This window comes from Mesorhizobium subarcticum (assembly GCF_055456085.1).
The window spans coordinates 1,911,789-2,023,428 of the sequence record NZ_CM144237.1 but is presented as its reverse complement, the minus strand read 5'-3'; the positions used below and the strand labels follow the sequence as shown (position 1 = coordinate 2,023,428).

The following is a 111,640-nucleotide window of genomic DNA, read 5'->3' as shown; positions in this document are numbered from 1 at the left end:
CGCGCAGACCGCCAAGGTCGCCGCTGAACCGACGGACACGCCGTGAGCCTGCCCGCCGGATCGACCATCGGCATTATTGGCGGCGGCCAGCTTGGCCGCATGCTGGCAATGGCCGCCGCGCGCCTCGGCTACCGCACCGTAGTGCTGGAACCACAGCCGGATTGCCCGGCCGCACAGGTGGCTAACCGCCAGATCGTAGCTGCGTATGACGATCCGGCCGCCCTTGCCGAACTGGCCACAGTAAGCGCGGTCGTCACCTACGAATTCGAGAACGTGCCGGTCGCAGCGGCGGAAGCGCTTGCCGCCAAGGTCCCGGTCTATCCGCCGGCGCGAGCGCTCGACGTGGCGCAGGACCGGGTCGGCGAAAAAAGATTCCTCAATGGCATCGGCATCGCCACCGCCGATTTCCGTGCGGTTGACACGGACGACGAGTTGACGGCCGCGCTGAAAGCATTCGGCGGCAGCGGCATCCTGAAGACGCGGCGCATGGGCTATGACGGCAAGGGCCAACGTGTCTTCCGCAACATGGAAGCCGGCGGCTTTGCCGGCACCTGCGAGGCGATGGGCAATGTGCCGCTGATCCTGGAAAGCTTTGTGCCGTTCGAGCGCGAAATTTCCGTGATCGCCGCGCGTGGGCTGGACGGCGCGGTCACTGCCTACGATCCGGCCGAGAATGTCCACCGCAACGGCATTCTCCACACCTCGACCCTGCCGGCCGGTGTAAAATTCGACACCGCTGAGGCGGCGCGTGTGGCGGCAGCAAAAATCCTGTCGGCGCTCGACTATGTCGGCGTCATCGGTGTCGAGTTCTTCGTGCTTTCAGACGGTTCACTGCTGGCCAACGAGATTGCGCCGCGCGTCCACAATTCCGGCCATTGGACCGAGGCCGCCTGCACCATCTCGCAATTCGAACAGCATATTCGAGCCGTTGCCGGCCTGCCGCTCGGCAGCCCGGGCCGCCATTCCGACTGCGTGATGGAGAACCTGATCGGCGACGATGTGCTCCGCGTCCCGGCCCTGCTCGCCGAGCCCGACCTGATGCTGCATCTCTACGGCAAGGCGGAGGCGCGGCCCGGCCGCAAGATGGGGCACTTCACCCGCATCAGCCGCCGACCTTAGCCCGAAAAGGCCCTATTGCACCTCGTCGCTATCCTGGTCGGGACTGGCGCAGCTCGCATCGCCTTCCTCACAATTGGCTGACGCGGCGAGCTGCTTGATGCGCTCATTGGTCAGCCTGGTCAGGCACTGCGAAACCTCCATCGCATGGATGGACCCGCCTGCGCTGGCGGCGGTGGTATGCGCGCATTCGGCATCGCGGAAACTGATCCAGGCACGCTGCGCGGCCTGCAGCAATCTCTTGTCATCGGCGTCGTCGGAACTGATCAGGTTCTGATAGGCCGCGTTGAGCCTGGCGTCGGCGGCCTGGTAGTCCTCGCCCGCACAGATATTCATCATCTGCTGGCTGTCGTCGGAGCGGTCGCATTCCTGCGCGCGAGCAACCGATGCTCCCGCCAGCAAGACGAGGCAGGCAGACAGCAACATCCGACGCATGATCATCCCCAAATCACTTGAACCCAAGGCATCATCCCAGCCCCACCGGGACCGCGCAATGCCGAGGGAGCCGACATGGCCGATATTTGATGATATCAGGACGTGGAGCATGCTTGCGGTTGACACGGGCAAGGCTCCTCGTTTATGAGCCACCCACCGTTGAAAAGGCGCGTCTTTTGGCGCGCCTTAAAATTTCGACCCGGAACCGGGTCCACACCGACAGGCAAGACCATGAAGATCAAGAATTCGCTCAAGGCGCTGAAGGCGCGTCACCGCGACAACCAGCTGGTTCGCCGCAAGGGCCGCGTTTACATCATCAACAAGACCGCCCCGCGCTACAAGGCGCGCCAGGGTTGAGCTTTCGGCCGGAGGCTTTTTGCCTCCGCCCATTGATGATTGTCGGCCTGCCGACCTTCTCACGCTAAAATCACTTTGCTGTTCCGCCGCCCGGGGCTAGGATCGGGCGATGCGGATTATTTTTGCATTTTTGATAGCTTTCCCTGTTTCCGGCGCCATTGGCATGCCGGCCTGGGCCGCGGATGACCAGCCGGCTCAGCCGACGGCACCTGAAGCTCCAGCGCCGCCGATCACCAAACAGGCCCGGCTCGACAAGCTGTTCTCCGACCTCAAGCGCGAACGCAACGAAAAGGCCGCCGAACGCATTGCCGGCAACATCTGGAGCGAATGGTTCCAGTCCGGCAGCGCCTCGATCGACCTGATGATGCTGTGGTCACAAAAGGCGATGGACAATCAGAAGTTCGACGTCGCGCTCGATTTCCTCGACCAGGTCGTGACCTTGCAGCCGGGCTACGCCGAGGGCTGGAACCGTCGTGCCACCGTGCATTTCATGATGAAGAACTACGGTAAGTCGATGTCCGACATCGACCGCACGCTGCAGCTCGAGCCGCGCCATTTCGGTGCGCTGTCGGGTCTGGCGCAGATCATGGCGCTGACCGGCCACAAGCAATCGGCGCTCGAAGCATGGCAGAAGGTGCTGGCCATCTACCCGATGATGCGCAGCGCCCAGGACCAGGTCGCCACGCTGTCGGAAGAGCTTGCCGGCGAAGGCATTTGAGACCCTGAAGTGAGTAAGGGAATAGGGCAGTAAGGCAGTAGGGGAAGATTCCACTGCGAAACATACCTACTGCCCTACTGCCCAGAACTTATCCCCCTCCACCCCCGTATATCCCCGCATGAACCTGATCTACGCCGTCCTCGCCTTCCTTTTCGCACTTGTCTTCACCCTCGTCGGCGTCACCCGCGTTGGCTCGTGGCTGATCGAGCGCCGCAATCCGCCGATCGGTGAATTCGCCGATATCAACGGCGCCCGCATCCACTATGTCCACATTCCCGCCCCCGCCAATGCGGACCTGCCGCCGATCGTCTTCATCCATGGCGCCAGCGCCAACCTCAAGGACCAGATGCTGCCGCTTCGACCGCTGCTCGAAGGCCGCGCCGAAATGCTGTTTTTCGACCGGCCGGGCTTTGGCTGGTCCGGGCGCGGGCCCGGCAACAACGAGGATCCGTCGGCGCAGGCCAACACCATCGCCGCCTTGATGGACCGTCTCGGCATCAGGAAGGCAATCATCGTCGGTCATTCCTTCGGCGGCGTGGTGACGGCGGCTTTCGGCCGCGAGCATGCCGACAGGACGCTCGGCCTTGTCTTCCTGTCGCCGGCGACGCATTCCTGGCCGGGCGGTGCGACCTCATGGTACTACGACGTGACCACAATCCCGGTGATCGGCCGGCTGTTTTCAGAGACACTGACCTATCCCGCCGGAACATTGCAGATGACGGATGCCACGACCTGCGTGTTCTCGCCCAACAAGGTTCCGGACAATTATCTCAGCATCGCCTCGATCCCGCTGGTGCTTCGGCCAGCGGCCTTTCGCGCCAACGCCACCGATGTCGCCGGCCTCTACAGCTACGCGATCGGCGCGGCACCGCACTACAGCGAGATCACGGCGCCGACCGTGGTCATTTCAGGCGACCGCGACAAGGTCGTCTACGCGCACATTCATTCCGTCGGCCTGGTGCGCGACATAGCGGGCGCCCAACTCGTCTGGGTGCACAATCTCGGCCACAAGCCGGACTGGATCGCCCCGGACCTTGTCGTTGGCGCCATCGGGAAGGTTGCCGGCAAGAACATCGACCTGGAGGCGATGGCCAGGACGGTGGGAGAACGGATCGCCGGCGACACCTATGGTGCGGGCAAGTGCGCTGACATCAAGGTGCCAGGCGCCGAACTCGCGCCGACCTGAGTCCGACCGATAGCCGCCCGGCCGGACGCAGCGCTGGGTTAAATGACCAGCAGCGGTGTCTTGCCGGGAACGCGGTCGTAGAGGTCCATGACGTCCTGGTTGAACATGCGCACGCATCCTGACGAGGCGGATTTGCCGATGGACTTCCAGTCCGGCGATCCATGGATGCGGTAGAGCGTGTCGACGCCATCCTTGAAGATGTAGAGCGCGCGCGACCCGAGCGGATTGCTGATGCCGGGCTGCATGCCCTGGCGCCATTTTTCCAGCTTTGGGTCCCTGCGGATCATTGCAGAAGGTGGCGTCCAGGTCGGCCATTTGCGTTTCCACTGGACAATCGCGCGGCCCTTCCAGGAATAGCCCTGGCGCCCCAGCCCGACGCCATAACGCATGGCCTGGCCGCCCTCGAGCACGAGGTAGAGATATTTGTCGGTCGTGTTGACCACGATGGTGCCTGGCTTTTCGCCTGTCGGATCGTCAACGATCTGCCGCAGGAACCGCCCGTCGACCTTGCTGAACGGGATCGCCGGCAGCGCATGGCCGCCGTCCTCGACCGCACTGTACATGCTCGCATAATCGGGGGACGCCGGGGTTTCAGGCGCGGCATCTTCCATCGGTGCCTTTTCCGGAGCCGGCTCGGGCAGCGGCGGATTGAGAGAAGCGGCCATGCCAATCGACTGTCCGGGCATTTGGGCACAGGCCGAAATCGCCGAAACGCCAACAAGCGACAGCCCGGTCAAAAGCGACCGGCGCGAAACAACAAATGACATTCAATATACTTTCAAACGATGGGAATTGCCGACAGGAAGGGCGGCGACGATCGATGCCGTCTCGCGCCCCGTGTCTTGTAGAGGCAATCAGGGCGACCCTGTGTCGAGACAAAGGCCGGGATCATTGTCCGGGCCTTTGTTGCATTGTGGCCACAGCAGGCCCCGCACGAAAACCGCGCGACGCGCTTCAGTCAGGAAATCAACAGCTTACCGGCTGCCCTGCGCTTCCGACCCGACATAGGCGATGCGCAGCATGTTGGTCGAGCCGGGCGTCCTCAGCGGCACACCGGCCGTGATGATGACGCGGTCGCCCGGCTTGCCGAACTCTTCTTCCAGCGCGATGCGGCAGGCGCGATTGACCATGTCGTCGAGATCGGTTGCATCGGGCGAGACCACGCAATGCGTGCCCCACAGCAGCGACAGCCGCCGCGCCGTGTTGAGGATCGGCGACAGCGCAATGATTGGCACCTGCGGCCGTTCGCGCGCGGCCCGCAGCCCGGTGGTGCCGGACGCCGTGTAGGTGATGATCGCCGCCAGTTTCAGCGTCTCGGCGATCTCGCGGGCGGCCAGTGAAATGGCGTCGGCGCCGGTTGCTTCCGGCTCGGAGCGCTGCGCGTTGATGATGCCGGCATAGGTCGGGTCGGTCTCGACCTTGGTGGCAATGCGGTTCATCATAGCCACCGCTTCGACGGGATAGGCACCCGCCGCCGATTCGGCCGACAGCATGATGGCGTCGGCGCCTTCGAAGACGGCAATCGAGACGTCGGAGACTTCGGCGCGGGTCGGCACCGGTGCGGTGATCATCGATTCCAGCATCTGCGTGGCGACCACCACCGGCTTGCCGGCGCGGCGCGCGGCGCGCGTGATCTGCTTCTGTATGCCGGGCACGGCCTCGAGCGGCATCTCGACACCGAGATCGCCACGGGCGACCATCAGCGCGTCGGACAGTTCGATGATCTCGGCCAGCCGGGCGACGGCCTGCGGCTTTTCGATCTTGGCCATGATCAGCGCCCGGCCGCGCGCGATCTTGCGCGCTTCGGCCAGATCTTCCGGCCGCTGCACGAAGGACAGCGCCACCCAGTCGACGCCGGTGGCAAGCACCGCGTCGAGGTCCTTGCGGTCCTTCTCGGTCAGCGCACCGACCGGCAGGTCGGTATCGGGCAGGCTGACGCCCTTCTTGTCGGAAATCGTGGTGCCGGCAACGACGATGCAGGTGATCGACTTGCCGTCGCTCTTGATCGCTTTCAACTCAAGCTTGCCGTCGTCGATCAAAAGCCGGTGGCCGGGCTCGACAGAGCTCAGGATTTCCGGATGCGGCAGATAGACCCTGGTCGAGGTTCCTGGCTCGGGATTGTCGTCGAGTGTGAAGGTCTGGCCTGATGTCAGCACTTCCTTGCCATTGGCGAACTTGCCGACGCGCAGCTTGGGGCCTTGCAGGTCGGCAAGGATGCCTATCGGGCGGCCGACCTTTTCCTCGACAGCGCGGATGCGGCCGACCAGCGTGCGCATCAGCTCATGGTCGGTATGGCTCATATTGATGCGGAACACGTCGGCGCCCGCTTCGAACAATTTCTTCAGCATCTCCTCGGACGAGGAGGCCGGACCGATTGTGGCTAGGATTTTGACCTTGCGGCTGCGTCTCATTGACTGTTGGTTCCCGGGGCGGCTGGAGCGCCTCCCGTTGCGGGCTCATCGGTCAGCTGGACCATCCAGCTTGCCTGTTCGCCCGTGTCATATTCCTGAAATCCGGCGCGCTGGAAACCCCGGGCTACGCAGTCGTTTACGCCGGCGATCTTGAACTCTTTTTCAGCCACGCACATGTTGATCGGGCCGTCCCAGCGTCCACCGCGCTCAGCGTCTTCTGCATAAAGATAGTAAAACCTTGATGACAGCGGCCCTTCGATCAACGTCTTGCAGCTCGATCCTTCGATGTGCCACCAGCCTTCGGTGATCCAGCCGGCCTTGGCGCGATAGCCGATGCCGACGCCAACCAGGTTCTGCGTGGCGTTGCACACGCGGAAATCGGCGCGCGCCGGCGAGGCCATGACCATCGCCGAGAAGCCCACGGTCAGGATCAGGAGCGGCATGGCAAAGGCGGAGCGCATGCGCTGCCTGCCGGCGGAACCCATTCCGAAACCCCTCAAGAACCACATCAACATCTCTCTGCGCCCCTTTTCGGAAAAGTCCGGGCGCATGTCAACGCGCCGTTTTGTACAATTCCAATCGATTTAAGAAGGCTCCGGCGCACAATTCGCCGACTTCTGCCAGATTTCCCGGGAAACCTTGGCCAAACAACGGCATTGCGCAAGCGTGGTCTTCGTAGAATGACGATAGCACCCTCCCCGGAAGCCAGCGAACAGACCATTTCCCGCCAACAGCCCGATCCACAGTTTTTGCGCCCTTCGACATTGTCAGGGGCGGCCGTAAGCGAGGCGCTTTCGGCCGATCATGCCGGCCGCGGCCTGCCCGACGCCTCGGCCTGCCGGCAGCGGACTTCGGCAGCCACATATTGCAGCACCCCTTGCTATCGCCGAAACCAGGTCGCGAACATTCAACTCCATCACATCGGCTCATCTGCCAATTCGCAGCATGCCAAGGAATTTTCGTGACGAGTAGATCAAAGCCTTGCGAGCAGCCTTCGTGACTTGGCGCAGAAAAAGGCCATACAAAGCGTTGTAGCCATGCTTCCCTGCCAAGATATCCAGATATCCGTTCTGCAGAGTGCTTGCATCGGCAAAGGCCCAGGCGAATGGCTTATGGACAAGCTTCGGAAAGATAAACCGCCTCAAAATGTTGGCCTGCCGCAGGCTGGCGGAGATTTTCGAGTATTCGCCACCGTATTCCTGCAGCGCGGATGATCCGACGCCTTTCTCATTGCAGGAAAGAACCGCGTTGGCCGCCGCGGCCCCCGTCTCCATCGCGTAAGCGATTCCTTCGCCTGTTATTGGATCGACGACCCCGGCAGCGTCGCCGCAGAGGAGAATATTGCCTCTTCCAGGCGTCCTTCGGAAATCCCCAAAGGGAATATACTGGCCTTTTACCCTGTAGTCGGCGATCGCGAGATTCTTGTATGATAGATACGTCTCAAGGCTTTGTTTGAGGTCGGGGTTGAACCGGTGAATGCCCCCAACGCCAATCGTGAACGTATCGTGTTTCGGGAATATCCAGCCGTACCCCCAGTGAGCGGCGCCGAAATCGATCTCCACGCGATCCAAGGCATCGGGCATATCTGATCGTGGAACCTCCACCTCAAGGCCAAATCCGATCGTCTCGGGATCGAAGGCGGCACCGAAAAGGGCCTTGGCGATTTGGCTGTTGACGCCATCGGCCCCAATCAGAAACCTGAAGGCCAAGGATTCTCCGGTTTTGAGTTGCAGCATGTTGTTTTGGAGGTCGACGTTGACGATCTCAGCGTTGAGCCTCAGATCAACAGAGGCCTCCCTGGCGATCTCCAGGAGGTAGTTGTCGAACTTCTTGCGCATTGTGAAATAGAGCGTGGAATAACCATTGTTGTCCGCCAGGAGTCTATTGTTGAAATAGAAGCGCAAGCGATCCGAAGAGACGAACAATTTTTCATCCCAGGGTCGTCGAAATACGGCCTCGAACACCCCTTTGCTACGGCCGCTGACGAGCCCCCCGCACAACTTGTCCCGAGGAAACGCAGTTTTGTCGATGAGGCACGTTCGCAATCCTTGAGATGCCGCGGTGAACGCGGCCGCGCTGCCGGCTGGCCCGCCACCGACGACGATGAGATCGAACTGGGTCTGTGAGTCCGGCTTCATAGCTGGGCCGAGATCCTTTGGGAAACGCGTGAAACACGCCATATTGGACGCAACGAATGGCAGCAATCCTTTCGAAGCCGTCCCGGATGATCGGATCAATCGTACGGTTATCGTGTGCTGTAAATGATCGCTGACAATTCAAGGGGTTGTAAGAAATCCATCCTCGTCACAGTATGACGATAGTCCCGAAAGCCAGCGAACAGACCATTCCCGCCAATGACCCGATCCACAGTTTTCGCGCCTTTCGACATTGTCGAGGGCGACCGCAAGCGAGGCATCGTGCTTTTGGCCGATCATGCACGCCGCGAGCTGCCGGATGACTATGGCACCCTCGGCATGCCCGCAGCGGAGTTCGACCGCCACATCGCCTACGACATTGGCGTCGAAGCGGTGACGCGCGAACTGGCCGCCCTGCTCGGCGTGCCGGCGGTGCTCGCCAATTTTTCGCGGCTGCTGATTGATCCCAATCGCGGCGAGGACGACCCGACGCTCATTCGCCAGCTCTATGATGGCACCGTCGTGCCGGGAAACTATCCGATGGCGCACGAGGAGCGCGAAAGGCGGCTCGACACCTTCTACCGTCCCTACCACGACGCGGTCGGCGCCATGATTGCTTCGGTCGCGCAGGCTTCCGGACAGGCGCCCTTCATTTTCTCGGTGCATTCCTTCACGCCGGTCATGCAGGGCATCAAGCGCCCCTGGCATGTCGGCATATTATGGGACCTTGACGACCGGGTGGCACGGCCGCTGATCGATATGTTGGCTGAAGACAAGAACCTCCTCGTCGGCGACAACGAACCCTATGATGGCGCGCTGCGTGGCGACACCATGTTCAAGCATGCGATCGTCAATGGCTACGCCCACACATTGATCGAGATCCGCCAGGACCTGATATCAGACCAGAAGGGCGCGATCGCCTGGGCCGAGCGCCTGGCACCGATCGTTGACGCGATCGACCGCCGTCCCGATATACATGTCGTGAAGATGTTCGGCTCGCGCACCGGGCCGGTGTGAGGATCAGGAAAATGACCGAACCCAGCGACGAACAGAAACGCGATTTCGAGGCTGCCGCCTTTCGCCGCCTGGTCGAGCACCTCAGAGAACGCAACGACGTGCAGAACATCGACCTGATGAATCTCGCCGGCTTCTGCCGCAACTGCCTGTCGAACTGGTACCGCGAGGCGGCCAACGCCGAGGGCGTCGATCTCGGCAAGGACCAGTCGCGCGAGATCGTCTACGGCATGCCTTACGCCGAATGGCAGGCACTCAACCAGACCGAAGCATCGGATGCCAAGAAAGCGGAGTTCGAGGCCAGGCGGCCGAAGGATCATTAGCGAGCCTGATACTGATACGGTGAACGTCCACGGTTCCTGCAATGGGCGAGGCTCTCCGACTTCGTCATCCTAGGGTGGAGCAGTCGCGAAGCGACGTCGCGGAAACCCTAGGATCCATGCCGCGACGGCCGCCAAGGAACACAGCGGCTCAGAATGAAGGTCGCACTCACCAGAGCTGGTTCTGCACCGTAGCATCGCACGGAAGTCGCGGCATGGATCCTCGGGTCTGCGCCGCGTCGCTGCGCTCCTTGCTCCGCCCGTGGATGACGAAGGGAGAGGCTAAGTCTGCCGTAAATGGTATCGGTCCCGTTTCGGCCTTTGGTCCAAGCATTCCCTGCGGCCGGTTCTTGACTACAAATTGAATCGATCTAATTTGCCGCGCTGAGCCATTTTCTGACCGGATTCGCCTATGAACGCGCCAGACGTTATGCAGACTGCCGTTCGCGGGCGATGGGCCGTGGCCGCCATTTTCCTTGCCAATGGCTTTCTGACCGGCAGCTGGGCGCCGCAGATCCCGGTCTTCCTGACCCGGCTCGACATCACCAAATTCACACTTGGCCTGCTGATCCTCTTGTTCGGCGTCGGCGCCGTCGCCGCGATGAGCTGGTGCGGCCATTTGATCTCCAGGCATGGCTCGCGCACCGTGCTGCGCTGGTTCGCTCTTTGCGGCAGCCTTGGCCTGCTGGTCGTGGCGCTGGCGCCCAATGTACCGCTGGCGGCGATCGCCATGATCATTTTCGGCGGCTCGATCGGCGGCATGGATGTCGCCATGAACGCCAATGCGGTGGTGGTGGAACGAAAATTGTCGCGCGCGATCATGTCCTCCTCGCACGGCTTCTGGAGTCTTGGCGGTTTCGCCGGCGGCGGCCTCGGCGGCTTTGCCATCCAGCACTATGGCCATCTCGCCCACGCCGCGGTGGTGACGGTGCTTGCCTTCGCGGTGATCGCGTTTGCCGTCGGCCATCTGGTCGCCGAGAACAAGCCGCAGGCGACCGAGCATCATAAATTCGCCTTGCCGGCAAACCCGCTGGTCTACCTGATCGGGCTGATGGCGCTGCTGACGATGATCTCCGAAGGCGCGGTACTCGATTGGGCGGCACTGTATCTCAGGCAGGAGCTCGGCGCCGACCTTGCCGTTGCCGGCCTTGCCTACGCCGCCTTTTCGGGTGTCATGGCGATCATGCGCTTCTTCGGCGACGGCGTGCGCAACCGTTTTGGCGCGGTGACGACACTGCGTGGTTCGGCTGTCGTCGCCGCCGCCGGCATGCTGATCGCCGGGCTGTCGCCCTCGCCCTGGATCGCCATATCAGCCTTTGCGCTGTGCGGCTTCGGCATCGCCAACATGGTGCCGATCATCTTTTCGGCCGGCGGCAACCAGGAAAGCATGTCGTCGGGAACCGGCATGAGCGTCGTCACCACCATGGGCTATTCCGGCATTCTGGTGGCGCCGTCGGCGATCGGCTTCGTCGCCGAGCATTCGAGCTTCGGCCCGATCTTCATCGCCATGTCGGTGCTGCTGATTGTCGTCTTGTTGATGGCGGGCCTTGCTCACCGCGCCGAATTCGCACCCGCACCCGCCGAATAGCGTTTCAGCTCCTCGTGGAGAAAGTCAGCCACGCGGCGGATGCGCACGCTGCTGCGCACGTCGCGATGCATGGCGAGCCACACCGGCAGGACAGGCAGTGGCAGGCCGGGCAATACCTTCTCCACCAGCGGATCGCGATCGGCAAGCGGCTCCTGGCCAAGACCAATGCCGTTTCCGGCCCGCACCGCTTCCCATAAAACGATCTGGTTGTCGGCCCTGAAGCGGAAACTACCACGGGTGACCGGAATGCCATGCTGATTGAAGCCTCGGATTATGTCGTCGCCGCGGTCGAAACCTATCAGCGCATGGTCGACGAGGTCGACAGGCCCCAGCGGACGGCCGCGCCGATCGAGGTAGGATGTTGCCGCGCAGGCGCACAGCGCGATATCGCAGACCTTGCGCGCCACCAACTCGTTCTGCGCCGGCTTGACCATGCGGATGGCGATGTCGGCGTCCCTGCGCAGCAGGTTCTCAACCTGGTTCGAGGCAACGATCTCAACCTCGATGCCGGGTTCCTCAATGCCGAGCCTCGCCATCATGTCGGGCAGCACATAGGCAGCCACCACCTCGCTGGCGGCAATGCGCACCGTGCCTTCGATGGCCTCGACCGAGCCCAGCGCCAGCCGTGAAAAGGCACTCGCCTGCTCGCTGACTGTCTTGCCACGCTCGAACAGCGTGGCACCGGCTTCCGTCAGCGCATAGCCGCTTCGCCCACGCCGGAACAGCGTGACACCGAGCGCTTGCTCCAGTTCGCCGATGTGGCGGCCGAGCGTCGGCTGGCTGGCCGACAGTTTGCGCGCCGCCGCCGACAGGCTGCCGGTCTCCGCGACCGTGACGAAGCTCTTGATGAGGTTCCAGTCGATATCTTCCATTCATCTTTGAATATCAAAACTCCAGGCATAGTCAATTTCTATTCGTAGGTGATGCGGCCATATTCGACCTGCAAACAACGACCCAACAGCAAGCACCAAGCAGGAGAACTCAAATGACCAAGATCGCAATCCTCGGCGCCAATGGCAGGCTCGGCCGCGTCGTCGGCAAGGCCTTCATCGATGCCGGTTTCGATGTCCGCGCCATCACCCGCACCGGCAAGGTGCCGGCCGAACTCAAGGGCGCCACGGCGGTTGCCGGCGACGCGCTCGACCGTCAATCGCTGACCCGCGCCACCGAGGGCGTCGACATCATCTTCAACGGCCTCAACCCGATCTACACCGACTGGGGCAAGTGCCTGCCGATGGCCGAAAACGTCATGGCCGCCTGCCATGCCAACGGCGCTCTGCATCTCTTCCCCGGCACCGTCTACAATTACGGCTCGCCGATGCCGGCGGTGATCACCGAAGAAACGCCGTTCCAGCCGACGACAGAGAAGGGCCGCATCCGCTGCGCCATGGAGGACCTGTTCCGCCGCGAGGCCGAGGCCGGCCGCGTCCGCACCATCGTTCTGCGGGCCGGCGACTTCTTCGGCGGCACTGGCAGCGGCTCCTGGTTCGACCTGGTCGTCGCCGCCAAGATCGGCAAGGGCACATACACCGCACCCGGCCCGGTCGACCTCGTGCATGAATGGGCCTATCTGCCGGATTTCGCCGTCGGCTTCGTCGCGTTGGCGAAGAATCTCGACAAGCTCGGGTCCTATGAGGCGCTGAACTTTCCGGGCCACGCGGTCACCGATCTGCAGATCAAGGCGGCCGCCGAGAAGGCTGTCGGCCGCCCGCTCAAGATGACCTCGATGCCCTGGTGGGTGCTGCGCGCCGGCAGCCCGTTCGTGGCAATGTGGCGCGAGATCGTCTCCATGTCCTACCTGCGCTTCGAGCCGCATCAACTGGCCTCGACCCGGCTGGAAGGCATCATCGGCGAAATCCCACACACGCCGCTCGATCATGCTGTCGCCGAGGCTCTCAATGATCTTGGCATCGCCACGGTGAGCGGCGTCGCGAAAGCGGCCTGAACGCGATGCTGAGGGCGCGCCGACTTAGAGCCGCCCCATCAGCAGCAACACCAGAACCACCACCAGCACCACGCCAAGAATGCCCGACGGTCCATAGCCCCACGAGCGCGAATGCGGCCAGGCTGGCACCGCGCCGATCAGGACAAGGATCAGGACGATGATGACGATAGTGCTGATCGGCATGAAGAGTTCCCCGCATTTGAATTCGTGTGGGGGAACAATGCAAAAGGCCGCCCGGTTGTTCCGGGCGGCCTTTGCCAGCCTAATTGGGAAGCCTGGCTATTCGGCGGCTTTCGGGAAGGCGATCGCCGGTTCGGTATCCACTGCTGGCGCATCCGAAGAGATCTCGCCCTTGCCGCGCCGGAACAGCCTGCTGAACAAGCCGCGCCGCGCGCCGGGCTTGATCTTGGCGCGGGTGAACACCATCAGCATCGAAGGCGTCACCACCAGCGTCAGCACGGTGGCGAATGACAGGCCGAAGACGATCGCCGAGGACAGCGAAATCCACCATTGCGTCGACGGCGCGTTGATCGTCGTCTCGTGATGGAAGATTTCCAGGCCAAGGCCGAAGGCGATCGGCAGCACGCCGAGGATCGCCGACACCGCGGTCAGCACCACCGGCCGCGCCCGCTCTCGGCAGGTCTGCAGCACAGCCTCCATCTTGTCCCAGCCCTCTTCGCGCAGTCGGTCATAGGTATCGATCAGCACGATGTTGTTGTTGACCACCACGCCGGCCAGCGCGATGACACCGATGCCCGACATGACGATGCCGAACGTCTCGCCTGTTATCAGCAGCCCGAGGAAGACGCCGATCGTTGCCATGACCACGCAGGACAGCACCAGCCAGACACTGGTGAACTTGTTGAACTGCGCCAGCAGCACCAGGAAGATCAGGAAGATCGCCGCACCGAAGGCCTTGCTGAGGAAGGCGCTGGCTTCGGCGCTGTCCTCGTTCGAGCCGGCGAGCTTCCAGCGGATGCCACTGCCGAGATTCATGTCGGTGACGGCCTGGGTAACCTCCTGCTGGACGGCCGCGACCTGCGCGCCGGCGGCAACGTTGGCCTGCACCACCACGGTGCGCGCGCCGTCGATGCGGTTGAGGATGCCGACGCTCGGCTTCGCCTTGCGCACGACGAAGTTCGAGATCGGTACCGATCCTTGCGAGGTCTGCACCCTGAGTTCGTCAAGCGTCGACAGCGTACGCCGGTCCTCCGGCAGCCGCAGCCGGATGTCGACCGCCTTGTCGGCGCCGGCAGGCCGATATTCCGAGAGCTTCAGACCATTGGTGACAAGCTGCACCACCGTTCCGACGGCGGTCGGGCTGATGCCGTATTGCGCTGCCTTGGCGCGGTCGACCTCGATCGCCCAGTCGACGCCGGGCGGCGGCAAACCGTCGGAGATATCGATGACGCCGGGCACCTTGGCGATGCGCGCTGCCACCGCACGCGCCTTCTCATCCAATCCCTTGGGATCGACTGCGGAAAGCCTGATCTGGATCGGCTTGCCGGTCGGCGGGCCGGCTTCCGGCACGCGCACCTCGACATCGACGCCGGGAATGCCGGCCATGACGCCACGCAGATCGTTCAGGATATCGTTCGCCGATTTGCGCTCGCGCCAGTCGATGAATTCGTACTGGATGACGCCGACAACGTCTTCGGGCACATCCTGCCCGCCGCCGTCGGACTTGCCGACACGGGTATAGACGGATTTCACGCCCGGCCAGCCGAGCAGCCGGTTTTCGGCGATCTTGGTCGCGGTATCCATTTCGGCCAGCGAAAGGTTGCCGCGGGCATGCACATAGAGCAGGCCGTAATCCGGCTCCACACTCGGGAAGAACTCGACGCCGGCGCCATACTTCGAATAGCCAACGAAGATACCTGACAGCAGCACCACGGTCAGCACCAGCACGGTGACGGGGAAGCGCACCGCTTGCTTGACGACCGCCATGTACCAGCCGTCGCGATTGTCATTCTCGTGATGCTCCGGTGCCTTGGCGAAGATCGCCCCCAGCGTCGGCGCGAAGACCAGCGCGTAAAGCATCGACGCCGACAGCGTGACGATCAGCGTGATCGGCATGTACTTCATGAAGTCGCCGATGATGCCGGGCCAGAACAGCAGCGGCGAAAAGGCGGCAATGCGCGTCATCGTTGCCGCGATGACCGGACCGGCCATGCGCTTGGCGGCAAGCGCGAAGGCTTCCTGCTTCGGCATGCCTTCGCTCATCCGTCGTTCGGCGAACTCAGTGACGATGATGGCGTCGTCGACCAGCATGCCGACCGCCAGGATCAGGCTGAACAGCACGATCATGTTGATCGTGTAGCCCATCATCGCCAGCAACAGGATGCCGATCAGGAAGGATGACGGGATCGCCAGGCCGATGAGCAGCGAGGCACGGCCGGACAGCGCGTAGAGGATGACGATGAACACCAGGATGACGGCGATCATCACGTGGTTCTGCAGGTCGCCAAGCAGCTGGTTAACGAAGACCGACTTGTCCTGCGTGTAGGTGACGTGCATCCCCTCGGGCATCGTCTTGACGAAGGTGTCGGACACCTCCCGCACCTTGGTCAGCGTGTCGATCAGATTGGCGCCGATGCGCTTCTTGACTTCGATGGCGATGGCCGGCTTGCCGTTCAGGCGCGTGATCGTGGTGGCGTCGGCGAAGGTCGAGCGGATCGTCGCGATGTCCTTGGCCTGCACCACGGCATTGGGGCCAGCGACCACCGGCAAGGACGCCACATCTTCGGGCGTCTCGATCAGCGACGGCACCTTGACGGCGTATTTGCCCTCCGAGCCCTCGATGTTGCCGGCGGCGACAAGGCTGTTGGAAGCGCCGACGGCGCCAATCAGCTGATCCAGCTGCAAGCCGTAGGACGACAGCTTCATCGGATCGATGACGACTTCGACCAGATCGTCGCGTGAGCCCTGCAGCGAGCCTTCGAGAACGCCCGGTACCTCCTCGATGCGGTCACGCAACTCACGTGCCGCGGCGGCCAGTACGCGTTCGGGCAGTTCGCCCGACAGTGTGACGACGAGCACCGGGAATTCGGAAATGTTGACCTCGGTGACGACAGGTTCCTCCGCCGCCTGCGGCAGGTCGGCCTTGCCGTCCTGCACCTTGGAGCGCGTATCTTGCAGCGCCGTCGCCAGGTTCGTCTGCGGCTGGAACTCGACCAGCACATAGCCGCCGCCCTGGAAGGCAGCCGAACGCATTTCCTTGAGGCCTTTGAGGCTCTTCAGCTTGCTTTCCATCGGCCGCAGCAGAAGGCGCTCGGAATCTTCAGGCGAAATGCCTTGATAGATCAGGCTGACATACATCATCGGAATCGGAACGTCGGGTTCCGCTTCCTTCGGCGTCGACTGATAGGCGACCCAGCCTGCAATCAGCAGGAAGACCAGGACCGAGATGGTCAGGCGGGCGTTGTTGATCGCGAGTTTGACGATATCCATGGCTAACGCCTGTCGTTGAATTTCAGGAGCTGCGTCGCAGCCGATTGACCCAGCCCGGGGTATCCGCCGTAGCCAGCGCTACTGCGTCCCACCGGTGGCTTCGCCGATCAGCTTGTTGATGGTCGCCTGGTCGGCTTCGACCGGCTTGACCTCATCGCCTTCCTTCACCAGCTCCTGGCCGGCAACGATGATGCGCGCGTCGGCAGGGATGCCGCCAAGCACGAGGCCGGTCGGCGTGTCGTCAACCAGGTCGATCGGGAAGAACGCCACCTTGTTGTCCTTGCCGACGGCGCGGATACCGAGATCGCCCTTGTCGCCTAGCGTCACCACCGAACGCGGCAAAAGGACTGCGTCGGTCGGCAATGCGCTGAGCTGGATTTCCGCCGTCATGCCGGCCGGCACGGAGCCGTCGCCATTGGGAATGGCGACCTCGACGCGGAAGGTGCGGGTCGCCGACGATGCGTCGCGGCTGATATAGCGCACCGTGCCTTCGACGGTCTGGCCGCTGACCAGCCGCACATTGGCCTTGTCGCCGATCTTGAGATAGCCGAGGTCGCGCTCGCTGATCTCGCCGCGCGCGATCACCGGATCGAGCTTGAGGATGGTCGCCACCTCACCGCCCTGCATCACCGAACTGCCGAGTTCCACCGGCACGCGATCGATGACGCCATCGAAGGGCGCCTTCACTTCGTTGCGGTCAAGCTCGGCCTGCGCGGTATCCAGCTGCGATTGCGCCAGGGTCAGATTGGAGCGGGCGGTGTCGAGCTGCAGCTTGGGCAAATTGCCAGTCTTCATCAGCCGCAGCGACGCGTCCAGCTCGGCTTGCCGTTGCGCGACAAGCTGCCTGGCATTGTCGCGCATCGAGATCTTTTCCTCGGCGGCCAGCATCAGCACCAGATCGCCGGTCTTGACGTGGTCGCCTTGCTTGACCGGAAGCTTTTCGATGACGCCGGCGACGCGGGTGGCAAGCACGGCGCGCTTGTCGGCCTCGGTCAGCCCGGAGATGCGGATGGCGCGCGCATAGGTCTTGCGTGGCGGTGTCACCACCGCGACGGTGCGCAGCGGCGCCTTTGGCTCGGCTTCAGCGGCCTTCGGCTTGCTCGCATCCGGCGGCGTCTTGCCCTGCTCGACCTCGGCCGCCTTGGCCTTGTTGGCCGCTACGCTGCCGACCGACGAGAACTCACCTGTCCCCATCCAGGCCGCGAAACCAATGAGCACCACAATGGCTGCAAGCTTGTGAAACCTGATTCTCGGCATCGTCGTTTTTTCCGTTGCGGGTTCGGCCAGCACCGCGCCTTGATGACGCGGGCGCGTCGCCGATATGGGTGCGCGCCTGACCGTGTTCAAATTGCCGTGATAGGCGAGCGCGCTTCTACATCAAAGTTGCACCGCAATATAGTCCGAAAGTTGCAGCAGCATTGCGTAGTCGGGCAGAGTGTGGCCGCCGCGAAACTGTTCTCAACTTGCTAAAATACCTGCGGAACGGGTTCGCAGCCGGCTCACGATCCACCTTACATTGCCAGTCCCGAATGACCGATCTGTCATTGCGTACCGGAAGCGCGTCGCGCACCGCGATACAGCCGCCACTGCCCGCCGGATTCTCTATACGGAGCTGAACTTTGGCCTGCGCGCAAGATCATTTTCGGTCAGCGAACGACATCAAACTCCACCACAGTAGCGTGCGGCCAATGTCTTGTAATTGCTTTTAAAATGGCAAATAACGTCCGTGCCGTCGGGCTCGCCCGGAGGCCAGTTCGTTGACATAGAACCCGGCGTCGAGAAGGTTGACACCTATCGCACCGGAATGTCCTGGGATAGGCGTGGCCCACCAGTTCGTGAGGTGACGCGAACACCCTGCCGCTGCGAAGACTCGGACTATTTTCCATGTCATTCGCAGGGCCGGTGTCTACAGTTCCGTTTGCGATTGCCCAGCGACAGCACGCGGCCTCGTCTAGACGTCGGTGGCAGCAGGCGTCAGCATGATGAGCTGTCCTCCGCACGCAAAGGTTGCCGCCTTGCCGGATCGCCCTGGCCGGCAATAGCCGGGCAGCGCGTGACGAAGATCGGCCACCGCCCTCCGCATCTGACGGGTTCAGGCCCGCCGGCGCTCCGCTTCCGGGTTCTTGCGTGCTGCAAGAAACTCCTTCACCCGGCGACCTGGTGCCGGCCCTCGCACCGGCTTGAAGCCGTCGTCGAGTTCGCCGGAGAGATCGAGCGTCGGCCGCTTGCCGACCGCGTCGTAATTCTCCTCCAGCCAGTCGCTGGCCGCCGTGCGGCCAAGATCTCTGAGATAGGTCAAAAAAGCCCATTCGGCATTGACCTTGGACGACGCCGACAGGTCCTTGAACGCGTCGTCGGCATCGATTCGGTGCATGCGGATGTCGCGGTATTCGCCATGTGGCAGCCGGCCGGCGGCGATCAGTTCCTTGACGAAGGCGATCGAGCGGAATTCGCGCAGCAGCCCGGCGTTGAAGGTGATCTCGTCGATGCGGTTCTGGATCTCGTTGGCGCTCTTTGGTGTTCCCTCGCGCACCACCGGATTGATCTGCACCAGGAGCACGTCCTCGGTTTCCGCCGTCTTGAAGAACGGGAACAGCGCCGGATTGCCGCCATAGCCGCCATCCCAATAGGGCACGCCCTTGATCTCGACGGCGCGGAACAGTTGCGGCAGGCAGGCCGAGGCCATCACTGTGTCGAGGTCGATCTCGCCGTCGGAAAACACCCGCAATTGCCCGGTCTCGACATTGGTCGCCGAAATGAACAGTTCCATCGACTTGCAGGCGCCGACATTTTTGAAATCGATCTCCTGCTGCACCACGTCGCGCAGCGGATTGAGGCCAAGCGGGTTGGCGACATAGGGCGAAAACACCCGCGACATGGTGTCGAAGACGACGTAGCCCGGCGTGTTTTCGATCGACCAATTGCCCCAGGCGACATCCCACGGCATGCGCTGCACCGGGCTGAACCGGCCCTTCGCCGCCACCGCGCGCCAGAAATCATCGAGCTTCTTGCGCGCGCCCTCGACCCCGCCGCGCACATATCCGTCGGCCAGCGCCACCGCGTTCATTGCGCCGGCGCTGGTGCCGGAGACGGCCGATATCTCCAGTCTGCCGTCCTCCAGCAGCCGATCGAGCACGCCCCATGAAAAGGCGCCGTGCGAGCCGCCGCCCTGAAGCGCGATGTTGATCTTCTTCTTTTCCTCCGCCTTGCCGTTCTTGGTCATGGCGTTCCTGTCATCCTTATGCGCCAGCCTACCCCAACGTCATTGAAGGGATGCAGCGGTCGGCGACTTATGTTGCAGCGCAGCATATAAGGACGGACCAAGGCAAGAACACGAACACGGTCGCGTGATCACATGAAATTTCGGTCATGCGAAAAAGGCGCCTCCGCTTCGATGCGGAGAGGCTTCGGGTCTTTCGAAACAGAATTGAACTTCAGGCGACGAGGTCCGGTACCGGGCCGACATAGCGCGATTGCGGACGGATCAGCCGCCCGGTCGTCTGCTGCTCGCGCGCATGCGCGATCCAGCCGGCAACGCGCCCTGCGGCAAAGACATTGCTGAAAGCCTGCGGCGGAAAACCCGCCGCTTCCAGCACGAGTGCGGTGTAGAACTCGACATTGGTCTGCAGCGCGCGCTGCGGCTTGGCGATCCGCAGTACTTCGAGCGCCGTCTGCTCAACCTTCTCGGCGAAGGCCAGCCGACGGCCGGTCTCACCCTCGCTGCCGAGCTGCCGCACCACCGCCTTCAGCACATCGGCGCGCGGATCGCGCACGCGGTAGATGCGATGGCCGAAACCCATGATGCGCCTTCCCTGCGCGATCTCGTCGCGCAGCCAGCCGGCCGCGTCGCCATGCGCCTGGATCGCATCGAGCATCTCGATCACCGGGCCGGGCGCGCCGCCATGCAGCGGTCCCTTGAGCGCGCCGAGCCCGGCCAGCACGGACGATGTCAGGCCGGCCAGTGTCGAGGCGACGACGCGGGTGGCGAAGGTCGAGGCGTTGAGGCCGTGGTCGCAGACGGTCACCAGATAGGTGTCGAGCGCTTTTGCCAAGGCCGGCAACGGAACGGAACCGCTCAGGATGCGCAGCATGTCGGCGGCATGACCGGCCTTGCCATCTGGTGCAATCGGCGGCTCGCCGCGCTGCAGGCGCAGCAAGGCGGGCGTCAGAACCGCCGGTGCCGCGATCAGCCGTAGCGCGTCGGTCAGGGTCTCGCCATCCGGTAGCAGCGCCATGCCGGCGCGCATGGCGCTGTAGATTTCAAGCGGCGCCAGCAAGGGCAGCGAAGACTGGAGCCGGTCGAAGACTTCGACCCGAGCCTCACCCAGTTTCGCCGCCAGTTCGGCGTCGTCAGGCAAATCCTCGAAGAAGCCATCGAGCAGCAGGCGAACGACTTGCGGATAGGTCCATCGTCCGGCCAGTTCGGGCAGCGAATGACCCCGGATTGTCAGGCGGCCGCCCAGACCATCCACATCGGAAAGCACGGTTTCCGCCGCCACCACATCATCGAGCCCATTCGCCATAGACTTGTCTCCTTGAAGCTTTTCCGGATCGGAGATAAGGCTGTGAAACGCTTCCATCAATCTTGATCAATAGAATCAATATCAGAGCCAAAAATGTCGGAATGGTTGTCGCGGGAAGAGGCGCTGGAGAGACTTCGGGTGAGGCCGCAGACGCTCTACGCCTATGTCAGCCGCGGCCGCATCGGCATGCGTCCGGACAGGGCCGATCCGCGCCGCAGCGAATATCGCGCCGATGATATCGCCGCACTGGCAACGCGAAGGGCGCGCGGACGCAGCCCTTCGGCCATCGCGGAAAGCGCGATTGCCTGGGGCGAGCCATCGATCGTCACCTCGATCTCAACCGTTTGGCATGGCCAGCTGATCTATCGGGGCAAGGACGCCACTGCGCTGTCCGATCTTGCCACGCTGGAAGAGACCGCCGCCGTGCTTTGGGCCTTGCCTGAACCGGTTCGCTTCGGAACGCCGTCGCCAGATGCGCCTCGCCAGCTCGGCCGCGCCTCGGCCTTTGCGCAACTCGCCTTGCTTGCCGGTCAGGCACGGCCTTCGCTTGGGCGCAGCGCCGCCTTGCTGTGCGCTGACGCCGCGCGCGCGATCGGCGTGCTGGCCGGTGCCCTCGGTGCCGAGACCGGACCGGATCCCGTGCATCGACGATTGGCGCGAGGCTGGTCGGTCGATGAAGGCGGTGCCGAAGCCATCCGGCGCGCCCTTGTGCTGGTCGCCGATCACGAACTCAACGCATCGACGTTCGCGGCCCGTGTTGCCGCCTCCACTGGCGCCTCGCCCGCCGCTTGCCTGCTGGCGGGCCTCGCAACACTTTCCGGCCCTAGACACGGTGGCGCCGGCGAAGCCGTGATGCAACTGGCGGAGGACGCGGCGCGGCATGGCGCCGATGCCACGATCCGGCGGTGGCTCGGTCATGACCGGCCACTGCCTGGCTTCGGCCATCAACTCTATCCCGAGGGCGATCCCAGGGCCACGGCGCTTCTGGCGGCCATCGACAACACCGACGAGACGTTGCGGTCGCTGGAAACCGCCGCCATTGCCGCGACCGGCTCCCACCCGAATATCGACTTTGCCCTGGCAGTGCTGACGCGCAGCTTGGGGTTGCCACGCGATGCGCCGTTCCACCTGTTCGCGCTTGGACGCAGCGTCGGCTGGGCCGCGCACATGGTCGAGCAGATCGTCAGCGGCAGCATCATCCGGCCGCGCGGCCGCTATGAGGGGCTGTTGCCCTGACAGCGCAGAAATCGTCAGGCGGACTTGGCATTGGTCCCGAACCGCGCCCGATACGCGGCGGGCGTCGTGGCGAACTGCTGACGGAAGTGATGCCGCAGCGTGCCAGCGGCGCCAAATCCGGCGGTCTCGGCAATCCGCTCGATCGGCATGGCGGTATCTTCCAGCAGCGCGCGCGCCCGCGAAAGCCGTTCCGAGAGCAGCCAGCGCGCCGGTGTGACGCCGGTCGCGGCGGCGAACCGGCGCAGGAATGTCCGCTCGCTCATCCCGGCCAGGTCGGCCAGGACAGCGACGGGATAGTCGGCGGAAATATCGGCGCGCATTCTGTCGATCAAAGGCCCGAGCCGGCTGCGCTCGTGAGGCTCCGGAACGGAACTCTCGACATATTGCGCCTGGCCGCCGTCGCGGTGCGGCGGCACCACCAGGCGTCGCGCCACCATGTTAGCCGCCTTGGTGCCGAAATCGCGTCGAACCAGATGCAGGCAGAGATCAATGCCCGCAGCACTTCCGGCCGATGTCAGGACATTTCCCTCATCGATGTACAAAACGTCAGGGACGACGGTGATGTCGGGGTACAGCTCCCTCAGTCTTTCACTGTAGCGCCAATGCGTGGTTGCCTTCTTGCCTGCAAGCAGGCCCGACGCGGCAAGCACGAAGACACCCGAGCAGATGGACAGGATGCGTGCGCCCCGCCCGCTGGCCTTCCGGAGCGCTTCGATCAGCAAAAGCGGCACAGGAGCCTCTGCTCCGCGCCATCCGGGCACGATCACCGTGTCGGCCTGATCGATCAGATCCGGTCCACCGTCGGCGACGATGCGCACGCCGCCCAAGGCGCGCATTTCACCGGGGTCGATCCCGGCAACCGCGAAACGGTACCAATCCCCGCCCATTTCCGGCCTGGGCAAGGCGAAGACTTCAACCACCACGCCGAACTCGAAGGTGCACAAGCCGTCATAGGCAACTGCAACGACAAGGGGGTTGGTAGGGGGCGGGTTCGCTGGAGGTGGATTGGCGGGAAGCACATTTGGCATGATCTTGACGATATATGGCAAAGCTGCCAGCTGCAATCACCCCGCCCGGTGCTTTATCTCTCCGTCGCATCAGCAATGGAGATACGAGGATGAGCTACGTGACAGACATTCCGGTGGCATCGCCGGAAATCGCCCGGGACCACTTTTTACGCCGGCTTTCCGTCGAGACCGACTGTTCCGACGTCGCAGCAGCGCTGCGCGGCCGAGAGCCGGATTTTGTCCTTCTACATGTGGTCGGTTCGCCTAGTGCCTATGAGCACCGCCATGTGCCCGGCGCGCTGCATCTGCCGCACCGCGACATCTCGGCTGAGCGGATGGAAGAATGGCCGGCAGGCACGCTGTTCGTCGTCTATTGCGCCGGACCGCATTGCAATGGCGCGGATCGGGCTGCCTTCAAACTGGCCAGCCTCGGCCTGCCGGTCAAGATCATGATCGGTGGCATTTCAGGCTGGCAGGACGAGGATCTCCCCTTCGCTTCAGGCAAGGAGCCTGGTGTCTTGCCCGCATGATCGCCAGCCCCAGGCCCGTGCGCCAACCAGACAAGATCGGCAACGAGGACAAAAGGACATGCGCAAAGCGGCGATTACCGTCCGTCCGTTCGAGCGGCGGGATGTCGGCGCGGTGCTGGTCCTCATGCGGGCACTCGCGGTCTTCGAGGGCTATGACGACAAGTTCCGCGTCACCGAGGCCGACCTGATCACGCATGGGCTGGGGCCATCGCCCCGCTTCGGTGTGTTCGTGGCGGAGCGAGAGGACGTTATCGTCGGCATCGCCGTCCACTACATCATCCCCTGGACTTGCGATCTGAAGCCGGTCGTCTGGCTTAAGGAACTCTATGTCGCCGAGGCGGGGCGCGGCATGTCGGTCGGCCATCTGCTTGTTGAACGGCTTCGCCGGTACGCTGCGGACATCGGCGCATCCGCCGTCAAATGGGCGGTGCTGAAATCCAACATGCCGGCCAAGGCTTTCTATCGCTCGCTCGACGGGCGGGCCGACGAGATCTGGGAATTGTGGCAGATGACGATCGATGGGTAACGCATGGCCGGATTTGACCTAACCGCCACGCCTGACCGGCTGCCTGCTCACGACATCGTGTCGAGCTTGCGCTGCATGGCCGCGATCTGGCTCTTCAGCTCCTGAAGGTCGTCGGATTTCTCCGGCGTTTCCTTCTTGGCCGGCTCGGCGGGAGCCGCGGCTGGCGTGGAGCCAGCTGGCGGGAACGGCGTGAACAGCCGCATCGCATTCTGGAACATTTCCATGTTGCGGCGCGTCTGCTCTTCCAGCGCCTTGATCGGCGTCGCAATCTTCATCACGTCGAGCGGCGACTTGCCGATGGCGCCCTTCATCTGCTCGCGAAAGCGCTCCTGCTCCTTGGAAAAGGCCAGCATCGACTGTTCGAGGAAGCTCGGCACGATCATCTGCATCTGGTCGCCATAATAGGCGATCAACTGGCGCAGGAACGGGATCGGCAGCATGTTCTGCCCATCCTTGTTCTCCAGCTCGAAAATGATCTGCGTCAGCACCGGATGCGTGATGTCATCGCCGGTCTTGGCGTCCTGGACAGTGAACTCCTCGCCCTTCTTGACCATCTCGGCCAGATCCTCGAGCGTCACATAGGTGCTCGTCCCCGTATTATAGAGGCGGCGATTGGCGTATTTCTTGATAATGATCGGATCGTCTTTTGCGGCCATCTGCATCCTCCCCGGACACCGGCACGCCTGAGTAAGCAGCCGGTAACGATTGCGCCCTTTTTAAGGATATGCGCAAAAGCCTCATAATTCCAAGCAGTTTGTGCAGTGCGGGATCACATAATGCTGCATAGCAGGCAAAATATGCTGCGCAGCAGCGGCCGGCACGCCGGCACGGCGATGCGCGACCTGCTTGCGGCGCATGGGCGCCATGCCCATTTCCGGTTTGACTTGGATCATGGAAAGGGCAAGAAAAGTCGCCAACAATGCCCAAAAACACGACAGCTCGAAGTCTGGAGAAGAAAATGTCCTCTGCCAATTCCATCGTTGTCGCCAGTGCCGCGCGCACGGCCGTCGGCTCCTTCAACGGTGCTTTCGCGGCCACCCCGGCGCATGAACTCGGCGCCGTCGTCATCAAGGAACTTTTGTCGCGCGCCGGTGTCGAGGCCGCCGAAGTCGACGAGGTGATCCTCGGTCAGGTGCTGACCGCCGCCCAGGGCCAGAACCCGGCCCGCCAGGCCTCGATCATTGCCGGTCTGCCCAAGGAAACCACCGCCTGGGGCCTCAACCAGGTTTGCGGCTCGGGCCTGCGCGCCATCGCGCTCGGCATGCAGCAGATCGCCACCGGTGACGCCAAGGTGATCATCGCCGGCGGCCAGGAATCGATGTCGCTGTCGCCACACGCCGAGCACCTGCGCGCCGGCGTCAAGATGGGCGACTACAAGATGATCGACACCATGATCAAGGACGGGCTGTGGGATGCCTTCAACGGCTATCACATGGGCAACACCGCCGAGAACGTCGCGCGCCAGTTTCAGATCACGCGTGACGACCAGGACCAGTTCGCGCTCGCCTCGCAGAACAAGGCCGAGGCCGCGCAGAAGGCCGGCAAGTTCAAGGATGAGATCGTTGCCTTCACCATCAAGGGCAAGAAGGGCGACACCATTGTCGACCAGGACGAATACATCCGCCACGGCGCAACGATCGATGCCATGACCAAGCTGAAACCGGCCTTCGACAAGGACGGCACGGTGACCGCCGCCAACGCTTCCGGCATCAATGACGGCGCGGCCGGCGCGCTGCTGATGAGCGAAGCGGAGGCTGTAAGGCGCGGCATCACCCCGCTGGCGCGCATCGCGTCCTGGGCGACCGCCGGCGTCGATCCGGCGATCATGGGCACCGGACCCATTCCCGCCTCGCGCAAGGCACTGGAGAAGGCCGGCTGGTCGGTCGGCGATCTCGATCTGGTTGAAGCCAACGAGGCCTTTGCCGCCCAGGCCTGTGCCGTCAACAAGGACATGGGCTGGGATCCCTCGATCGTCAACGTGAATGGCGGCGCCATCGCCATCGGCCATCCCATCGGCGCCTCGGGCGCCCGCATCTTCAACACGCTGGTCTTCGAGATGCGCCGCCGCGGCGCCAAGAAGGGCCTCGCCACGCTCTGCATCGGCGGCGGCATGGGCGTCGCCCTGTGCATCGAAGCACTCTGACAAAAACATAAAGATGGGCGGCGCAAGCCGCCCGTTTCCTATCCAGTGCCTGCCAAGCCCGACAACAGGGCGATTCAAAAAGGGGAAATGCATGACCAAGGTTGCAATCGTCACGGGTGGATCGCGCGGCATCGGCGCGGCGATCTCGATCGCTTTGAAAAACGCCGGCTATTCGGTCGCCGCGAACTATGCCGGCAATGACGAGGCGGCGGCGAAGTTCAAAGCCGAGACCGGCATTCCAACCTACAAATGGTCGGTCGCCGATTATGACGCTTGCGCCGCCGGCATCAGAAAGGTCGAGGCCGACCTCGGCCCAGTCTCGGTGCTGGTCAACAATGCCGGCATTACCCGCGACGCCATGTTCCACAAGATCACGCGCGAGCAGTGGAAAGAGGTCATCGACACCAATCTGTCCGGCGTCTTCAACATGACGCATCCGCTGTGGGGCGGCATGCGCGACCGCAAGTTCGGCCGCGTCATCACCATCTCCTCGATCAACGGCCAGAAAGGCCAGGCCGGCCAGGTCAACTATTCCGCCGCCAAGGCCGGTGACATCGGCTTCTCGAAGGCGCTGGCGCAGGAAGGTGCCCGTGCGGGCATCACCGTGAACGTCATCTGCCCCGGCTACATCGCCACCGAAATGGTCAAGGCGATCGACGAGAAGGTGCTCAACGAGCGCATCATCCCGCAGATCCCGGTCGGCCGCCTCGGCGAACCCGAAGAGATCGCGCGCTGCGTCGTCTTCCTCGCTTCCGAGGATGCCGGCTTCATCACCGGCTCGACCATAACGGCCAATGGCGGCCAGTACTTCGCCTGAGACATTCAACGGCTTCTGACTGTAACGAGCGGACCGGGAAGCCGGTCCGTTTTTATCTGATGCTTTGGACAAAACGCTCTGGTGCGGAGCGATGATCCAATCCGGCATGCAAAGGTTAACGGCGGCGGCGCCGCCTGTGCGAACCCTGTGGTCAAGCCTGTGGATTGTCGGTGGATAAGCTGTTCAAAACCCGAGATATTGAGGGAACAAACCGGGAAAATACCGCCGGTGCTGCTTTGTCGCCGATTCGTTCCGGCTCTGAGCGGAAATTAACGTTAATGGCCCGGAATCATCTGCAATTCCTTAACACCAAATTCAGAAAGATTAACAATTTCATAATCTTGGGCGAAGGGCATCGAGCCATTTCCCTCGTTTCCCGGCAAAGGTTAAGGACGAAGATCGCCCAGCATAAAACGGGCCAGTTCGGCGATTCAGCATGTGGTGAGACTCACGGTCACGAAATCCACATGTAGCCGTGAACAAAAGCTGAATCTGTGGGAGTCACTGATTCGTCGCCGTTTCGTTCCAGACTCGTTCCAACTCTTAATCAGCGACCATTTTGGAGCTTGACACAGACCCTTCTCGCCGCCGACGGAACATTCCGCTTTCGCTTTCCCCCCGAAATCCCTATGTGTCGCCTGTCATACGCGCCACCCAAGGCACGCTCCCGACAAACAGAGGCCAGAAAGCCTTATTTCCAGACCGATGAACATCCAGCCGAAACACACCGAGCCGCTGATCCTGTCGGGCCGCGACGTGACCGCCGTGCTTGGGCCGACCAACACCGGCAAGACCCATCTGGCCATTGAGCGCATGGTGGCGCACGAAACCGGCGTGATCGGCCTGCCGCTCAGGCTGCTGGCCCGGGAAGTCTACGCCCGTGTCTGCGAGAAGGTCGGTGCCCACAAGGTCGCGCTGATCACCGGCGAGGAGAAGATCCAGCCGCCGGGTGCGAAATATTCGGTCTGCACAGTCGAGGCCATGCCGCGCCAGACTGACGCCGCCTTCGTCGCCATCGACGAGGTACAGCTCGCCGGCGACCTCGAGCGCGGCCACATCTTCACCGACCGCATCCTGCATCTGCGCGGCCGGCAGGAAACGCTGCTCTTGGGCGCGGCCACCATGCACGGCATTCTGCAGCGCCTGCTGAAGGGCGTCTCGGTGGTGACGCGGCCGCGGCTGTCGCATCTCGCCTATGCCGGTTCGAAGAAGCTGACCCGCCTGCCGCGGCGTACCGCGATCGTCGCCTTCTCCGCCGACGAGGTCTATGCCATCGCTGAGCTGATCCGTCGCCAGCAGGGCGGAGCGGCCGTCGTGCTCGGTGCGCTCTCGCCACGCACCCGCAACGCACAGGTGGCGCTGTTCCAGTCGGGCGATGTCGACTATCTCATTGCCACCGACGCCATCGGCATGGGCCTCAACCTTGATCTCGACCATGTCGCCTTTGCCCAGAATCGCAAATTCGACGGCTATCAGTATCGCAATCTGACGGCTGCTGAACTCGGCCAGATCGCCGGTCGTGCCGGCCGTCATCTGCGCGACGGCACTTTTGGCGTCACCGGCCAGGTCGATCCGCTCGACGAGGACCTGGTCAAGAAGATCGAAGGCCATGATTTCGAGCCGGTGAAGGTGCTGCAGTGGCGCACCGCCCATTTCGATTTCGCCAGCCTCGATGCGCTGAAGCGCTCGATCGAGACCAATGCGCCTGTCGAGGGGCTGACGCGCGCGCTGCCGGCGGTCGATGCGCAGGCGCTTGAATATCTGTCACGCGATGGAGATATCCGCGCGCTCGCCACCGATGCCAAGCGCGTGGCGCTGCTGTGGGAAGCGTGCGCGCTCCCCGATTACAGGAAGATCGCTCCGGCCCAGCATGCCGATCTCATCGCCTCGATCTACATGGACCTCGCCCGCCATGGCCATGTCGACGAAAACTACATGGCCGAGCAGGTGCGCCGCGCCGACACAACCGAAGGCGACATCGACACGCTGTCGCACCGCATCGCCCAGATCCGCACCTGGACATTCGTGTCGAACCGGCCCGGCTGGCTGGCCGATCAGGCACACTGGCAGGAAAAGACGCGCGAAATCGAAGACAGACTGTCGGATGCGCTGCATGAACGGTTGACGAAACGCTTCGTAGACCGCAGGACTTCCGTCCTCATGCGGCGCCTTAGAGAAAATACCATGCCTGAAGCCGAAATTAGCCCTACCGGAACCGTCCTTGTCGAAGGCCATCACGTCGGCGAGTTGCAAGGGTTCCGCTTCACCGCCGACCAGACCGCCGGCGGCGAAGACGCCAAGGCCGTGCGCACCGCCGCGCAAAAAGCGCTGGCCGCTGAGTTCGAGGCGCGCGCCGAACGTTTCGGCGCTTGCGCCAATGGCGACCTCGCGCTTGGCTCGGATGGCACACTGCGCTGGATCGGCGCGCCGATCGGCACGCTGGTTTCAGGCGAGGACGCGCTGAAGCCCCGCCTCATATTGCTGGCAGACGAACAGCTGACCGGCCCGGCGCGCGACAAGGTCGCCGCGCGCGCCGAACGTTTCGTCAATTTCCAGATCGAGTCCCTGCTGAAGCCGCTGGTCGACTTGAAGAACGCCGACCAGATTTCCGGCATCGGTCGTGGCATCGCCTTCCAGCTGGTCGAGAATTTCGGCCTCATCAACCGCCGTGACATCGCCGAGGAGATGAAGTCGCTCGACCAGGAAGGTCGCGCGGCGCTTCGCCGGCTTGGCGTCCGCTTCGGCGCCTACCATGTCTTCGTGCCGGCGCTGATCAAGCCCGCACCCGCCGGACTGGTGACCTTGCTGTGGGCACTGAAGAACGACGGCAAGGACAAGCCGGGATTTGGCGACGTCGTCCATGCGCTGGCGTCGGGCCGCACTTCGGTGGTCATCGACCCAACCTTCGACAAGGCCTTCTACAAGCTCGCCGGCTACCGCAATCTCGGCCGCCGCGCCGTGCGCATCGACATATTGGAGCGGCTGGCCGATCTGATCCGTCCGGCGACCAACTGGAAGCCCGGCCTCGGCCAGCGCCCTGACGGCGCTTATGACGGCCAGTCCTTCATGGTGACGCCGCCGATGATGTCGATCCTCGGCGCCACCGCCGACGACATGGAAGAGATCTTGAAGGGCCTGGGCTATCGCGCCGAGCCGAAGCCGCCGGCCGAGGTCAAGGCGCGGCTCGAAGCGCAGGACACCGCCGCACGGGAAGCCGCCGCTTCAAAGCTTGCGGCGGAAGAGGCCGGTCGCGCCGAGCAGGCCAAGGCAGCCGAAGCGGTCGCAATCGATACAGCTGCGGAGGCCTCCGTCGAGGGTTCGGAACCGGCCGTTGCCGTGGAGGCCGCCGTCGAAACTCCAGCCGAAATCATCGCCGAAACGGCAGCAGAGCCTGTCGCGGAAGAGCAGGCGGAAGCTCCGGCCGAGGAAGGGCCTGCAACGGAGGCTGTCGCCGCTGCTGCTGAACCTGCCGCCGAGCCAGAGGCGGAAGCCGAATCTGCCGAGTCCGCACCGATGGAGCCTGTTGCCGAAGCTGCGCCGGCAACGGAAGCGGTTTCGGACGAGCCTGCCGTGGTGGTCGAGGCGCCCACTGACGCGCCCGCCGCGGAAGCCGAAGCGCCCAAGCCGATCCTGCTGTGGCGTCAGGGCCGCTTCGAACAGCGTCCGCGCCATCACGAAGGCCGCAACAACCGCCAGCGCACCGGACAAGCGCGTGGACGCGGCAATGCACCGGCCGATGCGGCTGGCGGACCGGCCACGGCTGCACCGGGAGAACGTCCCGCCCATGAAGGGCGGCGCGACGGTGCCGCCAAGCCGCGCTTCGACCGCTCGAAGTTCAAGCCCAAGCCGGCCGCCGAAGGCGAACCGCGCCGCGAGGGCCGCCCGCAGGGCGAGCGTCCTGAACGCCGCGAGGGTCGGCCTGACTGGAAGGGTGGCAGGCCGGACGGTAAGGGTGGCCCCGATCGCGGCAAGGGCGGCGCAAAGCCGGCCTTCCAGCCGAAGCCGCGCGAGGAGCGCCCGGTGCGCTTCGATCCGGACTCACCCTTCGCCAAGCTCGCCGCCTTGCGCGACCAGCTGAAGAAGTAAAACCGGCGCGCTTCGATGGTTGCTGAAGGCCGCCAGCGCATCGACAAATGGCTGTTCTTCTCGCGGGCGGTGAAATCGCGCTCGCTGGCGGCCAAGCTGGTCGTCGCCGGACGCGTGCGCATCAATCGCGACAAAGCAGCGCAGGCCTCCGATCTGGTCAAGCCCGGCGACGTGCTGACCATCACGCTCGACCGTCGCATTTTTGTCTGGAAGGTGCTCGGCGCCGGTGTCAGGCGCGGCCCGGCCGAGGAAGCCCGCACCCTGTATGAGGACATGTCGCCGCCGCCTGCGCCAAAGGGCGACGCTCTTCCCAATGCCATCCCGGCGCTGCGCGAGGCCGGCAGCGGCCGCCCGACCAAACGGGAGCGCCGCCTGACCGACCGCTTGATTGGCGAAGATTGAGGCGTGCCGACCGGAACGCGCGCCGCGATCTCAGGTTAACGGCGTACGCGGGACAGAACTGAACCCGGCAAACAAGACGCTCCACGCGACATCACACGCCCCCGGCGTGTTGGCTGCCTGGAATTCCATTCCGAGAACACCGAGGCCGCCGGGCATGGCCGCCCTTGCAAGCGGCTGATAAAGGCGTTACCTCACGGAAAAAGCCCAATAAAGCTGGGACGTCCCGGAGCCTACCGATGACCTATGTCGTGACCGACAATTGCATCAAATGCAAATACATGGACTGTATCGAGGTCTGTCCGGTCGACTGTTTCTACGAGGGCGAGAACATGCTCGTCATTCATCCCGACGAGTGCATCGACTGCGGCGTCTGCGAGCCCGAATGCCCCGCCGACGCGATCAAGCCCGACACCGAGCCCGGCCTCGACAAATGGCTGCAGGTCAACACTGAATACGCCGAGAAATGGCCTAACATAACCGCCAAGAAGGAACCGCCGGCCGACGCCAAAACCTTCGACGGCGAAGCCGGCAAGTTCGAGAAGTACTTCTCCGCCGAGCCCGGCGAAGGCGATTGACAATGCGGCCGTAAAGGCTGGTATTACGCAGCGTAAGAGACATGCCACAGTAACCGCCTTGACAGGCGGGGCTGACCTGTGGCCTTCGCGAATGCAGCAAAACCTTGATTCTTCCGACTTTTTGTGTTACATCAGCGAAACATGCCGGTGACACAACGTCGATTTATGGCGCAGACGCCCCAAATCACTGAAAGGTGAAAATCCCACTCCGGACCAGAGCGATCTGGGCCAGGCGGTCGCAATTCGTGCGGTTTGCCGGTCCCGGCCTTCCGGTGGGTTCATCAGTTGTGCGGCTAACGACCGGTTTCCCCGGTCGCACGAGTTCGGGCCGGCAGGACGCCGGTACCACAACAAGGAGTTCAGGGCGTAATGGCAACGATCACCCCGCAGAAGAAGTCCACCGGAGCGCGCCACGGTTTCAAGACCGGCGAATACATAGTGTACCCGGCGCACGGCGTCGGCCAGATCGTGTCGATCGACGAGCAGGAAGTGGCTGGTCACAAGCTGGAACTGTTCGTCATCGACTTCCAGAAGGACAAGATGCGCCTGAAGGTGCCGGTCGCCAAGGCGACCTCCATCGGCATGCGCAAGCTGTCGGAAGAGGATTATGTCGAGCGCGCGCTGAAGGTCGTGCAGGGCCGCGCCCGGGTGAAGCGCACCATGTGGTCGCGTCGCGCCCAGGAATATGATGCCAAGATCAATTCGGGCGACCTGATCTCGATCTCGGAGGTCGTGCGCGACCTCTACCGCGCCGACAACCAGCCGGAGCAGTCCTATTCCGAGCGCCAGCTCTATGAGGCGGCACTCGACCGCATGGCCCGCGAGATCGCTGCCGTCAACCGCATGTCGGAAACCGAAGCCGTGCGCCTGATCGAGGTCAACCTCAACAAGGGCCCTAAGCGTGGCGCCAAGGCCGACAATGAGGAAGCCGAGCAGGAAGAGGCTGCCTGATCGCTTTCGTCTCTGAATTTGAAAAACCCGGCTTCGCGCCGGGTTTTTTGTTTGTCGGACAGGCGAAACAAGGGACGCGCCTACACCTGGCCCCCGCCCTCCTTTTCGGCCTCCTGCTTCAGCGTCGCGATGAACCGCTTCGTGCGCTGCTGCTCCGGATTGCCGAACAGCACGGCGGACGGCCCCTTCTCGACGATGACGCCGGCATCGAGGAACACCGCTTCCTGCGCGATCTTGGAGGCAAGGCGCAGGTCGTGCGTCGCCATCACCATGGTCGTGCCTTCGCTGGCGAGCTTGCCAAGCACATCGACCACCTCCTGCGCCAGTTCCGGGTCGAGCGCCGAAGTCGGCTCGTCGCACAGCAGCACCCTTGGCGATGGTGCGAGCGCCCGGGCGATCGCCACGCGCTGCTGCTGGCCGCCTGACAGCGTCGCCGGCCAGGCATCGGCCTTGTGCGCCATCCCCACCTTCTCCAGCAGAGCGAGCGCCCGCTCGCGCGCCTTCTCCGTCGGCCATTTCAGCACCGTCACCAGCCCTTCCATGACATTCTCGATCGCGGTGCGGTGCGGGAACAGCTGGAAGTTCTGGAACACCATGCCGGTCTGCAGGCGTAGCCGCTGGATGTCCCGGGCCGCGACCTTGCCACCGGGATGGAATTCGAGCGTCTCCTCGCCGATGCGCACCGTGCCCGAGGTCGGGATCTCCAGCAGGTTGATGCAGCGCAGGAGCGTGCTCTTGCCGCCGCCCGAAGGGCCGACAAGTGCCGTGACGCTGCCTTCGGCGATGGCAACCGTCACGCCCTTCAGAACGAGATTGTCGCCGAAGCGCTTTTCGATGTTGCTGAGGCCGATCATGAGCGTGCCTCCAGGAAGCCGCCATAGCGGTTGAGCCGGGTTTCCAGCCGGGTCTGCAAGGCCGACAGCACCGAGCTTAGCGCCAGATAGAGGATCGCCGCCTCGACATAGAGGATCAGCGGCTCATAGGTGGTGGCAACGATGCGCTGCGCCGCCTGGAACATCTCCGGCACGGTGATGGCAGCCGCCAGCGACGTGTCCTTGACCAGCGAGATGAAGGTGTTGGAGAGCGGCGGCACCGCGACACGGCCGGCTTGCGGCAGGATGGTGCGCCGCATCGCCTGGCTCCAGGTCATGCCGATCGAATAGGCGGCTTCCCACTGGCCTTTCGGGACCGACCCTATGGCCGCACGGATGATTTCCGAGGTGTAAGCGCCGATGTTGAGCGTGAAGCCGATCAGTGCCGCCGTGAAGGCGTCGAGCAGGATGCCGGCCGACGGCAAGCCGTAGAAGATCAGGAACAGTTGCACCAAAAGCGGCGTGCCGCGGAAGATCCAGACATAGAAGCGCACGAGCGCGACCACCGGCTTCGGTCCGAACAAGCGGCCAAGTGCTGCGCCGAGGCCCACGGACAAGCCGAGGACGAAGGACAACAGCGTCAACGGCACGGTGAAGATGAGAGCGGCCCACAGCAGCGAAGGCAGCGACTCCAGCATCAGTTGCAGCCAGTGCGGCACGAAGGACCCTCCAGACTGAAGCAATTCCAGGAAAAGTGTTAACGGTTTTCCGTCCGGAATTGCGTAAAAACAAAGAGTTAGAGCAGTACGCCGTTTCCGTGAAACGGTGAACTGCTCTGGTCAAGGCAGCTTCATCGAAGCGCTGATGCGCCATATCACGACACAAGCGGCGGGCCGTCAAAGACGGCTCGCCGCTGGGCATGTTGCATAAGACCGGCCGTCGGCCGGCCTGGGAAATTACTTCGAAACGTCCTGGCCGAAATAGGTGTCGGCGATCTTCTTGTAGGTGCCGTCGGCCTTGATGTCGGCCAGCGCCTTGTTGATGGCAGCGACCAGTTCCGGATCGCCCTTGCGCACGATGACACCGGAATAGTCGGCGTTTTCCTCTTGCGCGGCGATCTTCACATTGGCGTCGGGCTTGTGCTTCTTGAAGTCGAGGAAGGACAGGCTGTCATTGATGGTGGCATCGGCGCGGCCGGTCAAAAGCAGCTGGATCGACTGGTCGAAGCCGTCGGTGCCGACGAGTTCGGCGCCGTTCGTCTCGGCAAGCTTGCCGAAATTCGAGGTCAGCGACTGCGCCGACTTCTTGCCCTTGAGATCGGCGAAGGTCTTGATGTCGGTGTTGTCGCCGCGCACGATCAGCACCGCCTTGGAGGCGATGTAGGGATCGGAGAAATCATACTTGGCCTTGCGGGCGTCGGTGATGCCGACTTCATTGATGACGGCGTCATAGCGGCTGACGTCGAGACCGGCGATCAGCCCGTCCCACTTGCCTTCGAGGAACTCGGCCTTGACGCCGAGCTTGTCGGCGATCGCCTTGGCGATCTCGACATCGAAGCCGACCAGAGCGCCGGAGGCATCATGATAGGTGAACGGCGCATAGGTGCCCTCGGTGCCGACCTTGAGCACGCCAGCCTGCTTGATCTGATCAAGATTGGCGCCGGCATGACCAGCGGTGATCGCCAAGGCGTGCAGCGTTCCGGCGACGATAAGTGACTTGAGCCATTTCATTTTTCTGTGATCCCGTCCTTGGCCGGTTACCCGGCATGTTGTGAGGGCTGGAAAATGGCAGATGCAACCGGAAAAAATAAGGAACCTGATTTCAAAAACATCGTGTTTCTGAAATGAGATTCTCGAAACGCCGTTTCTTGGCGACATTCGAAGTCGTTACTGGCCCGTGCGCACATCGTTCAAGCAAGATGATCCGCCTGGCAACAGCCAGGGAACCATTCCCGCACACCGTACGTTTTGCCTGTTCTAGGGCGCGACGCCGCGATTTCAACCGGTGCCCTGCCGAGTTCGTAACGTCAGTCATATCGCCCCAGGGAGCGCCTCATGATGCAAGACACGGCAGGACGGATCATGGTCCGCGCGGCAATGAAAGCTCCCTACCTCGAACGCGACGAGGAACATCGCCTGGCCCTGCTCTGGAAAGAAGACAAAGACCAGAACGCGTTGCACTGCATCACCGTCGCCCATATGCGGCTGGTCATTTCCATGGCCACCAAATTCCGCCATTACGGTCTGCCGCTCGGCGATCTGATCCAGGAAGGCCATGTCGGCCTGCTCGAAGCTGCCGCCCGCTTCGAGCCCGAGCGCGAGGTGCGGTTCTCGACCTATGCGACGTGGTGGATTCGCGCCTCGATGCAGGATTATATCTTGCGCAACTGGTCGATCGTGCGCGGCGGCACCAGTTCGGCGCAAAAGGCGCTGTTCTTCAATCTCAGGCGCCTGCGTGCCCGGCTGGCGAACGGTGCGGAGCAACTCTCCAACACGACCCTCTACCGCGAAGTGTCGGTAGCGCTTGGCGTCTCCGAGGCTGATGTGGCGATGATGGATTCACGGCTGTCGGCGCCGGACTCGTCGCTGAACGCGCCGCTTGCCGACGATACGGGTGCAACCGAGCGGATGGACTTCCTGGTCTCGGACGACCCGCTGCCCGACGAGATCGTTGGCGACAAGATCGATGTCGCGCGCCGCTCACTGTGGCTGAAAGAGGCGCTTCACGCGCTCAACGCGAGAGAACTCAGGATTATCGAGGAGCGCCGGCTGAACGACGATGGCGCGACGCTCGAATCCCTCGGCGAGACACTGGGCATCTCCAAGGAACGCGTACGCCAGATCGAGGCCCGCGCCATGGAAAAGCTCAAGGTCGCGCTGGTGGCTCAGAACCCGGAATTCATAGCTGCGTAGGCAGGCAGGGTGTGTCCACGGTGCGTCAAAGGGCGCCGCGTGGACGGACTACTTGTCGGTGACGATCTTGACCTTGTCGCCGGCCGAAACCGCGGCCCCTGGCGAAAGCGCGTTGAGCACCCGGAACAGGTCGAGCTTGCGATCGACGCCGACCATCTGCGCGGAAAGCGAGCCCATGGTCTGGCCCGGCTGCACGGTGAGCACGCGGATATGCAACGGCTTCAAGGCCGCCTTTTCTTCAGGGCTGAGGATACGGAACGACCCGCTGACCGAGCGCGCCACCGTGTCCAGCGAGGTGCTGGCCGAAGGCGCGGCGGTCAACAGCCGGTAGACCTGGCCGCCGGCGCGGATCACCGCGATGTCGAACTGCCAGCCTTCGGCACCGGCATGGGCCGTCGCCGCCTCATTGCCGTTGATCGTTTCCAGCTTGACGGTGCTGTCGACGAGACCGGCAACCCAGCCGCTTCTGATATAGTCGGTCAGCGCCCGGTTCTTGTCGATCGAAACGCCGTCGAAGCGGATCGCGATGTCGCCCGGTCCTGTCGCCGTCACCGCAGCCGCCGAATTGTCGATGATGAAACCGTCCGGCACCGTGAACGAAACGCCGAGCCCCGGATGCAGGAAGGTCTCGCCGCGCACATAGCCTTCTTCCGGCGTGTCGCCGTAGAGTAGGCCGTCTATACCGGCGAGGAAGGAATCGCGGTCACGCGTGCCGAAGCCCGGCGCGCCGAACTGGCGGGCATGGCGCTGCGCCAGATCGATACGCTGCGGCGTGTTGGGGTGCGTGGCCAGGAAGTCGAGGCTGGCGTCGGTGGCGCCACTGATCGAGCGGAAATCGGTATAGGCCGACATCGACTGCAGGAAGCGGCCCGCGGCATAGGGATCGTAGCCGGCTTCACCGATCGACTTGATGCCGATGGCGTCGGCTTCCAGCTCTTGGTTGCGCGAGAACTGCGCCAGCCTAAGCTTGCCGCGGATCAGCGCCGCCTTGGCGGTCGGGCTGTCGCCAAGCACGTCCGAGACCACCTTGGTCGCCAGGCCTTCCTCGGCTTCGAGCTGCTGACGTTGCAAGCCGTGATTGGCGGTGACGTGGCCCATCTCATGCGCGATGACGGCGGCAAGTTCGGACGAATCATTGGCCAACGCCAACAGGCCGCGCGTGATGTAGAGATAGCCGCCCGGCAGCGCGAAAGCGTTGACGTTGGGCGAATTGAGGATGGTTATGCGATAGGTCTGGGTTGGGTTCGCCGACACCACGGTCAGATTGCCGACGACCTTGGCGACCATGCGCTCGAGCTTGGGATCGGAATATTCGCCTCCATAGGTCGCCAGGATGCGCGGATGCTGCGCCTTGGCCATTTCGGCGAGCTTGCTGTTGGCGCCGACATTGTCGACCGTGATCGGCTTGTCAGAGGGCTGGAAGCCGGATTCCTGAACATCCGGAGGCGTGAACATCTGGCAACTGGCCAGGGCCACAGCAAAGCCGGCCAGCGCGAGAAAGCGCGCCAGCGGGTTCATTCGTACTTTGTCAGCGCCGATCGCCAGAACGGCTTCCTTTCAGGTCCTGGCGCATGACGACGAAAATCGCTTGCGATCTTCGAAGAGTGTCACGCGCCACTTCAAACAACTACAGCATCCGTCGCACGTCGCTTGGGGCGGACGGCGGATGCTGTAGGCAAATCACGGCCTGCGCAGGACCGGTATTGAGCGGACCTAGCCACACTACTCCAGTCATGGCAAGCAAGCGCCATATCGCCTCGAACCGGTTTGGGCGTAAATTATGTCCGCTTCCGGGCAATATCTCGTGATCCAGCCGTGTGGATGTTTGTGCCAACATAGCGCCGGAACGCCTCCGGACCAGCCCCGTAAAAAAAATCGTCCGCAGTGCCTTTGGCCGCGACGCTACCATTGTCCAGAAACACCACATTCTTGCCGATGCGGCGGGCATCCTCCGGCTGGTGCGTCACGAACAGCACCGTCATGCCGCGTTCTGCATGCAGGCCGGCAACCAGGTCGAGCATATCATCGCGCAAGGCCGGTCCGAGCGACGCAAAGGGTTCGTCGAGCAACAGCAACGGCCGATCGCGCACCAGCACACGTGCGAGCGCCACACGCTGCCGCTCGCCGCCGGAGAGTTCGCGCGGCAGGCGTTTTTCCTTGCCGGCAAGGCCGGTGCGCGCCAGCGCCCCGGTGATATCAGCGCGGTCCGCCTCGGTCAGCCGCAGCGATGGCGAGCGGCCGAGCCCGACATTCTGCTCGACGGAAAGATGAGCGAAAAGGTTGTTTTCCTGGAACACCATCGACACCGGGCGCACGGCCGGCGGCGCGGCGCCGACATCGGCCCCGCCGATCAGCACACGGCCGGACTGCGGTGTCTCGAAGCCGGCGACCAGATTGAGCAGCGTCGACTTCCCCGAGCCGCTCGGCCCCATGACGGCAGTGATTTCCGCCGCGGCGAAGGCGACATCGAAGGTGAGCGATGCCTCGCCATAGCTGAACGAAACCTTGTCCAGCCGCACCGGAACACCCTTCCTGTCCTTCGTCCCATCAGACATTGCGGACCTTTTCCCTTCCCAGCCAGTCCGCCGCAAGTACCAGTGCCAGACAGACCAGGCCAAGCAACAGCGCCAGGCCGGCGGCGTCCTCGGTGCGGTAGCTGCCCATGCGTGAAAGCAGAAGGTAGGGCAAGGTCTGCACGGAATCACTGCCGAACAGCGCGATGACGCCGAGATCGCCGAGCGACAGCGCCATGGCGAAGGCGAAAGCGGTGGCGAGCGGCCGCCGCAAGGATGGCCAATCGACCAGAAGCAGCCTGGCCCAGCCGGAAATGCCGAGCTGCGCGCAAAGCCGTTCGTGACGCTCGCTCGCCGCATCATAAGCGGGACGGACGGCGCGCAGCGCAAATGGCATCGCCATCACAGCATTGACGGTGACGACCATGATCGGGGCGATGGCAAAGACATCGCCGGCACGGCGCAGTAACAGGAACCAGCCGGCGCCGATGACGATCGGCGGCACGACCAGGACAAAACCTGCGCCGGTGTCGGTGGCATGTTCGAGCAGTGTCTTTGGGCCGGCGCGGCGGCTCAACGCCAGTGCCCGGCGGGCCATGGTGAGAGCCAGCGACAGCATCACCGAAAGCAGCGCCGACAGGAAGGCGAGTGCAGCGCTGGTCAGCGTCGCCTGCCGGACAGTGGCCTCACCGGCCAACCGGCCGAGATCGGCGCCCAAACCGGCGATCACCGTGGCCGCCATCGGTCCGACAACGAACAGCAGTGCCAGCACGATGAGCGCGGCGTTGAGCGACACCTCGGTTCTGTTGACTGAGAGATAGCGGCGCGGCGCGACCGGCAGGCTGGCATCGCCAATGACGTTGGCGCCAAGCCGGGTCAGCGCCAGCACCACGATGAAGGTCAGCACGATCTGCAGCAATGTCAGCGTCACCGCCCGCGCGGGGTCGAAGTCGAAGCGCAGCGCCTGGTAGATGCCAACCTCCAGCGTCGTCGCGGCCGGTCCGCCGCCGAGCGTCAGCACGATGGTGAAGGAGGTGATGCAAAGCATGAAGACCAGCCCGGCAACCCCGGGCAAGGCTGCGCGCAGCGTCGGCCATTCGATCAGCCGGAACGCCGGCCTTGCGCCCATGCCGAGTTGGCTCGCCAACCGCCATTGGTCGGCCTGTATGGTCTGCAGTGCCTCGAGGAACAGCCGTGTTGCCAGTGGCAAATTGAAGAAGACATGGGCGACAAGAATGCCGGACAGGCCGTAAATCCCTGGCCAGCCCTGGCCGCCGATGGCACTGAACAGGCCGGCGAAATAGCTGGCGCGGCCGTAGAGCGCCAGGATGCCGAGCGCCGCGACGATCGCCGGCAGCGCCAGCGGCACGGCGAAAAGCTGCAGGATGAAGGCGCGGCCGAAAAAGCGCGGATGCCGCGACAGGGCACGCGCCACGAACAGCGCCGGGATGACTGAAAGGAGGGTCGAGAGCGCGGCTTGCCAGAGCGTGAAGCGGACAACGCGCAGCAGGTAGAAATCGAAGGCGGCCCAGGCGCCCGAAAGGTCGTGGGCGCCTTCGACAAGCAACCCGGCAAACGCGCCGCCGATCAGCAATGTGATAGCGGCGAGCGCGATGATGCCGGCGGTGATGCGAGGATCTGTGGGATTCGCCGGCGCCATTGCGTCGTTACTTACTCATCACCGCCAGCCATTCATCCACCCAGGCCTTGCGGTTGGCGGCAACCTCTTCGGGGCTGAACAGCAAGGTCTTGGTTGGCTTGACCAGTTTGTCGAAGGCCGGGTTGAGCGGCTTGTCGGTCTTGCCGGCCGGGAACATCCAGTTGGTCTCGGGGATCGCGTCCTGGAACTTCGGTCCGGTCATGAAAGCGATGAACTTTTCCGCCAGCGGGTTCTTGGCTCCAGTCGTGGTAATGCCGGCGACCTCGATCTGCAGATATTCGCCTTCCTCGAAGGACGCCGCCTGGTAGCGCTCAGTATTCTCGGCGACCATGTGGTAGGCGGGCGAGGTGGTGTAGGACAGCACCATCGGCGCCTCGCCCTTGGTGAACAGGCCATAGGCCTCGCTCCAGCCCGGCGTCACGGTCAGCACTTTCGTCTTGAGCTTGGCCCAGGCCTCCGGCGCCTTGTCGCCATAGACCGACTTCACCCACAACAGCAGGCCGAGCCCGGGTGTCGAAGTGCGCGGATCCTGGATGACGATCTTCTCGTCGGCACTGCCCTCGACCAATTCCTTCAGGCTTTTCGGCGGACTCTTCAGCTTCTCCGTGTCGTAGACGACGGCGAAGTAACCGTAATCAAAGGGCACAAAAGTATCGTCGCTCCAGCCGCCCGGCACGTTGACATCGCTCACCGCGCCATGCGGGGCAAACAGGCCTGACGCCTTGGCATCGGCGGTGAGATTGGTGTCGAGGCCGAGCACGATGTCGGCCTTCGTCGATGCCCCTTCCAGCTTGACGCGGTTAAGCAGCGCCACGCCATCGGCGACCGAGACGAACTCGACATCGCAGCCGCATTCGGCCTCGAATTCCTTCTTCACCACTGGACCTGGACCCCAATCGGCGGTGAAGCTCTCATAGGTGTAGACGGTGAGCTTGTCCTTGGCCAAGGCTGGCCCGGACAGCGCCACAACCATGGCTGAAGCAAGAGAGTATAACAGCGTGCGCATCGGCGCCTCCTTCGTTCGAATTGAAAGGAATTGAGGCGTCGGACTGTCCGAAACGTCTAATCCCTCCGCCGGTACAAACCGGATCAGGTTCAGCGGGTTGGCGAGATTGCCTCTCAGCCGGTCCGCGAAGATCGCAGCCGGCACCCCGTTAGAGCGTTTCGACACATAGGCCCGGCCGACGAACCACGCAAGTGGCAGTTTGCCGGCCTTCCGTTTCCCGTGCCGGGCTGGTAAGGGCCACCGGATATGAGCACATTCACCATCCTGCTTGGCGGCGATCTCATCCGCACGCCCCGGCTCGACCGCCAGGTCGAAGGCACGCGCGTCATCGCCGCCGATGCCGGCATCGGTCATGCGCGGCTGCTCGGCCTTGTGCCGGAACTGTGGGTAGGTGATTTCGATTCGGTGCCGGCCGACCTGCCCGACGCTCTCGCTGCCGTGCCCCGCCAGACCTTTCCGGCGGAAAAGGACAAGACCGATGGCGAACTGGCGATCGCCGCGGCACTTGAGCGCGGGGCCACCCGACTGGTGCTGGCGGGCGCGTTCGGCGGCAAGCGTGCCGATCACGCCTTCCTGCATCTGGCGCTCGCCCTGCGGCTGGCCGAGGCCGGAACGGACGTGCTGCTGACCAGCGGCGCCCAGGAAGCTGTGCCCCTGCTGTTGGGAAAGGCCCGCTTCGACTATGCCGACGGCACGTTGTTTTCGATCCTCGGCTTTTCCGAACTTGCCGGCCTGACCGTTACAGGCGCCAAATGGCCGCTGAGCAAGGTCGAGGTTGCCTTCGGCTCATCACTGACCATCTCCAACGAGGTCAAGTTCGACAAGACCGGGGGTCGCCTTGAAATCGCGCTCGGTCACGGTCGCGCCCTGCTGCTCGCTCATCCCTTTCCCCTGCCCGAAAGCTGACATGGCCCCGCCCCTTCTCAATCTCGACGGGATAAAGTTGACCTTCGGCGGCACACCGCTGCTCGATGGTGCTGCCTTGTCCGCTTCAGCCGGCGACAAGATCGCACTGGTCGGTCGCAACGGCTCTGGCAAGTCGACCCTGCTCAAGATCGCCGCCGGCATGATCGAGCCGCAGGACGGCGAGGTGTTCCGCCAGCCTTCGGCGACCGTCCGCTATCTGCCGCAGATGCCCGACATGGAGGGATTTGCCAGCGTACGCGCCTATGTCGAGGCAGGGCTTGGACCCGCCGACGATCCCTACCGCGCCAGCTATCTGATGGAGCATCTCGGCCTGTCGGGCGAGGAGCGGCCGAACGACCTGTCCGGTGGCGAGGCCAGGCGCGCCGCCCTTGCCCGCGTCATGGCGCCGGAGCCTGACATTCTGCTGCTTGATGAGCCGACTAATCATCTTGATTTGTCCGTCATCGAATGGCTGGAAGAAGAGCTCATCCGCACCTCCTCGGCACTGATCGTCATCTCGCACGACCGCCGCTTCCTCGAGCGCGTGTCGCGCGCCACTGTCTGGCTCGACCGTGGCCAGACCCGCCGGCTGGACAAGGGCTTTGGCCATTTCGAGGAATGGCGCGATCAGGTGCTGGAAGAGGAAGAGCGCGAGCAGCACAAGCTCGGCCGCCAGATCGTGCGCGAAGAACACTGGCTGCGCTATGGCGTGACGGCGCGACGCAAGCGCAACATGCGCCGCCTCGGCGAGTTGCAGACCATGCGCAAGAATTTTCGCGGTCATCGCGGCGCCGAGGGTTCTGCGACCATGGTGGCCAGCGATGCCGCCGAATCCGGCAAGCTGGTGATCGAGGCGAAAAACATCGAGAAGAGCTTTGGCGACCTCACCGTGGTCAAGGGCTTCTCGACCCGCATCCAGCGCGGCGACCGTGTAGGCCTCGTCGGCCCGAACGGTGCCGGCAAGACGACGCTTTTGAAGATGCTGACCGGCGAGCTTGCGCCGGACGCCGGTTCGGTGCGGCTCGGCACCAATCTGGAGATCGCCACGCTCGACCAGAAGCGCGAGGCCGTGGACCCGCAGGAGACACTGGCGCAGTATCTGACCGACGGGCGCGGCGAGAACCTCGTCATCAATGGCGAGCAGCGCCATGTCGTCTCCTACATGAAGGATTTCTTGTTCAAGCCGGAGCAGGCGCGAACGCCGGTGCGCGAGCTGTCCGGCGGCGAGCGGGCGCGGCTGATCTTGGCGCGTGTGCTGGCGCGGCCCGCGAACCTTCTGGTGCTTGATGAGCCGACCAACGATCTCGACATGGAGACCCTGGAGCTGTTGCAGGAACTGGTCGCCGGCTTCGCCGGCACCGTCATCCTGGTCAGCCATGACCGCGACTTTCTCGACCGCACGGTGACCAGCCTGATCGCGCCGGATGGCGACGGGCGCTGGATCGAATATGCCGGCGGCTATTCCGACATGCTGGCACAGCGCGGCGGCACCCGGCTCGATGATCGCAAGGCCCGTGCCAAGGCCGAAGCCGGCGATGCGTCGGCGTCGGGCAAGAGCGAGGCGGCGACGCCAAAAGGACCGGCGAAGAAACTGTCGTTCAAACAGAAATTCGCGCTGGAATCCTTGCCGAAAAAGATCGAGGCAGTCACCGCATCCATCTCGCGGCTGGAGAACAATATCGCCGACCCGGCCTATTACGAGCGCGATCCGGCTTCGTTCCAGAAAACCATCGCCGCCCTCGACAAGGAACGCGCGACGCTGGCCGCGCTCGAGGAAGAGTGGCTGGAACTGGAGATGCTGCGGGAGGAGATGGAAGGGTGAACGATTGCATGCAGCCTTTTATGCGCGTATATCTGCGCATAAAAGAGGTCATGTCCATGCTGCAATCAACCCCCAAAGCCCAGAGGACGTCCGTCAACACGTCCATTGATTCTCAGTTGATCAAGGACGCCAAAGCGCTGGGCATCAACATCTCCCGCGCCGCCGAGGCAGGCATCGCGAAAGCAATTGCAGCGGAAAAAACACGTCGATGGCAGGAAGAAAACAAGGAAGCCATCGAGAGTTCCAACGAATATGTCAGAAAGAACGGACTGCCTTTGGCCAAACACCGGCCGTTCTGATGGCCCGTTATGATTTCTATCGGAATGATGAGAGCGACGGTTACCTTCTCGACGTGCAGTCAGACATTCTTGAAGGGCTGAGCACGAGAGTCGTCGTTCCTTTGATGCCGCCCAAGATTGCCCCGCTTCCCGGCCGGCGACTGAACCCGACCTTTGCGATAAACGGCAAAGATCATGTGATGGTCACACAGTTTGTGTCGGCCTTCAGTGTTTCCGAATTGCGGAACCCTGAGGGAAATCTTTCCAGGCACCACGACGACATCGTCGCAGCGCTCGACATGCTATTCCAGGGCTTCTGAAAGAAGGCGCCCGTTACGCCGCCCTATCAGCCTGCCGTCTTGGCCTGCCAGGCCTTGATCGCCTCATCGAACACCTTCTCGCCGGGGATGCCCTTTTCCATGGTCAGCAGCGCCCGCCGTCCGGTCTTGTAGACGACCGGAACGTCGATCCAGTCCTGGCCGCGCAGCAAGGTCATGTTGGCGTCCTCGTCGGCCTTGGTGTCGTTGAGCGCGACGAGGAAGAAGCCGTCGGCAATCTTGGCCGGGATGCCGATCAGCGGGCTGCCGGCATCCTGCTCGGAGCTTTTCATGGCGACGCGCAGTATGTTGTCGACACCACCGCCCTCAAAACCGTCGGGCGTCAGGAAGATCATCTCGATGATATGGCTGGCCGGCAGCGTCTGGTCGGTGTTGCGGCGGATGGTCATGCGCAACTGGATGTCCTTGCCGGGGATCGTCGCCTCGGCGCGGATCGCGGGCTCGGGCGGCAGGTCGCCACCGGGCGATTCCTGCACCAGCGACCAGACAATGCTGCCGGGCTCGGCCGAACCCTGCGCGGTGCTGGTGCGCTCTTCATAGAAGATCGCCTTCTGGCCGACCGGCAACGAGGTTTGCGCCGCCGGAGCGGTTGCCGGCGCCGAGGGAGGCGTGGCGGCCGCAGGTGCAGGCGGAGTGGCGGCGCCATTGGCCGGTGCCGCGGGTGCGGTTCCGTTGGCAGGCGGCGTCGCAGCGGGCGCCGCGTCGGCCGCGGGAGCGGCAGGTGTGGCTGCAGCTGGTGCTGGTGCTGCCGCGGGCGGCGCGGCTATGGCCGGTGGCTGCGTTGCCGGCGCGTTCGTCGCGGTCGGCGGCGTCGTCAATGCTGCAACGGACTCACCCTCGCCTATGCCGCTTTGCCCGCCGGCCGGACCGGGATCGGTTTCACCGCCTTCAGGCGTTAGCCGCTGCGTGAATTTCGTCGCATCGGCGCCTGCCGCGGGCGCCGGTGGCGTCGCCGCCGCGTCGGTGGCCGGCTTGGCCGGCGCCGGTTTCACCGGCTCGGTCTTGGCAACGACCTTGCTGCCGTTCAGACCCAGCATCTTGCTGAACGCATCCTTGTTCAGCCAGATGCCATAGCCACCACCGGCAACCACCAGCAAGGCGACGACGGCGGCAATCAGCCCGCCATAGCTGCGCTTGCGCTCGGCTGGACGCAGGCGGGGGAAAGCGTCGGCCTCCGCGACCGGCTCGTCATCGTTCGGGAAGACGTCACCCTGGTCATCCTCCTGGTCCGCATCCATACCCGGCAAGGTATGGTCGGCCAACTTCGAGGCGGCCGGCTGCACCGGCGCGGGCTTCTGCCAGCTTGGCTCGACCTTGGCGGCAGGCGGCGGCGCGGGGCGATAAGGTTCCGGCTTGGGGGCTGGCGGCGCCGGCCATGCTGTCGCCGCCGGCACTGGCTGGCGCGTATGGCTCGGCTGGTTCTTGTTGCGGTCGATGGAGGAAAAAATGTGTTCCAGCTCGGCGAGCGGGTCCGTTTCCGGCACGCTCCTGGCATAGTCGCGTTCGACGCTGGCAATGGCGTCTTCCAGGGAGCGCTTCTGCTTGGCCACCACGTCGGCCGACAGCGGCGGCGAAAACTCCGCAAGTTTCTTGACGAGTGCCGACCGCGCGCCGTCATAGGTCCGCGTGCGCGTTTCGGGCGTTGGCTCGCCGTATTTGTCGAGCGCCTTTTTCAGAACAGCAACAAAATCTGCCATGCTTCAGTCGACCTGTATTTTTGCTTCCGCGCCGGCCCCCGCAAATCAGCCGCGATGCCCGGAAAGGCTTCAGAAACTAGTCTTGAAACGGATCGGTCACAAGTATTGTGTCGTCCCGTTCCGGGCTGGTGGAGAGCAGCGCGACCGGTGCGCCGATCAACTCCTCTATGTATCGGACATATTTGACCGCCTGGGCTGGAAGATCGTTCCAGCTGCGCGCGCCGGCGGTGGTGCCTTTCCACCCCTCCAGCGTCTCGTAGACCGGCTCGACACGGGCCTGAGCGCCCTGGCTCGCCGGCAGGTAATCGATCATCTCGCCGTCGAGGCGATAGCCGGTGCAGACCTTGATCTCGTCCAGCCCGTCGAGCACGTCGAGCTTGGTCAGCGCGATGCCCTTGATGCCGTTGACGGCAACGGCCTGGCGCACCAGCACGGCATCGAACCAGCCGCAGCGGCGCTTGCGCCCGGTGACGACGCCGAATTCATGGCCGCGCGTGCCAAGGAATTCGCCGATCTCGTTCTTCTGTTCGGTCGGGAACGGTCCTTCGCCGACGCGTGTCGTGTAGGCCTTGGTGATGCCCAAGACATAACCGATGGCGCCCGGACCGACGCCCGATCCGGCGGCGGCCTGCCCGGCAACCGTGTTGGACGAGGTGACGAACGGATAGGTGCCGTGGTCGATGTCGAGCAGCGTGCCTTGCGCGCCCTCGAACAGGATGCGCTCGCCGGCGCGGCGCTTGTCGTCGAGGATTTTCCAGACACGGTCCATATAGGGCAGGATCTGATCGGCGACCGAAGTCAATTCAGTCATGATCGCGTCATGCGTGACTTCGGCATGGCCAAGCCCGCGGCGCAGCGCATTGTGGTGCGTCAGCAGCCTGTCGACCTTCACTGGAAGCGTTTCCAAATCCGCCAGATCCATCACCCGCACCGCGCGCCGACCCACCTTGTCCTCATAGGCCGGACCAATGCCCCGGCGGGTCGTCCCAATCTTTGTCCCGGAATTTGAGGCGGCGTCCTCGCGGAATCCGTCCAGCTCCCGGTGCAGCGACAGGATAAGCGCTGTGTTTTCGGCTATTTTCAGGCGGTCCGGCGTCACTTCGACGCCCTGCGCCTTGAGTTTCGCCACTTCGGCCACGAAAGCGTGCGGATCGAACACCACACCATTGCCGATGATGGACAGCTTGCCCTGCCGCACGACGCCGGACGGCAACAGCGACAGCTTGTAGACCTTGCCGTCGACGACCAGCGTATGGCCGGCATTGTGGCCGCCCTGGAACCGCACCACGACATCGGCGCGCTCCGACAGCCAGTCGACGATCTTGCCCTTGCCCTCGTCGCCCCACTGCGAGCCGACGACCACCACATTGGCCATGTTTCTTTTCCCTTGAGACGCCGCCGAGCGGCTTGGATATGGTTCGAAACGACAGGCCTCTATAGCGTCAAGACCTCGCGAGTGCGACCTTTCTTTGCCCTCGAAAATGCCCTGAGGCACAACAATTTTCGGCATTGTCATCATTTACTTGGGCTGACGGGGGCAATAGGCCGGCAAACACCGCGGCGCATCCGCCGCGGCCGGATTCCCGCGATGCATCGAAGCGCCTACATCTTCCTGCTGCTCACCACCTTGCTGTGGGGCGGCAATTCGGTGGCCGGCAAGCTGGCGGTCGATCACGTCTCGCCGATGACGCTGGTCTTCCTGCGCTGGGTGCTGGCCGTGGCGATCCTGCTGCCGATCGGCTGGCGCACGATCCATGAGGATTGGCCGGTGGTGCGCCGGCACTGGTTCGTCCTGGCGGCACTTGGGGCCAGCGGCTTCACTTTGTTCAACACCATCTTCTACACGGCGCTCAACTACACGACGGCAATCAACGTCTCGATCGAACAGGCGGCGATGCCGGTCCTCATCATCGTCGCCAATTTCATCTTCTTTCGCTTGCGTGTGAGCTGGGCGCAGATTGCCGGTGTGGTGCTGACCATTGCCGGCGTGATCCTGACCGCCTGCCACGGCGACCCGCGCCGGCTGCTCACATTGGAGCTCAATTTCGGCGACGCCATCATGCTGGTCGCGGTCGTCCTCTACAGCGGTTACTCGGTCGGGCTGCGGCTGAAGCCGGTGATGCGCTGGCAGAGCCTGATGCTGTCCCTGGCGGTCGCGGCGCTCATCACCTCGCTGCCCTTCTTCCTTTGGGAGGTCGCCGCCGGCAAGGTCATCGTACCCGACACGCGCGGCTGGGCCGTTATCATCTACACCGCGATCGGCGCTTCGGTCATCTCGCAGGTCACCTACATCAGGGGCAACGAGCTGATCGGCGCCAACCGTGCCGGCCTGTTCATCAACCTGGTGCCGATCTTCGGCACGCTGCTTTCAGTACTGATCGTCGGCGAGACGTTCCAGCTCTATCAGGCGCTGGCGCTTGTCCTCGTGCTGGGCGGCATCGCGCTGGCCGAATACAGCGGACGCAAGACGGCGATGATCCCGCCAGCCAGGGTGAGCTGAGCAGCAAGAAGGCGCGACCAAGGCCGCGCCTTCTGATCTCTGGGAAAGGCCAGGATCAGATCCCACCGACGTCGAACTGCAGCCGCTTGGCCGAGTCGATCGACTTGTGCGCCCGCACCTGCTCCAGCACCTTTTCCGGGAACGGCGCGTCGAGATAAAGCAGCGCGATGGCATCGCCGCCCGGCCGGTTGCGGCCAAGCTGGAAGTTGGCGATGTTGACGTCGTTCTCGCCGCACACCGTGCCGAGCAGGCCGATAATGCCGGGTGCATCGGCATTGGTCGTGTAGAGCATGTGCTGGCCGACCTCGGCGTCGAGGTTGATGCCCTTGATCTGGATGAAGCGCGGCTTGCCGTCCGAGAAGCAGGTGCCGGCGATCGAGCGCGTCATATGCTCGGTCTTGACCGTCAACTTGATATAGCCGTCGAACACGCCCGACTTGTCGCGCTTGACCTCGGCGACAATGATGCCGCGCTCTTTCACCATGATCGGTGCCGACACCATGTTGACGTCGGCGACCTGCGGCCGGATCAACCCGGCCAGAGCCGCACTGATCAGCGCGCGCGTGTTCATCGTCGCGGTCGAGCCATCGAACAGGATCTCGACCTCGCTGATAGGATCGTCGGTGACCTGGCCGACAAAGGCACCGAGCACTTCGGCGAGCTTCACGAACGGCTTCAGCCGCGGCGCTTCTTCAGCCGTGATCGATGGCATGTTGATGGCGTTGGAGACCGCACCCTTGATCAGATAGTCGGCCATCTGCTCGGCGACCTGCAGCGCGACATTTTCCTGCGCTTCCGCCGTCGAGGCGCCGAGATGCGGTGTCGCCACCACATTCTCCATGCCGAACAACTCGTTCTGTTCGGCCGGCTCGACCTCGAACACGTCGATGCCGGCACCCGCCACCTTGCCGCTCTTCAGCGCCGCGATCAGGTCAGCCTCGACGACCAGCCCGCCCCGCGCGCAATTGATGATGCGCACGCCCTTCTTCATCTTGGCGATCGCCGCCGCGTCGATGATGTTGCGCGTCTTGTCGGTCAACGGCGTGTGCAGCGTGATGAAATCCGCGCGAGCGAAGAGCTCGTCCAGCTCGACCTTGTCGACGCCGAGTTCCTCGGCACGCTTGTCCGACAGGAATGGGTCGAAGGCGATGACATGCATCTTCAGGCCGACGCCGCGCGTAACGACGATCGAACCGATATTGCCGCAGCCGATGACGCCCAGCGTCTTGCCGGTGATCTCGACGCCCATGAAGCGGTTCTTTTCCCATTTGCCGGCATGGGTCGAGGCGTTGGCCTCCGGAATCTGGCGCGCCAGCGCGAAGATCATCGCGACGGCATGTTCGGCGGTCGTGATCGAATTGCCGAAGGGCGTGTTCATCACGATGATACCCTTGCGGCTCGCGGCCGGGATATCGACATTGTCGACGCCGATGCCGGCGCGGCCGATGACCTTGAGATTGGTGGCGGCGTTGATCAGCTTCTCGGTGACCTTGGTTGCCGAGCGGATGGCGAGGCCATCATACTGGCTGATCACTTCGAGCAGCTTTTCCTTGTCCTTGCCGAGATCGGGCAGGTAGTCGACCTCGACGCCGCGATCCTTGAAGATCTGAACGGCGGTGGGAGAAAGTTTGTCAGAGACGAGAACACGGGGCGCCATGGCGGCCTCCTTGAAAAATGGGATTGATCCGGGAATGGGGCGGCCCGCTGGCCGCCGCCAAAATCTCAGGCAGCCGCTTTCAGCGACGCCTTCTGCGCGGCAAAGGCCCAGTCGAGCCAGGGCAGCAGTGCTTCGAGATCTGATGTTTCGACCGTCGCACCACACCAGATGCGTAGGCCGGGGGGCGCGTCGCGGTAGGAGCCGATGTCATAGGCGACACCTTCCTTGTCGAGCGCCGAGACCAGCCCCTTGGCGAAAGCCGCCTGCCCGTCGGCATCGAGCGCCACCACATCGGGGTCCGTGAAAGAGAGGCATACCGAGGTGTTCGAGCGCGTCGCCGGTTCAGCGGCGAGGTGACCGAGCCAGGACGATTTGTCGACAAAGCCGTCGAGCACGGCGGCATTGGCATCGGCACGGGCGATCAGCGCATCGAGGCCGCCGATCGACTTCGCCCAATTGAGCGCGTCGAGATAGTCCTCGACGCACAGCATCGACGGCGTGTTGATGGTCTCGCCCTTGAAGATGCCCTCGATCAGCTTGCCGCCCGAAGTCAGGCGGAAGATTTTCGGCAGCGGCCATGCAGGCTTGTAGCTCTCCAGCCGCGCGACGGCGCGGGGCGACAGGATCAGCATGCCGTGCGCGCCCTCGCCGCCCAGCACCTTCTGCCAGGAGAAGGTGACGACATCGAGTTTCTCGAAATCAAGCTTTTGCGCGAACGCCGCCGAGGTGGCGTCGCAAATCGTCAGCCCCTTGCGGTCGGCGGGAATGAAATCGCCGTTCGGCACGCGCACGCCCGAAGTGGTGCCGTTCCAGGTGAAGACCACGTCGCGGTCGAAATCGATCTTGGCCAGGTCCGGCAGCTCGCCGTAACCGGCTTCGATCTTGCGCACATCGGCAAGCTTCAGCTGCTTCACCACATCCGTGACCCAGCCGGAGCCGAAACTCTCCCAGGCGACCATGTCGACGCCGCGCTCGCCGAGCAGCGACCACAGCGCCATCTCGACAGCGCCGGTGTCCGACGCCGGCACGATGCCGATGCGGTAGTCCGCCGGGACTTGCAGGATTTCGCGCGTCAGCTCGATTGCCTGTTCGAGCTTGGTCTTGCCGATCTTGGCGCGGTGGGAACGGCCGAGCGCGGCATTCTTCAGCGCCTCGACCGACCAGCCAGGGCGTTTTGCGCAGGGACCTGAGGAAAACTGGGGATTTGCCGGACGGAGTCCGGGCTTCGTATGAGTCGTCATCGTGGTCTATCCTTCCAGATAGTGGCCCCTCGTTGGGGAGGGGTAGCCCACGGACGGCGATATGCGTTCGGGCTTTCGGCGTCAAGAGGAAAGTTTTTGTCGCTGCCGGGATACAGGCGGTCCGCGATCAGGTTCGCGTGATTTCAAACGCAAACGGCGGACCACGAGGATCCGCCGTCAAAGTCCCGATCTGTCCCAGACCTACCAGAGATCGTAGCGCAGCCCGAGCTTGACCTGATGATTGCTGATCCCCTTTTTGACGGGAAAAGAGGTCAGGCTTTCGGCCGTCACATATTCGGCGTCCGGGGCGGAGAAATACTGATAGCCCAGGTCGACGGAGACATTCTTCGTCACCTGATAAGCCAAGCCAGCGTTCAGAGTATAGGCGAGGGAGTATTGTGTCGCATTCTCCTGCACGCTGAAACTGTTGGCCGGGACATTGTTGTCCGTGTAAGTCGCCGAAAGCTTCCGCGAACTGCGGACAAAACCGATGCCGGCGCCAACATAAGGCGTGATTCCGACGTAGGTGCCGAGATCGACATAACCATTGAGTATCCCCGAGAACGCAAAATTCTTCAGCGATCCCGATCCCTGGGTCGATAATGTCGGCAGTGCGACGACCGCCGAATCGTCGTAGCCGAAGCTGGCCTTGTTACCCGGCAGATAGCCGAAGTTGAGATCGGCGCGTAGGTAATCGTTGAAATGATATCCGAAGCCGACGCTTCCAAAATATGCGTCTTCGCTTTGATCAAAGCTTTCGTTGTTGAGCGTTGACGGAAAGGTAAAATCCCCATTCTTGAAGCTCTTCTGCACGAGATAGGAGACGTCGCCACGCAGATACCAGCCCGAGCCGACCTCGACGGGCACATAGTCAGGCGCCTGGTCGACAACGACTGGCGGATCATAGTCGGCTGCAAATGCCGATGTCAGCGGCAAGAGCCCTACTCCGGCAAGCGCCAGCGCAATACGCGATGTGAGTGTCATGATACCCGACTCCCGAATTTGGCGATGCTTGCAATCACGGCAGCAACCATCGTCTCAGGGAGCATTGTTAACCATAGTGGTTAAGTCGCGGTTAAGGCTAACAGAGCGTTAGCGAATTGATTTCGCAAATGCATATCGCCCAAGTAACCTCCGTTTCGAGATTACATCCCACGCGTTTCACTGATGACAGCTCAAACGAAAACCGCCCGGCTGAACCGGGCGGCTTGGGATTTCTCAGATAGTGACAGATCTTACTTGGTGTAGATCGGCTCAGGCTCAGGCTGATAGGCCACCGGTACACTGCACCCGTTGTTGCCGCCGAACTGATAGCGCAGGCCACCGCGCACTTCATGGGTGTTGATGCCGCGGTCGAAGCCAGGACCCGAGCTGCTCGCATCCCATTCGAACATGCGGCCGCCCTGGATATGGGAGAAGCGGTAGCCCGCATCGAGGATAACCTTGTCGGTCAAGCAGTAGGAAGCACCGGCCATGACTGCATAAGCAAAGCGCCAGTTGGATGCTCCGGGATTGGTCTCGGTGGTGTTCGGGTCGTAGACCCTATCCCACTTGACGCGCGCGCCACCGATGCCGGCGCCGACATAAGGCGTGATGCCGTGCCAGGTGCCGATGTCGACGTAGGCATTGGCGAGCAGCAACAGGGCGCTCATCTTCGACACTTCGGTCGAGGTCGTGAGGAGATCCGAAGTACCGCCATTGAAGTTCGACTTGAACCAATAGTCGGCGGTCACATCCGCACGCAGATGATCGTTGATCTTGTAGCCGACGCCGGCTCCAAGCGAGAAGCCGCCCTTGAGCTTGCCGAAATCAAAACTCCTGTCACCAGGCGTGATAATGGTGGTGATGGGATCGACGGTGTAAGTCGTGTAGTCGATGCCGCGCACAGTCGACTTGTGGTAGTCGAGGTCGCCACGGATATACCAGCCGCCGACCTCGGCCGGCTGCTCGTAGACGGCCTGCGGCGGCGCTTCTTCGACCTGCGGCTCCGGCAGGTCGGCTGCGAACACTGGTCCGGCCGAGCCCGCAAACAGCAGCGCGAGCAGTGTCTTTCTTGCTGTATTGAACATGCTTGTCACCCCTAGGAACCCTCGGAACGGCGATCGTGTCCGAATGAGATTGGCTTTCAAGCGTGGATAATGAATTGGAAAAGTTAAAAGGCGTTTAACCCTGTCGATTAACCACGAATCTCTAAAATATAAGGGATTCGGAGATGGTTCGACGGCCGGACGCCGGTTCTGCGCCCAGCAAAAAGCCCGCCGAACGGGCGGGCTTAGATGCAAGAGCGGCGGCGCCTTGGCTGACCCGTGGAGATTACGCGGCGCTGCGGGTTTCCGAGATGACCTCGACAATATCGTTGACGACCGCCTCGACCAGTTGCGGGTCGTCGCCTTCGGCCATGACACGGATCAGCGGCTCGGTCCCGGATGGCCGGATGACCAGCCGCCCGGCCTTGCCGAGACGGTGACGTGCCTCCTCGATGGCGGCCTTGACCGGCGCTTCCTCGAGCGGCTTGCCGCCGGCAATGCGGACATTCTTCAAAAGCTGCGGCACCGGTTCGAACTTCTTCGACAGTTCGCTGACCGGGCGGCCCTGGCGCTTGATGCAGGCCAACACTTGCAGCGCCGAGACGAGACCGTCGCCGGTGGTCGAGAAATCCGACAGTACGATGTGGCCCGACTGCTCGCCGCCGACATTGAGCCCATGCGCGCGCATATGCTCCACGACATAGCGGTCGCCGACCTTGGTGCGGTGCAATTGCAGCTTCATGTCACCGAGGAAGCGTTCGAGGCCGAGATTGGACATGACCGTCGAAACCACGCCGCCGCCGGCAAGCCGTCCGCTCTGGTGCCAGGACTCGGCGATCAGCGCCATGATCTGGTCGCCGTCGACGATGGCACCGTTTTCGTCGACGATGACGACTCGGTCGGCATCGCCATCAAGCGCGATGCCGATGTCGGCGCGCACCTCGTGCACCTTCTTCTGCAGGCCGGCCGGATGGGTCGAGCCGCATTCCTTGTTGATGTTGAGACCGTTGGGCTCGACATTGATGGCGATGACCTCGGCGCCCAGCTCCCAAAGGGCGGCCGGCGCCACCTTGTAGGCGGCGCCATTGGCGCAATCGACGACGATCCTGAGACCCGAAAGCGACATTGAGCGCGGCAGCGTGCGCTTGGCGAATTCGATGTAGCGGTCATGCACGCCGTCGACGCGCTTGGCGCGGCCAAGCCCGTCGGAATCGGCGAGCGCCAGTTCGATATCCTTGTCGAGCATGCTCTCGATGCGCTCTTCAATCTCGTCGGAGAGCTTGTAGCCGTCAGGTCCGAACAGCTTGATGCCATTGTCGTAATAGGGATTGTGCGAAGCCGAGATCATGACACCGATATCGGCGCGCAGCGATCGCACCAGCATGGCAACCGCCGGCGTCGGGATCGGGCCAAGCAGGAACACATCCATGCCGGCGGCGCAAAGCCCGGCCACCATCGCATTCTCGATCATATAGCCGGAAAGCCTGGTATCCTTGCCGAGAACGACACGATGGCGGTGGCTGCCGCGCTGGAACGAAAGACCGGCGGCCATGCCGACGCGCATGGCGATTTCGGCGGTCATCGGAAACTTGTTGGCGCGCCCGCGAATACCGTCCGTGCCGAAGTAATTTCCTGCCATGCTAGTCAGAGTCCTCAAGGGTTCCGTCCGGCGCACGTCATGCCACAATTAGCCGGCGCGCCATGATCACATTGTGTGATTATATGTTACCAATCCTTAGAAAATCATTGTTGTGCACTGCACACAGCAAGGCCGCAGCATAACATGACGACATTGTGGCGGTGAATATACCAGTTTTGCGAGCTATTCGGCGCAGCTGCACGTGGCAAAACTTGGTTTTGACCCGGTAAGGGGCAATGATTTCATCACCTTATCGGGAGAAACCGGCTTCCGGCGATATATACCTCACTTAGCATCTGGCGCAACCGACCGTTGAGCGTTATTGATTTGGCGGGACGTATAATGGGCTGCAGCAACGGAGAAACGCTATGCTCATCCACCGACTTGCCACACTGACCGGTCTAGCCGTAGCGACGTTTTTCCTGGCTGCGCCAGCCAACGCGTTGACGATGGCCGAATGCAGCACGAAGTATAACGCCGCCAAGGATGCGGGGACACTTGCCGGGGCGACCTGGAACCAGTTCCGCAAGGCGCAGTGCGGCACCGACGCCGCCGCCACGGACACCACCAAGCCGGCCGCAACCAAGGCTGCCGAGACCAAGCCGGCCAAGACGACCAAGGCCGCCGCCGCGGCTGACAGCACGGCCAAGGGCCTGACGTCCAAGGAATGCAGTGCCAAGTATCAGGCGGCGAAGGCAGCCGGCACGCTGAACGGCCAGAAGTGGAACGACTTCCGCAAGGCAGAATGCGGTGCAGGCGCATCCGCTGCCGCCAACACCACCAAGCCGGCGACCACCAAGGCGGCTGCGGCTCCCGCCGCCGGTGGCAAGGGCCTGTCCATGGCCGAATGCAGCACCAAGTATCAGGCCGCCAAAACAGCCAATACGCTGAAGGGCCAGAAGTGGAACGACTTCCGCAAGGCCGAATGCGGCGCCGCTGCTTCGGATGACGACAGCGTACCGGCTCCGAGCGAAGCCAACTACACCAAGGAGCCGCCGAAGCCGACGACGGTTGCCCCCAAGGGCGTCACCTTCCCGTCCGCGATCACGGCCAAATATGCCAGCGAGACCCCCGGAAAGGGCCGCATGCACACCTGCCTCGACCAGTATTATGTCCTCAAGGACGCCAACGCGCTCGGCGGCCTGAAGTGGATCCAGAAGGGCGGCGGCTACTACAGCCTGTGCAACGCCAAGCTGAAGGGCTGATCGCACCACGCACTTATATAAATCAATGGCCCGCGACGCTTCGGCTTCGCGGGCTTTTTGTTGCGTTGAAAGGCTCGAAGGTCCTGCTTCCGCTACCGCGAAAGCCTTGAACCGATAGCGTGGTCGCCCCACGCCCGGCAGCCGGGTGCGGGAGGTATTCTGGGTGAGGCAGAAGATTCTGGTTGAACATAAAGAGAACAAAAAGTATACAAAAGATGTTCAATCTGTACTCGATATGGAGGGTTTGATGTCTGGCTTGAAATTGACGGCGCTGGCTGCGACGACTTTTATTGCCTGGGGTGCCATCCCGGGAAACGCAATGACGATGAAGGAATGCGGCGAGACCTATCGGACCGCCAAGGAAAGCGGTGCCCTGAACGGCATGGACTGGAACGCTTTCCGCAAGGATAAATGCGCAGCGTCCGCTACGGGAAGTGCCGAGGCGAACACGGCGAAAGCGACACAACAGCCGAAGAAGGAAGCCAGCGCGGCGACCGCACCCACCGTAGCGCCGGCTGGCGTGACGTTCCCGACTACGCTCGCGGCCGAATTTCAGGCCGAAAAACCCGCCAAGGCGCGAATGAAGACCTGCCTCCAAGGCTACCATAGCAACAAGGATGCCGGAACTTTGAGCGGCCTAAAGTGGATCCAGAAGGGTGGCGGCTATTACAGCCTGTGCAATGCCAAGCTGAAGACCTGATCGGCAGCAATAGCTCAACAAAGAAAGGCCCACGAGCCGCAAGGTTCGCGGGCTTTTTCTTTGCCGAGCGATCTACACGCGTTTGCGCTGCCCCTCACCTGCCTGCCGGCATCCTCTCCCCCGTATAGTGACGGGGAGAGAGGAGCGCTCTCATGTATAGTTTCGCCAATCACTGGCGCCGCACAAAAGCGCCGACGTTGCGCCAAGCTACTTTTCTCTCCGTCACCATACGGGGAAAAATGCCCGGCAGGGCAATGAGGGGCGGCGCCGACTTCAACAATTGGCCGACCTTGGTCCCGGCGAACCACGGCGGTGCCTCCACAAACGAGAACGCCGCGGAGAAGGCCGCGGCGTTTTCTTAAACTCAACAACGTTCTGCTCAGCTCGACGGCTGCGGCTCCATGCCGCCTTCGGGCTCGGGGCCCTTCTTGCGGCGGCCGCCGGACTTCGGCACGGCCGAGCCGCGGCTCGGCGGCGTATCGTCGCCGAGGTCGCGCGAGGGCTTGTTGCCCGCGATCAGCTGCTTGATCTCTTCGCCCGACAGCGTCTCGTATTCGAGCAGGCCTTGCGCCAGCGTGATCCATTCCTTCTTCTTCTTGGTCAGGATGGATTTGGCCGAGACATAGGCCTCATCGATCAGGCGGCGCACTTCGGCGTCGATGATCTGCGCGGTCTCTTCCGAGATGTTCTGCGTGCGCGCCACCGAATGGCCGAGGAACACCTCTTCCTGGTTGTCGCCATAAGCGACATGGCCGAGCTTGTCGGAGAAGCCCCAGCGCGTGACCATGGCGCGCGCCAGCTTGGTCGCCTGCTCGATGTCTGAGGAGGCGCCCGAGGTGATGTTCTCCTTGCCGAACTTGAACTCCTCGGCGACACGGCCGCCCATCATGATGGCGAGGCGCGAAATCATGTATTTGTAGCTCATCGAGTAGCGGTCGCCTTCCGGCAACTGCATGACCATGCCGAGCGCGCGACCACGCGGAATGATGGTGGCCTTGTGCAGCGGATCGGCCGACGGCACGTTGAGCGCAAGGATGGCGTGGCCGGCTTCGTGATAGGCGGTCAGCTCCTTCTCGGCCTGGGTCATGGCCGACGAGCGACGCTCTGCGCCCATCATGATCTTGTCCTTGGCGTCCTCGAACTCTGCCATGGTGACGAGGCGCTTGTTGCGTCTAGCTGCCATCAGCGCCGATTCGTTGACCAGGTTCATCAGGTCGGCGCCGGAGAAGCCCGGCGTGCCGCGCGCGACGACCTTGAGGTCGACATTAGGCGCCAGCGGCACGTTGCGCACATGCACCTTGAGGATCTTTTCGCGGCCGACGATGTCGGGGTTAGGCACGACCACCTGGCGGTCGAAACGGCCCGGACGCAACAGCGCGGGATCGAGCACGTCGGGGCGGTTGGTGGCGGCGATAAGGATGATGCTTTCGTTGGATTCGAAGCCGTCCATCTCGACCAGCAGCTGGTTCAGCGTCTGCTCGCGCTCGTCATTACCGCCGCCGAGGCCGGCGCCGCGATGACGGCCGACAGCGTCGATTTCGTCGATGAAGATGATGCAGGGCGCATTCTTCTTGGCCTGGTCGAACATGTCACGCACGCGGCTTGCGCCGACGCCGACGAACATCTCGACGAAGTCCGAACCCGAAATGGTGAAGAACGGCACATTGGCTTCGCCGGCAACCGAGCGGGCGAGCAAAGTCTTGCCGGTGCCGGGAGGTCCGACCAGCAGCACGCCGCGGGGAATCTTGCCGCCGAGGCGCTGGAACTTCTGCGGATCGCGCAGGAACTCGACGATTTCTTCAAGGTCTTCCTTGGCCTCGTCAACGCCGGCAACGTCCTGGAAAGTGATGCGGCCATGCGCTTCCGTCAGAAGCTTGGCCTTCGACTTGCCAAAACCCATGGCGCGTCCGGAGCCGGACTGCATCTGCCGCATGAAGAATATCCAGACGCCGAGGATGAGGATCATCGGCAGCCAGGAGATCAGATAGCCGAACAGCGAGTTGGAGCCGTCAGTTTCAGGCCGCGCATTGATGGTGACGTTCTTGTCCTGCAGCCGCGAGACCAGCGAGGGATCGCCGGGCGAATAGGTCTGGAAGCCGGTGGAATTGTCGCTGTAGGTGCCGGTGATGCGGGCGCCAGCAATGGTCACCGTCTTGACCCGGCCGGCCGCGACATCCTGCAGGAACTGCGAATAAGGCACATCGCTTGAGGCCCCACGCGTCTGCGGCGTCTGGAACAGATTGAAAAGAGCGATGAGCAGGACCGCTATGATCGCCCAGAGCGCGAGGTTGCGATAGTTCGGATTCATCAATTGTCCCGTTGGCGTCCGCGGACGGACAGCATCATGAGAGGAAACTTGGGCCTAACATAGGGAGAGCGCCTCCCCTTGCCAAGCATAACAGCACGTCTGGGTTAAGCTTTCGACCAACCATCAACCGGCACTATGGCCGCGCCATGGCGGGAGAGGCAGCGGCGACGCGCCGATCAGCCTGGCGACGGCCCGCGCCGGCGCCAGATCAAAGGACGGCAGGAAGCGGGCAAAAGGCGACACAAGCGGCCGCGAAGCGAACCCTGGCGACCCCGGCTCGCCCTGCGGCAATCCAGGGTTTTCAAGGGCTTGCCGCAATGCTGGCTCCGCAGCCAACGCGGCGCGCATCAGGCTTGGCGGGGTTTCTCCCGCACCAATCGGCAGCCACTTTGCCGCTGTCGCGCCCAACGGCGAGATCAACAATGGGTCTGACCTGTCGTTCAATGTGATGCGGCGGCGGCCATCCCACACGGCATTGTCGGTGACTGCGGCAGCCGGCGGCAAACCCCGCGCCTCGCGGCGCAGGAAGAGGCCGGCGCGCCGGAAATCGATCACGCTCCGCGACAATGTGGCGCAAAGAAAGCCGTCCTTCAGCCGGCCGAATAGTGCCTCGCTGCGGGCATGATCCGGCAGCAAGGCAACGCCTCCGGCGGTGGCCAGCAAAATACGCAACGCATAGACGGCCGCGCGGGCGTCGTCGCTCGAGAGCAGGCGCGGATCGAGACGGATGAGGCCGATGGCTGGCTGGCTGGCAAAGCAATCAATCAGATCGGCGGCACCGGCGCCAAGTCGCCTGCGCTCCACGGCGGCCTGGCCGGCGAGCAGCAGCGCGTCGTCCATCTGCTCGGCACTTTCGCCGGCAAGCGCGGCGCGCACGCGCGGCCGCTCGAAGGCCTCGTCGATATTGGTCGGATCGTCGGCCCAGCCGACCTGTTCACGCCGCAAGAAATCGCGAAGTGCCGGACGCCGCGTGCCAAGAAGCGGGCGAACGATCCACTCGCGCCAGTCATAGAGGGTGGCCGGCGCCATGCCGGCAAGCCCCCGGCCTGCCATTTCTGAAGACTCCCGGCCATCATCCCGCGCCTGCCGCATCAGCACCGTCTCGGCCTGGTCGTCGGCGGTATGACCGGTCACGATCAGGCCGATGTCTTCGGCACGTGCCGCCTCTGCCAGCAGCCGGTAGCGTGCTTCTCGCGCCGCTGCTGGCAGACCCGTCGATGGCTTGCGCCCGGACCAGGCCAGGATGCGGTGGGCGATGCCGCGCTCCGCGCACAGCTTCGCCACCGCTTGCGCCTCGGCGGCCGAACTCGTCCGCAGGCCATGATCGACCGTCACCGCCAGCAGTTTGGCGAACGGCGCGGTTCGGTCGAGATGTTGTTTGAGAAGGAGAAGCAGGGCGGTCGAGTCGCTGCCGCCAGATACGGCCGCAACGGCGCCGTTGGTAAAATCGATATGCGAAAAAAGGCTCTTCGTGCTGAAAAGAATATTGGTCGAAGGATCCGGCTCGGTGTCGAGCATCAACAGGCAGCCAGGGCCTTCTCCTGCTTGACGCGCTCCTTGAGTGCGTTGGAGACGTCGGGATAACGCTTGCTGACTTCGCTGAAGGTGGCGCAGGCGACGTCGTGCTGCTTGAGGCCAACCAGCGACACGCCGAGCTTCAAGAGCATGTCGGGAGCCTTCTTGGCCTTGGGGTAGTCCTTGCTGGCGGCGAGGAAGACCTCAGCCGCATCGCGGTACTTCTGCTGGCCAAGCAGGGACTCACCCAGCCAGTAATGCGCATCCGCCGTCTTCGCATCCTTGGGGAAGCGAGAAATGTGATCGCGAAAACCCTGTTCGGCGGTGCTGTAGTCGCCCGACAGGATGAACTGATAGGAATTGCGATAGAGCTCCTCCGGGTCTTTGGTGGAGGGCAGCGCCGCGACCACCGTGCCGTCGGACTTGCTGGCCTTGGCCGGTGCGCCGGTCGCCGGGGCAGTGTCTTGCGCCGGCGCGGCTGCCTGGGTGTTGCCGTCGGCATTGATCACATTGCCGTTCTTGTCGACGGTGATGGAGCCAAAGGTCTTTTCCGGCGCTCCCGTGCCGGGGATCACCTTGCCGGGGTCGCCATCGGGCGATTCGACAATGACGTCCTCGACGGTCTTGCCCCCAGAGGATGCAGCAGCGGTGCCATCGGCGGGCGCGGCACCGGCATCGGCCGGTGCCTGGGTTGCCGGGGCCGAAGCCATGTTGGTGTCGGTGTCGGTGGTTGCGTCGGACTTCTTCTTCGGTGCCGCCGGTGCCTGTCCGCCCTGCGAGCCGCCTTCCAGTTGCTGGAAGCGGAACTCGTTGTCTTCCTGCTGCTTGCGGATCTGCTCCTGCATCTGCAGGACCTGGAAATTGAGTTCCTCAATCTTGCCGTTCATCTGCCGCAGTTGGTCTTCCAGGCTGGTGACGGCAGCAGGATCTGACTGCACCATCTGAACCTGATCGGGCTTCTTCTTTTCACCGAAAAGCTTGGGCAGTTCGATGCTGGGCAGATGGAGAGAAAAGCCGCTGTCGGTTGATTGCCCTGTGCCGCTTGCTCCCAGGCCGCTGGCCGGGGCGGTGACGCCTGATAGGAGCAGCAGCGCAAGTGTGCCGCTCAGAACCGATCTCAAATGCATGTGCCTCTCGCCGTGTGTCGTTGGTCTGTTGCGCGCCTTCCAACCAGAGTGGGACCAGCCAAGCGCCCTCGGCTCATAGCAGGGCGCGAGACTTCGGCCAAATTTTGTTTCCGGCATCCGGATATGAAAAAGGCGGCCCGGAGGCCGCCTTTCGCAAAGCTGTGTTGTATTTTTGTCGCTCGATGGCGGCGCGTTCTTGCGACGCGCCGCTCGGCTATATCCTGTTTAGGAACCGGCACCGCTGAGCGTGGTGACCGCGCGGCGGTTCTGCGACCAGCAGGAGATGTCGTCGCAGACCGCGACCGGACGCTCCTTGCCGTAGGAAATGGTCTTCAGGCGGCTTGCCGAAACGCCCTTGGAGACCAGGAAGTCGCGGGTAGCGGCAGCGCGGCGGGCGCCGAGCGCCAGATTGTATTCACGCGTGCCGCGCTCGTCGGCATGACCTTCGACGACGATGGCATACTGCTTGTACTGGTTCAGCCACTGCGCCTGGCGAGCAAGCGTCGTCTGAGCGTCGGCACGGATCGAGGTCGAGTCCGTATCAAAGAAGATACGGTCGCCGATGTTGACGGTGAAGTCCTGCGCCGAGCCAGGCGTTGCAGCACCCGCGCCATTGAGGCCAAGGTCGGCGGCGTTGTTCGGCGTCTTCTTCGAGGCGCAACCGGTGATGGCCAGCATCGCCACCAGCGCGATCATGACCGGGTTTCTGGTAAGTGCTGCGATACGGCCCATGCCGCCTCTCCTTCGTATTTCGAGTGATCGTATTCGAGTGATTTCGTTGATCACCCAGTAACCACGTTTGGGTTAACCCGCATTCAAGAAACACGGTTAATATTAGGTTTAGGCTGGTTTAGGTTGCCCGTCCGCAACCTCTTGATCCGAGGCCACAGTTGGCGCGGACCCTAGGCGGAAATGCGGCCAAAACGCGACCAATGCATGGAAAAGGGGCCGAAACGGCCCCTTTTCAGTATGTGTGGCAATTCAGCCGAACCTATTCCAGCAACGGCGACCAGGCAGGGTCGGAGGCGAAGTTCGCCGTTGGGATCGGCTGCTCGTTGCGGCCAGTAAGGTCGACCGACACAAGCTTGGGTCCGCCAGCCGAATCGCGGAAGAACATCAGCACGCGGCCATTCGGCGCCCAGGTCGGCCCTTCCTGCTGGAAGCCGGACGACAGGATGCGCTCGCCCGAGCCGTCGGTCTTCATGACGCCAATCTGGAATTCGCCGCCGGTCTGTTTGGTGAAAGCGATGAGATCGCCGCGCGGCGACCACACCGGCGTCGAATAGACGCCGTCGCCGAAGGAGATGCGGGTCTGGCCCGAACCATCGGCGCCCATCACATAGATCTGTGCCCGGCCGCCGCGGTCGGAGGTGAACACCACCTTGCTGCCGTCGGGCGAATAGGACGGCGAGGTGTCGATGGCGGTCGAATTGGTCAGCCGGGTCGTCGAACGGCTGCGCAGATCCATGGCGAAGATGTTGGAATTGCCGTCGTCGCGCAGCAGGCTCATAATCACCTTCTGGCCGTCGGGCGAGAAGCGCGGCGCAAAGGTCATGCCGGGGAAATTGCCGACCAGTTCGCGCTGCCCGGTCTCGATCTGCAGGAGATAGACCCGCGGCTGGCCGCTTTCATACGACATGTAAGTGATTTCCTGCCGGTTAGGCGAGAAACGCGGCGTCAGCACGATCGACTTGCCGTCCGAGAGATAGCGGACATTGGCGCCATCCTGATCCATGATGGCGAGCCGCTTCTTGCGCGCATTCTTGGCACCGGACTCGTCGATGAACACGACACGCGTGTCGAAGTAGCCCTTCTCTCCGGTGATCTTCTCATAGATCGCATCGGCGATGATGTGCGCGACGCGGCGTTGATTGGCGTCGTTGGCGAAAAACTGCTCTCCGGCCAACTGCGTGTTGCCAAAAATATCCCACAACCGGTACTGGGCGCGGATGCGGCCATCCGCTTCCTTGCTGACGCTTCCGGTCACCAGTGCCTGCGCGTTGATGACCTTCCAGTCTTCATAGCGTGGGGGCGCGTCCGGGTTCGTGATCTTTTCGACAAAGGCGGCCTTGTCGATCGGCGCGAACAGTCCTGACCGTTTCAGATCGGCTGTGACGATTGCCGATATCTGCGCTCCGAGCTCTCCCTGAAAGTCGGGGATGGCTATCGGCATCGGCTCGACATTGCCTTTGTTGACGTTGAGCTCGAGGGTTGCCCGAGCAGGCAAGGTGGCGACAGAAATTATGCCCATCGCCATCGCGGCGACCATCAGGAGCGGCTTGAGGATGGATTTCATGTCTTCTCGCTTCTCTTGCTGATTTTTGGGTGCTCAGGCTAAAGGCCAAGCATCGCTCTTGGATCGAAGTTGACGCGGACGTCAGACCATATGTCCTGCTTCCCCGCGGGAACCTGCAATCCGGCAACGTCACATTTCTGCACGGCGCGAACCGCGCTGGCGTCGAATTGAGGGTTTCCGCTGGACTTTTCGACAGTCGGGCGGCCTTCCAGCTTGCCCGATGCGTCCAGGTTGAAGCGGATGACCACAGTGAAATCCTCGGACCCTTCGAGGCCGACCGGAAGGGTCCAGCAATGACCGAGCTGATCTTCCAGCGCCCCTTGCTCCGACTTCGACAGCTTCTGGCCCTGGTCTTTGTCACCACCCAGCGAGGCCTGCTGCGTCGAACGCTTGGCGCCACCGCCGGACGGCTTCTGCTTGTCGAGCAGGGCGGAAATCTCATTGGCGTTGAACTGCTTGTCGTCCGACTTCGGCTTCGAGGAGGCGTCCTTGACCGGCTTGTCGGCATCCTTGCGGTCCGGCGCCTTGGCGCTTTCGGCCTGTGCCGGCTGCGGCTTTGGCCGCGCTTCGGGTGCTGGCGCCGAACTCGGCAGCTGCGTCTCTTCGGTCGGCGGGTCCTTGGCTATCGCCTCGGCGACGGCATCTGGCTTTACCTCGGGCGTCGGATCGATAGCGGCGGTCTTGTCCTGCGGCGGCGGGGTCGGCGCCGGCTTGGCAGGTGTCGGCTTGGGCTCGGTCTGCTTGACCGGCTCAGGCTTGACCTCTTCCTTGGGCGTCGGCACTGGCGCCACTTCCGTCGCCGGAATGGGCTTCGGCTTCTCCTGCGGCTTCGGCACGTCCTCGGGCTTCGGCTTTTCGATTGGAGTCGGCGCGGGCGGCGGAGCCGACGTGGTGTCGACCGGCTTCGGCTTGGCTTCCGGGGTTATCGGCTTGTCGGTGTCGACGCTGTTTTCGCCGACCTTTTGCGCGACCGGCACGATATCGGGCCGCTGCGTCGGCAATGGCGCCGGCTTTTCATGCATCACGGCCTTCTTGTCGCCCTGCAGTGTCTGCGCGACGGCTTCCATCGGCACGATCTCGACCGCCACCGACTCCACGTCGGCGGACGGCAACGCGGCCGGCGCCGACAGCGTGAACAGGCCGAAGGCCAGCACCGCCGTATGCAGGATCACCGATGTGGTGAGGCCGGTCTTCATCTCGCGTCTACTGATCCTGTTCCTGCAGTGAAACCAGACCGATATTCTTGTAACCAGCGGCCGAAATGCGGGCCATGACCTTCATCGCGGTGCCATAATCGGTGGACTTGTCGCCGCGGATGAAGATGCGCTCTTCATAACCGGTCTTCGAAATCGCCTGCAGCTTGGCCACCAGTTCCTCGATCGGGATCTCGGTTTCCTGCAGAAAGATCTTGCCGGAGGCATCGATCGAGACGGTGATCGGCTGCGTGTCGGCATTCATCGCCTTGGCCTGCGTGTCCGGCAGGTCGATCGGCACGCCGACCGTCAACATGGGTGCGGCGACCATGAAGATGATCAGCAGCACCAGCATCACGTCGACCATCGGCGTGACGTTGATTTCCGACATCAAAGCGTGGTGACGGCCGCGCCGCCGGTGGCCGCGCCCGCCGCGTCCTGCCATGCCTACGGACATACCCATCTCGTTACTCCTCAGGCCTTCGGCGCGACTTTTTCATCGATTTGGCGCGAGAGTATGGCGGAGAACTCGTCGGAGAACCCTTCCATGCGTACCGCGATCTTGCTCGCATCCGATGACAGCTTGTTATAGGCGATGACCGCGGGAATAGCGGCAAGCAGGCCGATGGCCGTCGCCAGCAGCGCTTCCGCGATGCCGGGCGCAACCACCGCAAGGCTGGTGTTCTTGGAACCGGCGATGGCCTGGAACGAAGTCATGATGCCGATGACCGTGCCAAACAGGCCGATGAAGGGTGCGGCCGAGCCCGTGGTGGCGAGGAAGCCGAGACGCCCCTCAAGCTTCTCCATCTCGCGGGTCAGCGCCAGGTCCATGGCCTTGTCGATGCGGGTCTGCAGGCCGAGCGGCGTCTTGGCGCCCTTCTCGAAACTCTTCTTCCACTCACGCATGGCAGCGACGAAAATGGCGCCCATGCCTGAGGTCTTGCGGTCGGCGAGCGTGCGGTAGAGCTCCTCCAGCGACTGACCCGACCAGAAGACCTGCTCGAAGCGGTTGAGCGCCAGCCGCATGCGGCCATAGGAGACGAGCTTGTCGACGATGATCGCCCAGGTCCAGACCGAGGCGCAGAGCAAGCCGATCATGACCAGCTTGACCACCCAGCTGGCCGAAAGGAACAGCGACCAAACCGACAATTGCGCGCCCGGATCGGCGAGTGCGATATTTTCCATCGTTACGTCCTTAAGATTTTCCGGGCAAAGCTGGCGGCTGGCCCATGGCATCCCTTGTGGTCGGTTCGCGCGAAGCTACCGGAACAACCCCAAACTGTGCCGTTAACGGCCTTTTCGGGGCAAATATTGGTGAAAGGAAGGCGCAGGATCGCGCCAATCTTCGCCAATCTCTTCATGAACCGTTATGGTTAAGGATGGGTTAGTAAATAAGGCGCGGCGCATTGCCGCGCCCAAAGGCGCGGCAGATATAACAACCGGCCGTCGCGTGCCGTCTAATCGGCAGCAGGGAAAACCCGAGGCATGAAGGCTGCGACCCACTCCTTGGGAAAGCGCCTCGGCCGGCCATTCTCGCCGATGATCGCCGCCTCGACCTTGGCTTCCACCAGCACCTCGTCGCCGCGCTTGAGCTGCTGGGCCATGAAAATGCGCGCGCCCGAAATGGTGTCGGTGCGGGTGTCCACGGTCAGGATATCGTCGATACGGGCAGGGCTGCGAAAATCGATCTCCATGCGGCGCACCACCCAGACGATCTTCTCGCCATGCTTGCCGTCGGCAAGTTCCGTGTGATGCACCCCGGTGAGCCTGAGATAGTCGGAGCGGCCGCGCTCGAGGAATTCGAGATAGCGCGCGTGGTAGACGACACCGGAGAAATCGGTGTCGGCATAGTAGACCCGCGCCATCAGCCGGTGGCCGAATTCGGTCAGCGCCCCGGAAATCCCGGCCAGCAATGTCGCCGATTCACTATGATCGTCCATTGCGCTTCCTTTTTCAGTCGAGGCAAGGCACCAGTTCCGCGCGTGACACGGCATCGGATGGCACTGTTGACGGCGATGATCAAGAGTTTGATGGCGGCGCTGCTTGTGCTGGTGGCCTTGACGCTGCCTGGCCAGGCGGCGACTTTCGCCATGAAACGCGGCCTCAATCTCGACCAGTGGGTCACCTGGCCCGGCGAAGACCAGTGGGGCGACGCCAAGGCGATCCTGCCCTATCCGGAATGGCGCAAATCCCTCAAGGAGGACGATCTCAGGGCGCTGAAGGAAGCGGGCTTCGATTTCCTGCGCATGCCGGTCGATCCCTCGCCTTTCCTGTCGGACCAGAGCACGGCCCTGCGCGACGACCTCTACGCCAGCGTTCTGGACTCGGTGCGTATGATCAACCGCGCCGGCCTCAAGGTGATCGTCGACATGCATCTGGTCCCGGCCGGCGGCAGCCGCAAGATCGGCATGGCTGAGGTGATGGACGACCCGCAGACCTTCGACCGCTATGTCGACATGGTGCGCAAGATGGGCCGTACCCTGGCCGGCGAGGATCCCCAAAAGGTCGCCTTCGAATTGATGAACGAACCGATCGTCGACTGCGACAGCGACGGCACCAGCCTGTGGCCGGACCGCCAGCAGAAATTGTTCGCGGCGGCACGATCCTCGGCGACAAAACTGACCCTAGTGTTGACCGGCGCCTGCTATTCCGCCGCTTTGGCGCTACAGAAGATCGATCCCAAGGCAATTCCCGACGACAACGTCATCTGGACCTTCCATTCCTATGATCCATTCCTGCTCACCCATCAGGGCGCGACCTGGGCCGGCGACTTCATCCCCTATGTGACCGGCCTGCCCTATCCGCTGACTGCGGTGCCTAAGGCGCAGCTCGACGTGACGCTCGACACCATCCGTGCCCGGATCAAGGCCGAGGCGCCATGGACACGACAGAGCGGCCTGCTTGCCTATCTCGATGAACAGGTTGCCAGCATGGACAACCCCGACAAACTGCTCGGCCTGATGGATGCGCCGTTCAGGAAGGTCGACGTCTGGGCGAAGGCCAATGGCATCAAGCCGGAAAACATCACGCTGGGCGAGTTCGGCATGATCCGCCAGGAATACGGCAATGCCTATGTGATGCCGGCTGAATACCGGGCCGCCTATGTCAGGGACATGATCGCGCGCGCCGAATCGCATGGTTTTTCGTGGTCGGTGTGGAGCTATGGCGGCGCCTTCGGCATCGTCGACGCCTTCAACGGCGACAAGGCCGAGCCGGGTGTGATGGACGTGATCCGATCACTGCCCTGAGGCGATTTGGCCCGAGGCGATTTGGGCTTAACCGAGGTCGATCTGCAGGATCTCCGGACGCATGCCGAAACGCACGGGCGCAATGCTGAAGCCGAGCCCGCCCGAGACGATCAGATTGCGATCGTTCTCGACGACATGGCCATAAGCATAGCGATTGCCGAAACGCGACGGGACAACAGGTGAATAGCCGAACAGCCGCACCTGCCCGCCATGGGTATGACCGGACAAGGTTAGCGACACCCGCCACGGCACGGTGGCAAAAATGTCGGGCTCATGGGCGAGCAGGATGATAGGCGCGGTGTCGCTGACCTTGGCCAGCGTACCGTCGAGATCGTCCAGCCCCGTCAATCCGGGTCGTTCCTTGGTCGGCAGCAGCGCCTGCTGGTCGGCCAGCCCGGCAATCCACACGCCGTGCCCATCCTTCTCCAGGCGCATGACATCGTTTTCCAGCACCGGGATGCCGACCGCCTCCAAAGCCTTGCGCGCTATGGTTGGGCCAGCTCCGGCCCGCTGCGCGAAGCCGTCATGCCACCAGTCATGGTTGCCGAGGATCGAATGCACGCCGAGCGGCGCCTTGAGGCCCGACAGTGCCGATGCCCACTGCGATGGCGTCACCGGCCCCGTCACCATGGGCATGCCGGAGATAAAATCGCCAAGCAGGACGATCACGTCCGGCTGCAGCGCATTCGCATCCCCGACAAGCGAGGCGATCCGTTCCGGCGTCATCCACGGCCGGCAGGCATGGATATCCGCAAGGGCCACGACGCGCAGCTTCAGGCCGTCGGGCCAATGCGGCGGCGTCAGCGCATAGCGCTTCACATGCGTCAGCAGCATTGGCTCGATGCCGACCGCATAGGCACCGAGCGCTGCAACCGACAGGACCGACCCGCCGACGAAGCGCAGGAAACCGCGTCTGGTTATCATTCTATGGCTCCGGCACGTGGATCGCGGCGGCATGCCGCGAGACAGCGCCGATAAAATCCACGATTGCGCCGGCAAATCGACAAAGACGAGCAGATTCTGCGCAAGACGTTCCACGGATGCTTGATCACTGATCTGGACCCTCCGCCTGATCGCTTGGCGGCTACTCTTCCTGGAACAGGTTGATCTGTTGCTGCGCCAGGTCCTTCGGCGCGTCGAGGCCGAGATGCCGCCAGGCATTGGCTGTCAGCATGCGCCCGCGCGGCGTGCGCTGGATGAAGCCCTGCTGGATGAGATAGGGCTCGATGATGTCTTCTATGGCGTCGCGCGGCTCGGACAGGCCCGCCGCGATCGTCTCGATGCCGACCGGTCCACCGCCGAAATTGCGGGCGATCATGCCGAGATAGCGTCGGTCGAGTGCGTCGAGGCCGAGCGCGTCGACCTCGAGCCGGGTCAGCGCCTCATCGGCGATCCGGCGATCGACATGGCCGTCGCCGGCGACCGAGGCGAAATCGCGCACACGGCGCAACAGCCGTCCGGCAATGCGCGGCGTGCCGCGCGCGCGCCGTGCGATCTCGAGCGCGCCGTCATCGCCGAGCGGCATTTGCAGGATGCGGGCGCCGCGCCGCACGATCTGCTCGAGTTCCTCGACCGTGTAGAAGTTGAGCCGCACCGGAATGCCGAAACGGTCACGCAGCGGATTGGTGAGCAAGCCGAGACGTGTCGTGGCGGCGACGAGAGTGAACTTGGCAAGGTCGATCTTGACCGAGCGCGCCGCCGGTCCCTCGCCGATGATCAGGTCGAGCTGGAAATCCTCCATCGCCGGATAGAGGATTTCCTCCACCGCCGGGCTCAGCCGGTGGATCTCGTCGATGAACAGCACGTCGCCTTCTTCAAGATTGGTGAGTAGGGCGGCGAGATCGCCCGCCTTGACGATGACCGGGCCTGAGGTCGAGCGGAAATTGACGCCGAGCTCACGCGCCATGATCTGCGCCAGCGTCGTCTTGCCCAGCCCAGGCGGGCCAACGAACAGCACATGGTCGAGCGCCTCGTTGCGACCCTTGGCGGCCTCGATGAAGACTTTGAGATTGGCCCGCACCGCCGCCTGGCCGACGAAATCGGCAAGCGTCTGCGGCCGCAAGGTCTGCTCGGCATCCTCACCGCGTTTTTCCGGAGCGATCAGGCGGGGCGGCAGGCTCATGCCGCCTTACTCGCATATGGCCCCAAACTGGACAAGCGAGCGCTCACCGCGCCAGTTCCTTCAGCCCGAAGCGGATCAGCTTCGGCGCGTCCGCGCCTTCGCCCGCGGTCTTCAGCGCGGCAGCCACAGCGTTGGCGGCTGTGTCGCGGGAATAGCCGAGATTGACCAGGGCCGAGACGGCATCGGTGATCGGCGCTGGCGCCACGCCTTCGCCGAGCTCCTGCTTCAGGCCGATGGTGCCCGAGGCTGAACCCGCATAGGCTGGCGCCTTGTTCTTCAATTCGGTGACGATGCGCTCGGCCACCTTTTTGCCGACACCGGGCGCGCGCGAAACCATGGCGATGTCGCGCAGCGCAATCGCATTGGCGAGGTCCGCAGGCGCCAGCGTCGACAGGATGGCCAGCGCCACCTTGGCGCCGACGCCCGGCACATTGTTCATCAAAAGCCGGAACCACTCGCGCTCGAGCTGCGATTGGAAGCCGTAGAGCCGCAGCATGTCCTCTCGCACATAGGTCTCGATGAACAGCACCACCGCCTCGCCGGGCGAAGGCAGTGCGGCCAGCGTGCGCGCAGAGCAATAGGCGACATAGCCGACGCCATGAATATCGACGAGGCAATGATCTTCGTCGATCTCGTCGAGCGTACCTTTGAGCTTGCCGATCATCGAACGCAGCCCTCGTCAGGGGTGAGTTTCTGGAGTAATGAGCTCGACATCTGGAAAGTACTTTCTGAAGCCTGCGGGATCGCGAGTAAGAATGGGATAGCCTCGGACAGCGGCGTGAGCACCTATCAGGAAGTCGGGCATCACCTTCTCGCGAGGTCCGCCCAGCCGCCGATAGACCGAGAACGCTCTCGAAGCCGCAAAGGCCGCTTCAAACGGGAGGCCTTCACGCCGGAACTCGTCTTCAGGCAAGGCATCATCGACTTCATCAATTGCCTCATAGCGCATCGAAAATTCCGCGTAGATAATCTGATTGATGACCAGGCTGCCTCGCTTAAGGGCAGTCACCATTTTCGACTGCGACCACTTAGACCAGACGGGATCGCGAACGGCGATGTCGATAAGCACATTGGTGTCGACAAGTGTCGCCAAGATCAGCGATCCCGCGTCAAAGCCATGACGTCGTCAGCGTTCATAGTCTGATCGCCGCTGCCCTTAAGCCGATCGAGCGCAGCGAGAAAGCGATCGAGTCTTTCCCGATCCGCCAGCCGCCCCCTGTCATGCTTGGGCGTGATCGTGATCTTTCCTCCTTCAATGCCGAAGATGACTTCACTGTTGGCGCTAATCCCGAATGTCTCCCGCAAATCCCGCGGGATTGTCACTTGGCCTTTGCTTGTCACACGCATGAAATCTACCTTTCTTACAAGTAAGGAATATTCCAACCGAGTGAACAAGTCAAGAACATCGCTAGCCGGCAAGCGCCATGCGATAGGCGACGCTCTGCCGGTGATGCGCGTGGCAAATGGCGATGGCCAGTGCGTCGGCGGCATGTTCGGTGTCGAAAGTGGCCTTTGGCAGCAGCACCTTCACCATCATGTGGATCTGCTTCTTGTCACCATGGCCGACGCCGATGACCGCCTTCTTCACCGCATTGGGCGCATATTCGGCAACGACGAGGCCGGCCCGCGCCGGCACCAGCATGGCGATGCCGCGCGCCTGGCCGAGCTTCAGGGTCGCCACCGCATCCTTGTTGACGAAGGTCTGCTCGACGGCCGCCTCGTGCGGCATGGCTTGATGCAGAATTTCGGCGAGCCCGTCATGCAATTGACACAGCCGGGTTGCCAGCGCCGCCTTGTCATCGGAGCGCACGGTGCCCGATGCGACGAAACGCAAGGAATTGCCAAGGCTCTCGACAATGCCCCATCCGGTGCGCCTGAGCCCCGGATCAATCCCGATGATACGAATCGCTTCCCCATCGGCCCACTCTACCTCCTGGTCGGACAGCGATGCCAGCGAAATGTGAACAAACCGGAAACAACAACACAATCAGCAGGGAATATGTTGAGAGCGCCTAGTTCCGGGCGAAAGCCGTGTTGAGCAGGCTGATCTGGTCCGAAACCGGATTGGGGCGGCGGGCCATGGGCTGCATGTCAACCACGGCGCCGGCGCCGTAGATCTCGTCATCCATGCGGCGCACCAGCGCCTGCAGGCGAAGCGAGCGGTTGACGAGGTCGAGGAAATCCTTGGGCAGTTCGGCCCAGCCGGTGGCTTCATCATGGGCGGAAGCGGTGTCGAGACGCACCTTGGACTTTTCCGAGGCCACCTGGTCGCGGGTCATCTCGCCGGAATTGGCCGCGCGCTGCAAAAGCAGCCAGGAGGCGACCTGCATCAGCCTGGTGGTCAGCCGCATCGATTCGGCCGCATAGAGCGTCGCCGCCAGCCGAGACAGTTTCTTGGCCTCGGCGCGGCCCTTGCCGTCGAGATATTCGGCGGCCTGTTCAACCAGGCCCATGCCTTCCTGGTAGAGCGGTTTGAAGGAGTGCGAAAAAACCCGACGCTCCGCCAGCTTCACGGTTTTCGCACTGCCCTTCGAAGGCTCGTTCATTGAATACGCCCCTGCACTTGCAACCGGCCGATTCGGCTCACTGCCGATACACCCGGAACCCTATATGACTGAAGCTTGAAAATGCGCTTCGCGGGGGGTGAAGGCAAGCACATGTTTAACAGAAGGTTAACGGCCATTCGCGGTCTGGGCTGTCGCCGGAATCCGTACAAAAAAAGAGCCGCGGATAAGGCGGCTCTCAGGAGTTTAACAGGGAGGCGTCAAACAAAGTGGCTCCAACCACTCGGTAAGAATCCAGATCACTGGATGAACATAGTAAACACCTGTAAAGCTTAATGAAGCCTTAACGGCACCGGTGTTTTTGACCGAATGCCGCATTTCTGTGCCGTAACAGCACAGCCCCAAGAGCCTCTCTGCCTCCGGCTCAGGCCTTTTTCCACACGACAGGCAGGGCGATAAAGGCAAACAGCAGCATGCCCGCATAGAAGCCGATCGAGGAGATTCCCAGCAGCGGCTCTATCCCGGGGTTGCCGGCGAGCAGAATGTAAAGGCCGATCATGAGCCCGATGCCGCTGATCGCTGTCAGCCAGAAATGAACCTTGGCGAGCACCTTTTGCCCGACGGCCGGAAACAGATGGTAGAAGAAGGCGAAGACCGCCGACATCAGCCATCCCGCCACCATCGTGTGGGCGTGAGTCGGCATCTGGCCATGGTCTTCGCTGATCGCCATGTGGATACCCAATGCCATGCCGCACAGCGCATAGATAATGGCCAGCGTGAAGAAATTCCGTGCTACGCCTTGCATGTCAGTCCCCCGAATTGCCTTTTCCCGCTTGGGGAATGGGTTGATCGTCAGGCGAATCTTGTCGCCACCGGGCTCCCGGCTTCGGCGCACTAGCATCGGCATTGTTTCCGGACGATGTCGCGCCGACCCCTCCCGACGGCTCTCACAATAGCAGAAAGCCGCGCGGCGCATTTGCCGTCTCTTCGGCTTCGTTCTTTGGCCGGACGCTGAAACAGAGCCGGCTTTTCGCGGCATCGTTCCGAAACAGGCGCGGCGCTAAACGCTTGGCCACCGAAGCGGCGGGCACGGGAGTGCGCGCGCTCCAACATCGGGCACCGGGGAGACAACCATGGACTGGTATTCCATCGTCAAATTGCTGCACGTTCTCTCGGCGACCCTATGGGTCGGCGGCGGCTTCACGCTGATCGTGCTGGCGACGCTGGCCGATCGAGCCGGAAACATCCCGGGAACGCTGCAGGCGATGCGTGCCGCCGGCGAATTGGGCAACAAGTTCTTCGCGCCAATGTCGATGCTGACACTGGCCTTCGGATTGATCATGTGCTGGTTCTGGGTCGGCTTCTCGCAATTGTGGATCCTGATTGGCCTTGCCGGCTACGCCATGACCTTCTGCATCGGCATGTTCGTGTTCAAGCCGACCGCCGACCGCATGGCCGCGATGGTCGCCAGGGATGGCGTGACCCCTGCAGCACTTGCCTACGGCCAGCGCATCTTGCGGGCGGCACGCTTCGATTATGCGGTGATGCTGGTCATCATCACTGACATGGTGCTGAAACCGACCCTGCACGACTTCGCCGTCCTGGCCGGCATGGTGCTGGTTCTTGCCGGGGGTGTCGCGCTGGCGCTTGGCCGGCCGCGGCGCATGGTGCCCAGCGCCGCCTGAAATCCGCACCTGCATCTAAAGTAGGCCGGCCATACCGTCCCAGAGCAGCTTCAGCGCCACCACCGCGACCGTGGCGTAGGTGAAGGGATAAAAAATCTCCGGCCGCATCCGCCGCACCAGCCAGGCACCGGCGATGGTTGACAGCGGCGCCAGCGGCATCAGCACCGCCGACGCCGTCAGATTGGCGGTGTCGAACTGGCCAAGCGCGAAATAGGGCACCAGCTTCAGCGCATTGGTGGCGGCAAAGAAGATCGCGGCTGTGCCCGACAGGACTTTAGGGTCGAGCCGGATCGGCAAGGCATAGACTTGGAAAGGCGGGCCACCGACATGCGCGACGAAGCTGGTGAAGCCGGCCACCGTGCCCCAGATCGCGGCGGCCACGCGGTTGGGTCCGGCCGCATGGTCGGAGCCATGGCGAAACTGCAAATAGAGCCAGCGCAGCACGAAGATGATGGCCACCGCGCCGACGATCAGCCGCACGGCCTCCTCGGTGACCAGTGCGGCCGTCAGCCAGCCAAGGCCGATGCCAATGACAGCGCCCGGCATCATGTCGACCAGCATCTTTCTGTCGTAGACACCCCGCCAAGTCCACACCGAGACGATGTCCATCAGGCACAGGATCGGCAGCAGGATGGCGGCCGCCTGCACTGGCGGGATGGTCAGCGCCATCAGCGGCACGCCGACGAAACCGACAGCGCCGCCGAAGCCGCCCTTGGACAGGCCGACCAGAATGACCGCCGGGATGGCGGCCGCGTAGAACCACGGATCGAGAAGCGGGCCTGACATGGGAGGGACTGGTCTGGAGGGAAAGCGCGTGAATGCTTGATAACCCAGAATAACGTCTTGGGCGACTGGAAATCCGGCCAGCGCCTGCCCTATCGCCGCGCCGAGACCAGCAGGAACATCGGCCGCTCGAGTTCTTCCGCCAACTCGGGCTTGGCGGCGATCTGGGCGTCCGTCGGGCGGAATTCCTCGACATGCTCGATCGTGAAGCCGGACTGGATCAGCGTGTTGAGCGTGGTACCGAGGGTGCGGTGATGTTTCACCACGCCCTTGGCCAGCCAGTTGGTCTTGCGCGGGCCTTCCACCAGATATTGGTCGACGGGCCATGTCTTGCGGCCTTCGGCATCGATCACCCAACCGGGCCGGGTCGGAGCCATATAGATCGGATGTTCCGTCGAGAAGACGAAATGCCCGCCCGATGAAAGCGCCTGATGCACCGTCCTGAACAGCCGCGCAACGTCCTCGACATAGTGCAGGGCAAGCGAGCTGTAGGCCAGATCAAAGCCGCCTTGCGGCAGGCTAAGCTGGTCGAGGTTGGCCACCTCATAGGTGATGCCGGTATCCGGACCGGCGGCTCGTGCGCGGGCAAGCATCTTTTCCGACAGGTCCAGCCCAAGCACCTGGCTCGCCCCGTGCTCATGCGCCCAGCGGCAGAACCAGCCGAAGCCACAGCCGAGATCAACAACCCTTGAACCCCCGACTTCAGGCAGCATCGCGCGCAGCGCCGGCCATTCGGCAGCACCGTCCAGGCCTTCGATTGACCGGCCAAGCCGGCTGTAGCCCGCGAAGAAATCCGGCTGGTCGTAGATATTCTGCGCCATATCTTGCTCGTGCCTCAGCCAGTCATCTGGCAGACTGAAAGCGCCTTTCCACCATGGCCATGCGGAGTCAAGATGACGAGGTCGATGGCAACCCAAGCGGCGGCGGCCGCCGCCGGATCGGCTGCGCCTTGATGATGGCGGTGCTGGTCTCAGCCTTGTCGGCGATGCGGTCGAGAATGCCGTCGAGGTCGCTGATCGAGCGCACGAACAGCCGCGCGACGAAACAGTCGTCGCCCGTCACCTTGTCGCATTCGCCAAACTCGGCAATCTCCTCGATCAGCTTCTGCACGATGTGCAGCTTGCCCGGCAAAGGCTTGATGCGCACGATCGCCTGCAGCGTATAGCCGAGCGCCAGCGGATCGATCTCGACCGTGAACGCCCGGATGACGCCGCGCTCCTCGAGCCGCCTAAGCCGCTCCGAAACGCTTGGAGACGACAGCCCGACCTGGGCAGCCAGATCCTTCAGCGAGGTCCGTGCATCCCTAACCAGGATTTCGAGGAGACTTCGGTCGAGATCGTCAAGCATTTCAGATTTCTCTCTGATTCGGCATGAATGCCTAATATAATTAGGTTACATATCCATATGGCCTTTTCCATAAGATGGAAAGCGCCTACGCCGCATGAGATTATGATGTCTCAACTGGCTCAAAGGTCTATCATGGACGATACTGTACGCGGCACGGTCGAAATGTCGTCAGCAATGGCGATCCTGGGAACGATCGGATGGTTCGTCATCATGTCCGGCCAGCCGATCATGGATGTCGTGTTCTGGCGCTGCGCCTTCGGCGCGGTAACGTTGCTCGTCATCTGCGCTTCGCTGGGATTGTTACGCAACAGGCTGTCGCTGCGCGTCATCGGCCTCGCCGCACTCGGCGGTGCGGCCATCGTCATCAACTGGGTTCTGCTCTTCAGCGCCTTTTCCCGCGCGTCGATCTCGATCGCCACGGCTGTCTACAACACACAGCCCTTCATGCTGGTCGGCTTCGGCGCGCTTTTCTTCGCCGAGCGGCTGACCCTGACCAAGCTGACCTGGCTGGCCATCGCCTTCGCCGGCATGGTGCTGATCGTCGAGGCCGCCCCTGACGCCGGCGATGTCGGCACCAACTATTTTGCCGGCATCCTGATGGCACTGGCCGCTGCCTTCTTCTGGGCCGTCGCGGCCATCGTCACCAAGAAGCTCAAGGGCACGCCGCCGCATCTGATCGCGCTCATCCAGGTCTGCGTCGGTGTCGTCATGCTGGCGCCCTTCGCCAATCTCACGCATCTTCCCGTCGATCCATGGAGCTGGGCCATGCTGGCGACGCTGGGCGTCGTCCACACCGGCCTGATGTACATATTGATGTACGGCGCCATCCAGAAGCTGCCGACGCATCTGCAGGGATCCCTGTCCTTCATCTATCCGGTCGTTGCCATCCTGGTCGATGTCACCGCCTTCGGTCATCGCTTGCATCTCAGCCAGGTCGCAGGCGCCGCTTTGATCCTGACGGCGGCGGCTGGCATGAATCTCGGCTGGTCGCTGTGGAAGTCGAAAGTTCCGGCATAGCGTTCTCGAATGTTGGATAGCTGCAACGATACTTTCGAACGCATGGCCTCGAGGCCGGATAACATGTTGCTGATTTGCGCGCCGATCGTCGTCCGTGCGATGTGGATGCGGGCACGAAGCAACGGGGTAAAGGCGTGGCAATCGGATCTTTTCAGGGACGCCTATTGCCCCGCGAACACATCCTGTGGAGTGGTATTCCCGCGCAAGGCATATTTTTCACCAGTCGCGATATGTTTCTCATACCGTTCAGCCTGCTCTGGTGCGGTTTCGCGATCTTCTGGACTTATTCCGTGGCGGGACAAGGTGCGCCGCTTTTCTTCGACGCCTGGGGAGCAATGTTCGTCTGCATTGGGCTGTTCTTCGTCTTTGGCAGGTTTGCGATCGATGCGTGGTTCAGACGACGTATCTCTTATGCGGTCACCGACAAGCGCATTCTCATCATGCGCACCGCTCCTTTCGCCAACTTCACATCGATCGATCTGGAGCGCCGTCCCGACATTCGGCTGACCGGAGAGGGAGAAAAGCGCGGCAGTTTGCGCTTCGGCGCGGCCGCATCGTTGTTCGGAAGTTCGGGCGGCTGGTCCCAGTCTAGCTATCAAAGTTTTGCCAGCTGGTCGCCGGCTCTTGACCCGGTCCCGCAATTCCTTGGCATCGACGAGCCGGCGAAGGTTTTCGACATTGTCACGAAGGCCAGCAATGCGCTTCGTTCCGATCGCCTGAGGTAGCCTGATAGCTGACGCCTGTTCAATCCCGGCAGTTTGCTCTATGCCGCAATCCAACCATCTTCGCCCGGCATAGGCGAAACCGGGATTGAAGAACCATGAATGACGCAACGCCCCCAAATCGCTGCCGCATCGTGCTGATCGCGCCGCTTGGCGTGCCGGCCGCCCGCATCGCCACCGCATTCGAAGGCGGCGATGTCGCCTCGCTGATCCTGCCAGAGAACGGCATGGACGAAGCCTCCTTCCAGGCTTTCGCCGAACAGATCGTGCCGGCGGCGCAGGCCGCGGGCGTGGCCGTCGTCATTGCCGGCGACACCCGCATCGCGGGCCGTGTCCAGGCCGACGGTATCCATGTCGAGGTCCCCAAGGCCGAACTCGCCGAGACGATCGAGCATTTCCAGGCGAAAATGATGGTCGGCGCCGGCGGCGCCAAGACGCGTGACGATGCGCTTGAGCTTGGCGAGACGCGGCCCGACTACATCTTTTTCGGCCGCTTTGGCTACGACAACAAGCCCGAGCCGCACCCACGCAATCTGTCGCTGGGGCGCTGGTGGGCTGACATGATCCAGATCCCCTGCATCGTCATGGCCGGGTCCGATCTGGCTTCCGTGGAGGACGTGGCCGCCACCGGCGCCGAGTTCGTCGCGCTGTCGAGTGCGGTGTTCGCTGACGGCGTCGATCCGCAAGCGGCGATCGCCCGGGCCAACGCGTTGCTCGACGAAACCGCGCCGCGCTTCGAGGACTGATGTGGCTCCGGTAAGGCTTCCCCTTCAGGCCTTGCTTGCGGCGGTCATGATTCAGGCCGCCGCCGCCGAAAACATACCCTTGCCGCAGCCCAAGCCTGAAGCTGGCGTACACATCGACAAGCCGATCGAAAAGCAGCTGCCGCAGCCCGCCACCACGGCGGAGCCGGCACCGCTGCCATCGGCCGACAGCATCAATCCAGACCGCTTCGGGGCCAAGCCGGCGGACGCGGCCTACGGGGCCTTCCAGCGCGGACTCTACAAGAGTGCCTACGATCTTGCGCTGGTTCGTGCCCAGAATGGCGACCCGGCGGCGCAGACTTTGGTGGCCGAGATCCTGTCGCGCGGGCTGGGCGTGCCGTTGAACGCGGCCGAGGCGGCGAAATGGTACGCCGCCGCCGCCGAGCAAGGCGTCCCGGAATCGCAGTTCCAATATGCGCTGATGCTGCTCGACGGCCGGTACGTCAAGAAGGACACGAAGGAGGCCTATGCGCTGATGCAGGCCGCCGCCGAAGCCGGCAACCGGCTGGCGCAGTTCAATTTCGCGCAGATACTGGTCCAGCAAGATCCCGGCGACGCCGGACTGGCCAAGGCGGTCCCCTATTATGAGCGCGCCGCCGCGACCGGTCTCCCCGACGCCCAGTACGCCATGTCCCAGATCTACGCCAATGGCGTCGGCGGCAAGCCACGCGACGATGCGCAGGCAAGGCGCCTGCTGGCACAGGCCGCACGGCAGAACTATGACACCGCGCAGATCGATCTCGCCGCCTGGATGATCGAGGGCCGCGGCGGTGGCCGCGACCTGAAATCGGCTTTCGGCTGGACGAAGCAGGCTGCCGAAGGCGGCAATGTCGCCGCCCAGAACCGCCTGGCAAAACTCTACATGCAAGGCATCGGCACCGACCCCGACCTGGTGCTCGCCGGCGCCTGGTACATCGTCGCCCGCCGCGCCGGCCTCATCGACGCAGACATGGACGATTTCCTGCAAGGGCTGAGCGAGGACCAGACCAAGCAAGCCCTGCAGAAGGCGAACCGCCTGCCCTGATAATGGCCCCGGCGCCGCGGCCCTTCCCACCCGCTCCCTTGCCTCTTCCGGTGTTTTGTGGTCTTGGGAGCCCGAAATCGCTTTCCCAGCGAACATCCCATACCGACGGTCTGGCCGTTGGCAGCATTCCGGATCCCATCATCATGGCCAAGATCAATGGCAACGAAATCCGTCCCGGTTACGTCATCGAGCACGATGGCGGCCTGTGGGTGGCGGTCAGGACCAACACCGTCAAGCCCGGCAAGGGCGGTGCCTACAACCAGGTCGAGTTGAAGAACCTCATCAACGGCACCAAGCTGAACGAGCGCTTCCGCTCGGCTGAAACGGTCGAGCAGATCCGCCTCGACCTGAAGGATTTTTCCTTCCTCTATGCGCAGGAAGACGCGCTGGTGTTCATGGACACCCAGAGCTACGAGCAGCTTGAATTGAACAAGGACTTCGTCGGCGACCGCGCCGCCTTCCTGCAGGACGGCATGATGGTCACGGTCCAGCTCTATGAGGAGAGGCCGATCGGCATTTCGCTGCCCGACTATGTGACGCTGACCATCACCGAGGCCGATCCCGTGGTGAAGGGGCAGACGGCCGCGTCGTCCTACAAGCCTGCGGTGCTGGAGAACGGCATACGCGTCCTGGTCCCGCCCTTCATTGGCGCCGGCGAACGCATCATCGTCGACACCAACGAAATCACCTACGTGCGCCGCGCCGACTGACACGCAGGTACAGGAAGACACACGATGGCACGCTCAGCCCTTCTCAACGTCATGGTCCAAGCTGCAATGAAGGCCGGCCGTTCGCTGTCGCGCGACTTCGGCGAGGTCCAGAACCTGCAGGTCTCGCTGAAAGGTCCTGGCGACTATGTCAGCCAGGCCGACCGCAAGGCCGAGGACATCCTGTTTGCCGAGCTGTCGAAGGCGCGTCCCGGCTACGCCTTCCTGATGGAAGAACGCGGCGTGGTCGAAGGCGATGACAACCAGCACCGCTGGATCGTCGACCCGCTCGACGGCACCACCAATTTCCTGCATGGCATTCCGCTCTTCGCCGTCTCGATCGCGCTCGAACGCCAGGGGCAGATCGTGGCCGGTGTCATCTACAATCCGGCCATGGACGAGCTCTATACGACCGAACGCGGCGGTGGCGCCTTCATGAACGATCGCCGGCTGCGCGTCTCCGGCCGCACCAAGCTGGTCGACACGGTGATCGGCTGCGGCATGCCGCATCTGGGACGCGGCCACCACGGCAATTTCCTCGTCGAATTGCGCAACGTCATGGCCGAGGTCTCGGGCGTGCGTCGTCTCGGCTCCGCCGCGCTCGATCTCGCCTATGTCGCGGCCGGCCGCATGGACGGCTTTTGGGAAACCGGCCTGTCGGCCTGGGACATTGCCGCCGGCCTGCTCCTGATCCGCGAGGCGGGCGGTTTCGTTTCCGACATGGAAGGCGGACAGGACATGCTCGACAATGGCTCGGTGGTCGCCGGCAATGAGGTTATCCAGCGGGCGCTGCTGAAGACGGTGAAAAAGCCGCTCCCCTCTCGTTGACAGGCAAGCCGCGCTGATTGGCGCGGCGCGCTGAAGCGCCGCAGTCGCAAAACCGCAACCGAAGCTTGAAATACTGTCCGGCGGTTGCCCAGATACGGGGTGACGCAGGACTACAGATGACCAACACACCGCCACAACTCGACATTCCGTTCATCGGCCGCTGGCACTATTCCCGCGCGGAGATGATCGCCGACGGCATCGTCCACGCTGTCGGTATCGTGCTGGCGATCGCGGCTGGCTCGGCGCTGCTGGCGCTGGCGGCGTATCGGGTCGGGCCCGGCGAATACATCGCCGCCGCCTTCTACGTCGTTTCACTGCTCACCGTGCTGTCGGTGTCGATGACCTACAATCTGTGGCCGGTGACGTCGCCGGCCAAGTGGGTCTTGCGGCGCTTCGACCACGCCGCGATCTATCTGCTGATCGCCGCCACCTACACCCCTTTCCTGGCCCAGCTCGACGGCTCGCCACTGGCCAGCGGAATGATCGTGCTGGTCTGGAGCGCCGCGGCGATGGGCATCGCCATCAAGGTGTTTTTTCCCGGCCGTTTCGACCGGCTGGCTGTTGTCTTCTACCTCGCCATCGGCTGGAGTGGCATCCTCCTGGCAAAGCCGCTTGTCGAGACCCTGCCAACGACGTCGCTTGCGCTCATCATAGCCGGTGGCGTCGTCTACTCCTGCGGCGTCATCTTCTTTGCCTGGAAGGCGCTGCGCTTCCACAATGCGTTGTGGCACGGCTTCGTCGTCACCGGCGCCGGCCTGCATCTGGCCGCCATGGTCGACTGTCTGGTCATCAATCGCCTCTGACAATGACTATCAGTGTGGCAATATTGCCAAGCGCCATTCAATTTGGTCACAATTCCGTTTAGAGTCGCCAGCTACGTGATCGGCGGCATCGGAAACGGGGCACGGATGGCTTTTCTCAAATCCTTCGGCGTGGGCAGGCGTTCCGACGTACTGGTTTACGATCCACACAAACTGTCGAGCCCGCAGGTTTTCCTGCTGACCATGGTCATCTTCCTGGCCATCGTCGCGTTTATTGCCGCGATCCTGACCCGTCAGATCTCGACGGCTTTTGGCAGCAATCCAGGCCTCAATGGCCTGATCGTCGGCGTGCTTGCGGTCGGCATCCTGCTTGCCTTCGCCCAGGTCGGACGGCTGTTTCGCGAAGTGCGCTGGGTCAACTCCTTCCGGGCCGGCTCCGAGACCACCGAACCGGTGCTGCTGGCGCCGATGAAGGCGATGATCGGCCGCTCCTCGGCGACGGCCTTTTCGACCAGTTCGATGCGCACGATGCTCGATTCCATCGCCACGCGCCTAGACGAAAGCCGCGACACCTCGCGCTATCTCGTCGGCCTCCTGGTCTTCCTCGGCTTGCTCGGCACCTTCTGGGGCCTGTTGAACACGATCGGCTCGATACGCGAGACCATCGAATCGCTCGATCCCGGCACGGGTGATGCCGCGGCCGTGCTCGATTCGCTGAAGCAAGGCCTGTCGGCGCCGCTGGCCGGCATGGGTACGGCCTTCTCGTCCTCGCTGTTTGGTCTGTCCGGCTCGCTGGTGCTCGGCTTTCTCGACCTGCAGGCCGGCCGCGCCCAGACCCGCTTCTACACCGAGCTCGAGAACTGGCTGTCCTCGGTCACCGATCTCTCGTCCGACATCGTCGTCTCCGATCCGGCGAAAGCCGAATCCTCCGACGAGATCCGGGTGCTGTCCGAACGGCTGCGCAGCATGCAGGAGAATGGCGGCGGCTCCAACCCGCGCGTCGCCACCGCCATGGCCAACCTCGCCGACGGCATTTCCGGCCTGGTCAAGAACATGCGCTCCGAACAGCAGATCATGCGCGACTGGGTCGAGGCCCAGTCCGACGAGCAGAAGGCGATGCGCAACACGCTGGAAAAGATCGCCGATGCCCTGAAGAAGCCCGGGGTGCACTAGCATGGCGCTTGCCAGAGGCCGGCGCACCGATCGCCGCATCGACTATTGGCCGGGCTTCGTCGACGCGCTGTCGACGTTGCTCTTGGCCATCATGTTCCTGCTCACGGTCTTCGTGCTGGCGCAGTTCCTGCTCGGCCGCGAACTCTCCGGCAAGGACACGGCACTCACCCGTCTCAATTCACAGATCAACGAACTGACGCAGCTTCTGGCGCTGGAGCGCTCGACGGCGCAGGACAAGGACGATTCGCTAGCCAATCTGCAGGCATCGCTGTCGGCGGCGGAGGCGGAAAAAAGCCGGCTCGAACAGTTGCTGGCGCAAGGGGCCGGCGCCGGCGACGCTGCCAACCAGCGTGCCGTGGAGCTCGGCGGCGAACTCGACAGCCAGCGCCAGATCAGCCAGCAGGCACTGAGCCAGGTCGAGATCCTCAACCAGCAGATCGCAGCACTTCGCAAGCAGATCGGCGCGCTTGAGGATGCGCTCAACGTATCCGAAACCCGCGACCGCGATTCCAACACCAAGATCGCCGATCTCGGCCGCCGCCTGAACGTGGCGCTGGCGCAGCGCGTGCAGGAATTGAACCGTTATCGCTCCGACTTCTTCGGCCGCCTGCGCGAGATTCTCGCCGACCGCGAGAACATCCGCATCGTCGGTGACCGCTTCGTCTTCCAGTCGGAAGTGCTGTTCCCGACCGGCTCCGAGGTGATCAACGATGCTGGCAAGGTCGAGATGAAGAAACTCGCCGACGCCATCATCGAACTGCAGAAGGAGATCCCGCCCGAAATCAACTGGGTGCTGCGCGTCGATGGCCACACCGACAACAAGCCGCTCTCCGGCACCGGCCGCTACCGCGACAATTGGGAGCTGTCGACGGCGCGTTCGACCTCGGTGGTGAAGTTCCTGATCGAGAATGGCGTGCCGGCCAACCGGCTGGTCGCTGCCGGCTTCGGCGAGTTCCAGCCGCTCGACCCCGCCGACACCGATGAGGCGCGCAACAAGAATCGCCGTATTGAACTGAAGCTCACCGAACGGTGATTCATCATCACGGAAAAGTCACGCGAACTTGTTTGCCGGCTCAACTCTAGGGCGCAGACCGTGGCCGGCAAGGCCTGAAAAGATTATCTTTTTTTAATTACACATCGTCGCAAAGCAGTCCTAGCGTCCTGTGCAGGCCGAGAACCGCCGGCGATGAATCCCCCTCATCGCGACGCGACGGAACCGGACGGCCGACAGCTGGAAGGCAGGCGAAAGAACCGCTGCCTTTCTCTTCAGGAGGAGACGCGACGATGCGCTCTTTTACACCCTCGCTCAGAACTGCAGCACTGACCGCATTCTTCATCGCCGTTCCGCTCGCCGGCGCCTATGCCGCGGGCCATCACAAGGGCGCCCTCGATGCCGCCGCCCCGACCGACTTGACGGGTCCGCGTGTCGAAGCTCTCATTGAACAGGCTCAAGGTGTCCGCCAGGGCATCGTCGACGCACGCCAGGCCAACAACATCACCCCGGCCGTGGCGGAACACCTGGAAATGCGCACCAACCAGATCCGCCAGGCGGCCGAGAGGATTGCCGCGTCGGATCACGGCAGGATACCGGCTGCGCGGTATCATGATCTGCTGGGTCATCTCGACCGGATCGACCAGCGTTTGATGATCAACACAGGTAGCGGTTTCCTGATGGGTGACGGCTCCGACGGCGGAAGCTATCCGAACGGCTGAAGCCTCTGGAAGGTCCAAGAGGAAGGGACTTCTGGCGCCTTCGGGACCCCAATCCCGCGGGCGTCCTTTTTCCTCACCAACCCAGCCTTGCCTACCAACCAAGCCAGATCGCGATCAGGGCGACCACCGCCGGCACGGTCTGGATGAACAATATCTTGCGGCCGACCGTCGCCGCGCCGTAGAGGCCGGCAATGGCCACGCAAGCCAGGAAGAACACCTTGACCTGAAACCCGGCGGCACCAAGGGTGAGCCCCCAGATCAGGCCCGCGGCGAGAAATCCGTTGTAGAGGCCCTGATTGGCGGCGAGCACCTTCGAGGCTTTGGCGAATTCCGGCGTCAGCGCGAACGTCTTGTGGCCGTATGGCGTGTCCCACAGCACCATCTCGAGATAGACGATGTAGACATGGATCAAGGCCACCAGCCCGACCAGGATGTTGCCGATCATGTATTCCCCCTTCATGCATCGCCAAGCAATTCCAGGAAAAGCGTGAAACGGTTTCCGTCCGGAATTGCTTCAAAAACAACGAGATAGAGCGGTTCTGCGTTTCCGGGAAACGATGAACCGCTCTAACAGCATTTCATGTGTGGCATCGCCTGCGCAAGGTGGATTTGACAGGCGCTCTCTGAGGGTTGCCAACGCTTTTGCATTGGTGTCTTTTCGCGCCGTCCTCAATCACGGAAGCCGCCATGTCCTTTCAGAAACTCGACAACCTCGGCCGCAAGCTCGAAGCGCTTGAGCATGCGCTGGCCATCCTCGGCGCCGATGAAGCAACGCACATGGCCGTCGGCGGCGGCGAGAAGCGTGCCGAGGCGATGGCGGCACTGGCCGGCATGTATCACACCAGGGCGACCGCGCCCGAAATCGCCGACTGGATCGCCGCCGCCGAAGGCGAGGCGCTCGACGACGAGCAGCGGGCGGCTCTCGCCGAACTGCGCCGCCAGTACACCAACCTGACCTGCCTGCCGGTCGAATTCGTCGAACGCCAGACGACGGCGCGCATGCGTTGCGAGCAGCTGTGGCGCGACCTGCGCGCCAAGAACGATTGGGCAGGCTTTCAGCCGGCGCTCGAGGGCGTGGTGGCGCTGGTGCGCGAAGAGGCGGCCCTGCGCTCCGATGTGCTCGGCCTCGCCCCCTATGATGCGCTGATGGAGCAATACGACCCCGGCAACCGCACAGCCGATATCACCCCCGTCTTCGCCGACCTGAAGGCCTTCCTCAAGGGATTCGTGCCGGAGGCGCTGGCTATCCAGGAGGCGCGGCTGCGCAAGCACCCGCTGAAGCCGCTGTCAGGCACCTACGCGATAGACAAGCAGCGTGAACTCGGCCTTGCCATGATGGCGGCGGTCGGTTTCGACCTGACGCATGGCTCGCTGTCGGTGTCGCACCATCCCTTCTGCGGCGGCGTGCCGAGCGATGTGCGCATCACCACCCGTTACAAGACATCCGATTTCCTGTCGGCGCTGATGGGCGTGTTGCACGAGACCGGCCACGCGCTTTACGAACAGAACCTGCCGAAGGCATGGGCGCACTGGCCGCTGGGCAAGGCCCGCGGCATGGCCGTGCATGAAAGCCAGAGCCTGTTCGTCGAAAAGCAGGTCGGCCGCAATCCAGCCTTCTGGCGCTGGGCGCTGCCGGTGGTGGAAAAGCATCTTGGCGAGGCCTGGTCGCTCGACGATCTCCTGCCGCATGTGCATCGCGTCGAGCGCGGCCTGATCCGCGTCGACGCCGACGAGGTGACCTATCCCCTGCATGTCATCCTGCGCTACGAACTGGAGCAGGAGCTGGTCTCGGGCAGGCTGGAAGTGGCCGAACTCCCGGAAGCCTGGGACGCCAAGATGCGCGACTATCTCGGCCTCTCCACCATTGACAATCCGGCCGATGGGCCGATGCAGGACGTGCATTGGCCGGGCGCCGCATTCGGCTATTTCCCCTCCTACACGCTCGGCGCGATGATGGCGGCACAGCAATGGGCCGCGCTGACGCGGGAGCATCCTTTAGCCGATGACGATCTGGCGAAAGGGAATTTCGCAGCCATCAATGACTGGCGCCGCAAGAAGATATGGTCGCAGGGCTCGCGCTGGTCGACGCCGGACCTGCTCGAACGCGCCACCGGCGAAAAGCTCAACGCCGTGTATTTCGTCAATCACCTGAAGCAGCGCTACGGCGGATGAGGGCAGCCGCCGTGCCATCCCGATTTTCGTGACCGGCGACGACACCCGGCAAACAAGACGGCAATGATCCCATCATTGCCGGGCGACGGCCGATCCCCATGTCTTGCGGGATCGCCTCTACTTTTCTATTACTGGTGGTCCGCCCGTATATTGACGTGCGGATCATGAGGGCGGGTGCTTTCCAGTGACATCTTCTGCGATCACGCGGCTTTTCGTCTTGATTGCCTTTGCGATTTTCTGCGCGCCGGCCATGGCTGACAGCGAAATTCACAAGGGCAACCCCGGCGCCTGGATCGACCGGGTCGAGCTTCCCAAGGCGGACCCGCGCTTCGACAGCCAGATCAAGAGCGGCATCTCCAACCTTGTCTCGGAATATCAGATCAGGCAGCGGCCGGGCGGCATCGAGGCGTTCGACCGCTATGCCTACAAGATTGTCGACCGCACCGGGCTCGAGCGCGGCGCCGCCATAAATTTCGAATTCGACCCGGCAACGTCGCAAATCACGATGAACTGGTTGAACATCATCCGCGACGGCGTGGTCATCGACAGGCTGCCTGGGGCAACTTTCGATGTGTTCCGGCGCGAGAAGGATGCCGAGAAGGGCCTGTTCGATGGCTGGCTTACGGCTTACGTGAATGTCGACGATGTCCGTGTCGGCGACATCATCGATTATGGCCGGACCACCATCAGGACGCCGATCGTCGGCGCGGATCTGTTTTTCCACTCGGTCGCCGTGGCTTGGGGCGAACCCATCGCGCTCATTCGCGAGAAGGTGGTATGGCCGGCGAACCAGCCCTTGGAGATCCGCCAGGTCCGGACCGACATCCAGCCGGATATCAAGACCGACGGCGCGTCGAAAACCTACATCTGGCAAAGCATCAACCCTGCGCCAGTCAAGCCCGAGGAGAACCTACCGGCGGATTTTCTCTCCTATCCGACGCTCCAGATTTCCTCGACGGCGAAATGGCAGGATGTCGTCGATGCGATGTTGCCCTACTACCGGCTCGACCAGGAATTGCCGGCAGCGTTCGCATCGAAACTTGACGACATCGCCACCAGATACGCCAGCCCGGAAGACCGCATGATCGAGGCGATGCGGCTGGTCCAGGACACCATCCGTTATGTAAGCCTGTCGATGGGCCGTGGCTCCTATATTCCCCGCAGCCCGGACACCGTGATTGCCTCGGGTTTCGGCGACTGCAAGGACAAGGCCCTGCTGCTTGCCTCCAGCCTGCGCCGGCTTGGCATTCAGGCTGATCCGGCCCTGACCGATCTTGATGACGGACTGGCGCTTGGCGACATGCTGCCGACGATCCGCGCCTTCGACCACGTGATCGTCAAGGCGACGATCAAAAGCCAGGTCTACTGGATCGACGCGACCAACTACCTGCAGGGCGGCCGCGCCGAAAACCTTGTTGCGCCCGACTATGGCTTTGCCTTGCCGATCGTCGCCGGCAAAGCGCAGATGGAGAGGATGGAGCGCAAGGAACTCTTCCAGCCGACCACCTTCGTCAGCGAGGCCTTCGATTTTCCCAAACTCAAGGGCGAGGCGCTCAAGTTGACGGTCAGCACGACCTATCGGGACGCCGATGCCGACGGCATGCGCTACAGGCTGGTTTCGCAATCGGCCACCAAGCTCGCCGACGACTATCTCCAGTACTACAACCGGCAGTATCCGGGGATGACAAGCCTGGCGCCCTTGTCGACAAATGACGACCGCGACCGCAACGTCGTCACGACGGTCGAATCCTATGAACTGGCGGCCGAGGATCTCGACGCTGATGATCTCGTCAAGAACTTCCCGCTGAAGGCGGATGTCGGCATCAGCAATCTGCCGGAGCCGGACATGGTTGGCCGGACCGGGCCGATCTGGCTCGGCAGCCCGATGTTCAAGCGCCACCAGTGCATCGTCAGGAATCTGAAGGCGGCGTTTGTCGGCCCCGAGAAGTCCGACGATGTGATCACGCCCTATGTCGCCTTCAAGGCGCGCTGGTCGAGCACGCCGACAGAGTTCCAGGTCGACTGGTATCTCAAGACGATCGGCGACCGGATTCCTGCCAAGGATATCGCTTCCTATCTCAGGTCGCGCAGGAAGATGACCGACAACGCCTCTTGGAGCTACAATTTCGGCTATGCCGAAACCGAGGCGAATTAATCGCTCAGGAAATGCCTATTCCGCCGCGCCCCTGAAGGCGCTGGCGCCGGTCTCGAACTGGAGCTTGGCCAGACGCGCATAGATGCCGCCCTTGGCGACCAGGCTCTGATGCGTGCCTTCCTCGACGATACGGCCGCCATCCATGACCAGGATCCGGTCGGCCTTCAGCACCGTCGCCAGCCGGTGGGCGATGACGATGGTGGTGCGGCCTTGCATCAGCCGTTCCAGCGCGACCTGCACCAGCGTCTCGCTTTCGGCATCAAGCGCCGACGTCGCCTCGTCGAGCAGCAGGATCGGCGCGTCGCGTAGGATGGCGCGGGCGATCGCCACCCGCTGGCGCTGGCCGCCGGACAGCGTCACGCCGCGCTCGCCAACCTGGCTGTCATAGCCTTTCTCGAGCCTGAGGATGAATTCATCGGCCAGCGCGTCCTTTGCCGCCGCCTCGATCTCGGCCTCGCTCGCGCCGGGCCGGCCAAAACCGATATTGTCGCGTGCACTGGCCGCGAAAATGGTGACATCTTGCGGGACGATGGCGATGCGCTCGCGCACCGAAACGGGATCGGCTTCGCGCACATCGACGCCATCGATCAGGATCTTGCCGGCCTCGGGATCGTAGAAGCGCAGGATCAGGGAGAAGACGGTGCTCTTGCCCGCTCCCGAAGGACCGACAATTGCAACCGTCTCGCCGGGCATGACCTGAAAGCTCAGGCCGTGGACGGCGGCACGGTCGGGTCTCGCTGGATAGGAGAAGGAGACATCGTCGAAGACAATCGCGCCCTTGGCGACCGCCGGCAGCGGCTTTGGATCGGCCGGCGCCTGGATCGCCGGCTTCTCGGCCAGGATCTCGGTCAGCCGCTCGGCCGCACCCGCCGCCTGGGCGAGTTCGCCCCAGACTTCCGACAGCGCGCCGAGCGCACCGGCGGCGAACACGGAGTAAAGCAGGAACTGGCCGAGCGTGCCGGGCGATATCGCGCCTTCCAGCACATCGCGCGAGCCGAACCACAGCACCGCGACGACCGACGAGAAGATGGTGAAAATGGCAAAGAAGGTCAGGAAGGAGCGTGCGAAGATTGAGGCGCGCGCCGCCTCGAAGGCAGCCTCGACCGCGCCCGAAAAATGGCTGGTGACCAGCTTCTCGTTGGTGAAGGCCTGCAGCGTGCGCACCGCGCCGATCTGCTCGCTGGCATAGGCCGTCGCATCGGCAAGCGTGTCCTGTGCCTGCCTTGACTTGCGCCGCACCGAACGGCCGAAGGCGACCAGCGGCAGCACGATGATTGGAATCGCCGCGATGACCAGGCTGGACAGTTTCGGGCTGGTGACGACCATCATTCCCAAGGCGCCGAGGCCGAGGATGACGTTGCGCAGGGCGACCGAGGCCGTGGCGCCCACAGCCGACTTGACCTGGGTGGTGTCGGCGGCGAGCCGCGACACGATCTCGCCCGACTGGGCGGTGTCGAAGAAGGCAGGCGACAGCGTCGTCACATGAGCAAAGACATCGCGCCTGATATCGGCGACGACGCGCTCGCCAAGCGTGATGACGAAATAGTAGCGGCCGGCCGATGCCGCCGCGAGCACAGCCGCCATCGCCACCAGCGCGGCAAAGTATTCGGCGATGAAGGTGGTGCTGGCTGACGAGAAACCATGGTCGATCATGCGCCGCACGGCCAGCGGCAGCGCCAATGTCGTTGCCGCCGCGATGACCAGCGAGATAAGGGCGCCGACGACCAGCGTGCGATATCTGGTGATATAGGGGAACAGGCGGCGGAGCGGCTTGAGCGAGCGTCGGCGCTCGTCTGCGCTGCTTGATTGCGCCATCTTGGTGTGTCCTCTAGCCGCTTCAGCTTCATGCGCCTCAATATGCGCTTGCCGCGGCCTTGTGATTCAATTCCGCCTGATGTATAGGCTCGCCGACCGTTTTAGAAGCCGTGGCTCCTCAATAGCTGCGGCTTCGAGTTTTAAAAAGAGGCGCATCGACGCAGGCTTATGCCCGTCAGCCGCGCCGGCAAGCCAGGAACCGAGCCATGAAGAGCGCTATCCATCCCGACTACCACACCATCAAGGTCGTCATGACCGACGGCACCGAATACACGACCCGTTCGACCTGGGGCAAGGAAGGCGATACGATGAACCTCGATATCGACCCGAGCACCCACCCGGCCTGGACCGGCGGCCACCAGACCCTGCTCGACCGCGGCGGCCGTCTGTCGAAGTTCAAGAAGCGCTTCGAAGGTTTCGGCCTCTAAGCCAAACAAGTCTTGCAGATCCAAAAACCCGCCCTTGTGGCGGGTTTTTTGTTGCAACCGATGCAGACCGCCTCGGGCCAGCACCTGGCCCTACCTCCCCCTTGTGGGGAGGGTGAGAGCATCCTATTCAGCCAGCAATTCCCGTAGCGCCATGCGTTTGTAGGCGGCGACCAACCTGTCGCCCTCCTGCCGTTCGACCGAGATCGCCAGCCGCATCGCGGCCTCGCCCATTTGCCAGACGAGAAACGCCGTGGTCTCCAGGGAGACGGGATCGGCGCCGGGACGCAATCGCTTCAGCACCGCGACGAGGAATTCGGCATTGGCGCGGCTGTCGGCGAGTTCGAGCTGGCGCAGCGCCTTGTCGGCCTGCGTGCCCGACCAGATGTCGCGCATCACCGGCTCGGCGAGGAACAGCCGATAATAGATATCGACCAACTCCGAGAAAGCCCGTCGCAGGCCTTCGGCGTCGCTGACATCCTTGAGCTCGGCCGAGATGCAGGCCTGGCTTTCAACGGTATAGCGCTCGGCCAGCGCCCAGATGATCGCCCGCTTGTCGGGAAAGAACTGGTAGAGCGAGCCGATCGACACCCCTGCCCGTTCCGCGACTTCTCCCATGCGCATGGCGTCGCTGCCTTGCTCGGCGATCAGCGCCGAGGCGGCGGCCAGCATGCGCTCGACCCGCTCGCGGCTGCGCTGCTGGCTTGGCGCCCGGCGCGGCGAAGCGATCTGCTCCTGCGAGGAAACGGTGGCTTCGGTGTCGTCCATCTCTAGCTCCAACTCAACAAAATCGCCAGGAGCGGCTTGACTCGCAAAATACGAGGGTTTATCACGTTTTGCAAATGTGAGGATTTCTCATGTTTTAGACAAGGACACTCAGAGATGACTGACACGACAACCAAACCAATCCTGATCCTCGGCGGCACCGGCAAGACCGGCCGCCGTCTCGCCGAGCGGCTGACGGCGCGCGGTATTCCGGTACGGATCGGTTCCCGTTCCGCCGCGCCTCGCTTCGACTGGGAAGCTCCCGCAAGCTGGGCTCCCGCACTGGACGACGTCAGCGCCGTCTACATCAGCTACTATCCCGACATCGCCGTGCCGGGCGCCGCCGAAGTGATCAGTGCCTTCGCCCGCCTTGCCGTGCGGCATGGCGTTCGCCGGCTGGTGCTTTTGTCGGGCCGTGGCGAGCACGAGGCGCAGCGCGCCGAAGAGATGCTGAAGGCTTCCGGGGCCGACTGGACGATCCTGCGCTGCGCATGGTTCTCGCAGAATTTCAGCGAAGGCTTTCTCGTTGAGCCGCTGCTGGCGGGCGAGATGGCACTGCCGGTCGGACCTGTCGGCGAACCCTTTGTCGATGTCGACGACGTCGCCGACGCCGCCGAAGCGGTGCTGACCCAGCCCGGTCATGTCGGCCAGCTCTATGAGCTCACGGGACCGCGGCTGTTGAGCTTCACTGATGCGGTCGCCGAAATTGCCAGGGCGGCAGAACGCGACATCCGATTTGTCAGAATCTCGCATGACGAGTTCACGACCTCTGTCGCGTCGCATGAACTGCCACCCGAAATCGTCTGGCTGCTCGATGAGCTGTTCACCCAGGTGCTCGACGGCCGCAACGAGTCGCTCACCGACGGCGTCCAGCGTGTGCTTGGCCGCGCGCCGAAAGACTTTTCAGCCTACGCAAGCGAAACCGCCGCAACCGGCATCTGGAGTAACTGAGATGATCAGGCTTCTTCCCACCCTCACCATCATCGCCGCAATCGGCTCAGGCGTCGTCGGCGGCGTGTTCTTCGCCTTTTCCAACTTCGTCATGGCCGCACTTGCCCGACTGCCTGTCCCGCAAGGCATCGCCGCCATGAATTCGATCAATATCACTGTCATCACGCCGACCTTCATGACGGCACTCTTCGGCACCGGGCTGGTCTGCCTCGTGCTCATCGCCGGCGCGATCATCGGCTGGAGCCAGCCGGGTTCGTTCTGGCTTCTCGCCGGAGCCCTGATCTATCTCGTCGGCAACCCGATCGTGACCATGGTCTTCAACGTGCCGCTCAACGATGCGCTCGCCGCCGTCGACCCAGCCAGCGCCAATGGCGCCGCCGTGTGGACCAGCTTTCTCAGGGACTGGGTGATGTGGAACCACGTCCGCACCGTCACCGCCGTCGTGGCAATGGGTTGCTTCATCATGGCGATTACGGTGAGGTAGCTCCAACGGACCCGCCAGAAGCAGGCATTTTCGGGTCCGACCGTGGCTTGCCTGGAAGGATGATCAACGTGACCTACTTCGAGATAGAGGCGGTATCCACCCTGACGCCATGGCTGGCACGTTCGATCATCGACTTGATCCCACAGCTGTCGTCATCCGCAACGGAACCACGCAACGAAGACCTGGAGCTTGTCATCAAATCGCCCGCGACAACGCTGCTCATCGCAAGGACGGGACAAACGCTTCAAGGGATGCTGACGCTCGCCGTGTTCCGTGTGCCAACCGGGGTGCGTTCCATCATCGAGGATGTGATCGTCGATGATCGCCACAGGGGCCATGGCATCGCGTCGGCCCTGGTTCGTGAAGCGCTGGCTCGGGCAAAGGCCACCGGTGCCAGGACCGTCGACCTCACCTCGCGCCCGTCAAGAGAGGCCGCAAACCGTCTGTACCTGAAACTGGGATTCGAGAAACGGCAAACCAATGTCTACCGCTTCGCCTTCGACCCAGCCTGATCAGGCCGGGTCTTTTGATTTATGGTCCTTGCGATCGGAATGGCCGAGGTCGCGATCCGGATCGATGACATCACGGACCAGCTGCTTGAGTTTCGCCGCGTCGGGAAAACCACCATCGCGCTTGCGGTCCCAGACAAGAACCTCGTTGCAGGAGACAGTGAAGATGCCGCCGGTGCCCGGCACCAGCGTCACTTCGCCGAGATCGGTACCGAAGGTCGACAAAAGCTCCTGCGCCATCCAACCGGCTCGCAGTAGCCACTGGCACTGCGTACAATAGGTGATGCGGATGATGGGCTTCTCGCCCAGGTCGGACCGGACCGCGCTCATCTTGGACGGGCTCCGGTCACGCCGCGCTGAGCTTGGCCAAGGTCTCTTCGTCGACTTCGAAGTTGGCGTAGACGCTTTGCACGTCATCGTCATCCTCAAGCGTGGCGACCAGCTTCATCAGCGACTGAGCCCTTTCCTCGTCGACCGGGACATTGTTCTGCGGCCGCCAGATCAGCTTCACCGATTCCGCCTCGCCGAGCGCGCTTTCCAGTGCTTTCGACACCTCGCCAAGAGCCTCGAAGGCGCAATAGATCGTGTGGCCTTCCTCGTCGGTTTCCACGTCGTCGGCGCCGGCTTCGATTGCCGCGTCCATAACCTTGTCGGCGCTGCCGGCCGATGCCGGATAATAGATCTCGCCAACACGGTCCCACATGAAGGAGACCGAGCCGGTTTCGCCCATCGCGCCGCCAGCCTTGGTGAAGGCCGCGCGCACATTCGACGCCGAGCGGTTGCGATTGTCGGTCAAGGCCTCGACGATGACGGCGACGCCGCCTGGGCCATAGCCCTCGTAGCGCACGGCTTCGTAGTTTTCGGCATCGCCCATCGAGGCCTTGTTGACGGCCCGCTGGATGTTGTCCTTCGGCATCGACACCGCCTTGGCGTTCTGGATCGCCAGGCGCAGGCGCGGATTCATCGATGGATCGGGCGTTCCGCTCTTGGCTGCGACGGTGATTTCGCGCGCCAGCTTGGAAAACATTTTCGACCGCACCGCGTCCTGGCGGCCCTTGCGGTGCATGATGTTCTTGAACTGTGAATGGCCAGCCATGGCACCCCTGTCGTCTTCTCGGCTAGAGCATGCTGCAACGAGATGACTCATCTCGCCCTGCCAATGCTCGAATTCAAAATTTCAGAGCGCCCTGGGTGCAACTCACGGAAGCACGGCGTTCTCTGTCGGAATGGCCGGCTTATAGATAAATCGGCTCAATTCGTCCAGCCGCGCCGTGCTGGGGCGCGGGTGGTCATGATGATCCGCTGCCGATCGCTTAGTGCCCGTCGCTGGGCTTCGCCTTCTTGCGCCCCCGCGCCAGCATGTTGAGGCCTTCGACGAGGGCCGAAAAACCCATCGCCGCGTAGATGTAGCCTTTGGGCACGTGGTAGCCCATGCCGTCGGCGATCAGCGTCATGCCTATCATCAGCAGGAAGCCCAGCGCCAGCATGACGATGCTCGGGTTCTTGGCGATGAAGTTCGCCAGCGGCCCTGCCGCCAGCATCATCACGCTAACGGCCACGATCACGGCGATGTACATGATGGCGATTTCGTCGGTCATGCCGACGGCGGTGATGATGGAATCGATCGAGAAGACGAGGTCGAGCAGCAGGATCTGGAAGATCGCGCCGGCAAGGCTGATCTGCAGGGTCCCGCCCAGCATCGTGTCCTGATGATCGTCGGGATCGACGGTGTGATGGATTTCCTTGGTCGCCTTCCAGACCAGGAACAGGCCGCCGGCGATCAGGATCAGGTCGCGCCAGGAGAAGCCATGGCCGAAGGCGGTAAACACCGGCGTCGTAAGTTGGACGATGATCGAGATGGTGGCGAGCAGCACCAGCCGCATGATCAGCGCCGCCGAAATGCCGAGCCGGCGGGCGCGGGCCCGTTGCGCTTCCGGCAGCTTGTTGGTCAGGATCGAAATGAAGATCAGATTGTCGATGCCGAGCACGATCTCGAGCACCACCAGCGTCAACAACGCGACCCAGGCGGTTGGGTCGGAAACAAAATGAAAATGCGGCGCCAGGAATTCTATAACCTGCATGGAGGTCGTCCCCTACGATCTAGAGCAGTGTCGCCGGCAGTTAGGTACTACAAACCTCTATATCAATGTCATGACCAGAAAGATGGAGCGGTTTCTTCAAGCCGCGGTCCGCGACGAAACGGCGCGATCTTCTCAGTTAGCCCCGTTCGGTCGGAAATAGTGACGCCGACGCCACATAATGTTGCAGGTCCGGTCGCCGCCTCGAAACGGCCCTTCGGCACTTTCGACAGGAACCGGTTGAGCGGTTCCTCCTTGTCCATGCCGAGCGAGGAATCATAATCGCCGCACATGCCGGCGTCGGAGAGATAGCCGGTGCCGCCATTGAGGATCTGGTGGTCGGCGGTCGGCTGGTGGGTGTGGGTGCCGACGACGAGGCTGGCGCGGCCGTCGACGAAATGCGCGAAGCACATCTTTTCGGACGTCGCCTCGGCATGGAAGTCGATCACCACAGCATCCGCCTGTTCGCCGAGCGGACAGGCGGCGAGTTCACGCTCGCCGGCCTGGAAGGGATCGTCGAGCTCGGGATGCATGAACACCCGGCCCATGATGTTGGCGACCAGCACCCGCGCACCGCCCCTGGAAATGTACACACCGGAGCCGCGCCCCGGCGTGCCCTTGGGAAAATTCGAAGGGCGCAGGAAACGCTCCTCGCGCGGCGCGAAAGCCAGCGCATCGCGCTGGTCCCAGACATGGTTGCCGGTGGTGACGACATCGGCACCGGCAGCGATCGTCTCGCGAAATATCTCTTCGGTGATGCCGAAGCCGCCGGCGGCGTTCTCGCCGTTGACGATGACGAAGTCGAGCTTGAAGTCGGAGATCAGGCCGGGAAGCTGTTCCCAGACCGCCGTGCGGCCTGTCTTTCCAACCATGTCACCGAGGAAGAGAAGTCTCATATGATCCCGCACCTGATGTCAGCGAAGCAAAAAGCTGCATGACGTCTGCGAAAAGATCATGCGTCCATTGTACTTATCTACAATTTTGGCGCAAAGCGGCGCAACCCGCTCTCGGTCAGTATTTCTGGAATGACCACGTCGTGCGGTTCGTCCGGAACCTGCGAAACCTCCTGGCAGTTGAAGGCGATGCCGATCAGGCGGGGGGCATGTCCCTTGTCGACAAGCCTGGCGATGGCGCGGTCGTAATAGCCGGCGCCATAGCCGATGCGATGGCCGCGCGCATCGAAGGCAGCGAGCGGCACCAGCATCACCGAGGGATCAAGCGCCTCCGCCTCCGCATGGGGCCCGACCGTGCCAAAACCCATGTCCACCATCGGCGCGCCGCGCACCAGTTCGCGAAAGACGATCGTGGTCTTGTCGAGAATGGCGGGCAGGCAAAGCCTCGCCCCCTTCTCACGCAAGGCAAACATCAATGGCCTGACGTCGACTTCCGAACGCATCGGCCAGAAGCCGGACACGATCTGGCCGGGCTCGACAGCGAGATGATCGCGCGCCGTCTCGGCCATTTCGAGCGCTGCCTCCACCCGCCAGAATTCATCGAGCGCATCCCGGCGCCCGAGGGCCTCGAGGCGAAGCTGCTTTTTCAGGTCTTTTGAGGATGTCATGCGCGGACGATAGAAAAGGCCGGATCTGGATGGCATTTCAGGAGCGACGGTTTCTACCGCATCATCCACCGGAATGCCTGGCGACGGGCAATAAGTGACGATCCACACAACCGGTGGAGAGAGCGATCCCGGGAACCTACAAAGTAGGTGGGCGCCGTGTGAGAAAACCCACGGGTCTTCCCAGGGACAGCTCCCTAAGGATCGTTAAGGCCCCGGGGAAAATGTTCTCCTGCCGGGAAGCACAGACCGTCCTCCCCAATATAGGCCGCTCATCGGTCAAGCGCCAGTGAGACGGGCACCCCAGGCGGCTTTATTCGCGACACGCCCCTGCCACCAGACCAGCGCCGGCACCGCAAGCAGTTCGACACAGAGCCCGGCGAGGTGCCCCAGCGATGGCGCGCCGACCAGAATCAGCGAGACAAGCCGTGCCAGGCCGCCAGTAAAAGTGCAGGCGGCAAGCAGCCGGAACCGCTCCGTCTTTACCTCGATACGGGGAATACAGCTGTACCAGCCAATACCGACAGCCAGGAAAAATCCGGACAGGAAGCGGAAATGGCTGTCGAGATCGACCGGCCATGGAGCGATTACGTGAAGAAACGCCGGGCCGGAAAGAATACCTTCGATGCCCACCAGAACCGGGGTTGCCGCCAGCACCGCGACAACGATCTGCAGTGCCGTCCTGCCTGATATCTTTTCGTTCATGCTGCCGCCCTTCGGCCTGCCAAGCGGCCTTGCCCTAGCAACGGATATTTCCGTCCCGGGTTTCAAGCCCATTCGTCGCAGCCGGCGCGCCCTTGCACAGCTTGGCCGGCGTCCTTACGGTCGCGATAAAGAACCGAGGAGCGAGAATGCGTTTCGAAGGCACGGCGGACTATGTCGCCGACAAGGATCTGATGGTGGCGGTCAACGCGGCGATCGCGCTGGAGCGGCCACTGCTGGTCAAGGGCGAGCCCGGCACCGGCAAGACCGAGCTTGCCCGCCAAGTGGCATCAGCCCTTGGCCTCGACCTCATCGAATGGCACGTCAAGTCGACGACACGGGCGCAACAGGGCCTCTACGAATATGATGCCGTCTCGCGGCTGCGCGACAGCCAGCTCGGTGATGCCAGGTTCAACGACATCAAGAACTACATCAAGCGCGGCAAGCTCTGGGAGGCATTCGCGGCGGGCAAGAAAGTCGTGCTGTTGATCGACGAGATCGACAAGGCCGACATCGAATTCCCCAACGACCTGCTGCAGGAACTCGATCGGATGGAGTTCTTCGTCTACGAGACCGGCGAGACCATCCGCGCCGCCGTCCGCCCCATTGTCATCATCACCTCCAACAACGAGAAGGAGTTGCCCGACGCCTTCCTGCGCCGCTGCTTCTTCCACTACATCCGCTTTCCCGATGTCGAGACACTGCACAAGATTGTCGACGTCCACTATCCCGGCATCAAGCAGAATTTGGTGCGGGCAGCACTCACCCAGTTCTACGAGATCCGCGAGGTACCCGGACTGAAGAAGAAGCCGTCGACCTCCGAGGCGCTCGACTGGATCCGCCTGCTGGTCGCCGACGACATCGCGCCGGAAGATCTGCGCGCCGACCCGAAGAACGCGCTGCCCAAGCTGCACGGCGCCCTGTTGAAGAACGAGCAAGACGTGCATCTGTTCGAGCGGCTCGCCTTCATGGCGCGGCGGCAGGGGTGAAGATCAAGCGAAGCTCTCGCTACGCGCAGGCCTCGGCCGCTCACTCGGCGGCAGCAAGCCCTCTCTGCTTCGGTGCGACGGTCTTCGGTCCGAAGATGACGAAACCGATGACCGACAGGGCAAGAACGCCGATCCCGCAATAGAGCATGACCCAGCCGAAGCCATTGACCAGGGCGGCATGCACAATGGCGCCGGACGGGTCGAGGGTTGCGAGCTTCGGCGTCTCCCGTGCGAGGCCATCGAGATTTCCGGTGGCGATCCTTTCTGCCAACGCGCGCACTTCGCCGGGGTCGAGAGCGGGGCCAAATGCATTGCGGAGGTAGGAAACAATCCCCTGCGTCAGCAACAGGCCGAGCACCGCGATGTTGATGGCGAGCGTGATCAGGCGCGCACTGATGTCGATGCCGGAGGCCATGCCGGCGCGATCCGGCGACACCGCACCGGTCGTGGTGTTGGTGGTCGGCGAATTGGTGAGGCCAATGCCGATGCCGGCGATGAGCGCGCCCGGCAGCATGGTCAACCAGCTCGCACCCTCGAGCCCGGACCCAATCCACATGGCGATAAAACCGATCCCCAGAGTGAACAAGCCGAGCGGGATCGCAATCCGCGCCTGATAGCGCGCACGAATGCGTTCGGCGATCGGCGGCATCACCATGAAGGGCAGCGTGTAGACCAAGAGCAGCAGGCCGGTCGTGGTGCTGTCGTAGCCGAGCACGCCGGAAAAATAGATCGGCAGATAGATGATGAATGGCCAGTAGCTGAAATTCATGCCGACCGCGCCCATGATCGCGCCCGAAAACTGACGGATGCGGAAGACGGAGAAATCGAACATCGGATAGGGATTGACCCTCTCTGCGATAAGGAGCGCGATGAAAGCCGCAACCGATGCGACAATCACGCCAATGCGGGCGCCGGCCCCGAGATCAGCGCCTTGCGTGATCAGATAGGAGAAGCCGAACACCGCCGACGAAAGCGTCAGGATGCCGGCCCGATCGAGCTTCTGGGCGTTTTGATCGCGTGATTCCGTGACTCCGGTGGCGATGAAGACCAGTGCAAGGATCGCCAGTGGAACATGGATGAGGAACACCCACTGCCAGCTTGAGAGCGCGACGATCAGTCCGCCAATGGCAGGACCGAAACCGAGCCCGATCCCGGAGACGACGCTCCAGGCGACGAAGGCCTTGCCGCGCGCCTTTCCGTCCTGGAACTGGTGCGACAGCACGGCCACGCTGCAGGTCAGCATCGCGCCTCCCGCAAGGCCTTGCAGAAAGCGGGCCGCGATCAGCAGCGGCGCACTCGTTGCCAGACCGCACATTAGCGAGGCGAGGCCGAAGGCGACGGTGGTGATCACCATCACGCTCTTGCGGCCGAAACGGTCGGCCAATGTCCCCGTTGCCATCAGCACCGTCGTGCAGGCAATGGTGTAAGCATTCATGATCCACTGCAAATCCTTGAAATTGGCGGCGAGCACGATTTCCAGCTTTGGCAGGATCACCGGCACACTGGAGATTTCGAGGCCAAACAGCAGCGACGCTAGGCAAACGCCGGTCAGCGCGATGGTGTTGCGTTCAATTTGAAACGGCATGTCAGTCACTTTCTGTCGAAACAGGGAGAGGCGGCGCTCTTCAAACCGCGATGAGGCTGACATAGATGAGCCTTGACCATGAAAACAGGCTATGGTTGGCTATATCAGAAATGACAAATTGGCATGGTTCCTAAGGAAGGCCTGGAATGACCACCCTTGATGTCGACGCCGTGCGCACCTTCGTGATGGTGGCCGATCTGCAGAGCTTCACCCGCGCCGCCGAAGCACTTGGCAGCACCCAAGCCACGATCAGCGTCAAGCTGCGACGGCTCGAGGAAAAGCTCGGCGCGCGGCTGATCGAACGCACGCCGCGCCGCGTCAACCTGTCGGCGAAGGGCGCCGTTTTCCTGCCTTCCGCGCGAGACTTCCTTGCCGCGCATGAGCGAGCCATGGCCGAGTTTGCCGAAGCGCCTTGCCGGCTCGCGCTCGGCTTTGTCGATCATGTCGCCGGCCCGGAGCTTTCCGTTCTGATCGCCCAGCTCCACGCGCACGATCCATCGCTCACGCTCAGTCTGAGGATCGACACCTCAACCATTCTGAAAGAAGCGTTCGATCGCGGCGAACTCGATGCGATCATCGTGCACCGCGAGGGTGACAGCCGTCCGGGCCGGACCTTGTCGCGCAATCATTATGGCTGGTTCGCGACGCCTTCCTTCGAATGGCAGCGCGGAACGCCGCTGCGCCTCGCTCTACTGAGCACCATATGCAGCTGTCCGGATCGTGTGCGGGCGGTCGAGACGCTGGATAAGGCCGGCATCGCCTGGGAGGAGGCATTTGTGGGCGGCGGCGGCGCGGCCGTCAACATTGCGGTGTCGGCGGGCTTTGCCGTTTCGGCGCTGGCCCACCGCGTCGTTCCTCCCGGCCTGGTCGAGATCGGCCGCAAGCTCGGCCTGCCGCCCCTTGACCCTTCCGAAGTGGTGCTGCATGCGCATACACTGGCGCCGCGAGCGCGCGAAGCGCTGCAGGTGCTGGCCACCGCATTTCGCGAGTACAATTCGGCTGCGGTTTAGGCGAAGCTGTGTCCGGCCTGATTCCGTCCGGATCAGGCTTTGGAGGAACCGCAATGACCGAGATCACCGTCCGCCCCCTGGTGCAGGCCGACCACGCCGACTGGCGACGGCTGTGGACCGACTACCTCACCTTCTACGAAACCAAGCTTCCGGAAGAGGTCTACGCCATCACCTGGAAGCGGCTGTTCACGCCAGGTGAGTTCGAGCCCAAGGGTTTTATCGCCACGCTCGACGGCAAGGCGGTCGGCCTCACCCACTACCTCTATCACCGCTCCGGCTGGTCGGAGAAGAACAACTGCTATCTGCAGGATCTGTTCGCCGACCCGGATGTGCGCGGCAAGGGCATCGGTGCGGCCCTGATCAAGGCAGTAAAGGAAGAGGCGGCAAAAATCGGTGTCAAGAACGTCTACTGGATGACGCACGAGACCAACACCACGGCGCGCAAGCTCTACGACCATGTCGCGCGCAGGACTGGCTTCATCGAGTATGATTTGCTGTAGATAGAAAATGTTCATCCCCTTCTTCCTCGAACTGAAGGCAGCGCGTGTTCCCGTTTCGCTGCGGGAATATCTGTCGCTGCTGGAGGGGCTGGAGGCCGGGCTGGTCGACTACGACGTCGAGGGTTTTTATTACCTTGCCCGCGCCGCCTTGGTGAAGGACGAGCGCCATATCGACCGCTTCGACCAGGTGTTTGCGCACGTCTTCAAGGGCATCGAGGCGCTGGGCGGACCGGATGCGGTTGACGTCGCCAACATTCCGGAAGAATGGCTGCGCCGCCTCGCCGAAAAGCACCTGACCGACGAGGAGAAAAAGCTGGTCGAGGCGCTCGGCGGCTTCGAGAAGCTGATGGAGACGCTGAAGCAGCGGCTCGAGGAGCAGAAGGGCCGTCACCAGGGTGGCTCGAAATGGATCGGCACCGGCGGCACCTCGCCCTTCGGCGCCTATGGCTACAATCCCGAAGGCGTGCGCATTGGCCAGCACGAAAGCCGTAACCGCCGCGCGGTGAAGGTCTGGGACAAGCGCGAGTTCCGCAATTTCGACGATGCCGTCGAACTCGGCACCCGCAACATCAAGATCGCGCTGAAGCGGCTGCGCCGTTGGGTCCGCGAGGGCGCGGAGGAAGAATTCGACCTGCCCGGCACCATCCACGCCACCGCCGAGCATGGCTACCTCGACGTGCAGACGCGGCCTGAGCGGCGCAATGCCGTAAAACTGTTGATGTTCTTCGATGTCGGCGGCTCGATGGACGACCACATCAAGAGCGTCGAGGAGCTGTTCTCGGCCGCGCGCGCCGAATTCCGCCAGCTCGAATATTTCTATTTCCACAACTGCCTCTACGAGGGCGTGTGGAAGGACAACCGACGCCGGCATGCCGAGGTGATCCCGACCTTCGATCTCCTCCACAAATACGGCCCGGACTACAAGGTCATCGTCGTCGGTGACGCCTCGATGAGCCCCTACGAGATCGCGCACCCCGGCGGCTCGGTCGAGCACTGGAATCCGGAGGCAGGCAGTGTCTGGCTTGGTCGCCTGCTGCAGCAATGGCCGAACGCGGTATGGCTGAACCCTGAAACAGAAAAGAACTGGGGTTACACCCATTCCATCGCCATGATCCGCGACATCTTCGGCGGCCGCATGTTCCCGCTGACGCTCGCCGGGTTGGAAGCCGCGACGAAGCAGCTTTCGAGGAAACATTGATCTTGCAGAGGGCGCGCCGCTGGGCGAACCTGTAACAAATGCCTATGTTGGTGCGAATATCCGGTTGCAATCAACAACGAGCCGCCAAGGCTGAGGAGATCAAATGGACACCCACACCTACCCCGTGACCCGCACCGACGCCGAATGGCGCGCCCGGCTGACGCCGGAGCAATATGCGGTCATGCGCAATCATGGCACCGAACGGCCGGGAAGCTGCGCCCTTCTCTACGAGAAGCGCGCCGGCACATTTTCCTGCGTCGGCTGCGACCAGCCGCTGTTTGAATCCAAGCTGAAGTTCGAGAGCGGCACCGGCTGGCCGAGCTTCAATGACCCGGTGCCCGGTTCGGTCGAGAACACCGTCGACCGCAGCTATGGCATGGTCCGTACCGAATGCCATTGTGCCCGCTGCGGCAGCCATCTCGGCCATGTCTTCGAGGACGGCCCGCCGCCGACCGGCCTGCGCTATTGCATCAACGGCGTGGCGCTGAAATTCGAGCCGGCGGCCTGATCGGCATCTCATGGCTTTCTGCAAAGGGCGGCTTCGGCCGCCCTTTTTCGTATGCGAGCCTCAGACAACCACCGTTGCGATCAGCCAAAGCGCGGAACCCAGCATTACCAACGAAGCCTTGGCACCGGCCGATTTTTCAGCCGTGCGCCAGACCGCCGAGGTCAGGAAGATGTTGTAAGGCACCGGTGCGAAATGCACCGCCAGAACCAGCCAGAGCGGCAGCTTCAGGCCGAGCAGGACAAGCGCCAGCGCTGATGAGGCCATGCTGATCATGGTGCCGACGAGCAGCATGTCGCGCCAGAACAATCGATTGAGCGATACTTGGCCAAGCCAACGCGAGCGGAAGAAATCCGCAGACATCGCCGCTCTACTCCTGTCCAAGCACTTCGGTGACGGCGCGCTCGACACGCGAGCATTCCGTCACCAGCCAGTCGGTCATGGCAGGCCAATTGTCCTCGGCGTAGCAGTTGACCCGCCACATCGAATTGATGCCGAGGCCCTCGCAGCTTTGTTCCGGCCTGAGCTTCAGCCGGTCCTCGATCGCCGGCTGGAACGGCTTCAACCGCGACCAGCTTTGCGTGGCGCCGAACTTCTCGTTGCGGCCGAAGAAGACGCCGACATGGTTCTGGGCCGGCGCGACATACATCGAAAGGACCAGGGCGAAGTCGGGCAGCCCGCGCTGCCAGAACCAGGGTCCGCGCCTCACCAGCCGACCTTTTTCTTCCGGGTGCCGCTCAGCGAACAACGTCCAGAAGCCGCGATGGCGGAATTCCGAGGCGCGGCGGCCGCCAAAGTCGAACTCACTCATGACCGCCTCGGGAAGTCATGAGAGGCTTGGCCTCAGACCATGCCGAGCGCGGCCATGTACAGATCGAGGATGGCGTCCTCTTCCTGGCGCTCGGCCTGGTCCTTCTTGCGCAGCCGAATGATGGTGCGGATCGCCTTGGTGTCGAAGCCGGTGCCCTTGGCCTCGGCGAACACTTCCTTGATGTCGTCGGCGATCGTCTTCTTTTCTTCCTCGAGCCGCTCGATGCGCTCGATGAGGGCACGCAGTTGGCCGGCGGCAACAGTCTGGCTGGTATCGATGATATCGTCGGCCATGTTTTTCTCCAAGAATTGGTTCCGTGCCGCGACTCGGGAAAACAGGCCGCAGCAAATTCAGCGGTTCGATGCCCGACCGGGGGCAGCGGGTCAAGCCGTTATCGACGGTCGAACCAACGCTGCCGCCATGATGCAGACAGCCATCCCGTGGAAAGGTGTCGACTAACCGAAGGCGATCAACAGATCCTTCGCGTCGATCTGATCGCCGGCCTTGACCAGCACTTCGGCGACGGTGCCGTCGCGCTCGGCATGCAACGCCGTTTCCATCTTCATCGCTTCGATGGAAAGCAGCACGTCGCCAGCCTTCACCGCCTGGCCGGCAGCGACCGAAAGGGCGGAGACCACACCCGGCATCGGCGCGCCGACATGCGCCTCATTGCCAGGCTCGGCCTTGCGGCGCGCCTTGGCGGCGGACGCGCCATGCGCCCGGTCGGGCACCTTGACACGCCGCGGCTGGCCGTTGAGCTCGAAGAACACGGTGACCATGCCCTTGTCGTCGACATCGCCGATGGCGAGGCAACGCACCACCAGTGTCTTGCCCTTCTCGATGTCGACGAAGATCTCATCTTCGGACTTCATGCCGTAGAAATAGGTCGGCGTCGGCAGAACGCTGACCGGGCCGTAAGTCTCTTGCGCGCCGGCGAAGTCGGTAAACACCTTCGGATACATCAGCCACGAGGCGAATTCGTACTCACTGAGCTTGCGATCCAGCTTCTCCTCGATCTCCTTGCGGCTGGCCGCGAGATCGGCGGGCTGCAGCAGCGAGCCGGGCCGCGCCGTAATCGGCTTGTCGCCCTTCAGCGCCTTCTTCTGCAGCGCTTCTGGCCAACCGCCAGGCGACTGGCCAAGATCGCCGCGCAGCATCGACACGACCGAGTCCGGGAAGGCAATATCCTTGTTGGGATTCTCGACATCGGCGACGGTCAGGTCCTGGCTGACCATCATCAGCGCCATGTCGCCGACGACCTTGGATGACGGCGTCACCTTGACGATGTCGCCGAACATCAAATTGACGTCGTGATAGGTCTGCGCCACCTCGTGCCAGCGCGTCTCCAGCCCGAGCGAGCGCGCCTGCTCCTTGAGGTTGGTGAACTGACCGCCCGGCATTTCGTGCAGATAGACTTCCGAGGCCGGCCCCTTGAGGTCGCTTTCGAAAGCGGCGTACTGGTTGCGCACCGCCTCCCAGTAGAACGAGATTTTGCGGATCCATTGCGGATCGAGGCCGGGGTCGCGTTCGGTGCCCTTCAGCGCCTCGACGATCGAGCCCAGGCAAGGCTGCGAGGTGTTGCCGGAGAAGGCGTCCATTGCCGCGTCGATGGCATCGACGCCGCTCTCCACCGCTGCCAGCACGGTCGCCGCCGACAGGCCTGACGTGTCGTGGGTGTGGAAATGGATCGGCAGGTCGGTCGCCTCGCGCAGCGCCTTGAACAGCACGCGCGCCGCAGCCGGCTTCAAGAGCCCGGCCATGTCCTTGACGGCGATGATGTGGGCGCCGGCGGCCTGCAATTCACCGGCCAGGCCGACATAATATTTCAGGTCGTATTTGGCCCGCGCCGGATCGAGAATGTCGCCTGTGTAGCAGATTGCCGCCTCACACAGCTTGCCCTCGGCGCCGACCGCGTCCATGGCGACGCGCATGTTCTCGACCCAGTTCAGGCAGTCGAAGACGCGGAACAGGTCGATGCCGCCGGCAGCAGCCTGCTTGACGAAATGCTGCACGACATTGTCGGGATAGTTGGTGTAGCCGACACCGTTGGCACCGCGCAAAAGCATCTGCAGCAACAGGTTGGGCGCTGCCTCGCGCACCAGCGACAGCCGCTCCCACGGGTCCTCGGTGAGGAAGCGCATGGCGACGTCAAAAGTGGCGCCGCCCCAGCATTCCAATGACAACAGCTGCGGCAAGGCACGCGCATAGGTGCCGGCAATGCCGGCAATGTCATGCGTGCGCACGCGCGTCGCCACCAGCGACTGGTGACCGTCGCGCATCGTTGTGTCGGTGACCAGGACTTCCTTTTGCTCGCGCATCCAGGCGGCGAATTTCTCCGGGCCGAGCACGTCCAGCTTCTGCTTGCGGCCCGCAGGCACATTGCCGTTGAGGTAGGGCACGACGGGTGCGGCCGCATCGGCCTTTGGTGTCGGCCGGCCGCGCGTTTCAGGATGGCCGTTGACCGAAACGTCAGCGAGATAGTTGATGAGCTTGGTGGCGCGGTCCTGGCGCTTGACCTGCTGGAACAGCTCCGGCGTCGTGTCGATGAACCTGGTCGTGTAGGAATTGTCGGCGAAGCTCGGGTGGTTGATGATCGCTTCGAGAAAGGTCAGGTTGGTGGCGACGCCGCGGATGCGGAACTCGCGCAGCGCGCGGTTCATGCGCGCGATCGTCTCGGCCGGCGTCGGCGCCCACGCCGTCACCTTCTCCAGCAGCGGATCGTAGAAGCGGGTGATGACGGCGCCGGAATAGGCGGTGCCGCCGTCGAGGCGAATACCGAAGCCGGTGGCGCCGCGATAGGCGGTGATGCGGCCATAATCCGGAATGAAGTTGTGCTCGGGATCCTCGGTGGTGATGCGGCACTGCAAGGCATGGCCGTTCAGCCTGATGTCGCTTTGCGCCGGCACGCCCGATTCCGGCGTGCCGATGGCGAAGCCGTCAAGGATGTGGATCTGCGCCTTGACGATATCGATGCCGGTCACCTGCTCGGTGACGGTGTGCTCGACCTGGATGCGCGGATTGACCTCGATGAAATAGAATTTGCCGCTGTCGGCATCCTGCAGGAATTCGACCGTGCCGGCGCCGATATAATTGGTTTCGCGAGCAAGCTTCAGCGCGTAGCCGCAAAGCTCCTCGCGCTGCGACATCTGCAGGTATGGCGCCGGCGCCCGCTCGACGACCTTCTGGTTGCGGCGCTGGATCGAGCAGTCGCGCTCGAACAAATGCACGGCATTGCCATGCGTGTCGCCAAGCACCTGTACCTCGACATGGCGGGCACGCTCGATCAGCTTTTCGAGATAGACCTCGTCCTTGCCGAAGGCGGCCTTCGCCTCGCGCTTGCCTTCCATCACTTCGCGGGCAAGGTCGGCCTCGGCGCGGATGGCGCGCATGCCGCGCCCACCACCGCCCCACGACGCCTTCAGCATCACCGGATAGCCGATCTCCTTGGCCAGTTTCTTGACCGCCTCCATATCGTCCGGCAACGGATCGGTGGCGGGAATGACAGGCACGCCAACCTCGATGGCGAGGTTGCGCGCGGCAACCTTGTTGCCGAGCCGGCGCATCGTGTCCGGCTTCGGACCGATGAAGGTGATGCCCGCTTGCGCGCAGGCCTCGGCGAATTCGGGGCTTTCGGACAAAAGCCCGTAGCCCGGGTGGATGGCATCGGCGCCCGAAAGCCTGGCGACGCGGATCACTTCCTCGATCGACAGATAACTCTCGATCGGCCCCATGTCCTTGGTCAGATGCGGGCCGCGTCCGACCTGGTAGCTTTCGTCGGCCTTGAAGCGGTGCAGCGAATATTTGTCTTCCTCGGCCCAGATCGCCACGGTTTTGAGACCCAGCTCGTTGGCCGCGCGAAAGACGCGGATGGCGATTTCGGACCGGTTGGCGACGAGGATCTTCGTGATGGCCAAGGACTGGGCTCCAGCAACGGAAGGAACGGGAAATCGGTGCAATGATTAGCGTGAAAATGCTGCAGTGCAAACAAAATCAGCGTTGATTTAAACCGATTTAAATCAATTATCCGGCCAACACTCGCACGCATCCGTTCGGACGGACGCAACAAGGACGACAATTTCGATCCTGGATGCGATCTGGCCCGGTTGAGAAGAGCCCGCAAGAAAGCTCTTCAGTCGCCGGAACGTACCAAAGAAAATGCCCGGCGCAACGCGCCGGGCATCATGGATCTCAGACCTGTCTGAGTGGC

Annotated in this window: 113 protein-coding genes, 1 other RNA gene and 1 riboswitch (1 of these 115 running past the window's edge); of the genes, 51 read left to right on the top strand and 63 right to left on the bottom strand. The window is 62.9% G+C overall.

Translation table 11 applies throughout. The annotated features are described in order from the left end of the window. Positions 1–46, top strand: the 3' end of a protein-coding gene (purE, locus tag ACZYHG_RS09830) for a 5-(carboxyamino)imidazole ribonucleotide mutase (protein ID WP_464613623.1). 452 nt of this gene lie to the left of the window's left edge; 46 of the gene's 498 nt are visible here — the last part of the coding sequence; the start codon falls outside the window, past its left edge; the stop codon is at positions 44–46. Further along, the gene (locus ACZYHG_RS09825; RefSeq protein ID WP_464613622.1) at positions 43–1,119 is read left to right on the top strand and encodes a 5-(carboxyamino)imidazole ribonucleotide synthase; all 1,077 of its coding nucleotides are present in this window, start codon (positions 43–45) and stop codon (positions 1,117–1,119) included. Before purE ends, ACZYHG_RS09825 begins: the two co-directional genes overlap by 4 nt. 12 nt (positions 1,120–1,131) lie before the next feature. Here ACZYHG_RS09825 and ACZYHG_RS09820 read toward each other — a convergent pair whose 3' ends face one another. After that, complete coding sequence (locus ACZYHG_RS09820; protein ID WP_464613621.1) at positions 1,132–1,551, bottom strand: lysozyme inhibitor LprI family protein; 420 nt, start codon at positions 1,549–1,551, stop codon at positions 1,132–1,134. Between the two features lie 231 nt (positions 1,552–1,782). Between ACZYHG_RS09820 and ykgO the strand changes: the two genes are divergently transcribed. The 3 genes from ykgO (at position 1,783) to ACZYHG_RS09805 (ending at position 3,812) form a co-directional block, all read left to right on the top strand. After that, positions 1,783–1,908 (top strand): type B 50S ribosomal protein L36, encoded by a 126-nt coding sequence (gene ykgO, locus ACZYHG_RS09815; RefSeq protein ID WP_006327841.1) that lies wholly within the window; start codon positions 1,783–1,785, stop codon positions 1,906–1,908. Positions 1,909–2,017: 109 nt separating this feature from the next. Continuing rightward, positions 2,018–2,626 carry a tetratricopeptide repeat protein gene (locus ACZYHG_RS09810; protein ID WP_464613620.1) on the top strand — a complete coding sequence of 203 codons (609 nt, stop codon included), beginning with the start codon at positions 2,018–2,020 and terminating at the stop codon, positions 2,624–2,626. 118 nt (positions 2,627–2,744) lie between these two features. Beyond that, complete coding sequence (locus ACZYHG_RS09805; protein WP_464613619.1) at positions 2,745–3,812, top strand: alpha/beta fold hydrolase; 1,068 nt, start codon at positions 2,745–2,747, stop codon at positions 3,810–3,812. A 38-nt stretch (positions 3,813–3,850) separates the two neighbouring features. Here ACZYHG_RS09805 and ACZYHG_RS09800 read toward each other — a convergent pair whose 3' ends face one another. The 4 genes from ACZYHG_RS09800 to ACZYHG_RS09785 all read right to left on the bottom strand — a co-directional run bounded on the left by ACZYHG_RS09800 (position 3,851) and on the right by ACZYHG_RS09785 (position 8,361). Beyond that, the gene (locus ACZYHG_RS09800; RefSeq protein ID WP_464613618.1) at positions 3,851–4,579 is read right to left on the bottom strand and encodes a L,D-transpeptidase; all 729 of its coding nucleotides are present in this window, start codon (positions 4,577–4,579) and stop codon (positions 3,851–3,853) included. A 207-nt stretch (positions 4,580–4,786) separates the two neighbouring features. Continuing rightward, a complete protein-coding gene (gene pyk, locus ACZYHG_RS09795; protein ID WP_464613617.1) occupies positions 4,787–6,223 on the bottom strand; it encodes a pyruvate kinase in 1,437 nt (478 codons plus the stop codon). Beyond that, the gene (locus ACZYHG_RS09790; RefSeq protein WP_245268852.1) at positions 6,220–6,666 is read right to left on the bottom strand and encodes a DUF1036 domain-containing protein; all 447 of its coding nucleotides are present in this window, start codon (positions 6,664–6,666) and stop codon (positions 6,220–6,222) included. Before ACZYHG_RS09790 ends, pyk begins: the two co-directional genes overlap by 4 nt. Positions 6,667–7,149: 483 nt before the next feature. Beyond that, positions 7,150–8,361: a geranylgeranyl reductase family protein gene (locus ACZYHG_RS09785; RefSeq protein WP_464613616.1), complete on the bottom strand. Its 1,212-nt coding sequence runs from the start codon at positions 8,359–8,361 to the stop codon at positions 7,150–7,152. Between the two features lie 216 nt (positions 8,362–8,577). Between ACZYHG_RS09785 and ACZYHG_RS09780 the strand changes: the two genes are divergently transcribed. The 3 genes from ACZYHG_RS09780 to ACZYHG_RS09770 all read left to right on the top strand — a co-directional run bounded on the left by ACZYHG_RS09780 (position 8,578) and on the right by ACZYHG_RS09770 (position 11,280). Further along, positions 8,578–9,375, top strand: a complete 798-nt coding sequence (locus ACZYHG_RS09780) for an N-formylglutamate amidohydrolase (protein ID WP_464613615.1) — start codon at positions 8,578–8,580, stop codon at positions 9,373–9,375. Positions 9,376–9,386: 11 nt separating this feature from the next. Beyond that, positions 9,387–9,695 (top strand): DUF1244 domain-containing protein, encoded by a 309-nt coding sequence (locus ACZYHG_RS09775; protein WP_464613614.1) that lies wholly within the window; start codon positions 9,387–9,389, stop codon positions 9,693–9,695. A 409-nt stretch (positions 9,696–10,104) separates the two neighbouring features. After that, the gene (locus tag ACZYHG_RS09770) at positions 10,105–11,280 is read left to right on the top strand and encodes an MFS transporter (RefSeq protein WP_464613613.1); all 1,176 of its coding nucleotides are present in this window, start codon (positions 10,105–10,107) and stop codon (positions 11,278–11,280) included. On the opposite strand, the gene ACZYHG_RS09765 is transcribed toward ACZYHG_RS09770, so the two are convergent. Continuing rightward, positions 11,244–12,152: a LysR family transcriptional regulator gene (locus ACZYHG_RS09765; RefSeq protein ID WP_464613612.1), complete on the bottom strand. Its 909-nt coding sequence runs from the start codon at positions 12,150–12,152 to the stop codon at positions 11,244–11,246. The two genes, ACZYHG_RS09770 and ACZYHG_RS09765, sit on opposite strands and share 37 nt — an antisense overlap. 113 nt (positions 12,153–12,265) lie before the next feature. Between ACZYHG_RS09765 and ACZYHG_RS09760 the strand changes: the two genes are divergently transcribed. Then, positions 12,266–13,225, top strand: coding sequence for an SDR family oxidoreductase (locus ACZYHG_RS09760; RefSeq protein WP_464613611.1), 960 nt, complete (start codon positions 12,266–12,268; stop codon positions 13,223–13,225). 24 nt (positions 13,226–13,249) lie between these two features. Here the strand turns inward: ACZYHG_RS09760 and ACZYHG_RS09755 are convergent, their stop codons facing one another. The 5 genes from ACZYHG_RS09755 to ACZYHG_RS09735 all read right to left on the bottom strand — a co-directional run bounded on the left by ACZYHG_RS09755 (position 13,250) and on the right by ACZYHG_RS09735 (position 21,198). Beyond that, entirely contained in the window at positions 13,250–13,408 is a 159-nt protein-coding gene (locus ACZYHG_RS09755) for a DUF3309 family protein (protein WP_032926532.1), read from the bottom strand. 96 nt (positions 13,409–13,504) lie between these two features. After that, the gene (locus ACZYHG_RS09750) at positions 13,505–16,675 is read right to left on the bottom strand and encodes an efflux RND transporter permease subunit (RefSeq protein WP_464613610.1); all 3,171 of its coding nucleotides are present in this window, start codon (positions 16,673–16,675) and stop codon (positions 13,505–13,507) included. Between the two features lie 78 nt (positions 16,676–16,753). Beyond that, positions 16,754–17,932 carry an efflux RND transporter periplasmic adaptor subunit gene (locus ACZYHG_RS09745; RefSeq protein WP_464613609.1) on the bottom strand — a complete coding sequence of 393 codons (1,179 nt, stop codon included), beginning with the start codon at positions 17,930–17,932 and terminating at the stop codon, positions 16,754–16,756. Between the two features lie 835 nt (positions 17,933–18,767). After that, complete coding sequence (locus tag ACZYHG_RS09740; RefSeq protein ID WP_464613608.1) at positions 18,768–19,898, bottom strand: patatin-like phospholipase family protein; 1,131 nt, start codon at positions 19,896–19,898, stop codon at positions 18,768–18,770. A gap of 211 nt (positions 19,899–20,109) precedes the next feature. Then, the gene (locus ACZYHG_RS09735) at positions 20,110–21,198 is read right to left on the bottom strand and encodes a citrate synthase/methylcitrate synthase (protein ID WP_464613607.1); all 1,089 of its coding nucleotides are present in this window, start codon (positions 21,196–21,198) and stop codon (positions 20,110–20,112) included. Between the two features lie 93 nt (positions 21,199–21,291). Between ACZYHG_RS09735 and ACZYHG_RS09730 the strand changes: the two genes are divergently transcribed. Continuing rightward, complete coding sequence (locus tag ACZYHG_RS09730) at positions 21,292–22,434, top strand: citrate/2-methylcitrate synthase (RefSeq protein ID WP_464613606.1); 1,143 nt, start codon at positions 21,292–21,294, stop codon at positions 22,432–22,434. A gap of 14 nt (positions 22,435–22,448) precedes the next feature. Here ACZYHG_RS09730 and ftrA read toward each other — a convergent pair whose 3' ends face one another. After that, positions 22,449–23,462 (bottom strand): transcriptional regulator FtrA, encoded by a 1,014-nt coding sequence (gene ftrA / locus ACZYHG_RS09725; RefSeq protein WP_464614653.1) that lies wholly within the window; start codon positions 23,460–23,462, stop codon positions 22,449–22,451. An 89-nt stretch (positions 23,463–23,551) separates the two neighbouring features. Between ftrA and ACZYHG_RS09720 the strand changes: the two genes are divergently transcribed. Together ACZYHG_RS09720 and ACZYHG_RS09715 are read left to right on the top strand one after the other, a co-directional pair. Next, the gene (locus ACZYHG_RS09720; RefSeq protein WP_464613605.1) at positions 23,552–23,971 is read left to right on the top strand and encodes a rhodanese-like domain-containing protein; all 420 of its coding nucleotides are present in this window, start codon (positions 23,552–23,554) and stop codon (positions 23,969–23,971) included. Positions 23,972–24,029: 58 nt separating this feature from the next. Further along, the gene (locus ACZYHG_RS09715) at positions 24,030–24,497 is read left to right on the top strand and encodes an N-acetyltransferase family protein (protein WP_464613604.1); all 468 of its coding nucleotides are present in this window, start codon (positions 24,030–24,032) and stop codon (positions 24,495–24,497) included. Positions 24,498–24,544: 47 nt separating this feature from the next. Here ACZYHG_RS09715 and phaR read toward each other — a convergent pair whose 3' ends face one another. Further along, positions 24,545–25,153 carry a polyhydroxyalkanoate synthesis repressor PhaR gene (gene phaR, locus ACZYHG_RS09710; protein ID WP_464613603.1) on the bottom strand — a complete coding sequence of 203 codons (609 nt, stop codon included), beginning with the start codon at positions 25,151–25,153 and terminating at the stop codon, positions 24,545–24,547. A gap of 81 nt (positions 25,154–25,234) precedes the next feature. Next, positions 25,235–25,414, bottom strand: coding sequence for a hypothetical protein (locus ACZYHG_RS09705; protein ID WP_464613602.1), 180 nt, complete (start codon positions 25,412–25,414; stop codon positions 25,235–25,237). 41 nt (positions 25,415–25,455) lie between these two features. On the opposite strand from ACZYHG_RS09705, the gene ACZYHG_RS09700 reads away from it, so the two are divergent. From ACZYHG_RS09700 to ACZYHG_RS09670, 7 genes are all read left to right on the top strand, one after another. Continuing rightward, positions 25,456–26,640 (top strand): acetyl-CoA C-acetyltransferase, encoded by a 1,185-nt coding sequence (locus ACZYHG_RS09700; RefSeq protein ID WP_464613601.1) that lies wholly within the window; start codon positions 25,456–25,458, stop codon positions 26,638–26,640. A 91-nt stretch (positions 26,641–26,731) separates the two neighbouring features. After that, a complete protein-coding gene (phbB, locus tag ACZYHG_RS09695) occupies positions 26,732–27,457 on the top strand; it encodes an acetoacetyl-CoA reductase (RefSeq protein WP_464613600.1) in 726 nt (241 codons plus the stop codon). Between the two features lie 170 nt (positions 27,458–27,627). Next, positions 27,628–27,930 carry a hypothetical protein gene (locus ACZYHG_RS09690; RefSeq protein WP_464613599.1) on the top strand — a complete coding sequence of 101 codons (303 nt, stop codon included), beginning with the start codon at positions 27,628–27,630 and terminating at the stop codon, positions 27,928–27,930. Between the two features lie 232 nt (positions 27,931–28,162). Continuing rightward, positions 28,163–31,543, top strand: a complete 3,381-nt coding sequence (locus ACZYHG_RS09685; RefSeq protein WP_464613598.1) for a helicase-related protein — start codon at positions 28,163–28,165, stop codon at positions 31,541–31,543. 15 nt (positions 31,544–31,558) lie between these two features. Beyond that, positions 31,559–31,945, top strand: a complete 387-nt coding sequence (locus tag ACZYHG_RS09680; protein WP_027031581.1) for an RNA-binding S4 domain-containing protein — start codon at positions 31,559–31,561, stop codon at positions 31,943–31,945. Positions 31,946–32,181: 236 nt separating this feature from the next. Beyond that, the gene (gene fdxA / locus ACZYHG_RS09675) at positions 32,182–32,520 is read left to right on the top strand and encodes a ferredoxin FdxA (protein WP_027031582.1); all 339 of its coding nucleotides are present in this window, start codon (positions 32,182–32,184) and stop codon (positions 32,518–32,520) included. Between the two features lie 369 nt (positions 32,521–32,889). Then, the gene (locus ACZYHG_RS09670) at positions 32,890–33,471 is read left to right on the top strand and encodes a CarD family transcriptional regulator (protein WP_010911999.1); all 582 of its coding nucleotides are present in this window, start codon (positions 32,890–32,892) and stop codon (positions 33,469–33,471) included. Positions 33,472–33,551: 80 nt separating this feature from the next. On the opposite strand, the gene ACZYHG_RS09665 is transcribed toward ACZYHG_RS09670, so the two are convergent. From ACZYHG_RS09665 to ACZYHG_RS09655, 3 genes are all read right to left on the bottom strand, one after another. Next, positions 33,552–34,325 (bottom strand): amino acid ABC transporter ATP-binding protein, encoded by a 774-nt coding sequence (locus tag ACZYHG_RS09665; protein ID WP_464613597.1) that lies wholly within the window; start codon positions 34,323–34,325, stop codon positions 33,552–33,554. Further along, positions 34,322–35,002 (bottom strand): amino acid ABC transporter permease, encoded by a 681-nt coding sequence (locus tag ACZYHG_RS09660; RefSeq protein WP_464613596.1) that lies wholly within the window; start codon positions 35,000–35,002, stop codon positions 34,322–34,324. Before ACZYHG_RS09660 ends, ACZYHG_RS09665 begins: the two co-directional genes overlap by 4 nt. 237 nt (positions 35,003–35,239) lie before the next feature. Continuing rightward, positions 35,240–36,013, bottom strand: coding sequence for an amino acid ABC transporter substrate-binding protein (locus ACZYHG_RS09655; protein ID WP_464613595.1), 774 nt, complete (start codon positions 36,011–36,013; stop codon positions 35,240–35,242). Between the two features lie 324 nt (positions 36,014–36,337). On the opposite strand from ACZYHG_RS09655, the gene ACZYHG_RS09650 reads away from it, so the two are divergent. Further along, positions 36,338–37,195 carry an RNA polymerase factor sigma-32 gene (locus ACZYHG_RS09650; protein WP_464613594.1) on the top strand — a complete coding sequence of 286 codons (858 nt, stop codon included), beginning with the start codon at positions 36,338–36,340 and terminating at the stop codon, positions 37,193–37,195. 48 nt (positions 37,196–37,243) lie between these two features. Here ACZYHG_RS09650 and ACZYHG_RS09645 read toward each other — a convergent pair whose 3' ends face one another. The 4 genes from ACZYHG_RS09645 to thiB form a co-directional block, all read right to left on the bottom strand. Then, a complete protein-coding gene (locus ACZYHG_RS09645) occupies positions 37,244–38,713 on the bottom strand; it encodes a M48 family metalloprotease (protein ID WP_464613593.1) in 1,470 nt (489 codons plus the stop codon). A 260-nt stretch (positions 38,714–38,973) separates the two neighbouring features. Next, entirely contained in the window at positions 38,974–39,750 is a 777-nt protein-coding gene (gene thiQ, locus ACZYHG_RS09640) for a thiamine ABC transporter ATP-binding protein (RefSeq protein ID WP_464613592.1), read from the bottom strand. Next, positions 39,743–41,368, bottom strand: a complete 1,626-nt coding sequence (thiP, locus tag ACZYHG_RS09635) for a thiamine/thiamine pyrophosphate ABC transporter permease (protein ID WP_464613591.1) — start codon at positions 41,366–41,368, stop codon at positions 39,743–39,745. Before thiP ends, thiQ begins: the two co-directional genes overlap by 8 nt. A gap of 7 nt (positions 41,369–41,375) precedes the next feature. Then, entirely contained in the window at positions 41,376–42,374 is a 999-nt protein-coding gene (gene thiB, locus ACZYHG_RS09630) for a thiamine ABC transporter substrate binding subunit (protein WP_464613590.1), read from the bottom strand. A gap of 43 nt (positions 42,375–42,417) precedes the next feature. After that, positions 42,418–42,532, bottom strand: a riboswitch (TPP riboswitch). An 88-nt stretch (positions 42,533–42,620) separates the two neighbouring features. Between thiB and ACZYHG_RS09625 the strand changes: the two genes are divergently transcribed. The 4 genes from ACZYHG_RS09625 to ACZYHG_RS09610 are packed head-to-tail and all read left to right on the top strand — an operon-like array spanning position 42,621 to position 45,700. Then, entirely contained in the window at positions 42,621–43,280 is a 660-nt protein-coding gene (locus tag ACZYHG_RS09625; RefSeq protein ID WP_464613589.1) for a thiamine diphosphokinase, read from the top strand. 1 nt (position 43,281) lies between these two features. Then, complete coding sequence (locus ACZYHG_RS09620) at positions 43,282–45,102, top strand: ABC-F family ATP-binding cassette domain-containing protein (RefSeq protein ID WP_464613588.1); 1,821 nt, start codon at positions 43,282–43,284, stop codon at positions 45,100–45,102. After that, complete coding sequence (locus ACZYHG_RS09615) at positions 45,099–45,401, top strand: type II toxin-antitoxin system CcdA family antitoxin (RefSeq protein WP_464613587.1); 303 nt, start codon at positions 45,099–45,101, stop codon at positions 45,399–45,401. Before ACZYHG_RS09620 ends, ACZYHG_RS09615 begins: the two co-directional genes overlap by 4 nt. After that, a complete protein-coding gene (locus ACZYHG_RS09610; RefSeq protein WP_464613586.1) occupies positions 45,401–45,700 on the top strand; it encodes a CcdB family protein in 300 nt (99 codons plus the stop codon). The genes ACZYHG_RS09615 and ACZYHG_RS09610 overlap by 1 nt, the downstream gene beginning before the upstream one ends. 26 nt (positions 45,701–45,726) lie before the next feature. Here the strand turns inward: ACZYHG_RS09610 and ACZYHG_RS09605 are convergent, their stop codons facing one another. Both ACZYHG_RS09605 and ACZYHG_RS09600 read right to left on the bottom strand, forming a co-directional pair. Then, a complete protein-coding gene (locus tag ACZYHG_RS09605) occupies positions 45,727–47,415 on the bottom strand; it encodes a hypothetical protein (RefSeq protein ID WP_464613585.1) in 1,689 nt (562 codons plus the stop codon). A 76-nt stretch (positions 47,416–47,491) separates the two neighbouring features. Further along, positions 47,492–48,790: an adenylosuccinate synthase gene (locus ACZYHG_RS09600; protein WP_027031596.1), complete on the bottom strand. Its 1,299-nt coding sequence runs from the start codon at positions 48,788–48,790 to the stop codon at positions 47,492–47,494. 213 nt (positions 48,791–49,003) lie between these two features. Here ACZYHG_RS09600 and ACZYHG_RS09595 point away from each other — a divergent pair, with 213 nt between their 5' ends. Further along, positions 49,004–49,915, top strand: coding sequence for a DMT family transporter (locus tag ACZYHG_RS09595; RefSeq protein WP_464613584.1), 912 nt, complete (start codon positions 49,004–49,006; stop codon positions 49,913–49,915). Between the two features lie 55 nt (positions 49,916–49,970). On the opposite strand, the gene serA is transcribed toward ACZYHG_RS09595, so the two are convergent. The 5 genes from serA to glmM all read right to left on the bottom strand — a co-directional run bounded on the left by serA (position 49,971) and on the right by glmM (position 56,479). After that, positions 49,971–51,572 carry a phosphoglycerate dehydrogenase gene (serA, locus tag ACZYHG_RS09590; protein WP_464613583.1) on the bottom strand — a complete coding sequence of 534 codons (1,602 nt, stop codon included), beginning with the start codon at positions 51,570–51,572 and terminating at the stop codon, positions 49,971–49,973. Between the two features lie 65 nt (positions 51,573–51,637). Then, positions 51,638–52,813 (bottom strand): phosphoserine transaminase, encoded by a 1,176-nt coding sequence (locus tag ACZYHG_RS09585; protein ID WP_464613582.1) that lies wholly within the window; start codon positions 52,811–52,813, stop codon positions 51,638–51,640. 201 nt (positions 52,814–53,014) lie between these two features. Continuing rightward, a complete protein-coding gene (locus tag ACZYHG_RS09580) occupies positions 53,015–53,797 on the bottom strand; it encodes an outer membrane protein (RefSeq protein WP_464613581.1) in 783 nt (260 codons plus the stop codon). 251 nt (positions 53,798–54,048) lie between these two features. Next, positions 54,049–54,882 (bottom strand): outer membrane protein, encoded by an 834-nt coding sequence (locus tag ACZYHG_RS09575; protein ID WP_464613580.1) that lies wholly within the window; start codon positions 54,880–54,882, stop codon positions 54,049–54,051. A 244-nt stretch (positions 54,883–55,126) separates the two neighbouring features. After that, positions 55,127–56,479: a phosphoglucosamine mutase gene (glmM, locus tag ACZYHG_RS09570; RefSeq protein WP_464613579.1), complete on the bottom strand. Its 1,353-nt coding sequence runs from the start codon at positions 56,477–56,479 to the stop codon at positions 55,127–55,129. A 368-nt stretch (positions 56,480–56,847) separates the two neighbouring features. On the opposite strand from glmM, the gene ACZYHG_RS09565 reads away from it, so the two are divergent. The 3 genes from ACZYHG_RS09565 (at position 56,848) to ACZYHG_RS09555 (ending at position 58,746) form a co-directional block, all read left to right on the top strand. Further along, on the top strand, positions 56,848–57,684 hold the full coding sequence (locus tag ACZYHG_RS09565) for a hypothetical protein (protein WP_464613578.1): 837 nt from the start codon (positions 56,848–56,850) through the stop codon (positions 57,682–57,684). Between the two features lie 247 nt (positions 57,685–57,931). Then, positions 57,932–58,384 (top strand): hypothetical protein, encoded by a 453-nt coding sequence (locus ACZYHG_RS09560; protein WP_464614652.1) that lies wholly within the window; start codon positions 57,932–57,934, stop codon positions 58,382–58,384. A 152-nt stretch (positions 58,385–58,536) separates the two neighbouring features. After that, a complete protein-coding gene (locus ACZYHG_RS09555; RefSeq protein WP_464613577.1) occupies positions 58,537–58,746 on the top strand; it encodes a hypothetical protein in 210 nt (69 codons plus the stop codon). 17 nt (positions 58,747–58,763) lie between these two features. Here the strand turns inward: ACZYHG_RS09555 and ftsH are convergent, their stop codons facing one another. The 9 genes from ftsH to ybgC form a co-directional block, all read right to left on the bottom strand. Next, on the bottom strand, positions 58,764–60,692 hold the full coding sequence (gene ftsH, locus ACZYHG_RS09550) for an ATP-dependent zinc metalloprotease FtsH (protein WP_027031605.1): 1,929 nt from the start codon (positions 60,690–60,692) through the stop codon (positions 58,764–58,766). Between the two features lie 123 nt (positions 60,693–60,815). Next, positions 60,816–62,210, bottom strand: a complete 1,395-nt coding sequence (gene tilS / locus ACZYHG_RS09545; RefSeq protein ID WP_464613576.1) for a tRNA lysidine(34) synthetase TilS — start codon at positions 62,208–62,210, stop codon at positions 60,816–60,818. Continuing rightward, positions 62,210–63,334: a tol-pal system protein YbgF gene (ybgF, locus tag ACZYHG_RS09540; RefSeq protein ID WP_464613575.1), complete on the bottom strand. Its 1,125-nt coding sequence runs from the start codon at positions 63,332–63,334 to the stop codon at positions 62,210–62,212. The genes tilS and ybgF overlap by 1 nt, the downstream gene beginning before the upstream one ends. Positions 63,335–63,559: 225 nt before the next feature. Further along, on the bottom strand, positions 63,560–64,066 hold the full coding sequence (gene pal, locus ACZYHG_RS09535) for a peptidoglycan-associated lipoprotein Pal (RefSeq protein WP_464613574.1): 507 nt from the start codon (positions 64,064–64,066) through the stop codon (positions 63,560–63,562). Between the two features lie 259 nt (positions 64,067–64,325). Then, positions 64,326–65,630, bottom strand: a complete 1,305-nt coding sequence (tolB, locus tag ACZYHG_RS09530; protein ID WP_027031609.1) for a Tol-Pal system beta propeller repeat protein TolB — start codon at positions 65,628–65,630, stop codon at positions 64,326–64,328. Between the two features lie 38 nt (positions 65,631–65,668). Then, positions 65,669–66,826 (bottom strand): energy transducer TonB family protein, encoded by a 1,158-nt coding sequence (locus tag ACZYHG_RS09525; protein ID WP_464613573.1) that lies wholly within the window; start codon positions 66,824–66,826, stop codon positions 65,669–65,671. A 7-nt stretch (positions 66,827–66,833) separates the two neighbouring features. Then, the gene (gene tolR, locus ACZYHG_RS09520) at positions 66,834–67,286 is read right to left on the bottom strand and encodes a protein TolR (RefSeq protein WP_464613572.1); all 453 of its coding nucleotides are present in this window, start codon (positions 67,284–67,286) and stop codon (positions 66,834–66,836) included. 11 nt (positions 67,287–67,297) lie between these two features. Continuing rightward, positions 67,298–68,008, bottom strand: a complete 711-nt coding sequence (tolQ, locus tag ACZYHG_RS09515) for a protein TolQ (RefSeq protein ID WP_027059218.1) — start codon at positions 68,006–68,008, stop codon at positions 67,298–67,300. A 272-nt stretch (positions 68,009–68,280) separates the two neighbouring features. Continuing rightward, positions 68,281–68,763 (bottom strand): tol-pal system-associated acyl-CoA thioesterase, encoded by a 483-nt coding sequence (ybgC, locus tag ACZYHG_RS09510; RefSeq protein WP_464613571.1) that lies wholly within the window; start codon positions 68,761–68,763, stop codon positions 68,281–68,283. A 57-nt stretch (positions 68,764–68,820) separates the two neighbouring features. On the opposite strand from ybgC, the gene ACZYHG_RS09505 reads away from it, so the two are divergent. Continuing rightward, on the top strand, positions 68,821–70,071 hold the full coding sequence (locus tag ACZYHG_RS09505; RefSeq protein WP_464613570.1) for a glycoside hydrolase family 5 protein: 1,251 nt from the start codon (positions 68,821–68,823) through the stop codon (positions 70,069–70,071). 27 nt (positions 70,072–70,098) lie between these two features. Here the strand turns inward: ACZYHG_RS09505 and ACZYHG_RS09500 are convergent, their stop codons facing one another. The 8 genes from ACZYHG_RS09500 to ACZYHG_RS09465 all read right to left on the bottom strand — a co-directional run bounded on the left by ACZYHG_RS09500 (position 70,099) and on the right by ACZYHG_RS09465 (position 75,502). Next, positions 70,099–70,995: a metallophosphoesterase gene (locus tag ACZYHG_RS09500; RefSeq protein WP_464613569.1), complete on the bottom strand. Its 897-nt coding sequence runs from the start codon at positions 70,993–70,995 to the stop codon at positions 70,099–70,101. Positions 70,996–71,155: 160 nt separating this feature from the next. After that, complete coding sequence (gene ruvB / locus ACZYHG_RS09495; RefSeq protein ID WP_464613568.1) at positions 71,156–72,193, bottom strand: Holliday junction branch migration DNA helicase RuvB; 1,038 nt, start codon at positions 72,191–72,193, stop codon at positions 71,156–71,158. Between the two features lie 43 nt (positions 72,194–72,236). Beyond that, positions 72,237–72,857: a Holliday junction branch migration protein RuvA gene (gene ruvA, locus ACZYHG_RS09490; RefSeq protein WP_464613567.1), complete on the bottom strand. Its 621-nt coding sequence runs from the start codon at positions 72,855–72,857 to the stop codon at positions 72,237–72,239. Positions 72,858–72,872: 15 nt separating this feature from the next. Continuing rightward, on the bottom strand, positions 72,873–73,286 hold the full coding sequence (locus ACZYHG_RS09485; protein WP_464613566.1) for a type II toxin-antitoxin system VapC family toxin: 414 nt from the start codon (positions 73,284–73,286) through the stop codon (positions 72,873–72,875). Between the two features lie 2 nt (positions 73,287–73,288). Continuing rightward, positions 73,289–73,540, bottom strand: a complete 252-nt coding sequence (locus ACZYHG_RS09480; protein WP_464613565.1) for an AbrB/MazE/SpoVT family DNA-binding domain-containing protein — start codon at positions 73,538–73,540, stop codon at positions 73,289–73,291. A gap of 61 nt (positions 73,541–73,601) precedes the next feature. Further along, positions 73,602–74,138: a crossover junction endodeoxyribonuclease RuvC gene (ruvC, locus tag ACZYHG_RS09475; protein WP_464614651.1), complete on the bottom strand. Its 537-nt coding sequence runs from the start codon at positions 74,136–74,138 to the stop codon at positions 73,602–73,604. 67 nt (positions 74,139–74,205) lie between these two features. Beyond that, a complete protein-coding gene (gene rcdA / locus ACZYHG_RS09470) occupies positions 74,206–74,739 on the bottom strand; it encodes a protease adaptor protein RcdA (RefSeq protein ID WP_464613564.1) in 534 nt (177 codons plus the stop codon). Between the two features lie 382 nt (positions 74,740–75,121). After that, entirely contained in the window at positions 75,122–75,502 is a 381-nt protein-coding gene (locus ACZYHG_RS09465) for a hypothetical protein (protein ID WP_464613563.1), read from the bottom strand. Between the two features lie 328 nt (positions 75,503–75,830). On the opposite strand from ACZYHG_RS09465, the gene ACZYHG_RS09460 reads away from it, so the two are divergent. Next, positions 75,831–76,382 (top strand): DUF2269 family protein, encoded by a 552-nt coding sequence (locus tag ACZYHG_RS09460; RefSeq protein WP_464613562.1) that lies wholly within the window; start codon positions 75,831–75,833, stop codon positions 76,380–76,382. Between the two features lie 15 nt (positions 76,383–76,397). Here ACZYHG_RS09460 and ACZYHG_RS09455 read toward each other — a convergent pair whose 3' ends face one another. The 3 genes from ACZYHG_RS09455 to ACZYHG_RS09445 form a co-directional block, all read right to left on the bottom strand. After that, positions 76,398–77,168, bottom strand: a complete 771-nt coding sequence (locus tag ACZYHG_RS09455) for a sulfite exporter TauE/SafE family protein (protein ID WP_464613561.1) — start codon at positions 77,166–77,168, stop codon at positions 76,398–76,400. A gap of 89 nt (positions 77,169–77,257) precedes the next feature. Next, the gene (locus tag ACZYHG_RS09450; RefSeq protein WP_464613560.1) at positions 77,258–77,986 is read right to left on the bottom strand and encodes a class I SAM-dependent methyltransferase; all 729 of its coding nucleotides are present in this window, start codon (positions 77,984–77,986) and stop codon (positions 77,258–77,260) included. 67 nt (positions 77,987–78,053) lie between these two features. Continuing rightward, positions 78,054–78,512 carry an Lrp/AsnC family transcriptional regulator gene (locus ACZYHG_RS09445; RefSeq protein WP_464613559.1) on the bottom strand — a complete coding sequence of 153 codons (459 nt, stop codon included), beginning with the start codon at positions 78,510–78,512 and terminating at the stop codon, positions 78,054–78,056. A 132-nt stretch (positions 78,513–78,644) separates the two neighbouring features. Here ACZYHG_RS09445 and ACZYHG_RS09440 point away from each other — a divergent pair, with 132 nt between their 5' ends. The 10 genes from ACZYHG_RS09440 to ACZYHG_RS09395 all read left to right on the top strand — a co-directional run bounded on the left by ACZYHG_RS09440 (position 78,645) and on the right by ACZYHG_RS09395 (position 87,221). Further along, on the top strand, positions 78,645–79,529 hold the full coding sequence (locus ACZYHG_RS09440) for a DMT family transporter (protein ID WP_464613558.1): 885 nt from the start codon (positions 78,645–78,647) through the stop codon (positions 79,527–79,529). A gap of 74 nt (positions 79,530–79,603) precedes the next feature. Beyond that, complete coding sequence (locus ACZYHG_RS09435; RefSeq protein ID WP_464613557.1) at positions 79,604–80,254, top strand: PH domain-containing protein; 651 nt, start codon at positions 79,604–79,606, stop codon at positions 80,252–80,254. A gap of 95 nt (positions 80,255–80,349) precedes the next feature. Next, complete coding sequence (locus ACZYHG_RS09430; RefSeq protein ID WP_464613556.1) at positions 80,350–80,997, top strand: thiamine phosphate synthase; 648 nt, start codon at positions 80,350–80,352, stop codon at positions 80,995–80,997. 46 nt (positions 80,998–81,043) lie between these two features. Further along, positions 81,044–82,039: a tetratricopeptide repeat protein gene (locus ACZYHG_RS09425; protein WP_464613555.1), complete on the top strand. Its 996-nt coding sequence runs from the start codon at positions 81,044–81,046 to the stop codon at positions 82,037–82,039. A gap of 143 nt (positions 82,040–82,182) precedes the next feature. Then, positions 82,183–82,749, top strand: a complete 567-nt coding sequence (gene efp / locus ACZYHG_RS09420) for an elongation factor P (protein ID WP_027031631.1) — start codon at positions 82,183–82,185, stop codon at positions 82,747–82,749. Positions 82,750–82,773: 24 nt separating this feature from the next. Continuing rightward, positions 82,774–83,574: an inositol monophosphatase family protein gene (locus ACZYHG_RS09415; protein ID WP_027060338.1), complete on the top strand. Its 801-nt coding sequence runs from the start codon at positions 82,774–82,776 to the stop codon at positions 83,572–83,574. A gap of 116 nt (positions 83,575–83,690) precedes the next feature. Beyond that, entirely contained in the window at positions 83,691–84,377 is a 687-nt protein-coding gene (gene trhA, locus ACZYHG_RS09410; RefSeq protein WP_464613554.1) for a PAQR family membrane homeostasis protein TrhA, read from the top strand. 105 nt (positions 84,378–84,482) lie between these two features. Further along, positions 84,483–85,508, top strand: a complete 1,026-nt coding sequence (locus ACZYHG_RS09405; RefSeq protein ID WP_027031634.1) for a MotA/TolQ/ExbB proton channel family protein — start codon at positions 84,483–84,485, stop codon at positions 85,506–85,508. Between the two features lies 1 nt (position 85,509). Then, positions 85,510–86,541 (top strand): peptidoglycan -binding protein, encoded by a 1,032-nt coding sequence (locus ACZYHG_RS09400; RefSeq protein WP_464613553.1) that lies wholly within the window; start codon positions 85,510–85,512, stop codon positions 86,539–86,541. A 251-nt stretch (positions 86,542–86,792) separates the two neighbouring features. Next, positions 86,793–87,221 (top strand): hypothetical protein, encoded by a 429-nt coding sequence (locus ACZYHG_RS09395; protein ID WP_464613552.1) that lies wholly within the window; start codon positions 86,793–86,795, stop codon positions 87,219–87,221. Between the two features lie 91 nt (positions 87,222–87,312). Here ACZYHG_RS09395 and ACZYHG_RS09390 read toward each other — a convergent pair whose 3' ends face one another. Next, positions 87,313–87,666: a DUF1304 domain-containing protein gene (locus ACZYHG_RS09390; RefSeq protein ID WP_464613551.1), complete on the bottom strand. Its 354-nt coding sequence runs from the start codon at positions 87,664–87,666 to the stop codon at positions 87,313–87,315. Between the two features lie 242 nt (positions 87,667–87,908). On the opposite strand from ACZYHG_RS09390, the gene ACZYHG_RS09385 reads away from it, so the two are divergent. Beyond that, positions 87,909–89,393: a carboxypeptidase M32 gene (locus tag ACZYHG_RS09385; RefSeq protein WP_464613550.1), complete on the top strand. Its 1,485-nt coding sequence runs from the start codon at positions 87,909–87,911 to the stop codon at positions 89,391–89,393. A gap of 250 nt (positions 89,394–89,643) precedes the next feature. After that, complete coding sequence (locus ACZYHG_RS09380) at positions 89,644–91,548, top strand: DUF3857 domain-containing protein (protein ID WP_464613549.1); 1,905 nt, start codon at positions 89,644–89,646, stop codon at positions 91,546–91,548. Between the two features lie 15 nt (positions 91,549–91,563). Here ACZYHG_RS09380 and ACZYHG_RS09375 read toward each other — a convergent pair whose 3' ends face one another. Further along, complete coding sequence (locus ACZYHG_RS09375; protein WP_464613548.1) at positions 91,564–93,363, bottom strand: ABC transporter transmembrane domain-containing protein; 1,800 nt, start codon at positions 93,361–93,363, stop codon at positions 91,564–91,566. Between the two features lie 206 nt (positions 93,364–93,569). On the opposite strand from ACZYHG_RS09375, the gene rpmE reads away from it, so the two are divergent. Beyond that, positions 93,570–93,791: a 50S ribosomal protein L31 gene (rpmE, locus tag ACZYHG_RS09370; protein ID WP_027031640.1), complete on the top strand. Its 222-nt coding sequence runs from the start codon at positions 93,570–93,572 to the stop codon at positions 93,789–93,791. 123 nt (positions 93,792–93,914) lie between these two features. On the opposite strand, the gene ACZYHG_RS09365 is transcribed toward rpmE, so the two are convergent. Beyond that, entirely contained in the window at positions 93,915–94,556 is a 642-nt protein-coding gene (locus tag ACZYHG_RS09365; protein ID WP_464613547.1) for a TetR/AcrR family transcriptional regulator, read from the bottom strand. Between the two features lie 114 nt (positions 94,557–94,670). Between ACZYHG_RS09365 and ACZYHG_RS09360 the strand changes: the two genes are divergently transcribed. From ACZYHG_RS09360 to ACZYHG_RS09350, 3 genes are all read left to right on the top strand, one after another. Continuing rightward, positions 94,671–95,504 (top strand): NAD(P)H-binding protein, encoded by an 834-nt coding sequence (locus ACZYHG_RS09360; protein WP_464613546.1) that lies wholly within the window; start codon positions 94,671–94,673, stop codon positions 95,502–95,504. A 1-nt stretch (position 95,505) separates the two neighbouring features. Beyond that, positions 95,506–95,988, top strand: coding sequence for an anthrone oxygenase family protein (locus tag ACZYHG_RS09355; RefSeq protein ID WP_464613545.1), 483 nt, complete (start codon positions 95,506–95,508; stop codon positions 95,986–95,988). 68 nt (positions 95,989–96,056) lie between these two features. Next, entirely contained in the window at positions 96,057–96,500 is a 444-nt protein-coding gene (locus tag ACZYHG_RS09350) for a GNAT family N-acetyltransferase (RefSeq protein ID WP_464613544.1), read from the top strand. Here ACZYHG_RS09350 and ACZYHG_RS09345 read toward each other — a convergent pair whose 3' ends face one another. The 7 genes from ACZYHG_RS09345 to ACZYHG_RS09315 form a co-directional block, all read right to left on the bottom strand. Next, on the bottom strand, positions 96,501–96,827 hold the full coding sequence (locus tag ACZYHG_RS09345; RefSeq protein WP_464613543.1) for an Rdx family protein: 327 nt from the start codon (positions 96,825–96,827) through the stop codon (positions 96,501–96,503). Positions 96,828–96,843: 16 nt separating this feature from the next. Continuing rightward, the gene (locus tag ACZYHG_RS09340) at positions 96,844–97,593 is read right to left on the bottom strand and encodes a YebC/PmpR family DNA-binding transcriptional regulator (protein WP_464613542.1); all 750 of its coding nucleotides are present in this window, start codon (positions 97,591–97,593) and stop codon (positions 96,844–96,846) included. A gap of 217 nt (positions 97,594–97,810) precedes the next feature. Further along, positions 97,811–98,578, bottom strand: coding sequence for a TerC family protein (locus tag ACZYHG_RS09335; protein WP_464613541.1), 768 nt, complete (start codon positions 98,576–98,578; stop codon positions 97,811–97,813). A 68-nt stretch (positions 98,579–98,646) separates the two neighbouring features. Then, entirely contained in the window at positions 98,647–99,471 is an 825-nt protein-coding gene (locus ACZYHG_RS09330; protein ID WP_027060352.1) for a TIGR00282 family metallophosphoesterase, read from the bottom strand. Between the two features lie 77 nt (positions 99,472–99,548). Then, positions 99,549–100,136 carry a 5-formyltetrahydrofolate cyclo-ligase gene (locus ACZYHG_RS09325; protein WP_464613540.1) on the bottom strand — a complete coding sequence of 196 codons (588 nt, stop codon included), beginning with the start codon at positions 100,134–100,136 and terminating at the stop codon, positions 99,549–99,551. Positions 100,137–100,231: 95 nt separating this feature from the next. Then, positions 100,232–100,387, bottom strand: a non-coding RNA gene (gene ssrS, locus ACZYHG_RS09320) — 6S RNA. Positions 100,388–100,412: 25 nt separating this feature from the next. Continuing rightward, complete coding sequence (locus ACZYHG_RS09315) at positions 100,413–100,838, bottom strand: DUF4345 domain-containing protein (RefSeq protein WP_464613539.1); 426 nt, start codon at positions 100,836–100,838, stop codon at positions 100,413–100,415. A 146-nt stretch (positions 100,839–100,984) separates the two neighbouring features. On the opposite strand from ACZYHG_RS09315, the gene ACZYHG_RS09310 reads away from it, so the two are divergent. Next, positions 100,985–101,824, top strand: a complete 840-nt coding sequence (locus ACZYHG_RS09310; protein ID WP_464613538.1) for an AAA family ATPase — start codon at positions 100,985–100,987, stop codon at positions 101,822–101,824. Between the two features lie 40 nt (positions 101,825–101,864). On the opposite strand, the gene ACZYHG_RS09305 is transcribed toward ACZYHG_RS09310, so the two are convergent. Further along, positions 101,865–103,409, bottom strand: coding sequence for an MFS transporter (locus ACZYHG_RS09305; RefSeq protein ID WP_464613537.1), 1,545 nt, complete (start codon positions 103,407–103,409; stop codon positions 101,865–101,867). Positions 103,410–103,555: 146 nt separating this feature from the next. On the opposite strand from ACZYHG_RS09305, the gene ACZYHG_RS09300 reads away from it, so the two are divergent. The 4 genes from ACZYHG_RS09300 (at position 103,556) to msrB (ending at position 106,625) form a co-directional block, all read left to right on the top strand. Beyond that, entirely contained in the window at positions 103,556–104,419 is an 864-nt protein-coding gene (locus ACZYHG_RS09300) for a LysR family transcriptional regulator (RefSeq protein WP_464613536.1), read from the top strand. A 53-nt stretch (positions 104,420–104,472) separates the two neighbouring features. After that, positions 104,473–104,919: an N-acetyltransferase family protein gene (locus tag ACZYHG_RS09295; protein WP_464613535.1), complete on the top strand. Its 447-nt coding sequence runs from the start codon at positions 104,473–104,475 to the stop codon at positions 104,917–104,919. 7 nt (positions 104,920–104,926) lie between these two features. Then, the gene (locus ACZYHG_RS09290) at positions 104,927–106,117 is read left to right on the top strand and encodes a vWA domain-containing protein (RefSeq protein WP_464613534.1); all 1,191 of its coding nucleotides are present in this window, start codon (positions 104,927–104,929) and stop codon (positions 106,115–106,117) included. Positions 106,118–106,220: 103 nt separating this feature from the next. Continuing rightward, on the top strand, positions 106,221–106,625 hold the full coding sequence (msrB, locus tag ACZYHG_RS09285; protein WP_027060360.1) for a peptide-methionine (R)-S-oxide reductase MsrB: 405 nt from the start codon (positions 106,221–106,223) through the stop codon (positions 106,623–106,625). 60 nt (positions 106,626–106,685) lie between these two features. On the opposite strand, the gene ACZYHG_RS09280 is transcribed toward msrB, so the two are convergent. From ACZYHG_RS09280 to pyc, 4 genes are all read right to left on the bottom strand, one after another. Then, positions 106,686–106,985, bottom strand: coding sequence for a hypothetical protein (locus ACZYHG_RS09280; RefSeq protein ID WP_464613533.1), 300 nt, complete (start codon positions 106,983–106,985; stop codon positions 106,686–106,688). 7 nt (positions 106,986–106,992) lie between these two features. Continuing rightward, positions 106,993–107,433, bottom strand: coding sequence for a hypothetical protein (locus ACZYHG_RS09275; RefSeq protein WP_464613532.1), 441 nt, complete (start codon positions 107,431–107,433; stop codon positions 106,993–106,995). 32 nt (positions 107,434–107,465) lie between these two features. Further along, positions 107,466–107,726 (bottom strand): DUF2312 domain-containing protein, encoded by a 261-nt coding sequence (locus tag ACZYHG_RS09270; RefSeq protein ID WP_464613531.1) that lies wholly within the window; start codon positions 107,724–107,726, stop codon positions 107,466–107,468. A 162-nt stretch (positions 107,727–107,888) separates the two neighbouring features. Further along, positions 107,889–111,347 (bottom strand): pyruvate carboxylase, encoded by a 3,459-nt coding sequence (pyc, locus tag ACZYHG_RS09265; RefSeq protein WP_464613530.1) that lies wholly within the window; start codon positions 111,345–111,347, stop codon positions 107,889–107,891. Positions 111,348–111,640 lie beyond the last annotated feature (293 nt).

Coding starts and splice junctions, on each gene's coding strand:
- ACZYHG_RS09820 (WP_464613621.1), bottom strand. CDS start 1,551: ATGCGTCGGATGTTGCTGTCTGCCTGCCTCGTCTTGCTGGCGGGAGCA.
- ykgO (WP_006327841.1), top strand. CDS start 1,783: ATGAAGATCAAGAATTCGCTCAAGGCGCTGAAGGCGCGTCACCGCGAC.
- ACZYHG_RS09810 (WP_464613620.1), top strand. CDS start 2,018: ATGCGGATTATTTTTGCATTTTTGATAGCTTTCCCTGTTTCCGGCGCC.
- ACZYHG_RS09805 (WP_464613619.1), top strand. CDS start 2,745: ATGAACCTGATCTACGCCGTCCTCGCCTTCCTTTTCGCACTTGTCTTC.
- ACZYHG_RS09800 (WP_464613618.1), bottom strand. CDS start 4,579: ATGTCATTTGTTGTTTCGCGCCGGTCGCTTTTGACCGGGCTGTCGCTT.
- pyk (WP_464613617.1), bottom strand. CDS start 6,223: ATGAGACGCAGCCGCAAGGTCAAAATCCTAGCCACAATCGGTCCGGCC.
- ACZYHG_RS09790 (WP_245268852.1), bottom strand. CDS start 6,666: ATGCCGCTCCTGATCCTGACCGTGGGCTTCTCGGCGATGGTCATGGCC.
- ACZYHG_RS09785 (WP_464613616.1), bottom strand. CDS start 8,361: ATGAAGCCGGACTCACAGACCCAGTTCGATCTCATCGTCGTCGGTGGC.
- ACZYHG_RS09780 (WP_464613615.1), top strand. CDS start 8,578: ATGACCCGATCCACAGTTTTCGCGCCTTTCGACATTGTCGAGGGCGAC.
- ACZYHG_RS09775 (WP_464613614.1), top strand. CDS start 9,387: ATGACCGAACCCAGCGACGAACAGAAACGCGATTTCGAGGCTGCCGCC.
- ACZYHG_RS09770 (WP_464613613.1), top strand. CDS start 10,105: ATGAACGCGCCAGACGTTATGCAGACTGCCGTTCGCGGGCGATGGGCC.
- ACZYHG_RS09765 (WP_464613612.1), bottom strand. CDS start 12,152: ATGGAAGATATCGACTGGAACCTCATCAAGAGCTTCGTCACGGTCGCG.
- ACZYHG_RS09760 (WP_464613611.1), top strand. CDS start 12,266: ATGACCAAGATCGCAATCCTCGGCGCCAATGGCAGGCTCGGCCGCGTC.
- ACZYHG_RS09755 (WP_032926532.1), bottom strand. CDS start 13,408: ATGCCGATCAGCACTATCGTCATCATCGTCCTGATCCTTGTCCTGATC.
- ACZYHG_RS09750 (WP_464613610.1), bottom strand. CDS start 16,675: ATGGATATCGTCAAACTCGCGATCAACAACGCCCGCCTGACCATCTCG.
- ACZYHG_RS09745 (WP_464613609.1), bottom strand. CDS start 17,932: ATGCCGAGAATCAGGTTTCACAAGCTTGCAGCCATTGTGGTGCTCATT.
- ACZYHG_RS09740 (WP_464613608.1), bottom strand. CDS start 19,898: ATGACCAAGAACGGCAAGGCGGAGGAAAAGAAGAAGATCAACATCGCG.
- ACZYHG_RS09735 (WP_464613607.1), bottom strand. CDS start 21,198: ATGGCGAATGGGCTCGATGATGTGGTGGCGGCGGAAACCGTGCTTTCC.
- ACZYHG_RS09730 (WP_464613606.1), top strand. CDS start 21,292: ATGTCGGAATGGTTGTCGCGGGAAGAGGCGCTGGAGAGACTTCGGGTG.
- ftrA (WP_464614653.1), bottom strand. CDS start 23,462: ATGCCAAATGTGCTTCCCGCCAATCCACCTCCAGCGAACCCGCCCCCT.
- ACZYHG_RS09720 (WP_464613605.1), top strand. CDS start 23,552: ATGAGCTACGTGACAGACATTCCGGTGGCATCGCCGGAAATCGCCCGG.
- ACZYHG_RS09715 (WP_464613604.1), top strand. CDS start 24,030: ATGCGCAAAGCGGCGATTACCGTCCGTCCGTTCGAGCGGCGGGATGTC.
- phaR (WP_464613603.1), bottom strand. CDS start 25,153: ATGGCCGCAAAAGACGATCCGATCATTATCAAGAAATACGCCAATCGC.
- ACZYHG_RS09700 (WP_464613601.1), top strand. CDS start 25,456: ATGTCCTCTGCCAATTCCATCGTTGTCGCCAGTGCCGCGCGCACGGCC.
- phbB (WP_464613600.1), top strand. CDS start 26,732: ATGACCAAGGTTGCAATCGTCACGGGTGGATCGCGCGGCATCGGCGCG.
- ACZYHG_RS09685 (WP_464613598.1), top strand. CDS start 28,163: ATGAACATCCAGCCGAAACACACCGAGCCGCTGATCCTGTCGGGCCGC.
- ACZYHG_RS09680 (WP_027031581.1), top strand. CDS start 31,559: ATGGTTGCTGAAGGCCGCCAGCGCATCGACAAATGGCTGTTCTTCTCG.
- fdxA (WP_027031582.1), top strand. CDS start 32,182: ATGACCTATGTCGTGACCGACAATTGCATCAAATGCAAATACATGGAC.
- ACZYHG_RS09670 (WP_010911999.1), top strand. CDS start 32,890: ATGGCAACGATCACCCCGCAGAAGAAGTCCACCGGAGCGCGCCACGGT.
- ACZYHG_RS09665 (WP_464613597.1), bottom strand. CDS start 34,325: ATGATCGGCCTCAGCAACATCGAAAAGCGCTTCGGCGACAATCTCGTT.
- ACZYHG_RS09655 (WP_464613595.1), bottom strand. CDS start 36,013: ATGAAATGGCTCAAGTCACTTATCGTCGCCGGAACGCTGCACGCCTTG.
- ACZYHG_RS09650 (WP_464613594.1), top strand. CDS start 36,338: ATGATGCAAGACACGGCAGGACGGATCATGGTCCGCGCGGCAATGAAA.
- ACZYHG_RS09645 (WP_464613593.1), bottom strand. CDS start 38,713: ATGAACCCGCTGGCGCGCTTTCTCGCGCTGGCCGGCTTTGCTGTGGCC.
- thiQ (WP_464613592.1), bottom strand. CDS start 39,750: ATGTCTGATGGGACGAAGGACAGGAAGGGTGTTCCGGTGCGGCTGGAC.
- thiP (WP_464613591.1), bottom strand. CDS start 41,368: ATGGCGCCGGCGAATCCCACAGATCCTCGCATCACCGCCGGCATCATC.
- thiB (WP_464613590.1), bottom strand. CDS start 42,374: ATGCGCACGCTGTTATACTCTCTTGCTTCAGCCATGGTTGTGGCGCTG.
- ACZYHG_RS09625 (WP_464613589.1), top strand. CDS start 42,621: ATGAGCACATTCACCATCCTGCTTGGCGGCGATCTCATCCGCACGCCC.
- ACZYHG_RS09620 (WP_464613588.1), top strand. CDS start 43,282: ATGGCCCCGCCCCTTCTCAATCTCGACGGGATAAAGTTGACCTTCGGC.
- ACZYHG_RS09610 (WP_464613586.1), top strand. CDS start 45,401: ATGGCCCGTTATGATTTCTATCGGAATGATGAGAGCGACGGTTACCTT.
- ACZYHG_RS09605 (WP_464613585.1), bottom strand. CDS start 47,415: ATGGCAGATTTTGTTGCTGTTCTGAAAAAGGCGCTCGACAAATACGGC.
- ACZYHG_RS09600 (WP_027031596.1), bottom strand. CDS start 48,790: ATGGCCAATGTGGTGGTCGTCGGCTCGCAGTGGGGCGACGAGGGCAAG.
- ACZYHG_RS09595 (WP_464613584.1), top strand. CDS start 49,004: ATGCATCGAAGCGCCTACATCTTCCTGCTGCTCACCACCTTGCTGTGG.
- serA (WP_464613583.1), bottom strand. CDS start 51,572: ATGGCGCCCCGTGTTCTCGTCTCTGACAAACTTTCTCCCACCGCCGTT.
- ACZYHG_RS09585 (WP_464613582.1), bottom strand. CDS start 52,813: ATGACGACTCATACGAAGCCCGGACTCCGTCCGGCAAATCCCCAGTTT.
- ACZYHG_RS09580 (WP_464613581.1), bottom strand. CDS start 53,797: ATGACACTCACATCGCGTATTGCGCTGGCGCTTGCCGGAGTAGGGCTC.
- ACZYHG_RS09575 (WP_464613580.1), bottom strand. CDS start 54,882: ATGTTCAATACAGCAAGAAAGACACTGCTCGCGCTGCTGTTTGCGGGC.
- glmM (WP_464613579.1), bottom strand. CDS start 56,479: ATGGCAGGAAATTACTTCGGCACGGACGGTATTCGCGGGCGCGCCAAC.
- ACZYHG_RS09565 (WP_464613578.1), top strand. CDS start 56,848: ATGCTCATCCACCGACTTGCCACACTGACCGGTCTAGCCGTAGCGACG.
- ACZYHG_RS09560 (WP_464614652.1), top strand. CDS start 57,932: ATGTCTGGCTTGAAATTGACGGCGCTGGCTGCGACGACTTTTATTGCC.
- ACZYHG_RS09555 (WP_464613577.1), top strand. CDS start 58,537: ATGTATAGTTTCGCCAATCACTGGCGCCGCACAAAAGCGCCGACGTTG.
- ftsH (WP_027031605.1), bottom strand. CDS start 60,692: ATGAATCCGAACTATCGCAACCTCGCGCTCTGGGCGATCATAGCGGTC.
- tilS (WP_464613576.1), bottom strand. CDS start 62,210: ATGCTCGACACCGAGCCGGATCCTTCGACCAATATTCTTTTCAGCACG.
- ybgF (WP_464613575.1), bottom strand. CDS start 63,334: ATGCATTTGAGATCGGTTCTGAGCGGCACACTTGCGCTGCTGCTCCTA.
- pal (WP_464613574.1), bottom strand. CDS start 64,066: ATGGGCCGTATCGCAGCACTTACCAGAAACCCGGTCATGATCGCGCTG.
- tolB (WP_027031609.1), bottom strand. CDS start 65,630: ATGAAATCCATCCTCAAGCCGCTCCTGATGGTCGCCGCGATGGCGATG.
- ACZYHG_RS09525 (WP_464613573.1), bottom strand. CDS start 66,826: ATGAAGACCGGCCTCACCACATCGGTGATCCTGCATACGGCGGTGCTG.
- tolR (WP_464613572.1), bottom strand. CDS start 67,286: ATGGGTATGTCCGTAGGCATGGCAGGACGCGGCGGGCGCGGCCACCGG.
- tolQ (WP_027059218.1), bottom strand. CDS start 68,008: ATGGAAAATATCGCACTCGCCGATCCGGGCGCGCAATTGTCGGTTTGG.
- ybgC (WP_464613571.1), bottom strand. CDS start 68,763: ATGGACGATCATAGTGAATCGGCGACATTGCTGGCCGGGATTTCCGGG.
- ACZYHG_RS09505 (WP_464613570.1), top strand. CDS start 68,821: ATGGCACTGTTGACGGCGATGATCAAGAGTTTGATGGCGGCGCTGCTT.
- ACZYHG_RS09500 (WP_464613569.1), bottom strand. CDS start 70,995: ATGATAACCAGACGCGGTTTCCTGCGCTTCGTCGGCGGGTCGGTCCTG.
- ruvB (WP_464613568.1), bottom strand. CDS start 72,193: ATGAGCCTGCCGCCCCGCCTGATCGCTCCGGAAAAACGCGGTGAGGAT.
- ruvA (WP_464613567.1), bottom strand. CDS start 72,857: ATGATCGGCAAGCTCAAAGGTACGCTCGACGAGATCGACGAAGATCAT.
- ACZYHG_RS09480 (WP_464613565.1), bottom strand. CDS start 73,540: ATGCGTGTGACAAGCAAAGGCCAAGTGACAATCCCGCGGGATTTGCGG.
- rcdA (WP_464613564.1), bottom strand. CDS start 74,739: ATGAACGAGCCTTCGAAGGGCAGTGCGAAAACCGTGAAGCTGGCGGAG.
- ACZYHG_RS09465 (WP_464613563.1), bottom strand. CDS start 75,502: ATGCAAGGCGTAGCACGGAATTTCTTCACGCTGGCCATTATCTATGCG.
- ACZYHG_RS09460 (WP_464613562.1), top strand. CDS start 75,831: ATGGACTGGTATTCCATCGTCAAATTGCTGCACGTTCTCTCGGCGACC.
- ACZYHG_RS09455 (WP_464613561.1), bottom strand. CDS start 77,168: ATGTCAGGCCCGCTTCTCGATCCGTGGTTCTACGCGGCCGCCATCCCG.
- ACZYHG_RS09450 (WP_464613560.1), bottom strand. CDS start 77,986: ATGGCGCAGAATATCTACGACCAGCCGGATTTCTTCGCGGGCTACAGC.
- ACZYHG_RS09445 (WP_464613559.1), bottom strand. CDS start 78,512: ATGCTTGACGATCTCGACCGAAGTCTCCTCGAAATCCTGGTTAGGGAT.
- ACZYHG_RS09440 (WP_464613558.1), top strand. CDS start 78,645: ATGGACGATACTGTACGCGGCACGGTCGAAATGTCGTCAGCAATGGCG.
- ACZYHG_RS09430 (WP_464613556.1), top strand. CDS start 80,350: ATGAATGACGCAACGCCCCCAAATCGCTGCCGCATCGTGCTGATCGCG.
- ACZYHG_RS09425 (WP_464613555.1), top strand. CDS start 81,044: ATGATTCAGGCCGCCGCCGCCGAAAACATACCCTTGCCGCAGCCCAAG.
- efp (WP_027031631.1), top strand. CDS start 82,183: ATGGCCAAGATCAATGGCAACGAAATCCGTCCCGGTTACGTCATCGAG.
- ACZYHG_RS09415 (WP_027060338.1), top strand. CDS start 82,774: ATGGCACGCTCAGCCCTTCTCAACGTCATGGTCCAAGCTGCAATGAAG.
- trhA (WP_464613554.1), top strand. CDS start 83,691: ATGACCAACACACCGCCACAACTCGACATTCCGTTCATCGGCCGCTGG.
- ACZYHG_RS09405 (WP_027031634.1), top strand. CDS start 84,483: ATGGCTTTTCTCAAATCCTTCGGCGTGGGCAGGCGTTCCGACGTACTG.
- ACZYHG_RS09400 (WP_464613553.1), top strand. CDS start 85,510: ATGGCGCTTGCCAGAGGCCGGCGCACCGATCGCCGCATCGACTATTGG.
- ACZYHG_RS09395 (WP_464613552.1), top strand. CDS start 86,793: ATGCGCTCTTTTACACCCTCGCTCAGAACTGCAGCACTGACCGCATTC.
- ACZYHG_RS09390 (WP_464613551.1), bottom strand. CDS start 87,666: ATGATCGGCAACATCCTGGTCGGGCTGGTGGCCTTGATCCATGTCTAC.
- ACZYHG_RS09385 (WP_464613550.1), top strand. CDS start 87,909: ATGTCCTTTCAGAAACTCGACAACCTCGGCCGCAAGCTCGAAGCGCTT.
- ACZYHG_RS09380 (WP_464613549.1), top strand. CDS start 89,644: ATGGCTGACAGCGAAATTCACAAGGGCAACCCCGGCGCCTGGATCGAC.
- ACZYHG_RS09375 (WP_464613548.1), bottom strand. CDS start 93,363: ATGGCGCAATCAAGCAGCGCAGACGAGCGCCGACGCTCGCTCAAGCCG.
- rpmE (WP_027031640.1), top strand. CDS start 93,570: ATGAAGAGCGCTATCCATCCCGACTACCACACCATCAAGGTCGTCATG.
- ACZYHG_RS09365 (WP_464613547.1), bottom strand. CDS start 94,556: ATGGACGACACCGAAGCCACCGTTTCCTCGCAGGAGCAGATCGCTTCG.
- ACZYHG_RS09360 (WP_464613546.1), top strand. CDS start 94,671: ATGACTGACACGACAACCAAACCAATCCTGATCCTCGGCGGCACCGGC.
- ACZYHG_RS09355 (WP_464613545.1), top strand. CDS start 95,506: ATGATCAGGCTTCTTCCCACCCTCACCATCATCGCCGCAATCGGCTCA.
- ACZYHG_RS09345 (WP_464613543.1), bottom strand. CDS start 96,827: ATGAGCGCGGTCCGGTCCGACCTGGGCGAGAAGCCCATCATCCGCATC.
- ACZYHG_RS09340 (WP_464613542.1), bottom strand. CDS start 97,593: ATGGCTGGCCATTCACAGTTCAAGAACATCATGCACCGCAAGGGCCGC.
- ACZYHG_RS09335 (WP_464613541.1), bottom strand. CDS start 98,578: ATGCAGGTTATAGAATTCCTGGCGCCGCATTTTCATTTTGTTTCCGAC.
- ACZYHG_RS09330 (WP_027060352.1), bottom strand. CDS start 99,471: ATGAGACTTCTCTTCCTCGGTGACATGGTTGGAAAGACAGGCCGCACG.
- ACZYHG_RS09325 (WP_464613540.1), bottom strand. CDS start 100,136: ATGACATCCTCAAAAGACCTGAAAAAGCAGCTTCGCCTCGAGGCCCTC.
- ACZYHG_RS09315 (WP_464613539.1), bottom strand. CDS start 100,838: ATGAACGAAAAGATATCAGGCAGGACGGCACTGCAGATCGTTGTCGCG.
- ACZYHG_RS09310 (WP_464613538.1), top strand. CDS start 100,985: ATGCGTTTCGAAGGCACGGCGGACTATGTCGCCGACAAGGATCTGATG.
- ACZYHG_RS09305 (WP_464613537.1), bottom strand. CDS start 103,409: ATGCCGTTTCAAATTGAACGCAACACCATCGCGCTGACCGGCGTTTGC.
- ACZYHG_RS09300 (WP_464613536.1), top strand. CDS start 103,556: ATGACCACCCTTGATGTCGACGCCGTGCGCACCTTCGTGATGGTGGCC.
- ACZYHG_RS09295 (WP_464613535.1), top strand. CDS start 104,473: ATGACCGAGATCACCGTCCGCCCCCTGGTGCAGGCCGACCACGCCGAC.
- ACZYHG_RS09290 (WP_464613534.1), top strand. CDS start 104,927: ATGTTCATCCCCTTCTTCCTCGAACTGAAGGCAGCGCGTGTTCCCGTT.
- msrB (WP_027060360.1), top strand. CDS start 106,221: ATGGACACCCACACCTACCCCGTGACCCGCACCGACGCCGAATGGCGC.
- ACZYHG_RS09280 (WP_464613533.1), bottom strand. CDS start 106,985: ATGTCTGCGGATTTCTTCCGCTCGCGTTGGCTTGGCCAAGTATCGCTC.
- ACZYHG_RS09275 (WP_464613532.1), bottom strand. CDS start 107,433: ATGAGTGAGTTCGACTTTGGCGGCCGCCGCGCCTCGGAATTCCGCCAT.
- ACZYHG_RS09270 (WP_464613531.1), bottom strand. CDS start 107,726: ATGGCCGACGATATCATCGATACCAGCCAGACTGTTGCCGCCGGCCAA.